At 43.4% G+C, this 112,199-nt stretch carries 117 protein-coding genes, 1 tRNA gene and 3 pseudogenes (1 of these 121 running past the window's edge); 90 read left to right on the top strand and 31 right to left on the bottom strand.

Going from position 1 to position 112,199, the window contains the following annotated elements; translation table 11 throughout:
- The 17 genes from ACHBIE_RS04480 to ACHBIE_RS04400 all read left to right on the top strand — a co-directional run.
- Positions 1 to 16: the end of an RNA methyltransferase gene (locus tag ACHBIE_RS04480; protein ID WP_105123513.1), read on the top strand. It extends 725 nt beyond the left edge of the window; the window shows 16 of its 741 coding nt (coding positions 726-741); the start codon falls outside the window, past its left edge; the stop codon is at positions 14 to 16.
- A gap of 46 nt (positions 17 to 62) precedes the next feature.
- On the top strand, positions 63 to 545 hold the full coding sequence (locus tag ACHBIE_RS04475; protein ID WP_105160876.1) for an HD domain-containing protein: 483 nt from the start codon (positions 63 to 65) through the stop codon (positions 543 to 545).
- Positions 546 to 560: 15 nt separating this feature from the next.
- Positions 561 to 1,262 (top strand): Bax inhibitor-1/YccA family protein, encoded by a 702-nt coding sequence (locus ACHBIE_RS04470; protein WP_105160877.1) that lies wholly within the window; start codon positions 561 to 563, stop codon positions 1,260 to 1,262.
- A gap of 85 nt (positions 1,263 to 1,347) precedes the next feature.
- On the top strand, positions 1,348 to 2,595 hold the full coding sequence (locus ACHBIE_RS04465; RefSeq protein WP_105160620.1) for a diaminopimelate decarboxylase: 1,248 nt from the start codon (positions 1,348 to 1,350) through the stop codon (positions 2,593 to 2,595).
- Positions 2,596 to 2,666: 71 nt separating this feature from the next.
- Complete coding sequence (locus tag ACHBIE_RS04460; RefSeq protein ID WP_394719201.1) at positions 2,667 to 2,912, top strand: YneF family protein; 246 nt, start codon at positions 2,667 to 2,669, stop codon at positions 2,910 to 2,912.
- Between the two features lie 65 nt (positions 2,913 to 2,977).
- Entirely contained in the window at positions 2,978 to 3,772 is a 795-nt protein-coding gene (racE, locus tag ACHBIE_RS04455) for a glutamate racemase (protein ID WP_394732799.1), read from the top strand.
- Positions 3,769 to 4,776: a nucleoside-triphosphate diphosphatase gene (locus ACHBIE_RS04450; protein WP_257117511.1), complete on the top strand. Its 1,008-nt coding sequence runs from the start codon at positions 3,769 to 3,771 to the stop codon at positions 4,774 to 4,776. The genes racE and ACHBIE_RS04450 overlap by 4 nt, the downstream gene beginning before the upstream one ends.
- Positions 4,749 to 5,276: a metallophosphoesterase gene (locus ACHBIE_RS04445; RefSeq protein WP_105111925.1), complete on the top strand. Its 528-nt coding sequence runs from the start codon at positions 4,749 to 4,751 to the stop codon at positions 5,274 to 5,276. The genes ACHBIE_RS04450 and ACHBIE_RS04445 overlap by 28 nt, the downstream gene beginning before the upstream one ends.
- Positions 5,273 to 5,731: a cyclic-di-AMP-binding protein CbpB gene (gene cbpB / locus ACHBIE_RS04440; protein ID WP_125266090.1), complete on the top strand. Its 459-nt coding sequence runs from the start codon at positions 5,273 to 5,275 to the stop codon at positions 5,729 to 5,731. Before ACHBIE_RS04445 ends, cbpB begins: the two co-directional genes overlap by 4 nt.
- Entirely contained in the window at positions 5,728 to 6,459 is a 732-nt protein-coding gene (gene xerD / locus ACHBIE_RS04435; protein WP_105123518.1) for a site-specific tyrosine recombinase XerD, read from the top strand. Before cbpB ends, xerD begins: the two co-directional genes overlap by 4 nt.
- On the top strand, positions 6,459 to 7,178 hold the full coding sequence (locus ACHBIE_RS04430) for a segregation/condensation protein A (protein WP_105123519.1): 720 nt from the start codon (positions 6,459 to 6,461) through the stop codon (positions 7,176 to 7,178). Before xerD ends, ACHBIE_RS04430 begins: the two co-directional genes overlap by 1 nt.
- Positions 7,162 to 7,731 (top strand): SMC-Scp complex subunit ScpB, encoded by a 570-nt coding sequence (scpB, locus tag ACHBIE_RS04425; protein ID WP_105111929.1) that lies wholly within the window; start codon positions 7,162 to 7,164, stop codon positions 7,729 to 7,731. Before ACHBIE_RS04430 ends, scpB begins: the two co-directional genes overlap by 17 nt.
- Entirely contained in the window at positions 7,721 to 8,455 is a 735-nt protein-coding gene (locus ACHBIE_RS04420; RefSeq protein WP_394732798.1) for a pseudouridine synthase, read from the top strand. Before scpB ends, ACHBIE_RS04420 begins: the two co-directional genes overlap by 11 nt.
- Positions 8,452 to 8,688 (top strand): membrane protein insertion efficiency factor YidD, encoded by a 237-nt coding sequence (yidD, locus tag ACHBIE_RS04415; RefSeq protein ID WP_125266086.1) that lies wholly within the window; start codon positions 8,452 to 8,454, stop codon positions 8,686 to 8,688. Before ACHBIE_RS04420 ends, yidD begins: the two co-directional genes overlap by 4 nt.
- Before the next feature lie 210 nt (positions 8,689 to 8,898).
- Positions 8,899 to 9,441: a tRNA (cytidine(34)-2'-O)-methyltransferase gene (locus ACHBIE_RS04410; protein WP_105111932.1), complete on the top strand. Its 543-nt coding sequence runs from the start codon at positions 8,899 to 8,901 to the stop codon at positions 9,439 to 9,441.
- Between the two features lie 455 nt (positions 9,442 to 9,896).
- Positions 9,897 to 10,454, top strand: a complete 558-nt coding sequence (locus ACHBIE_RS04405; protein WP_105123521.1) for an ECF transporter S component — start codon at positions 9,897 to 9,899, stop codon at positions 10,452 to 10,454.
- Positions 10,455 to 10,477: 23 nt separating this feature from the next.
- Positions 10,478 to 11,131 carry a phosphatase PAP2 family protein gene (locus ACHBIE_RS04400; RefSeq protein WP_105123522.1) on the top strand — a complete coding sequence of 218 codons (654 nt, stop codon included), beginning with the start codon at positions 10,478 to 10,480 and terminating at the stop codon, positions 11,129 to 11,131.
- 43 nt (positions 11,132 to 11,174) lie between these two features.
- Here ACHBIE_RS04400 and ACHBIE_RS04395 read toward each other — a convergent pair whose 3' ends face one another.
- The 4 genes from ACHBIE_RS04395 to ACHBIE_RS04380 all read right to left on the bottom strand — a co-directional run bounded on the left by ACHBIE_RS04395 (position 11,175) and on the right by ACHBIE_RS04380 (position 14,190).
- Complete coding sequence (locus ACHBIE_RS04395) at positions 11,175 to 12,995, bottom strand: acyltransferase family protein (RefSeq protein ID WP_394719216.1); 1,821 nt, start codon at positions 12,993 to 12,995, stop codon at positions 11,175 to 11,177.
- Complete coding sequence (locus ACHBIE_RS04390; protein WP_105136862.1) at positions 12,985 to 13,401, bottom strand: hypothetical protein; 417 nt, start codon at positions 13,399 to 13,401, stop codon at positions 12,985 to 12,987. The genes ACHBIE_RS04395 and ACHBIE_RS04390 overlap by 11 nt, the downstream gene beginning before the upstream one ends.
- An 84-nt stretch (positions 13,402 to 13,485) precedes the next feature.
- On the bottom strand, positions 13,486 to 13,905 hold the full coding sequence (locus tag ACHBIE_RS04385; protein ID WP_394732797.1) for a low molecular weight protein-tyrosine-phosphatase: 420 nt from the start codon (positions 13,903 to 13,905) through the stop codon (positions 13,486 to 13,488).
- A gap of 51 nt (positions 13,906 to 13,956) precedes the next feature.
- Complete coding sequence (locus ACHBIE_RS04380) at positions 13,957 to 14,190, bottom strand: CsbD family protein (protein WP_105160609.1); 234 nt, start codon at positions 14,188 to 14,190, stop codon at positions 13,957 to 13,959.
- Positions 14,191 to 14,387: 197 nt separating this feature from the next.
- Here ACHBIE_RS04380 and ACHBIE_RS04375 point away from each other — a divergent pair, with 197 nt between their 5' ends.
- The 15 genes from ACHBIE_RS04375 (at position 14,388) to ACHBIE_RS04305 (ending at position 25,680) form a co-directional block, all read left to right on the top strand.
- Complete coding sequence (locus ACHBIE_RS04375) at positions 14,388 to 14,909, top strand: DNA starvation/stationary phase protection protein (protein ID WP_394732796.1); 522 nt, start codon at positions 14,388 to 14,390, stop codon at positions 14,907 to 14,909.
- A 291-nt stretch (positions 14,910 to 15,200) separates the two neighbouring features.
- On the top strand, positions 15,201 to 16,079 hold the full coding sequence (locus tag ACHBIE_RS04370; protein WP_394732795.1) for an ABC transporter ATP-binding protein: 879 nt from the start codon (positions 15,201 to 15,203) through the stop codon (positions 16,077 to 16,079).
- Positions 16,076 to 16,804 carry an ABC transporter permease gene (locus tag ACHBIE_RS04365; RefSeq protein ID WP_394732794.1) on the top strand — a complete coding sequence of 243 codons (729 nt, stop codon included), beginning with the start codon at positions 16,076 to 16,078 and terminating at the stop codon, positions 16,802 to 16,804. Before ACHBIE_RS04370 ends, ACHBIE_RS04365 begins: the two co-directional genes overlap by 4 nt.
- 11 nt (positions 16,805 to 16,815) lie before the next feature.
- Positions 16,816 to 17,910, top strand: a complete 1,095-nt coding sequence (locus ACHBIE_RS04360; RefSeq protein ID WP_394732793.1) for a sensor histidine kinase — start codon at positions 16,816 to 16,818, stop codon at positions 17,908 to 17,910.
- A complete protein-coding gene (locus ACHBIE_RS04355) occupies positions 17,907 to 18,506 on the top strand; it encodes a response regulator transcription factor (protein WP_105160604.1) in 600 nt (199 codons plus the stop codon). The genes ACHBIE_RS04360 and ACHBIE_RS04355 overlap by 4 nt, the downstream gene beginning before the upstream one ends.
- Before the next feature lie 117 nt (positions 18,507 to 18,623).
- A complete protein-coding gene (locus ACHBIE_RS04350) occupies positions 18,624 to 18,839 on the top strand; it encodes a YqgQ family protein (protein WP_105110460.1) in 216 nt (71 codons plus the stop codon).
- A complete protein-coding gene (locus ACHBIE_RS04345) occupies positions 18,840 to 19,226 on the top strand; it encodes a rhodanese-like domain-containing protein (RefSeq protein WP_105123528.1) in 387 nt (128 codons plus the stop codon).
- 47 nt (positions 19,227 to 19,273) lie between these two features.
- Complete coding sequence (locus ACHBIE_RS04340; protein ID WP_394732792.1) at positions 19,274 to 19,906, top strand: hypothetical protein; 633 nt, start codon at positions 19,274 to 19,276, stop codon at positions 19,904 to 19,906.
- 556 nt (positions 19,907 to 20,462) lie between these two features.
- Positions 20,463 to 20,801 carry an MFS transporter gene (locus ACHBIE_RS04335; protein WP_105110457.1) on the top strand — a complete coding sequence of 113 codons (339 nt, stop codon included), beginning with the start codon at positions 20,463 to 20,465 and terminating at the stop codon, positions 20,799 to 20,801.
- A gap of 386 nt (positions 20,802 to 21,187) precedes the next feature.
- Positions 21,188 to 21,727 carry a 16S rRNA (guanine(966)-N(2))-methyltransferase RsmD gene (gene rsmD / locus ACHBIE_RS04330; RefSeq protein ID WP_394732791.1) on the top strand — a complete coding sequence of 180 codons (540 nt, stop codon included), beginning with the start codon at positions 21,188 to 21,190 and terminating at the stop codon, positions 21,725 to 21,727.
- Positions 21,717 to 22,205, top strand: coding sequence for a pantetheine-phosphate adenylyltransferase (gene coaD / locus ACHBIE_RS04325; protein ID WP_105110454.1), 489 nt, complete (start codon positions 21,717 to 21,719; stop codon positions 22,203 to 22,205). The genes rsmD and coaD overlap by 11 nt, the downstream gene beginning before the upstream one ends.
- Positions 22,192 to 23,229, top strand: a complete 1,038-nt coding sequence (locus tag ACHBIE_RS04320) for a SepM family pheromone-processing serine protease (RefSeq protein ID WP_394732790.1) — start codon at positions 22,192 to 22,194, stop codon at positions 23,227 to 23,229. The genes coaD and ACHBIE_RS04320 overlap by 14 nt, the downstream gene beginning before the upstream one ends.
- A gap of 143 nt (positions 23,230 to 23,372) precedes the next feature.
- The gene (locus ACHBIE_RS04315; RefSeq protein ID WP_105123533.1) at positions 23,373 to 24,044 is read left to right on the top strand and encodes a YutD family protein; all 672 of its coding nucleotides are present in this window, start codon (positions 23,373 to 23,375) and stop codon (positions 24,042 to 24,044) included.
- Positions 24,045 to 24,052: 8 nt separating this feature from the next.
- Positions 24,053 to 25,165, top strand: a complete 1,113-nt coding sequence (gene rlmN, locus ACHBIE_RS04310; protein WP_105110451.1) for a 23S rRNA (adenine(2503)-C(2))-methyltransferase RlmN — start codon at positions 24,053 to 24,055, stop codon at positions 25,163 to 25,165.
- Complete coding sequence (locus tag ACHBIE_RS04305; protein WP_105110450.1) at positions 25,162 to 25,680, top strand: VanZ family protein; 519 nt, start codon at positions 25,162 to 25,164, stop codon at positions 25,678 to 25,680. Before rlmN ends, ACHBIE_RS04305 begins: the two co-directional genes overlap by 4 nt.
- 228 nt (positions 25,681 to 25,908) lie before the next feature.
- Here the strand turns inward: ACHBIE_RS04305 and nadE are convergent, their stop codons facing one another.
- The 4 genes from nadE to ACHBIE_RS04285 are packed head-to-tail and all read right to left on the bottom strand — an operon-like array spanning position 25,909 to position 29,780.
- On the bottom strand, positions 25,909 to 26,733 hold the full coding sequence (nadE, locus tag ACHBIE_RS04300; protein ID WP_394732789.1) for an ammonia-dependent NAD(+) synthetase: 825 nt from the start codon (positions 26,731 to 26,733) through the stop codon (positions 25,909 to 25,911).
- An 11-nt stretch (positions 26,734 to 26,744) separates the two neighbouring features.
- A complete protein-coding gene (locus ACHBIE_RS04295; RefSeq protein ID WP_394732788.1) occupies positions 26,745 to 28,205 on the bottom strand; it encodes a nicotinate phosphoribosyltransferase in 1,461 nt (486 codons plus the stop codon).
- Positions 28,206 to 28,264: 59 nt separating this feature from the next.
- Positions 28,265 to 28,909 carry an A24 family peptidase gene (locus ACHBIE_RS04290; RefSeq protein WP_105110447.1) on the bottom strand — a complete coding sequence of 215 codons (645 nt, stop codon included), beginning with the start codon at positions 28,907 to 28,909 and terminating at the stop codon, positions 28,265 to 28,267.
- A gap of 52 nt (positions 28,910 to 28,961) precedes the next feature.
- Positions 28,962 to 29,780: a cation diffusion facilitator family transporter gene (locus ACHBIE_RS04285; RefSeq protein ID WP_394732787.1), complete on the bottom strand. Its 819-nt coding sequence runs from the start codon at positions 29,778 to 29,780 to the stop codon at positions 28,962 to 28,964.
- A gap of 121 nt (positions 29,781 to 29,901) precedes the next feature.
- Here ACHBIE_RS04285 and ACHBIE_RS04280 point away from each other — a divergent pair, with 121 nt between their 5' ends.
- The 3 genes from ACHBIE_RS04280 to ACHBIE_RS04270 are packed head-to-tail and all read left to right on the top strand — an operon-like array spanning position 29,902 to position 33,010.
- Positions 29,902 to 30,420 carry a TetR/AcrR family transcriptional regulator gene (locus ACHBIE_RS04280; protein ID WP_024378110.1) on the top strand — a complete coding sequence of 173 codons (519 nt, stop codon included), beginning with the start codon at positions 29,902 to 29,904 and terminating at the stop codon, positions 30,418 to 30,420.
- A 9-nt stretch (positions 30,421 to 30,429) separates the two neighbouring features.
- The gene (locus ACHBIE_RS04275) at positions 30,430 to 30,972 is read left to right on the top strand and encodes a tRNA (mnm(5)s(2)U34)-methyltransferase (RefSeq protein ID WP_394732786.1); all 543 of its coding nucleotides are present in this window, start codon (positions 30,430 to 30,432) and stop codon (positions 30,970 to 30,972) included.
- 37 nt (positions 30,973 to 31,009) lie between these two features.
- Complete coding sequence (locus ACHBIE_RS04270) at positions 31,010 to 33,010, top strand: cation:proton antiporter (RefSeq protein WP_394732802.1); 2,001 nt, start codon at positions 31,010 to 31,012, stop codon at positions 33,008 to 33,010.
- A gap of 57 nt (positions 33,011 to 33,067) precedes the next feature.
- On the opposite strand, the gene ACHBIE_RS04265 is transcribed toward ACHBIE_RS04270, so the two are convergent.
- On the bottom strand, positions 33,068 to 33,850 hold the full coding sequence (locus tag ACHBIE_RS04265) for an ABC transporter ATP-binding protein (protein ID WP_257117523.1): 783 nt from the start codon (positions 33,848 to 33,850) through the stop codon (positions 33,068 to 33,070).
- A gap of 126 nt (positions 33,851 to 33,976) precedes the next feature.
- Between ACHBIE_RS04265 and ACHBIE_RS04260 the strand changes: the two genes are divergently transcribed.
- Together ACHBIE_RS04260 and ACHBIE_RS04255 are read left to right on the top strand one after the other, a co-directional pair.
- Positions 33,977 to 35,314: a hemolysin family protein gene (locus tag ACHBIE_RS04260; protein WP_394732785.1), complete on the top strand. Its 1,338-nt coding sequence runs from the start codon at positions 33,977 to 33,979 to the stop codon at positions 35,312 to 35,314.
- 79 nt (positions 35,315 to 35,393) lie between these two features.
- A pseudogene (locus ACHBIE_RS04255) lies at positions 35,394 to 35,909 on the top strand (dihydrofolate reductase family protein).
- Positions 35,910 to 36,060: 151 nt separating this feature from the next.
- Here ACHBIE_RS04255 and rplS read toward each other — a convergent pair.
- On the bottom strand, positions 36,061 to 36,408 hold the full coding sequence (gene rplS, locus ACHBIE_RS04250) for a 50S ribosomal protein L19 (RefSeq protein ID WP_011921928.1): 348 nt from the start codon (positions 36,406 to 36,408) through the stop codon (positions 36,061 to 36,063).
- Between the two features lie 349 nt (positions 36,409 to 36,757).
- Between rplS and ACHBIE_RS04245 the strand changes: the two genes are divergently transcribed.
- From ACHBIE_RS04245 to ACHBIE_RS04235, 3 genes are all read left to right on the top strand, one after another.
- A complete protein-coding gene (locus ACHBIE_RS04245) occupies positions 36,758 to 38,329 on the top strand; it encodes a DEAD/DEAH box helicase (RefSeq protein WP_105123540.1) in 1,572 nt (523 codons plus the stop codon).
- Positions 38,330 to 38,459: 130 nt separating this feature from the next.
- The gene (locus ACHBIE_RS04240; RefSeq protein WP_105123541.1) at positions 38,460 to 38,879 is read left to right on the top strand and encodes a GNAT family N-acetyltransferase; all 420 of its coding nucleotides are present in this window, start codon (positions 38,460 to 38,462) and stop codon (positions 38,877 to 38,879) included.
- Between the two features lie 108 nt (positions 38,880 to 38,987).
- The gene (locus ACHBIE_RS04235; protein ID WP_105123542.1) at positions 38,988 to 39,599 is read left to right on the top strand and encodes an FMN-dependent NADH-azoreductase; all 612 of its coding nucleotides are present in this window, start codon (positions 38,988 to 38,990) and stop codon (positions 39,597 to 39,599) included.
- A 14-nt stretch (positions 39,600 to 39,613) separates the two neighbouring features.
- On the opposite strand, the gene ACHBIE_RS04230 is transcribed toward ACHBIE_RS04235, so the two are convergent.
- The gene (locus tag ACHBIE_RS04230) at positions 39,614 to 39,886 is read right to left on the bottom strand and encodes a GIY-YIG nuclease family protein (protein WP_394732784.1); all 273 of its coding nucleotides are present in this window, start codon (positions 39,884 to 39,886) and stop codon (positions 39,614 to 39,616) included.
- Positions 39,876 to 40,625 (bottom strand): tRNA1(Val) (adenine(37)-N6)-methyltransferase, encoded by a 750-nt coding sequence (locus tag ACHBIE_RS04225; protein WP_394732783.1) that lies wholly within the window; start codon positions 40,623 to 40,625, stop codon positions 39,876 to 39,878. The genes ACHBIE_RS04230 and ACHBIE_RS04225 overlap by 11 nt, the downstream gene beginning before the upstream one ends.
- A gap of 162 nt (positions 40,626 to 40,787) precedes the next feature.
- On the opposite strand from ACHBIE_RS04225, the gene ACHBIE_RS04220 reads away from it, so the two are divergent.
- Together ACHBIE_RS04220 and tpx are read left to right on the top strand one after the other, a co-directional pair.
- Positions 40,788 to 43,244, top strand: coding sequence for a heavy metal translocating P-type ATPase (locus tag ACHBIE_RS04220; protein WP_172059773.1), 2,457 nt, complete (start codon positions 40,788 to 40,790; stop codon positions 43,242 to 43,244).
- 97 nt (positions 43,245 to 43,341) lie between these two features.
- Positions 43,342 to 43,827 (top strand): thiol peroxidase, encoded by a 486-nt coding sequence (gene tpx, locus ACHBIE_RS04215; RefSeq protein WP_105123546.1) that lies wholly within the window; start codon positions 43,342 to 43,344, stop codon positions 43,825 to 43,827.
- Positions 43,828 to 43,894: 67 nt separating this feature from the next.
- Here tpx and ACHBIE_RS04210 read toward each other — a convergent pair whose 3' ends face one another.
- Genes ACHBIE_RS04210 through ACHBIE_RS04200 form a run of 3 tightly spaced genes read right to left on the bottom strand, consistent with a single transcriptional unit; the run spans position 43,895 to position 46,869 of the window.
- Complete coding sequence (locus ACHBIE_RS04210) at positions 43,895 to 44,776, bottom strand: hypothetical protein (protein ID WP_394732782.1); 882 nt, start codon at positions 44,774 to 44,776, stop codon at positions 43,895 to 43,897.
- A gap of 12 nt (positions 44,777 to 44,788) precedes the next feature.
- Complete coding sequence (locus tag ACHBIE_RS04205; RefSeq protein ID WP_394732781.1) at positions 44,789 to 45,649, bottom strand: ABC transporter ATP-binding protein; 861 nt, start codon at positions 45,647 to 45,649, stop codon at positions 44,789 to 44,791.
- Positions 45,650 to 45,651: 2 nt separating this feature from the next.
- Complete coding sequence (locus ACHBIE_RS04200; RefSeq protein ID WP_394732780.1) at positions 45,652 to 46,869, bottom strand: hypothetical protein; 1,218 nt, start codon at positions 46,867 to 46,869, stop codon at positions 45,652 to 45,654.
- Between the two features lie 495 nt (positions 46,870 to 47,364).
- Here ACHBIE_RS04200 and ACHBIE_RS04195 point away from each other — a divergent pair, with 495 nt between their 5' ends.
- The 8 genes from ACHBIE_RS04195 (at position 47,365) to ACHBIE_RS04160 (ending at position 57,016) form a co-directional block, all read left to right on the top strand.
- Positions 47,365 to 48,240 carry a helix-turn-helix domain-containing protein gene (locus tag ACHBIE_RS04195; RefSeq protein WP_105110428.1) on the top strand — a complete coding sequence of 292 codons (876 nt, stop codon included), beginning with the start codon at positions 47,365 to 47,367 and terminating at the stop codon, positions 48,238 to 48,240.
- Positions 48,241 to 48,462: 222 nt separating this feature from the next.
- A complete protein-coding gene (locus ACHBIE_RS04190; RefSeq protein WP_394732779.1) occupies positions 48,463 to 48,798 on the top strand; it encodes a helicase BlpT in 336 nt (111 codons plus the stop codon).
- A gap of 68 nt (positions 48,799 to 48,866) precedes the next feature.
- Positions 48,867 to 49,568: an ABC transporter ATP-binding protein gene (locus tag ACHBIE_RS04185; RefSeq protein ID WP_394732778.1), complete on the top strand. Its 702-nt coding sequence runs from the start codon at positions 48,867 to 48,869 to the stop codon at positions 49,566 to 49,568.
- Between the two features lie 9 nt (positions 49,569 to 49,577).
- Positions 49,578 to 52,775 (top strand): FtsX-like permease family protein, encoded by a 3,198-nt coding sequence (locus ACHBIE_RS04180; RefSeq protein ID WP_394732777.1) that lies wholly within the window; start codon positions 49,578 to 49,580, stop codon positions 52,773 to 52,775.
- A gap of 108 nt (positions 52,776 to 52,883) precedes the next feature.
- A complete protein-coding gene (polA, locus tag ACHBIE_RS04175) occupies positions 52,884 to 55,520 on the top strand; it encodes a DNA polymerase I (protein ID WP_394732776.1) in 2,637 nt (878 codons plus the stop codon).
- Positions 55,507 to 56,283: a glucose-6-phosphate isomerase gene (locus ACHBIE_RS04170; protein ID WP_394732775.1), complete on the top strand. Its 777-nt coding sequence runs from the start codon at positions 55,507 to 55,509 to the stop codon at positions 56,281 to 56,283. The genes polA and ACHBIE_RS04170 overlap by 14 nt, the downstream gene beginning before the upstream one ends.
- 19 nt (positions 56,284 to 56,302) lie before the next feature.
- A complete protein-coding gene (locus ACHBIE_RS04165) occupies positions 56,303 to 56,569 on the top strand; it encodes a hypothetical protein (RefSeq protein ID WP_394732774.1) in 267 nt (88 codons plus the stop codon).
- 12 nt (positions 56,570 to 56,581) lie between these two features.
- Positions 56,582 to 57,016 carry a CoA-binding protein gene (locus ACHBIE_RS04160; protein ID WP_125266054.1) on the top strand — a complete coding sequence of 145 codons (435 nt, stop codon included), beginning with the start codon at positions 56,582 to 56,584 and terminating at the stop codon, positions 57,014 to 57,016.
- Positions 57,017 to 57,084: 68 nt separating this feature from the next.
- Here ACHBIE_RS04160 and ACHBIE_RS04155 read toward each other — a convergent pair whose 3' ends face one another.
- A complete protein-coding gene (locus tag ACHBIE_RS04155) occupies positions 57,085 to 57,939 on the bottom strand; it encodes a DUF975 family protein (RefSeq protein WP_105110422.1) in 855 nt (284 codons plus the stop codon).
- A 140-nt stretch (positions 57,940 to 58,079) separates the two neighbouring features.
- On the opposite strand from ACHBIE_RS04155, the gene tgt reads away from it, so the two are divergent.
- Complete coding sequence (gene tgt / locus ACHBIE_RS04150; protein WP_105110421.1) at positions 58,080 to 59,222, top strand: tRNA guanosine(34) transglycosylase Tgt; 1,143 nt, start codon at positions 58,080 to 58,082, stop codon at positions 59,220 to 59,222.
- Between the two features lie 435 nt (positions 59,223 to 59,657).
- Here the strand turns inward: tgt and ACHBIE_RS04145 are convergent, their stop codons facing one another.
- Positions 59,658 to 60,743: a Xaa-Pro peptidase family protein gene (locus ACHBIE_RS04145; protein ID WP_105122539.1), complete on the bottom strand. Its 1,086-nt coding sequence runs from the start codon at positions 60,741 to 60,743 to the stop codon at positions 59,658 to 59,660.
- A 203-nt stretch (positions 60,744 to 60,946) separates the two neighbouring features.
- On the opposite strand from ACHBIE_RS04145, the gene ccpA reads away from it, so the two are divergent.
- The 3 genes from ccpA to ACHBIE_RS04130 all read left to right on the top strand — a co-directional run bounded on the left by ccpA (position 60,947) and on the right by ACHBIE_RS04130 (position 62,978).
- On the top strand, positions 60,947 to 61,948 hold the full coding sequence (gene ccpA, locus ACHBIE_RS04140; protein WP_283241320.1) for a catabolite control protein A: 1,002 nt from the start codon (positions 60,947 to 60,949) through the stop codon (positions 61,946 to 61,948).
- Between the two features lie 236 nt (positions 61,949 to 62,184).
- On the top strand, positions 62,185 to 62,859 hold the full coding sequence (locus tag ACHBIE_RS04135; protein ID WP_105110417.1) for a hydrolase: 675 nt from the start codon (positions 62,185 to 62,187) through the stop codon (positions 62,857 to 62,859).
- Between the two features lie 47 nt (positions 62,860 to 62,906).
- Positions 62,907 to 62,978 (top strand) — tRNA-Arg (locus ACHBIE_RS04130).
- Between the two features lie 61 nt (positions 62,979 to 63,039).
- On the opposite strand, the gene ACHBIE_RS04125 is transcribed toward ACHBIE_RS04130, so the two are convergent.
- From ACHBIE_RS04125 to ACHBIE_RS04110, 4 genes are all read right to left on the bottom strand, one after another.
- Entirely contained in the window at positions 63,040 to 64,179 is a 1,140-nt protein-coding gene (locus tag ACHBIE_RS04125; RefSeq protein WP_394732773.1) for a tyrosine-type recombinase/integrase, read from the bottom strand.
- Between the two features lie 50 nt (positions 64,180 to 64,229).
- Positions 64,230 to 64,568, bottom strand: coding sequence for a DUF771 domain-containing protein (locus ACHBIE_RS04120; RefSeq protein WP_172067137.1), 339 nt, complete (start codon positions 64,566 to 64,568; stop codon positions 64,230 to 64,232).
- A 16-nt stretch (positions 64,569 to 64,584) separates the two neighbouring features.
- Complete coding sequence (locus ACHBIE_RS04115; RefSeq protein ID WP_394732772.1) at positions 64,585 to 65,958, bottom strand: hypothetical protein; 1,374 nt, start codon at positions 65,956 to 65,958, stop codon at positions 64,585 to 64,587.
- 485 nt (positions 65,959 to 66,443) lie between these two features.
- Positions 66,444 to 67,193 carry a MurR/RpiR family transcriptional regulator gene (locus tag ACHBIE_RS04110; RefSeq protein ID WP_172010296.1) on the bottom strand — a complete coding sequence of 250 codons (750 nt, stop codon included), beginning with the start codon at positions 67,191 to 67,193 and terminating at the stop codon, positions 66,444 to 66,446.
- A gap of 284 nt (positions 67,194 to 67,477) precedes the next feature.
- On the opposite strand from ACHBIE_RS04110, the gene pfkB reads away from it, so the two are divergent.
- The 4 genes and pseudogenes from pfkB (at position 67,478) to lacD (ending at position 71,283) form a co-directional block, all read left to right on the top strand.
- Complete coding sequence (gene pfkB, locus ACHBIE_RS04105; protein WP_172010298.1) at positions 67,478 to 68,413, top strand: 1-phosphofructokinase; 936 nt, start codon at positions 67,478 to 67,480, stop codon at positions 68,411 to 68,413.
- Positions 68,414 to 69,802: a PTS fructose transporter subunit IIC gene (locus ACHBIE_RS04100; protein ID WP_394732771.1), complete on the top strand. Its 1,389-nt coding sequence runs from the start codon at positions 68,414 to 68,416 to the stop codon at positions 69,800 to 69,802.
- A gap of 11 nt (positions 69,803 to 69,813) precedes the next feature.
- Positions 69,814 to 70,257: a PTS sugar transporter subunit IIA gene (locus ACHBIE_RS04095; RefSeq protein ID WP_105096327.1), complete on the top strand. Its 444-nt coding sequence runs from the start codon at positions 69,814 to 69,816 to the stop codon at positions 70,255 to 70,257.
- 65 nt (positions 70,258 to 70,322) lie between these two features.
- A pseudogene (lacD, locus tag ACHBIE_RS04090) lies at positions 70,323 to 71,283 on the top strand (tagatose-bisphosphate aldolase).
- Between the two features lie 86 nt (positions 71,284 to 71,369).
- On the opposite strand, the gene ACHBIE_RS04085 reads toward lacD, so the two are convergent.
- The 5 genes and pseudogenes from ACHBIE_RS04085 to ACHBIE_RS04065 all read right to left on the bottom strand — a co-directional run bounded on the left by ACHBIE_RS04085 (position 71,370) and on the right by ACHBIE_RS04065 (position 74,058).
- Positions 71,370 to 71,669 (bottom strand): DUF5960 family protein, encoded by a 300-nt coding sequence (locus tag ACHBIE_RS04085; RefSeq protein ID WP_394732770.1) that lies wholly within the window; start codon positions 71,667 to 71,669, stop codon positions 71,370 to 71,372.
- Positions 71,656 to 72,023: pseudogene (locus ACHBIE_RS04080) on the bottom strand (hypothetical protein). The gene ACHBIE_RS04085 and the pseudogene ACHBIE_RS04080 overlap by 14 nt, the downstream one beginning before the upstream one ends.
- Before the next feature lie 12 nt (positions 72,024 to 72,035).
- Positions 72,036 to 72,362, bottom strand: coding sequence for an imsC-like protein (locus ACHBIE_RS04075; protein ID WP_394732801.1), 327 nt, complete (start codon positions 72,360 to 72,362; stop codon positions 72,036 to 72,038).
- Positions 72,363 to 72,418: 56 nt separating this feature from the next.
- Positions 72,419 to 73,024, bottom strand: a complete 606-nt coding sequence (locus tag ACHBIE_RS04070; RefSeq protein ID WP_394732769.1) for a hypothetical protein — start codon at positions 73,022 to 73,024, stop codon at positions 72,419 to 72,421.
- Between the two features lie 68 nt (positions 73,025 to 73,092).
- On the bottom strand, positions 73,093 to 74,058 hold the full coding sequence (locus ACHBIE_RS04065) for a hypothetical protein (protein ID WP_394732768.1): 966 nt from the start codon (positions 74,056 to 74,058) through the stop codon (positions 73,093 to 73,095).
- 657 nt (positions 74,059 to 74,715) lie between these two features.
- Here ACHBIE_RS04065 and ACHBIE_RS04060 point away from each other — a divergent pair.
- A complete protein-coding gene (locus ACHBIE_RS04060; RefSeq protein WP_394732767.1) occupies positions 74,716 to 75,156 on the top strand; it encodes a hypothetical protein in 441 nt (146 codons plus the stop codon).
- A 1,096-nt stretch (positions 75,157 to 76,252) separates the two neighbouring features.
- Here the strand turns inward: ACHBIE_RS04060 and manA are convergent.
- Positions 76,253 to 77,209, bottom strand: coding sequence for a mannose-6-phosphate isomerase, class I (manA, locus tag ACHBIE_RS04055; RefSeq protein WP_172067157.1), 957 nt, complete (start codon positions 77,207 to 77,209; stop codon positions 76,253 to 76,255).
- A gap of 174 nt (positions 77,210 to 77,383) precedes the next feature.
- Here manA and ACHBIE_RS04050 point away from each other — a divergent pair, with 174 nt between their 5' ends.
- The 11 genes from ACHBIE_RS04050 to ACHBIE_RS04000 all read left to right on the top strand — a co-directional run bounded on the left by ACHBIE_RS04050 (position 77,384) and on the right by ACHBIE_RS04000 (position 91,555).
- Positions 77,384 to 78,691 (top strand): ABC transporter substrate-binding protein, encoded by a 1,308-nt coding sequence (locus tag ACHBIE_RS04050; protein WP_394732766.1) that lies wholly within the window; start codon positions 77,384 to 77,386, stop codon positions 78,689 to 78,691.
- Between the two features lie 222 nt (positions 78,692 to 78,913).
- Positions 78,914 to 79,792, top strand: coding sequence for a carbohydrate ABC transporter permease (locus ACHBIE_RS04045; RefSeq protein WP_024392514.1), 879 nt, complete (start codon positions 78,914 to 78,916; stop codon positions 79,790 to 79,792).
- Positions 79,793 to 79,795: 3 nt separating this feature from the next.
- Positions 79,796 to 80,623, top strand: a complete 828-nt coding sequence (locus tag ACHBIE_RS04040; protein WP_172067129.1) for an ABC transporter permease subunit — start codon at positions 79,796 to 79,798, stop codon at positions 80,621 to 80,623.
- Between the two features lie 27 nt (positions 80,624 to 80,650).
- Complete coding sequence (locus tag ACHBIE_RS04035; protein WP_172067128.1) at positions 80,651 to 81,244, top strand: hypothetical protein; 594 nt, start codon at positions 80,651 to 80,653, stop codon at positions 81,242 to 81,244.
- Positions 81,228 to 83,453, top strand: coding sequence for an alpha-galactosidase (locus tag ACHBIE_RS04030; RefSeq protein WP_394732765.1), 2,226 nt, complete (start codon positions 81,228 to 81,230; stop codon positions 83,451 to 83,453). Before ACHBIE_RS04035 ends, ACHBIE_RS04030 begins: the two co-directional genes overlap by 17 nt.
- Before the next feature lie 129 nt (positions 83,454 to 83,582).
- Positions 83,583 to 84,296 carry a UTRA domain-containing protein gene (locus ACHBIE_RS04025; RefSeq protein ID WP_172067126.1) on the top strand — a complete coding sequence of 238 codons (714 nt, stop codon included), beginning with the start codon at positions 83,583 to 83,585 and terminating at the stop codon, positions 84,294 to 84,296.
- 8 nt (positions 84,297 to 84,304) lie between these two features.
- Complete coding sequence (locus tag ACHBIE_RS04020) at positions 84,305 to 85,177, top strand: ROK family protein (RefSeq protein WP_172067125.1); 873 nt, start codon at positions 84,305 to 84,307, stop codon at positions 85,175 to 85,177.
- A 2-nt stretch (positions 85,178 to 85,179) separates the two neighbouring features.
- Positions 85,180 to 85,818 (top strand): SGNH/GDSL hydrolase family protein, encoded by a 639-nt coding sequence (locus ACHBIE_RS04015; protein ID WP_172008867.1) that lies wholly within the window; start codon positions 85,180 to 85,182, stop codon positions 85,816 to 85,818.
- A gap of 1 nt (position 85,819) precedes the next feature.
- Positions 85,820 to 86,803 (top strand): acetylxylan esterase, encoded by a 984-nt coding sequence (locus tag ACHBIE_RS04010; RefSeq protein ID WP_172067124.1) that lies wholly within the window; start codon positions 85,820 to 85,822, stop codon positions 86,801 to 86,803.
- A complete protein-coding gene (locus ACHBIE_RS04005) occupies positions 86,784 to 88,175 on the top strand; it encodes a glycoside hydrolase family 1 protein (RefSeq protein WP_394732764.1) in 1,392 nt (463 codons plus the stop codon). Before ACHBIE_RS04010 ends, ACHBIE_RS04005 begins: the two co-directional genes overlap by 20 nt.
- 182 nt (positions 88,176 to 88,357) lie before the next feature.
- Entirely contained in the window at positions 88,358 to 91,555 is a 3,198-nt protein-coding gene (locus tag ACHBIE_RS04000) for a glycoside hydrolase family 26 protein (RefSeq protein WP_394732763.1), read from the top strand.
- Between the two features lie 533 nt (positions 91,556 to 92,088).
- On the opposite strand, the gene ACHBIE_RS03995 is transcribed toward ACHBIE_RS04000, so the two are convergent.
- From ACHBIE_RS03995 to ACHBIE_RS03985, 3 genes are all read right to left on the bottom strand, one after another.
- A complete protein-coding gene (locus ACHBIE_RS03995) occupies positions 92,089 to 93,273 on the bottom strand; it encodes a chloride channel protein (RefSeq protein ID WP_394732762.1) in 1,185 nt (394 codons plus the stop codon).
- Positions 93,266 to 93,541 (bottom strand): chorismate mutase, encoded by a 276-nt coding sequence (locus ACHBIE_RS03990; protein ID WP_105122537.1) that lies wholly within the window; start codon positions 93,539 to 93,541, stop codon positions 93,266 to 93,268. The genes ACHBIE_RS03995 and ACHBIE_RS03990 overlap by 8 nt, the downstream gene beginning before the upstream one ends.
- Before the next feature lie 344 nt (positions 93,542 to 93,885).
- Positions 93,886 to 94,338 carry a flavodoxin gene (locus tag ACHBIE_RS03985; RefSeq protein ID WP_105110414.1) on the bottom strand — a complete coding sequence of 151 codons (453 nt, stop codon included), beginning with the start codon at positions 94,336 to 94,338 and terminating at the stop codon, positions 93,886 to 93,888.
- 95 nt (positions 94,339 to 94,433) lie between these two features.
- Between ACHBIE_RS03985 and ACHBIE_RS03980 the strand changes: the two genes are divergently transcribed.
- The 15 genes from ACHBIE_RS03980 (at position 94,434) to ACHBIE_RS03910 (ending at position 107,510) form a co-directional block, all read left to right on the top strand.
- Positions 94,434 to 95,378, top strand: a complete 945-nt coding sequence (locus ACHBIE_RS03980; RefSeq protein WP_394732761.1) for a bifunctional oligoribonuclease/PAP phosphatase NrnA — start codon at positions 94,434 to 94,436, stop codon at positions 95,376 to 95,378.
- On the top strand, positions 95,365 to 96,393 hold the full coding sequence (locus ACHBIE_RS03975; protein ID WP_394732144.1) for an FAD:protein FMN transferase: 1,029 nt from the start codon (positions 95,365 to 95,367) through the stop codon (positions 96,391 to 96,393). Before ACHBIE_RS03980 ends, ACHBIE_RS03975 begins: the two co-directional genes overlap by 14 nt.
- Positions 96,394 to 96,504: 111 nt before the next feature.
- The gene (locus ACHBIE_RS03970; RefSeq protein WP_105110411.1) at positions 96,505 to 96,765 is read left to right on the top strand and encodes a type B 50S ribosomal protein L31; all 261 of its coding nucleotides are present in this window, start codon (positions 96,505 to 96,507) and stop codon (positions 96,763 to 96,765) included.
- 194 nt (positions 96,766 to 96,959) lie between these two features.
- Positions 96,960 to 98,198 (top strand): FtsW/RodA/SpoVE family cell cycle protein, encoded by a 1,239-nt coding sequence (locus ACHBIE_RS03965; RefSeq protein ID WP_394732143.1) that lies wholly within the window; start codon positions 96,960 to 96,962, stop codon positions 98,196 to 98,198.
- Entirely contained in the window at positions 98,195 to 98,737 is a 543-nt protein-coding gene (locus ACHBIE_RS03960; RefSeq protein ID WP_125266049.1) for a DJ-1 family glyoxalase III, read from the top strand. Before ACHBIE_RS03965 ends, ACHBIE_RS03960 begins: the two co-directional genes overlap by 4 nt.
- A gap of 23 nt (positions 98,738 to 98,760) precedes the next feature.
- Complete coding sequence (gene rpiA, locus ACHBIE_RS03955; RefSeq protein ID WP_105122532.1) at positions 98,761 to 99,435, top strand: ribose-5-phosphate isomerase RpiA; 675 nt, start codon at positions 98,761 to 98,763, stop codon at positions 99,433 to 99,435.
- A 91-nt stretch (positions 99,436 to 99,526) separates the two neighbouring features.
- Positions 99,527 to 100,738, top strand: coding sequence for a phosphopentomutase (locus ACHBIE_RS03950; RefSeq protein ID WP_394732142.1), 1,212 nt, complete (start codon positions 99,527 to 99,529; stop codon positions 100,736 to 100,738).
- Complete coding sequence (locus tag ACHBIE_RS03945; protein WP_172008848.1) at positions 100,738 to 101,094, top strand: ArsC/Spx/MgsR family protein; 357 nt, start codon at positions 100,738 to 100,740, stop codon at positions 101,092 to 101,094. The genes ACHBIE_RS03950 and ACHBIE_RS03945 overlap by 1 nt, the downstream gene beginning before the upstream one ends.
- 11 nt (positions 101,095 to 101,105) lie before the next feature.
- A complete protein-coding gene (locus ACHBIE_RS03940) occupies positions 101,106 to 101,915 on the top strand; it encodes a purine-nucleoside phosphorylase (protein WP_172008847.1) in 810 nt (269 codons plus the stop codon).
- Between the two features lie 22 nt (positions 101,916 to 101,937).
- A complete protein-coding gene (locus ACHBIE_RS03935; RefSeq protein WP_394732141.1) occupies positions 101,938 to 102,474 on the top strand; it encodes a hypothetical protein in 537 nt (178 codons plus the stop codon).
- 243 nt (positions 102,475 to 102,717) lie between these two features.
- The gene (locus ACHBIE_RS03930) at positions 102,718 to 103,050 is read left to right on the top strand and encodes a hypothetical protein (RefSeq protein ID WP_394732140.1); all 333 of its coding nucleotides are present in this window, start codon (positions 102,718 to 102,720) and stop codon (positions 103,048 to 103,050) included.
- 12 nt (positions 103,051 to 103,062) lie between these two features.
- Positions 103,063 to 103,953 carry a chloride channel protein gene (locus ACHBIE_RS03925; protein WP_394732139.1) on the top strand — a complete coding sequence of 297 codons (891 nt, stop codon included), beginning with the start codon at positions 103,063 to 103,065 and terminating at the stop codon, positions 103,951 to 103,953.
- Positions 103,954 to 103,962: 9 nt separating this feature from the next.
- A complete protein-coding gene (gene deoD / locus ACHBIE_RS03920; protein ID WP_105160564.1) occupies positions 103,963 to 104,676 on the top strand; it encodes a purine-nucleoside phosphorylase in 714 nt (237 codons plus the stop codon).
- A 37-nt stretch (positions 104,677 to 104,713) separates the two neighbouring features.
- On the top strand, positions 104,714 to 105,061 hold the full coding sequence (locus ACHBIE_RS03915; protein WP_105122526.1) for an HIRAN domain-containing protein: 348 nt from the start codon (positions 104,714 to 104,716) through the stop codon (positions 105,059 to 105,061).
- A 181-nt stretch (positions 105,062 to 105,242) separates the two neighbouring features.
- On the top strand, positions 105,243 to 107,510 hold the full coding sequence (locus ACHBIE_RS03910) for a glycogen/starch/alpha-glucan phosphorylase (RefSeq protein ID WP_105122525.1): 2,268 nt from the start codon (positions 105,243 to 105,245) through the stop codon (positions 107,508 to 107,510).
- Between the two features lie 30 nt (positions 107,511 to 107,540).
- Here the strand turns inward: ACHBIE_RS03910 and ACHBIE_RS03905 are convergent, their stop codons facing one another.
- Positions 107,541 to 108,119, bottom strand: a complete 579-nt coding sequence (locus ACHBIE_RS03905) for a VanZ family protein (RefSeq protein WP_105122524.1) — start codon at positions 108,117 to 108,119, stop codon at positions 107,541 to 107,543.
- 96 nt (positions 108,120 to 108,215) lie between these two features.
- On the opposite strand from ACHBIE_RS03905, the gene hemW reads away from it, so the two are divergent.
- Genes hemW through ACHBIE_RS03880 form a run of 5 tightly spaced genes read left to right on the top strand, consistent with a single transcriptional unit; the run spans position 108,216 to position 112,114 of the window.
- Positions 108,216 to 109,352, top strand: coding sequence for a radical SAM family heme chaperone HemW (gene hemW, locus ACHBIE_RS03900; RefSeq protein ID WP_105122523.1), 1,137 nt, complete (start codon positions 108,216 to 108,218; stop codon positions 109,350 to 109,352).
- Positions 109,353 to 109,364: 12 nt separating this feature from the next.
- Positions 109,365 to 110,105 (top strand): acyl-ACP thioesterase domain-containing protein, encoded by a 741-nt coding sequence (locus ACHBIE_RS03895; protein ID WP_394732760.1) that lies wholly within the window; start codon positions 109,365 to 109,367, stop codon positions 110,103 to 110,105.
- Positions 110,092 to 110,709 carry an NUDIX hydrolase N-terminal domain-containing protein gene (locus ACHBIE_RS03890; RefSeq protein WP_394732759.1) on the top strand — a complete coding sequence of 206 codons (618 nt, stop codon included), beginning with the start codon at positions 110,092 to 110,094 and terminating at the stop codon, positions 110,707 to 110,709. The genes ACHBIE_RS03895 and ACHBIE_RS03890 overlap by 14 nt, the downstream gene beginning before the upstream one ends.
- 9 nt (positions 110,710 to 110,718) lie before the next feature.
- The gene (locus ACHBIE_RS03885; protein WP_394732758.1) at positions 110,719 to 111,492 is read left to right on the top strand and encodes a TIGR01457 family HAD-type hydrolase; all 774 of its coding nucleotides are present in this window, start codon (positions 110,719 to 110,721) and stop codon (positions 111,490 to 111,492) included.
- Positions 111,482 to 112,114: a TIGR01906 family membrane protein gene (locus ACHBIE_RS03880; protein ID WP_394732757.1), complete on the top strand. Its 633-nt coding sequence runs from the start codon at positions 111,482 to 111,484 to the stop codon at positions 112,112 to 112,114. The genes ACHBIE_RS03885 and ACHBIE_RS03880 overlap by 11 nt, the downstream gene beginning before the upstream one ends.
- The last annotated feature ends 85 nt before the right edge of the window (positions 112,115 to 112,199 follow it).

Genomic DNA, 112,199 nt, shown 5'->3' with positions numbered 1-112,199 from the left:
GTTTAGTTTTATTTAAGGCTATCTTGGTAGACTATGCTATAATAGTCCGAGGAGGTCAAGATTTGACAGCTTACAAAAAAGATAAAGAGTATATGCACTATGTGGGCCATCTGATTGCGACGCCCAAGGTGCAAAAATTGGGCACTATTCCCCACCACTACCATTCGACACGGCTGGAACATTCCATTAATGTGTCCTACACCAGCTATAAAATTGCCAAAAAATTTGGCTGGGATGCCAAAGCGACAGCTAGAGGCGGTCTCTTGCACGATTTGTTTTTCTATGACTGGCGGGATACCAAATTTCAGAAGAGCCATGCCTGGGTCCACCCAAGGATTGCCAAGCGCAATGCCCAGAAATTGACCAAGCTCAATAAGGTCGAAGAGGATATTATCGTCAAACACATGTTCGGTGCTACCATTGCCCCTCCCCGCTACAAGGAATCTTGGATTGTCACCTGCGTGGACAAGTATTGGGCGGTTCGTGAATGGAGTCTGCCCCTGCAGCACAAGTGGAAGCATCGCAAAATTCTACGTTTTCAATAAATAAAGGAGTTTTCTATGAATAATGATTCAGTAATTATCAACCAGGTGGACAATACCGCCCTCAACCGTTTCTTTGGTAAGGTTTACGGCGTTGTCGCTATGGGAATTGGCTTGTCGGCCTTGGTGTCGTTTTTGACAGTGACAGTTTTCCGAGACACTTTATTCGCTCTCATGCGTGGTGGTTCCATGCTCATGATGATTATCATGATTGCCCAGATTGCCCTGGTCTTTGCGGCCTCAGCTATGGCGGCTAAAAATAGTCCGCTGGCTCTGCCTATGTTTTTGGGCTATTCAGTGACAAATGGTTTCACTCTGAGTGTCGTGCTGTTGGCCTATACAGGTGAAACAGTGGCCCTGGCCTTTGTATCAACTGCCCTCATGTTTGCGGTCATGGCTATTATCGGGATGACCACCAAGAAAAATCTGTCCGGCATGGCCCAGGCTCTTCGAGCAGCTCTCTGGGGAGTGATTATTGCCAGTGTTGTCAATATCTTTCTACGTAGCTCAGGTATCAGCTTCGCTATGTCTATCATCTCTGTCTTGATTTTCTCAGGTTTGATTGCCTATGATAATCAGCGCATCCGCACTGTTTTCGAGCAAACAGGCGGAAATGTCGGTCAAGGCTGGGTCGTTTCTATGGGCCTGCAGCTCTATCTTGACTTTATTAACTTGTTCCTGAACTTGCTCCGCATTTTCGGTAACTTAAATCGAGATTAAAACTTCCCACTCTCCGAGTGGGTTTTTCATTTTCTGAAAATGCCTTTCTATGCTATAATGGTTAGAAAATTGAGGAGAATGAGTTATGACCAAAATACCATTTATTGATAAGGAGACCCTTGCGACGATTACAGACCAATTTCCAACGCCTTTTCACTTGTACGATGAGAAGGGGATTCGTGAAAAAGCGCGTGCGCTCAATGCTGCCTTTGCTTGGAACCCAGGCTTTAAGGAATATTTTGCGGTCAAGGCGACACCGACACCAGCTATCTTGAAAATTTTGCAAGAAGAGGGCTGCGGTGTGGATTGTGCGACGGATGTGGAAGTGCTGATGAGTGCCAAAATGGGCTTTACGGACATTATGTTTACTTCCAATGATACCCAGGCACAAGAATTTGTCTATGCGAGCGAAGTTGGAGCGACCATTAACTTGGACGCCTATGAGCATATCGAGTTTTTGAAAAATGTAGCCGGTATTCCTGAGACAGTCTGCCTACGTTATAATCCGGGTGGCATCTTCTCGCTTGGTACAGACATCATGGACCATCCAGAAGAGTCCAAATTTGGCATGACTAAGGCCCAGCTCATGCAGGGTTACAAGGACTTGAAAGAATTGGGCGTTAAGGAATTTGGTATCCATGCCTTCTTGGCCTCCAACACTGTGACCAATGACTACTATCCAGAATTGGCGCGCCAGCTCTTCGAATTGGCCCTGGAAATCCGTGAGGAGACAGGTGTCACACTTGATTTTATCAACCTGTCAGGTGGTATTGGGGTCAACTACCGTCCAGACCAGGAGCCAAATGATATTGCCGTGATTGGCGAGGGTGTCCGCAAGGTTTACGAAGAAATTCTTACGCCTGCTGGCATGGGACATGTGAAAATCTTTACGGAGCTAGGACGCTTTATGCTGGCGCCACATGGGCATCTGATTACTAAGGTTCTCCACCGCAAGGAAACCTATCGGACTTATGTCGGTGTGGATGCCTCAGCAGCCAACCTAATGCGTCCAGCCTTCTACGGTGCCTACCACCATATCACCAATATCAGTCGACCAGACGCTCCGATTGAAGTAGTGGATGTGGCGGGCTCTCTCTGCGAAAACAACGATAAATTCGCAGTCAATCGTGAATTGCCACGCGCAGAAGTGGGGGACACCCTGGTTATCCATGATACGGGTGCTCACGGTTTCTCCATGGGCTATAACTACAACGGACGCCTGCGTTCAGCGGAGATTCTCTTGGAGGAAAATGGCGGAGCGCGTATGATTCGACGGGCTGAAACGCCAGAAGACTACTTTGCGACCTTGTACGGTTTTGAATTTGACAAGTAAGTCTTGGAAAAGACGGGAAAATTTGGTATAATAGGTCTAGAAAATTAGAATACAGTCTATAGGAGATTGAAATGCAAATCGGAATCGGAATTGTTATATTATTGGTTGTCTTAGCACTTGCTGGTGGTGTTGCTCTCGGTATTTACCTATCACGCAAACAGGTTGAAAAAATGATTGCGGACAAGCCTATTTTGGATGAAAACGCTCTTCGTTTGATGATGAGCCAAATGGGTCAAAAACCAAGCGAGGCTAAGGTTCAGCAGGTATTGCGCCAAATCAAGAGCCAACAAAAAGTAGCAACTAACAAGAAAAAATAAGCAAGCACTGGGGCTGGGGATTCATTCCCAAGTCCTTTTGTTTGGAGAAAGTCCTAGGAAACTATATGGATAATCGACCAATCGGATTTTTAGATTCAGGTGTGGGTGGTCTGACGGTGGTTCGTGAACTCATGCGTCAACTTCCCCACGAAGAAGTCGTCTATATCGGCGATTCGGCCAGGGCCCCTTACGGCCCAAGGCCAGCTCAACAAATCAGAGAGTATACCTGGCAGCTGGTCAATTTTCTCTTGACCAAGAATGTTAAAATGATTGTTTTCGCGTGCAATACAGCGACGGCTGTTGCCTGGGAAGAGGTTAAGGAAAAGTTGGATATTCCAGTTTTAGGTGTGATTTTACCAGGGGCATCGGCTGCTATCAAGGCGACCCAGTCTGGCAAGGTGGGAGTGTTGGGCACAGCTATGACTATCCAGTCAGATATTTACCGGGAAAAAATTCAGGCCCTGTCGCCGGAAACTCAGGTTGAAAGCTTGGCATGCCCACGCTTTGTCCCTCTGGTGGAGTCCAATAGCCATCAGTCTAGCCTGGCCAAGAAGGTGGTCTACGAAACCCTCAAGCCCCTTATGGGGAGGGTGGATACCCTGGTGCTGGGCTGCACCCACTATCCCCTCCTGCGGGCTATCATTCAAAATGCCATGGGGCAGGATGTAAAACTGATTGACTCTGGGGCAGAAACAGCGCGGGATATCTCCGTTTTGCTCAATTATTTCCAGCTCAATCGCAGTCGGACGGAGGCCAATCTTCAACATCGATTTTATACAACAGCCAGCCCAGAGGCTTTTAAGGATATCGCAGAAAGCTGGTTGGGCATTGATATTCAAGTGGAGCGTGTAGAACTATGACAGAAAAGATTTACGAATACAGGGACGAGCAGAATTGGTTTATTGGCAAGGCGAGCTTTGCCAATCTATTTGGGAGCTTTGGTGAGACTGGAAGAGAGCAGGAAATATATCAATTGGGGCATGCTTTCGATCAACTTATTGCCTCAAAATATGAAGATGACTACAACCAGTGCGTCCAGATTGAGATTATTCGATTGCATTCGGATTTCAAACTCATCCAGTTTGCTCTCGATGTCTTAAATGACCTCAACAACCGCCAATTCAAGGCTATCCAGCACCAGGGAACTGTGCTGGTGACCGAAGGCGAAAAACTGCACCTGGTTTACTTGCCCAAGGAAGGGGTGTCCACAGAGGCTTTCTTTGGTCAGGAGCAAGGCTTGTCCGGTCTTGGAGACAGTATTCTGATTGCCACTAAAAATGAAGGCAAGACCAAGGAATTTCGTAAGTTCTTTGAGAAATTGGGCTATCAGGTCGAGAATCTCAACAACTATCCTGACCTGCCAGATGTGGCTGAGACAGGGACCACTTTTGAGGAGAATGCCCGTCTCAAGGCGGAAACCATTGCAGAGCTGACAGGCAAGATGGTCCTGGCAGATGATTCGGGTCTCAAGGTAGATGTCCTCGGCGGTTTACCAGGAGTTTGGTCAGCTCGTTTTTCAGGTCCAGAGGCGACAGACAGCCGTAACAATGCCAAGTTGCTCCACGAATTAGCCATGGTTTTTGAGACCAAGGACCGCTCGGCCCAGTTCCATTGCACCTTGGTCATGGCAGCACCGGGTCGGGAAAGCCTGGTGGTTGAGGCAGATTGGGCAGGCTATATTGGCACAGAACCCAAGGGAGAAAATGGCTTTGGCTACGATCCGCTCTTTTTGGTCGGTGAGACGGGCAAGACGTCGGCTGAACTTAGTCTAGAAGAGAAGAATAAGATTTCCCACCGGGCGCAAGCCTTAGAAAAATTGTTGGAGGCATTTCCAGTATGGCAGGAGCAAGCAAGACAATCCTAGTCATGAGTGATTCTCATGGAGACCGTAAGATTGTAGAGGAAATTAAGCACCATTACCTTGGCAAGGTTGATGCAATCTTTCACAATGGAGATTCGGAGCTAGACAGCCAAGACCAGCTTTGGGAGGGAATATACGTTGTCAATGGCAACTGTGACTACTTTGGTGGCTATCCAGATAGGCTGATTACCCGGTTGGAGGATGTGACCATTGCCCAGACCCACGGCCATCTCTATGGCATCAATTATGGTTGGCAGCGGTTGGATTATTGGGCCCAAGAAGTGGAGGCGGATATCTGTCTCTACGGGCATCTCCATGTGCCCGATGCAGAGCTGCGGGGCAAGACCCTCTTTCTCAATCCTGGATCAGTCAGTCAGCCACGGGGCTTGGTCAGAGAGTGCCTCTATGCCCTGGTGACCATTACAGATAGTCACTTCCATGTTGAACACTACAATCGTCAGCACCAGATTTATCAGCCACTAACAAAGGACATTCCACGATGATTGCACGCGAATTTGAAGCATTTTTGCTGGCTCAAGAAGAGACTTTTTTGACTCCGGCCAATAAGCTGGCGGTCATTATTGATAGCCATAATATCGACCATGCTAAGCTCCTACTCAGCCACATGTCCTATTCACGGGTACCTGTTGTGACTGAAGAAGGGCAATTTTTCGGCACCATTGGCCTGACGGAAATCAATCGTTACCAGGCTGAAAATGGTTTGAGCGATGATGAGCTTAATAGCGATATTTCCCTGATTGCAAAGACAGATGAGGAGACAGTTGGTCAAGATTACGACCTGACAGAAGTTATGCGAAAATTGGTCGACCAGTCCTTCCTTCCTGTTCTGGGTAAAAATGGGGAGTTCAAGGGGATTATTACTCGGAAATCCATTCTCAAGGCCATCAATGCCCTGCTCCACAACTTTCCCCTGCCGTCTAAAGAGGCAAAAAAATGAAAGATTGGATTGCAGCATTTATCAGGAGCAAGTCCATAAGCAGCAACAGTCAGAAGTCCTACACCTATGACCTACAGCAATTCATGGAGGTGACCCAGGGCCAGGTCAACCAGCAGACGCTCTTGACCTACCAGCAGACGCTCTTGACTCTGAAGCCTGCTGCCCAGAAGCGCAAGTTGTCAGCAGTTAATCAGTTCCTCTATTTTCTCTACGAGGAGGGGCAGCTGGAGCGATTTTATAAGCTCAAGGCCCTGACCAGCCCTGCCACTATCAAGCAGCGACCACAGGTGGAAGATTTGTCCCCCTTATGGACGGAGACAGCCTTTCTTGATGGGCAGACCATTGCTCTTTTGATTGGCTTTTTAGGGCTGACGCCTAGTGAAATAGCAGAGCTGACTGTGGATGACCTCAACCTAGATTTTCAGGTGTTGACTGTCCAGAAGGGTCAGACCAAGAGGGTCCTGGATATACCTAAAGAAATCCTGCCCTACCTAGAAAATCGCTTGACCGGTGTCTATCTTTTTGACAAAAAAGGGCAAACCTATTCCCGCCAGTGGTTCTTTAATCGCTTGACTGAATTTGTTAGCTCCATAGGTCGGTCAGATTGGACCGCCCAGAAATTGAGAGAACAGTATATTCTGGGGCAAATCAAGCAAGGCAAGTCTCTGGACCAGTTGGTCAAACAATTGGGCTTGAAATCAAGCATGAGTTTGGAAAAATACAAGTAATGGATATTAAACTGAAAGATTTTGAAGGACCTCTGGACCTCTTGCTCCACCTGGTGTCCAAGTACCAGATGGACATCTACCAGGTGCCGATTACAGAGGTCATTGAGCAGTATCTAACCTATATTGCCACCTTGCAGGCCATGCGGCTGGAAGTGGCAGGGGAATACATGCTTATGGCCAGTCAGTTGGTGGTCATCAAGAGTCGGAGGCTCCTGCCCAAGGTAGTGGAGCAGACAGACCCAGAAGATGACCCAGAGCTGGAGCTCTTGGACCAATTGGAAGAGTACCGCAAATTCAAACTTCTCAGCGAGAAGCTGGGAGAGCAGCATGATGAGCGGGCCAAGAGTTTCTCCAAGCCCAAGGAAGAGCTGGTCTACGAAGATGTGCAACTGGTCCAGGATAAGACCGTTGTCGATTTGTTCCTGGCTTTTTCCAAAGTCATGGCTGAAAAGCAGGCCAGCCTGCGCCAATCGCATACGACCATTGCCAGAGATGAGTACAAGATTGAGGACATGATGGACCTGGTCCGTAGTCACTTTAAGGCTAGTTCGCGTCTGGAGTTGCGCCAGCTCTTTAAGGATAGTCAGGATATCAATGAGGTTATCACCATTTTTCTGGCCACTTTGGAGTTGGTCAAGGTCCATGAGATTAGCTTTGAACAAACGGAGGCTTTTGGGGATATTTACCTAGTAAGGAGGGAGTATGAGCCGATTAGCTGAAATAGAAGTCCTGCTATTTGTGGCAGGTGAGGAAGGCCTGACCTTGCGTAATCTAGCGGAGATGCTGGACATGCAGCCGACCGCCCTCATCCAGCAGTTGGAGAAATTATCTGAAAAGTACATGGCGGATAAGGATTCTGGTCTGGCACTCTTGGAATCATCCAACCGCTACAAGCTGGTAACCAAGAAGGAATTTGCCGAGCTCTTGCGGATTTATGCCAAGACACCGATAAACCAGACCATGTCCCGGGCCCTCTTGGAAACCCTGTCTATTGTTGCCTACAAGCAGCCCATTACACGGATAGAGGTGGATGACATCCGTGGGGTCAATTCCAGCGGTGCCATTAGTAAGCTCCAGGCTTTTGATTTGATTCGGGAAAATGGCAAGAAGGAGGTGTTGGGCCGGCCAAATCTCTATGTGACCACTGATTATTTTTTGGACTACATGGGGATTAACAGCCTGGACCAATTGCCGGATGTGTCAGATTTGGACCTGAAAGATGAGGAAACAGAGCTTTTCCTAGAAAGAAATGAGTTAGAAGATGAGAATTAACAAATATATTGCCCACGCAGGCATTGCCAGCCGACGCAAGGCTGAGGAATTGATCAAGCAGGGGCTGGTAACTGTCAATGGTCAGGTGGTGCGTGAATTGGGAACTGTCATCAAGTCTGGTGACAGGGTTGAGGTAGAAGGCCAGCCTATTTACAATGAAGAGAAGGTCTATTACCTGCTCAACAAGCCTCGTGGAGTTATTTCCAGCGTATCGGACGACAAGGGTAGAAAGACGGTCGTAGACCTTTTGCCTACGGTCAAGGAACGGATTTATCCTGTGGGTCGTCTGGACTGGGATACATCAGGTGTCTTGATTTTGACCAACGATGGAGATTTCACAGACGAGATGATTCACCCGCGCAATGAGATTGATAAGGTCTATCTGGCGCGTGTCAAGGGGGTTGCCAATAAGGACGTTCTTCGTCCCTTGACCCGTGGAGTGGTCATTGATGGTAAGAAAACCAAGCCAGCTGTCTATGAGATTATCAAGGTGGACCCTGTCAAGAACCGTTCGGTGGTCGAATTGACTATCCATGAGGGGCGCAATCACCAGGTTAAGAAGATGTTTGAAGCGGTTGGTCTACAGGTGGACAAGCTGTCTCGGACTCGTTTTGGTAATCTAGACTTGACAGGTCTGCATCCAGGTGAGTACCGCAAGCTCAATAAGAAGGACATCAGCAAGCTCCATACCATGGCTGTTACCAAGCCAGCTAAGAAGAAATGATCAGGCTCATTATCGGCCTGGTCCGGCTGTACCAACGATTTATCTCTCCCCTCTTTCCACCGTCTTGCCGTTATCGACCTACCTGCTCGGCCTATATGATTGTGGCCTTGCAGAAGCACGGCTCAAAGGGATTCTTGATGGGCCTGGCCCGTATTGGGCGCTGTCATCCCTTTGTGGAAGGTGGTGAGGATCCAGTACCGGACCATTTTAGCCTGAGAAGAAATAAAGTATGAAAAGGTGTAAAAAATAGCGAAAAATGGTGATTTTTGGGAATAAATCCTTGACAGAGGCATCAACTGAGCGGTATAATAGTAACACGATTTCATTGATTTAACTCAAACCTGTTGTGAGTTAAGTGAATGAATCATCATTCACCATGCTGTTTGCTGAGCTTGACTCCGGGCAGTGTGGCATTTTTTTTACTTGAAATGAGATGAAAGATAATGAATATCGAAGAATTGCACTACAAAGAAGAAACAGCTAAAAACCACGTCGTTCTGTTTGAGCCACAAATTCCCCAGAATACGGGCAATATCGCCCGGACCTGTGCTGCGACCAACAGTCCTCTGCACATTATCAAGCCCATGGGTTTTCCTATTGATGATAGCAAGATGAAACGAGCTGGTCTTGATTACTGGGACAAGCTGGACGTACGTTTTTATGAAAATTTAGATGAATTTATGACCTACGCCAGCCAGCATGGCCAGGTACATCTGGTGTCAAAATTCGCTGATAAGACCTATTCCAACCAGTCCTATCAGGAGGGAATCCATTATTTTCTTTTTGGGCGTGAGGACAAGGGCCTGCCAGAAGAATTCATGCGCCAGCATCCAGAAAAGGCTATCCGCATTCCCATGAACGATGAGCATGTCCGTAGCCTCAATGTATCCAATACAGTCTGCATGATTGTCTATGAAGCCCTGCGTCAGCAGGAATTTGCAGGCCTTGACCTGGTCCATACCTATGAAGGGGACAAACTCAAATAATGTGATATCATTACCAAAGTCTTGCAGAGGCAAGGCTTTTTTGGTATCATTAAATAGTCTTCAGGGCAGGGTGAAATTCCCGACCGGCAGTGATTTTGTTAAGATAGTTTCTCTATTTTGAAAATTTTTCTTTGAGGGCGGCAGCAGGAGCGACCGAAGGTCGCAAGTCCGACGCTTGTCGCCATGGTGAAAGTTATCCTATTTTTGAATAGGATGACAGGGGGTTTTCGAGACCTTAGGCTCGAAAATAAGTCATGAAACCGAAGGTTTGCTACGGCCCTACCACCTTAGACAAGTGTCAAAAAAGAAATTATCTAGTAAATAAGTCTGCGAGCGCAAGCTGATGTGGTGCAATTCCACAACCGACAGTACAGTCTGGATGGGAGAAGACGAAGTAGTTGGCCTCGGCCTGCTCTCTTGGCCTTCTTCAATTTTCAAAAATTGGAGGAACCTTTATGACAAACACACGCAAAATGACGATTATCGCCATTCTCTCAGCAGTATCTTTTCTGCTCATGTACTTGAAATTTCCGCTGATTCCAACAGCTAATTTCCTGGAAGTGGACTTTTCAATCGTACCCATTCTCTTTGGTCTCTTGATGCTGGATTTGAAATCAAGCTTTGCGATTCTTTTCATCCGGACCTTGCTCAAGTTGATTTTGAACAACCAAGGTGCATCGACCATTATTGGTCTGCCAATGAATATTGCAGCTATGTCAGTCTTTATTCTAGCAGTGGCCTACATTTGGAAAAAAGATCAGACAGTGAAAAATTATGTGAAAACAGCAGCTGTGGCAACAATTACATCGACCTTGGTCATGCTGGTCATGAACTATGTTTATGCTGTTCCAGTCTATGTGACCTTTGCAGGCTTCGATATCAAACAAATTCTAGGACTTGGCAACTATCTCTTTGCCATGGTCCTTCCCTTCAACCTCTTGCAGGGAATCGTGCTGTCGCTGGCTTTCTATGTATGTTACAAGGCAGCCCAGCCAATTTTAAAGAAAGTTTAACCATTCTATGGTAAACTAAATACATGAAAAACAAACAAACACATTTACGAAACGCATCTTTTTTGGCCCTGGCCTTTGTTATTCTAGGCTATACGGTCAAATTCTATCCAGAGGCAGTCGCAGGCTTTGACACGGCAATTCAGACACTTGTCCGTGGCAATCTACCTAGCACTGCCAGCCAGTTTTGGACCTCGATTACGGTTCTTGGAAATACAGTGATTATTCTGACTATTTCCTTGCTCCTTGCAGCTTTCTTCTATTTTTATAAAAAGTGGAAGATGGAGGCTTCCTTGATTCTTGCTAGTTTTGCGGTTATGGGGGTGGCATCAACAGCCCTGAAATATGTCTACCAACGGCCGCGCCCTAGTATTGAATGGTTAATCGATACGATTGGTTATTCCTATCCTAGCTGGCACACTGCCTCGACCATGATGATTGCAGGAGCGGTGGTTATCATTATTCAGCAACGAATGAAGAAGGGAGCACTAAAGCTCTTGCTTCAAGCTGGTCTGCTCATTTTAGCGGCTCTAGTTGCGATTTCAAGGATTTACATCGGCGTTCATTTTCCAACAGACATTATCGGTGGTTGGCTGTTGGCAGGCTTTCTGCTGTCAGTCCTCTATCCTTTCTATGATCAAAAACGCTTCGAATGGCGTTTTCAGAGTAAACAAAAATAATAAGCGAGGCTCCTACCTCGCTTATTTGCTTTCAACAATGGTCTTATTTATTCTTAATCGGGCCGTTTTCTGCTTCTTTCAGAGCTTCTTGAACCGTTTGGGCAAAGAGTTGTCCACCTTCATTGATGGTGCTTGGTTCGCTACCAAAATGAATATTGTCTGTGCCGGCCCAAATCTGAGGATTTTGCTTGGCAACGGCATTCCAATCAGCCACGGTGATAAAGTCATAATCCTTGGCTAATTGACGAATGTAACGCGCATGTTTTTCAGCTATTGGGTCATCGTACGTAGCAGAGTTACCATCGTAGGGGGTCACTAGAATCAAGCGGTAACCATTCGGCAGGATATCAACCATTTTCTTCAGCTCTTCCTGGTAATTGCTGACCACATTGGCACCGGTTGCTACCACAACATTTTTCAAGAGTGTTCCATTGTCAATATTGGTCTGTAGAATCTCGTTAGCCTGGATGGTATTCCGGCTCTTCTCCGCATCAATCATAGCATCAGGCAGGGCTGCGTGTAGGTGCTCGCTTGCTCGAAGTGTCACAGAATCACCGATAATGGTCACTCCGTCTGTGATATCAAAATGGCTGGCTTTTCCCTTTTCGGCAAAGTTTTTGGTCTGTGTCATGCGGGTATCTGCCTGCTTGAGGCTTTCCACCATAAGCGAATGGTCTAAATCACCGAGTTTTGGAACAAACAAACTAATGCCCAAGGTAAGCAAGCTGAGAACACCGAACGTTATAGCCAACCATTTGGTATAGGGAACTAAATCAATTTCCAGACCAAAGAGTTTTCCCGTCCTGCCTGCAATATAAGGCTCTAGAACATAGTAGGATAGGCTAGCCATCAGCAGTGTCACAAGCAAGGTCAGTCCAACGGCCAGAAGGTGGTTGGAAATCAGTTGATTGAAGATAATGTAAAGGGGCCAGTGGAAAAGGTAGATACCGTAGGAAATATCCGCCAGAAACTGGATAGCTACCGGCTCCTTCACGCTTGCTGTCTTTTCGTGTAAGATTCTAGCCGCAAGAATCATGGCACAGGTTGCCAGACTTGAGAGGAAGAAACCGAAAAGATAGGTGAAAATCGAATCAAACCGTAGGAAGAAGAGGAGGAGGGCTTCTAAGCCCAGACCACCTGAGAAAACCAATAGGGTCTTCCGTAAATCCCATTGTTGCACCATTTTCTGGAAACCGGTTGTAGTATGCTTGATGCCTACAATGGTCGCAAGCAGGCTCCCCAGAAAGAAGGGGAAGGAGTGAGCTAGTGTAGAGAAGTAAATCCTAGAATAGCTTGTGACAAAGAAGCTAGAAATAAACATTCCAAAGAAGCTAAGGACAAATAGGAGGCCTGAACTGAGGAAAATAGTTCCTCTAAGTTGTCCTACAGACCTGGCTTGCCGCGTTATCCACCAGAGAGCTAGCCCCCAGATGATGTAGAATTGGACTTCAATCGCAAGGGTCCAGGTGTGAACAAAGAGATGGGGGGTAAATTGATTTTCGTATCCACCACCGGCCAAAATTTCATAGATGTTGGTCATAAAGCCCAGAGCAGCTGTGATTTGCCGTCCGATATTGGCTGTAAAATCATTACGAATCAGGAGAGCCAGAGGTGTGACGGTCAGAATCAGCAGGACCAAAGGTGGGAAAATACGGTACAAGCGCCGTTTTAGAAATGCCTTGAAATCGAACTCCTTGTCGGCATGAAATTGGTCAATAATCAGGGCAGTCGTCAGATAGCCGGATAGGGTGAAGAAGAGGTCAACTCCGACAAAGCCTCCAGAGAAATATTTGATGTAAAAATGATAGAGCAGGACCATTACCAGTCCTAGCACTCGAATCGTTGAAAACCATTTAATCCTCATGTTGATAAATCCCCTGCTTAAACGTTCCTTCGTAGACTGATTTTGCCTTGGTTGTTAGCTTACCTTTTCCATCAGCCAGGCCATTGACAAATCGACCTGAATAGCTCCAACCATCCTTTGAAGTGAAGGTTCCCTGACCATTGAAACTGCCATTTTTAAACTGTCCTTCATAGGTATCTCCATTTTCAAAGGTCAGCTTGCCCTTACCGTCCATTTTATTGGCCAAGACGGTGCCGCTATACTTGATTTTACCGTCATCTAGGGTCAAGGTTCGTTGGCTGGGAATGCGTCCGATAAAGACGGAAATCAGGCAGATTAGGATAAATAGGAGTGTCAACCGTTCGATATTTTGCCTTGTGAGGAAGGCCTTCCAATCTTCTGGAAGCGAATAATGCATGCTTTTCATGTCTTGTCCCTTACTAGAATAGATTCGCCTACTATTTTACCATTTTTTCTCATATATTACAAAAATGTTACGTAATTCCTCTGCTTATTTTAGCCGTTCCAACCAGTCCTTGCAGCCCTGGCTGATCATTTGATAAGTTTCCTCGAAATCCCCTGTGTACCAAGGGTCGGGAACGGATCTGTCGGCAAATTGGTAGATTTTATCTTGGGCAGAAGGAGGAGCCATCTTTTTTAGGTCACGGACATTGTTGCTGTCCATGCCGATGATATAGTCAAATTCCTTAAAATCCGCTGCTGAAATCTGCTGAGATGTCTTGCTACTACTGTAGGGAATCTGGTATTTTTTGAAAATCTTCTGGGTTCCCGGATAGATAGGATTGCCGTGTTCCCAGCCTGATGTGGCACGGCTTTCGATGTGGTAGTCGTCGGTCAAGTCTTTCATGACAAATTCAGCCATTGGACTGCGACAGATATTTCCAAGACAGACAAATGCAATTTTTTTCATGATTTTCCTTTCACTTCACAAGAAAAGGCAACCGAAGTTACCTTAGCATGTTTATTTTTCGTCCTTGTCAAAGGCGTTTTTGATACCGTTGACAGCACCTTCGAGGCCGTCTTTAGCATCTTCTACAAAGCCCTTGGCATCTTCGACCAACTCTTTAGCTTTGCCGAGCCCTTTTTCAACAAGACCTTCCACTTCAAGCTCTTTATCACCTGTCAATTTGCCCAAGCCCTCTTTGACAGAACCAGTCAATTGATCTAATTTAGCACCGAATTTTTCTTCTGACATATGAACCTCCAATAGATGTTATAGGGAGTGATGGGAGAAATTCCCACGTGTTGACTATCTATAGAATACCTTAAATATCCTCATTTTGCAAGCGCTTTGCTTGTCTAAAAATGGACTTCTCACTAGAGGGTAATTAGTTGCACATTTATTGAAATAATATTATAATAAATATAAATAAAAGAAAGAAGGTTCCTTTTATGAAAAAAGAAATATTGAAGCCATCAGCTGAAGTTGCTAGTCTGTCTCTGGGGAAATCTCTGAACTATCAGGATACCAAGGCTGTTCTCAATCAGGCTGTCGCAGACCTGTCAGTGGCTCATTCTATCTTGCATCAGGTTCATTGGTACATGCGTGGTGCTGGATTTATGATTTGGCATCCAAAAATGGATGAATACATGGATGAGTTGGATGGTTACCTAGATGAAATGAGTGAACGTTTGATTACCTTGGGTGGCGCTCCATTTTCAACGCTTGTAGAATTTTCGGAAAACAGTCAACTCAAGGAGGTTCCGGGAAGATACAGCTTGACCTTGGAACAGCAGTTAGCGCGTATCGTAGAAGTGTTTCGTACATTGGCTACCCTCTTCCAGGAAGGTTTTGACATTAGCGATGAAGAGGGCGACAGCGTGACCAATGATATTTTCAACGTTGCCAAGGCCAGCCTTGATAAGCATATTTGGATGCTGCAGGCAGAATTGGGACAAGCTCCGAAATTGTAAATAGATGAAGGGTCCAGTAGGACTCTTTTTTTGCTGCATAGACGATAGTTGAATGAATTAGATTTTAGACTGGATTGTGGATGAAACTTGCAATCAAGTCACTTATGAAGAGTGCAGCAAGTCGAAAGTGTCGATGTATCAAAGCAAAATTAGATGAAAATATTCAAAGATAAACTAAATGACAATAATATGACATTTGTCACATGAGTCCATGACAAAGGCTTCTAGTGCGGGCTTCATTTTCGAGATATACTATGTATGTAAGATGATCAAGAAGTAGGAGGTAGAAAAATGATAGAAGTACAAGCACTAGAAAAAGTCATCAAAGGACGGACAATTTTGTCCAATATTTCCTTTGAAATCAAGTCTGGGGAATGTGTGGCTTTAATTGGTCCAAACGGGGCTGGAAAAACGACGCTTATGTCTTGTTTGTTGGGAGATAGGAAGGCGACGAAAGGGCAGGTTTTGTTGGACGGTCTGGCTCCACAGGCTCAGTCTAATAAGGAAAAGGTAGCAGTCTTACCACAAGAAAATGCCATTCCGACAGACCTGAAGGTCAAGGAATTGCTCCGCTTTTTCCAAGCCATCTACAAGGATAGTCTGACAGATGTGGAAATCGACAGCCTGCTCTGCTTTTCCCCAGAGCAAAAAAATCAACTGGCCGGCAAGCTATCGGGTGGTCAGAAGCGGCTCTTGGCTTTCGTCGTCTGCCTGATTGGCAAGCCCAAGTTGCTCTTCTTGGACGAGCCGACGGCGGGCATGGATACTTCGACCCGCCAGCGTTTTTGGGAGATTGTCCATGAGCTCAAGGATCAGGGTGTGACTATTTTTTATACCAGCCACTATATCGAGGAAGTGGAGCATACGGCGGAGCGGATTTTGGTCTTGCACCAGGGGCGGTTACTAAGAGATACCACGCCATTTGCCATGCGGAGTGAGGAGCAAGAAAAAGAAGTGACTTTGCCGATTGCCTTTTCGGCGGTGGTGGAGAGCTTAGCTGCAATCAATGAAATCAGCAATAAACAAGACACGGTCAGCTTCAAGACCCGAGACGTTGAGCGGGTTTGGGCTAGCTTGCAGGAGGCAGGTTGTCGGATTTCAGACCTAGAGGTTCAGAACAAAACCCTGCTCAACAGCTTATTTGACAAGACGAGGGAGGAAGTATCATGAAAGCATTAGTTCAAGTAGAGGCGGTAAAATTATCCAGAAGTTTGGGAGTTTTTCTCCTATCTATCGGCATGCCCGTCATCTTTTTCCTGATCTTTTCATCAACTGTCCAGTTTGATGATGCAGCCATGCAAAAGGCCTTTATCCAGTCCTACATGCTGACCATGACAGGCTTTTCCATGTCGGGCTTTGCCCTTTTCACCTTTCCCATGATGCTGGCAGAGGACAGAAAGAATAGCTGGTTGACCTTTATCCAACATTCGCCCCTGCCAATCTGGCAATACTATCTTTCCAAACTCGTGCGGGTCTTGCTCTGCTTTGTGTCTTCTATTGCCATTGTTTTTGCAGTGGGTGGCTTGGTCAAGGGGGTAGAGATGACAGCTCAGGAATGGGTAATTTCGGCTCTCTTACTTTTAGTAACCTCTATCGTATTTCTAGCTATTGGCTTGCTCTTGGTGCAAATCCAGTCTGAACAGGCCATGTCGGTTGTGGCAAACTTGCTCTATTTTGTTCTGGCTATCATGGGCGGCTCTTGGATGCCTGTTTCCCTCTTTCCAGACTGGGTACAGCGAATCTGCAAAGTCCTGCCCAGCTACCATGCCAACCAGCTGGTGACCACTTACGCTCAAGAGGGAGATTTTCTCTGGAAATCCTTGCTAATTGTCCTAGGCTATGCGATAATTTTCTTAGGAATTGCTCTGATTATGAATAGAAAATCGGAGCAGTAGTGAGGTGACAGATGATATTTGAAAAAAGAAAGGTACCTCTCATGTTCTTCGTGGGCATGGTCTTTCTCTATTTTCCCTTTTACTATGCCCAGTATAGTCCCAATCCGACGGCAGTTGTCCTAGCTACTATTCTCTTTGCCTTGGTCTATTGTTCTCTGTTTTATACTGACCATAAGCTCTATTCCATGCTGGCTTGGTTTTACCTGATTGGCTATATCGCCGTCATGAGTTTTTGGGGCAATCTGCAATTTTCCCTCTTCATCTTTAACCTGTCCAATATGTTGGGCTGGTATTATAAAGAGAATCGACCGACCTATCGGACGGTGTCCTACGGGCTTTTGTTGCTGGCTATTATCCTATGGGCTCTCTTTGGCCCTGTTCCTTTTGAGATGAGAGCTTTTGCACTTGTTATTCACTTTTTCGGCTTGGCCTTGCTGATTTTCAGTTGGATTGAAACCAAGCGGGAAGCCCTTCAGCAACGCTTACAGGAGCAGAATGCGTCCATCAATCTCCTGCTGGCTGAGAATGAACGCAACCGTATCGGTCAGGACTTGCACGATACGCTGGGGCATGTCTTTGCCATGCTGTCTGTCAAGGCTGAGCTGGTCCAGACACTTTTAGACCATGATCAGATTGACCAGGCCAAGACGGAAGTGGCAGACCTTCAGACCTTGGCCAAGGACTCCATGCAGGAGGTCCGCCAGATTGTCCAGTCCCTCAAGCAACACACTGTGGCAGAGGAACTCCAGATTTTACAGCAGATGTTGGATTTGGCAGGAGTGGATTTGGTCGTCTTGGGCGGGGAAATAGCAGAGCAGCTCAGCTTGCCCGTCCAGAACAAGCTGGCTATGGTGCTGAGAGAGTTGGCCAACAACCTGCTCAAGCACAGCCAGGCTAGCAAATGCCGTTTGGTTTTTGAAAAAGACCAGCAAGAATTGGTTTTGCACTACGAAGACAATGGAGTGGGCTTTGCCCAGTTGACTGGTCAGGAATTGCATACCATAAAAGACAGGTTGGTAACGGTCAAAGGCAGTTTGGAATTTATCTCTCTAGCCAAGCCCACCTGTCTGTCCATACGAATTCCGTTTGAGGAGGTGGTAGAATGAGAATCTTAGTCGCAGAAGACCAAGCCATGCTGCGGGACGCCCTCTGTCAACTCTTGGGCTTTCAAAATGCGGTTGAGGCTGTTTTACAGGCTGAAAACGGCAGTCAGGCCATTGCTCTTTTGAAAAAAGAGCCCGTAGATGTGGTGCTATTAGATATAGAAATGCCTGAAAAGACGGGCCTAGATGTCTTGGAATGGGTGCGGGGGCAAGTCTTGCCTGTCAAGGTTGTCATCATGACCACCTTCAAGCGACCGGGCTATTTTGAGCGGGCGGTCAAGGCAGATGTGGATGCCTATGTGCTCAAGGAACGCTCCATCGCAGACCTCATGCGGACCATTGAAACTGTCTTGGCGGGGCGGAAGGAATATTCACCAGAGTTGATGGATATTCTCCTAACCCAACGCAGTCCCTTGACCAACTTGGAAAGTCAACTACTCAAGCTGGTGGCAGAAGGTCTGTCCAATAAGGAAATTGCCAGCCAGCTCCACCTTTCTGATGGGACAGTCCGCAACTACATGACCTCTATCCTGTCCAAGCTGGGTGCTGAAAACCGCACAGCTGCTGTAAAGATTGCACAGGAAAAGGGCTATATATAGCTAGAACCTCTATTCACAGGAAAAGGCTTGCACTCGGCAGGTCTTTTTCTAGTCGAATTTTGCTTTAACCTTCATTTCTCTATTGAAAATATCCCTATATTTTGCTAGAATTTTCTTATGGAACGACTTTACGATGTGCAGCAGTTGCTCAAACGTTTTGGTATCATTGTGTATATGGGAAATCGTTTGTATGATATTGAAATGATGCAGATTGAGCTCAATCGGGTCTACCAGGCTGGAGTTCTGGATAGGCTGGAATACATGGAGGCTGAGTTGGTTTTACGTCGGGAACATCGTTTGGAATTAGAGTACCAGAGATTGAAGGAGAAGTAGATGGAAACCTTGTGGACACTTTTATTATTTGTAGCCCTATTGGGTGCCTGGATGGGCTTTAATTATTGGAGATTGCGCCGTGCAGCCCAGGTCATTGACAATGCGGAATTTGCGCAGAAAATCCATGGTGGTCAGCTGATTGACCTGCGCGAGCCGGGCGAGTATAACCGCAAGCACATTTTGGGTGCGCGGAATATTCCCTACCAGCAGCTCAAGCAAAGTACTAATGCCCTTCGCAAGGACAAGCCTGTTTTGATCTATGAAAATGACCGTGGTCAATTGGTTACCCCAGCAGCTCTTTATTTGAAAAAGCAAGGGTTTAATGACATCTATATCTTGAGCTATGGTTTGAATGGCTGGGATGGCAAGGTGAAGACCGCAAAATAAGTAGATTTTTCATTACGAGTGTAGAATGTTAGTATGAGGAAACGAAAATGAATCGAAAAGATGAAAAATTATCCTTGGATGAAATTGGCATAATTGCAGGTATCGTGTTGATTTTATCCATTAGTTTATTGGCAATTTGGTTCAATGGCTCAACTGCAACAAAAGAGACTAGGGCTGAGCAGTCTGAAACGGTTGATACCAGTCTCTCTTCGGCTGAAAAAGCTGTGAAAAAATTGGAAAAATCTTCCAGTGAGGCTGACTTGAAAGCTGCCCAGGCTGCTGTGGATAAGTTACAGGCTACGACTGCAAAAGAGAGCCTGCAGAAGCGAATCGATACGGTTAAGCAAGCGATTGCTAAGCAGAAAGAAGCAGAAACACAGGCAAAATTAAAGGCTGAAAAGATTCGGGCAGAAGAAACCCGCAAATATGTTGAGAAGCACCAGAAAGACCAGGCGGCAGACAATCAAACCGAACCAAGCCAGGCTGAACTGGCTCCTGCACCAGAAGTAGTGATAGAACAACCAGTTGTAGAGGAATATTATGAAGTACCAGCGGTTGTAGAGGTTCCTGTGGAGCCTTCTGTAGCACCGCCGGCTGAATTAGCTCCAGAGGAAGTTGCACCTACAGCTCCTACAGCAGAGGTTTCAGCATCAGACACACTGGCCACAGAAGGTCAGTAATTGAACTTATTTTGAAAGAGGAGGTTGGGCATAAAGTCCAACCTCTAGTTCTTTGATTAACAAAATTACATTAGCGCAGGGGTTGATTGTTCAAAAGGTTCGGGGAATTGTGAAAGGTGGGAAACAGGGATTGTGAAACAATCCTCGATAGTTCGAGTTTTACGCTCCAAACTAGACCTAACGAATGGTGCGAACTCTGTTCGCTCTATTTTCAATCTTTAACTGTCTTCTACAGCTTTTTGGATGCGTCTGGGCAGAAAGTCCAGCCTCGCTTCTCAGAGTTCGTGTCAACATCTCAGCGCAGTGGTTGATTGGCAGATTTATTCGTGTTTCACACTCCAAATCTGACCTAATCAACTGTGCGGGGGTGGGAAGACGAACTCTTTTTAGACTGGTCGAATTCTTTCCCACTCCCATTATCTCCAACCTCCAAAGGTTCCCAAAACCTTTGGAGGCATGAGAAAGTAAATTCTAGATAAATTCTGAAGAGGGGAAACCCTCTTTTTTAGTTGTTTCTTCTGCTAAAATTTGCTATACTGAGAAAAAGGAGTAGGCTATGGAAGAGTTGAATATGTGGTATCTTGTCTGGCTTGGATTGGTCTTGGTGATTGCAAGTTCTGTCTTCTATGATGATAAGCGGTATAAGCCTTTCGGCTTTCGCTATTGGCTAAGTGTTGTTGGAGCCTTCTGTCTGGTTTTGGTTGCCCTAATTTCCTGCTTAATCTTTGTAACTAGCATTTCCTTGATGCTCTATCATCGATTTGGTAATGGCACCGTTTTGCTTGGAATTCTATTTTTTCTGATGACGTTTGCTTTAGTGAGCTATGCCTATTTTGCCTGTAAAAGGGTTGTTGCTCGTACACGGTTTTATCGGTCAATGACGAGGAGGGACTAGTACGAATATAATTGGTGAATTAATCGTTGAATTTTTGACGGAATTGCCAGATTTTGATCCCAAAAAGCACAAGCCTTTCGGAGGTCGCTATTGGTTGGGCTGGCTAGGGATTTTGGTGAATCTGATTATGGGAGCTTTCTTGGCCTTCTTAGTAGGTTATACACTTTTTTCCATAGGCAAAGGCAATCTAGCGTTCATTCTCATTTTCAATCTCTTTCTTATTCCAACTACCTTATTTTGGTTTTGGCGGACCAGTCGCCTGTTCAAAAAAATGTGGCAGACCACCCTTTATTATCTTGATAACAAATCTTAGCATCAGCCTTGCTGATGTTTTTTCAACTGTGTTTTAAGGAAAAGATTGGTTGTTTTGTGCTATAATAGACCCTATGAGAATTGTATCAGGAAACTACGGCGGACGGCTCCTCAGGACCTTAGATGGCAAGACGACACGACCGACTTCGGACAAGGTTCGTGGAGCCATGTTCAATATGATTGGTCCCTATTTTGAAGGTGGGCGAGTGCTGGATTTGTATGCTGGTAGCGGTGGCTTGTCCATTGAGGCAGTATCTCGGGGCATGGATGAGGCGGTCTTGGTCGAACGTGATCGCAAGGCTCAGGCCATTATCCGAGAAAATATAGTCATGACCAAGGAGGAAGGTAAGTTCCGGCTCTTGCCCATGGAGGCCCGTCAGGCCTTGACTCAACTGGAAGGAGTCTTTGACCTAGTCTTTCTGGATCCGCCCTATGCGGAGCAGGAGATTGAGGCAATGGTCATTGAACTCTGCCAGCGAAAACTTCTGTCTGAGGATGTCATGGTGGTCTGCGAGACGGATAAATCTGTCACACTTCCTGAAGAAATCGCAGAGCTGGGCATCTGGAAGGAAAAAGTCTACGGAATAAGTAAGGTAACAGTCTATGTCAGATAAAATTGGAATGTTTACAGGCTCCTTTGATCCCATTACCAAGGGACATTTGGACATTATCGAACGGGCCAGTAGCCTTTTTGACAGGCTTTATGTGGGGATTTTTTACAATCCCAATAAAAATGGTCTCTTTACTGGTCAAGAGCGGCTGGACTTATTGGAGAAGGTCTTTGCCAAAGATGAGAAGATCCAGGTCTTTCTAGCGGGTCAAGAGCTGGTGGTCGATGCAGCCCATGAACGGGGAGTGACCCATATCGTCCGCGGTTTGCGCAATGGAATTGACCTGGAATATGAGGCCAATTTTGATTATTTCAATCGCCAGTTGGCCCCAGACTTGGAGACGGTATATTTGATTTCCAAGCCGGAATACCGCAATATTTCGTCCAGCCAAATCCGTGAACTGATAGCCTACAAGCAGGATATTAGTCCTTATGTGCCCGAGCTTGTTAGTAAGGAAATAGAAAAGCATGAAAAAAAATAAAGGTCTCATTTTAATTTTATCTATCATTTTAGGAGTACTCTTGCTCTGGTTTACGGTCTTTGTTCCCCTGCCCTATTATATCGAGAGTCCTGGCGGAGCCATGGATGTGAAACAGGTCCTGACGGTTAATGAGGAGGAGGACAAGAAGGACGGTTCTTATGAGTTTACCTATGTCTCTGTCCAGCAGGCAACGGCTCTGCAGCTGCTCTTTGCCCAGTTTGATCCCTATGCGGATATTACTTCGGCTGAGGAGATGACGGGAGGAGCAGACAGCGAGGAATATTTCCGGATTGCGCAATTTTACATGGAAACTTCGCAGAATATGGCCAAATACCAGGGATTAACCCTGGCCAAAAAAGATGTTGAAATGGATTTCTTTGGGGTCTATGTGCTTGATTTGGCGGAGGATTCGACCTTTAAGGACGTTCTCAAGATTGCGGATACGGTTGTCAGTATCAATGGCAAGACCTTTGAGTCGTCGCCTGATTTGATTAAGTATGTCAGCGGTTTGGAACTGGGCAGTCCTGTGACGGTGGGCTATGTGACAAACGGTCAGGAAAAATCAGCTGACGGTAAGATTATCAAGCTGGTCAATGGAAAAAATGGTATCGGAATTACCCTGGTGGACCACACAGAGGTCAAGTCCTCAGTACCTATTGACTTCCAGACGGGCAATATCGGCGGTCCTAGTGCAGGTCTCATGTTCACTTTGGCTATCTATACCCAGCTGGCTGAGCCAGATTTAAGGGATGGCCGGACCATTGCAGGAACGGGAACCATTGAGCAGGACGGCAAGGTCGGCGACATTGGCGGGGCGGACAAGAAGGTCCTTTCTGCTGCCAAGGCCGGTGCCAGCATCTTTTTTGTTCCTAATAATCCTGTGGATAAGGAAATCCTAAAAGAAGATCCAGATGCCAAGACCAACTATGAGGAGGCCAAGGAGGTTGTAGAGAAAGCGGGAGTAGACATCGAGGTCGTACCTGTCAAAACAGTCCAAGATGCCATTGATTATTTGAAAAAATAGAGTTTGTGGAGTAACCTAGTTGCTCCTTTTTTCTTAAAATTGTCAGAAATTTCTTTGAAAACTGATAGGAGGAGCATTCCTGTTAAAATCATGGTATAATGGTAAGGTTAGAATGTATGAGAAACCAATAGAATGGAGGCCCAATGAAAAAAGAAATTACACCAGAAATGTATAACTACAACAAGTATCCTGGTCCTAGTTTTGCTCGGGTTGGGGACAAGGTTGTCTCTGAAAATATCGAGTTGGACTTGCTAGAAAATCACAAGGATGCCTTTGACCAGACCATTTTCGGTCAACGCTTTTCCCAGCTTATGCTCAAGTTTGACTATATTGTGGGCGACTGGGGCAATGAACAATTGCGTCTCAAGGGATTCTACAAGGATGATAAGACGGTCAAGTCTGACTTGAAAATCGGTCGCTTGGATGACTATCTGACCGAGTTTTGTAATTTTGGTTGTGCTTATTTTGTCTTGGAAAATCCAAATCCACAGGAGCTGCCTGAAGAGGTGGAGGACAGACCACGTCGTAAGCGGAGCCGGTCTCGTAACCGCAATCGCAACCAGCAGCGGACGGAGCCTATTTCCCATAAGGAACAGCAAAAGGCTCAACCGGAGAAGAAGGGGCGGGACAATCGTGCCAAGTCCAACAGGAATGACCGCAAGAAGGGGGCACGCCAGGATAAGGTGGCTGACCAGTCTCGGCACTTTACGGTCCACCATGATAAGAAAGCTGGCAAGCAGGCGCCCAAGCAGGAGCGTAGACAAGCATCGGATGCCAAAGAGACCAAGCGTAGTTTTGTCATCCGTCAGAAGTAGGGAGAAACATGAAACCATCAATTTATTCATTTAGCCAGGCCAATTTGGTGGACTGGATTTTAGAAAATGGCGAGAAGAAATTCCGCGCAACTCAGATTTGGGAGTGGCTCTACCGTTCGCGGGTCCAGTCCTTTGAAGAGATGACCAATTTGCCCAAATCTTTGATTGAAAAACTGGAGGAGAACTTTGTTGTCAATCCTTTGAAACAGCGGATTGTGCAGGAGTCAAAAGACGGTACGATTAAATACCTGTTCGAGTTGCCAGACGGCATGCTGATTGAGACGGTGCTCATGCGTCAGCACTACGGTTTGTCTGTCTGTGTGACGACCCAGGTCGGCTGTAATATCGGATGTACCTTCTGTGCCTCTGGTCTCATACCCAAGCAACGGGACTTGACCAGTGGTGAAATTGTGGCTCAAATCATGCTGGTGCAGAAATATTTGGACGAACGTGGACAGAGTGAACGTGTCAGCCACATCGTTGTCATGGGGATTGGTGAACCGCTGGATAATTACGATAACGTCATGACCTTCTTGCGGGTTGTCAATGATGACAAGGGGCTGGCTATCGGTGCCCGTCACATTACTGTGTCGACGTCTGGCTTGGCACCAAAAATCAAGGATTTTGCCCGCGAAGGCGTTCAGGTCAATCTGGCCGTGTCCCTTCACGCGCCAAATAATGACCTACGTTCCAGCATCATGCGCATCAACCGTAAGTACCCTATTGAGGTTTTGTTTGAGGCGATTGAGGATTATATCCAAACGACCAACCGTCGCGTGACCTTCGAGTACATCATGCTCAATGAAGTGAATGACGGTTTGGAACAGGCTCAGGAATTGGCAGACTTGACCAAGAATATCCGCAAATTGTCCTATATCAACCTGATTCCTTACAATCCGGTATCTGAGCATGACCAGTACAGCCGGTCGACCCGTGAGCGGACCCTTGCCTTCTTTGACCTGCTTAAGAAAAATGGGGTCAACTGTGTCGTTCGTCAAGAGCATGGTACGGATATTGATGCCGCTTGTGGTCAGCTGCGTTCCAATACGCTCAAGAAAGACCGTGAAAAGGCGCGTGCCCGCATCGCTGAAGCCAAGGCCAAGGCAGGTATTCAGGCATGAGAAGGTTATTCCTCAGTGACGGCAATTTGACTGGTCTTGGAAGAAAGATATACAAAATCTTAGCTGGAGCCTATGCTCTGGCTATTGTTTTCATGTGTTTCCTCCCGCAGTCCTGGTACCCCCAGTACAAGGATTTTTCCACTCCGGGCATCATCCAGGTCGGGCGCCTCTATTTTCTGCCGGTTCCCTTTAATAGCATCGTCAACGGTGACAAGGTCGACAGTCTGGCGGATTTGGGCTGGATTTTCCTGCAAAATGCCACCAATATTTTCCTGCTCTTTCCTCTCGTTTTGGCTCTTGTTTTTCTTTTTGAAAAATGGCGGAGCCTTCGAGCAGCTGCCCTCTATAGTTTTTGTATCAGCCTCTTCATTGAGTGCACCCAACTCTTGTTGGATCTTCTGATTGATGCCGGCCGTGTCTTTGAAATTGATGACCTCTGGACCAATACGCTGGGTGGGGTGTTGGCTTACCTGTTCTATCGGTTCTGGTACCGTATCTATAAGCAGAAGAAATGAAATGAATGATTATTCGGATTATTCAGAAAATTCCGCAAAAACCATTGACGGCTTTCATATAATCTTGTAAAATATGTATAATTAATCAAATGACTTACGGGATTTGGTTAGTGGATGAAATAATGATGGGATTCCTTGAATATTCGTGCATGTTTATTCGTCTTGTTTCATAGAAAAACCTCACTGTTTAGCTGTTACAGTGAGGTTTTTTTCTGTGTTTCAAGTGATTTATTTCCAAAAATCGTCAAATACCGTAATCGGTAGGTGGCGTTTGTGTTCTGTTTTTTTCCACCAGCCTTCGATGATTTCTTGGGCTTGGATGTCGATGGTTTTTCCCTCTAGATAATCATCAATCTGATCATAGGTCACGCCGAGGGCTACTTCATCTGCCAGACCGGGCTTGTTTTCCTCCAAATCAGCCGTAGGAACTTTATCATAGAGTTTGCGGTCGGCACCGAGAGCAGCCAAGAGTTGCTTGCCTTGACGCTTGTTGAGGCGGAAGAGCGGCAGAATGTCTGCACCGCCATCGCCATGCTTGGTGAAAAAGCCTGTAATATTTTCTGCGGCATGGTCGGTTCCGACCACGGCACCCTTGCGTTCGCCAGCGACAGCATATTGGGCAATCATCCGCATGCGGGCCTTGGCATTTCCCTTGTTAAAATCAGACATTGGCAGGCCAGTCGCTTTGACGGCCTCCGCCATAGCATCTGTCGCATCCTTGATATTGATGGTCAGGCTGACATCTGGCTGAATGAAAGCAAGAGCGGCTTGGGCGTCGGATTCATCAGCCTGAACGCCATAAGGGAGACGAATCGCTATGAATTGGTAGTCCTCATCTCCTGTCTCAGCCCGCATTTCTTCCATGGTTAATTGGGCCAGACGACCAGCAAGGGTGGAATCTTGACCGCCAGAAATGCCCAGAACATAGGTTTTTAGAAAGGGATTTTTTTTTAGGTAATCCTTGAGAAATTGGATAGATGTGCGGATTTCTTCTTGTGGATCAATTTTGGGCTTGACGCCCAGCTGTTGGATAATCGTTTTTTGTAAGGTCATAGGAGCCTCTCTTAGATAGATTTTGCTTGACTTTGCTTGCGAATGCGGTGGATGAGGTCCATCTTGTTATCCCAGACATCTTGGGCAAGGTCAACAGGGTAGAGCTGTGGATTGAGTACGCGCTTGTATTCGTCCCAGAGTTGGTCAATTTCTTGGTTGGCATAGGATTGAATATCCGCCAAACTTGGTAATTCATAGACCTGCTTGCCTTCTTCAAAAATAGGAACCAAGAGCGGACGAGCCTCAAAATTCTCAATCGTCTTTTTGATATAGGTGTAGGTCGGGTGGAACATGTAGATGCTGTCCATCTTGGTCACATCTGTGTCGGCAAAAGTAATATAATCGCCTTCTGACTTGCCTTTTTCCTTAGAAGTAATGCGCCAAACCTGTTTTTTACCCGGGGTAGACACTTTTTCTGCGTTGGACGATAGTTTGATTGTGTCACGCATGACTCCATTTTCCTCTTCGATGGCAACAATCTTGTAGACAGCACCGAGAGCTGGTTGGTCGTAGGCTGTAATCAATTTTGTTCCGACACCCCAGACATCAATTTTAGCCTTCTGCATCTTGAGGTTGAGGATGGTATTTTCATCCAAGTCGTTAGAAGCGTAAATCTTGGCTTCAGTAAAACCAGCGTCGTCCAGCTGTTGACGGACTTTTTTAGAAATGTAGGCCATGTCACCAGAGTCAATACGAACACCTTTGAAATTGATTTTGTCGCCCATTTCCTTGGCGACACGGATAGCGGCTGGCACACCAATACGGAGGGTATCGTAGGTATCGACCAAGAAAACGCAGTCCTTATGAGTCTCTGCATAGGCCTTGAAGGCTTGATAATCGTCGCCATAGGTTTGAACCAAGGCATGAGCATGGGTACCAGCTACAGGAATGCCAAATATTTTGCCGGCTCGGACGTTGGAAGTGGCTGAAGCACCACCGATAAAGGCTGCGCGTGTTCCCCAGATGGCTGCATCCATTTCTTGGGCCCGGCGTGTCCCAAATTCCATCAAGGGTTCGTCCTCGATAACGGCTTTAATGCGACGGGCCTTGGTCGCAATCAAGGTCTGGTAGTTGACGATATTCAAAATAGCCGTTTCAACCAATTGGCACTGAGCCAGCGGTCCCTCAACCTGCATAATCGGTTCATTGGCGTATACCAAATCCCCTTCCTTGGCTGAACGAAGGCTCAACTTCATCTCTAAATTGGCTAAATAATCCAGAAAATCCTCTGGATAGCCCAATTCGGTCAAGTAGTCAATATCTGTCTGGCTAAAGGTCAGGTTGTTAAGATAGTGGACAACCCGCTCTAGCCCTGCAAAGACTGCGTAGCCATTTTCAAAGGGTTGCTTACGGAAATACACTTCAAAAACCGCCCTTTTATTGTGAATGTTTTGCTTGAAGTAGACCTGCATCATATTGATTTGATAGAGGTCGGTGTGCATGGTCAGGCTGTCGTCTGTATATAGAGTCATGGTATTCTCCTTTGCTAACAATAATATCATTATAACAAAAAAAATCGGGAAAACCCGATTTAAAGAACAATAGTCACCAAAATACTGGCCAAAAAGAGGAAGGGGACATAGGGCAGGGACCGAGATTTAAAGATGTAGAAGATAGCCAGACCCAGGAGGGAGCTGATTTGGACAATCCAGAGAATTTCGGTAAAGCCAAAAAGCAGGGATAGGCTGGCTAGATAGAGGAAGTCGCCTGAGCCGATAGACTTGGACATTTTTTCTGTCACAAAGGCTAGGACCAAAAAGCCACAGAAGAGCCAATTGAGTTGAGATAAGATTAGGGCTACAAGGGTAAAGACCAACCAGACCATGAAGGGATATTCCTGGTGTTTGATGTCATAAATAGTCAAGACCAGGCCGCCAAGGACCAGCACCATTTCCATAAGGGAAAGGACTTGAAAATGGCAGAGCAGGACCAAGAGACCAGACAAGACTTCCAGTCCCAGATACCAATAAGGGATTTTGGCTCTGCAGTAGCGGCATTTGGATTTGGTCAGGACTTGGGAAACAATGGGAATCAAATCCCAGGCCTTGAGCCTACGCTTGCAGGCATTGCAGTGGCTGGCAGGTGCAACGATAGATTGCTCGGGAAACCGGTCGATGACCAGACCGAGGAAGGAACCGATAGAGGCTCCAAGGAAAAATAAGATAATTGCTTTCATACCTATTAGTTCGCAAAAGGGAGAGGAAAATGAGATATTTTTTAAAATTTTTTTACAAAATTTCGATGGTACTCTGGATAATGCCAAAGGAATGGAGAGAATTCCGTATTTTTGCTTTGGTCTTGTCTGCTACAGCAGGATTTGTCAGTTTGACCGTCACAGTCGCACAATGGTCATATCCATCCATGGTCCAGACATTTAGCTGAGTGATTTCGTGAACATTTTCAAGAGCCAGGAGGACTCCTTTAACTTCTTCAAGATTTACTCCTTGCGGACTGGTTTCAAGTAAAATCTTAACATTGTTCCAAGCTTTTGGCAGGGCTTTGGAGAGGATGAAGATAGCAATACCGAGTGAGAGTAATGGGTCTAGAAAGTACCAATCAGTGAATTGAAGAATGATGGAAACAAGGATGACCGCCAGCCATCCCAAAATATCCTCTAAAAAGTGTAAGCTGAGAATGGATTCATTATGGCTATGGCCATTTTTTACAATACGAGAAGCAAAGAAATTGATGATGACAGCGATAATCCCAAGTATCAGCATCCCATCCTGATTGACAGGCTGGGGATGGAAAAGATTGGGAATGTTTTCTACAAGGATCAAGCTGGAGCCGATAATCAGAATGCTGGAAGTCAAGAGAGCAGCCAAAATATTCCATCTCTTGTAGCCAAAAGGATAGTTCTTGTCAGCAGGTTTATTGGCATAGGTTTGCATGATGGCAGAGCTTCCGATGGCGAGGGCGTCACCCAAATCATGAACAGCATCTGCTAAGATAGCGCTGGAACCAAAGAGCCAGCCAAAGATAAACTCGATGATAGAAAAGCTGAGATTGAGGAGAAAAGCGATAAATGTATTTTTAGAAGATGACATGAGATTCCCTTTCTGTGTTATACTGTTTATAGGTTTATTATATACTGTAATGGGCCGAAAAACTAGAAACAAGAGAAACGGTTTGTCTTTTTCTGAACAAATTGTTTGAAATGTACGAAAAATGGATAGACGAATTGCAAAAACAAAAAGAGCTATTTTTCAGGCTTTTTTGACCTTATTAAATGATAAAGGTTATGATGACATGCGCGTGCAGGATGTTATTGACCTGGCAGATGTGGGGCGTTCCACTTTCTATGCCCACTATGCCAGTAAAGAGGCTCTTTTGGAAGAACTTTGTCATGACCTCTTTCACCACTTATTTACAGGTCGTGAAGATGCGGATGTGAAGACTTTGTTGGCTCATATTTTCAAACACTTTCGGACCAATCAAGATCGTGTTGCCAGCCTTTTGTTGTCCCGCAATGCCTATTTTCTAAGAGAACTGGAAGCGGAGTTGAAACACGACATTTTTCCAAAAGTGGTTGAAGACTACATGCAGGACAAGGGGAATCTTCCAGAGGATTTGCTGGTGCATTTTGTTGTGACCACTTTTGTGGAGACGGTCAGCTGGTGGTTGCAGCAACGCAAAAAGGTGGACGAAGCCACCTTGACCGAATATTATGTAAGATTATTAGCTTAAGGAGAGAAGATGCTTAGACCTTTACACATGGCCCATGCCTTTTTAGATGAGATATTAACAGACCAGGACCTAGCGGTCGATGCGACTATGGGAAATGGCCATGACACGCTATTTTTAGCCCAGCGAGCAGGAAAAGTTGTGGCCTTTGATATTCAGGAACAAGCCCTGACCACAACAGCTGAAAAACTAGAAAAAGCTGGCTTGACCAACGCCCAATTGGTCTTGACTGGTCATGAAAACCTGGACCAGTATGTAGATGAGTGTAAGGTAGCTATTTTTAATCTAGGCTATTTACCGTCAGCGGATAAATCGGTCATCACCCTACCTGATACGACCTTGGAGGCCATTCAAAAAGTCCTGGACCGCCTGGTGGTAGGTGGCCGTCTGGCCATCATGATTTACTATGGTCATGAGGGTGGAAGTAGAGAAAAGGATGCTGTGCTGGACTTTGTGAAAGGATTGGACCAGACTGTCTTTACAGCCATGCTCTACCAGCCCCTCAATCAGGTCAATACACCGCCATTTTTGGTCATGGTAGAACGGATGAAGTAGTTTAGTGCTATCCTACTGAGAAAGCGGAGGTGATTCTATCAGTCATACATTTATCTTGATACTCTTATTGATTCTATTGATTGTGTCCAATACCCTTTATAGGCTCAATCCAAAACTGCCCCTGCCCTTTGTCCAGCTGCTCTTGGGGGTCCTGGTCGGTGCCTTGTTTGGTGACGAAACTGTAGGGATTGACGCCGGGCTTTTCCTGGCCCTGGTCATTGCTCCCCTCAACTTCCGTGAGGGACAGGAGAGTGATATTGAGAGCTTGAAGCGACATAAGTCTACTATTGCTTACTTGATTTTTCCTCTGGTCTTTTTGACCACTCTGGCTATTGGTGGTTTGGCAGGCTATCTTCTCCCAGTGGAAATTCCCCTGCCACTTAGCTTTGCCCTGGGAGCTGCCTTAGCTCCGACGGATGCTGTGGCCTTTCTGGCCTTGTCCAAACGCTTTAAGTTTCCCAAGAAGTTAGAAGAAATCCTGACCCTGGAAGGCTTGCTCAACGACGCGAGTGGCCTGGTTGCCTTCCAATTTGCCATCCTGGCCTTGACGACCGGGACCTTTTCCCTCCTGCAGGCCAGTGGGCAATTGGGCTGGGTTTTGCTTGCTGGTGCCCTTGTTGGCTTACTCTTTGTATTCTTGCACCGAGCGGCCGTTTCTATTCTGGAAAAATTAGATGCGGCTGATGTTGCTGGGGTCCTCTTGCTGGAAATCTCCTTGCCTCTCTTGGCCTATCTAGTAGCTAGTTATCTAGGCGGGTCAGGCATTATCGCCGTCGTGATTGCAGGTCTTTTCCAGTCCAAGCAATTGAAGAAAATGTCCCTCTTTGATGCGCGTGTCAACCGAGTGACGTTCATTATCTGGGAAACCTTGAGCTTTATTCTCAATGGCTTTGTCTTTATCGTTTTTGGTTATGAATTTACCCGGATTGTCCAGCCGGCCTTGAAGAATCCCTTCATCAGTAATGCTTGGCTGATGACGACGGTCTTGGTCTTGACTGCCAGTCTCTTTCTGGTTCGATTTGTGGGTATTTTCCTGTTGAAATTAGTTAAGAAATCTGGCGATTACCAACTAAAGAACCTGCTTATCTTGACCTTTTCTGGAATGAAGGGCTCGGTTTCCATAGCAACCATTCTCCTGCTGCCGGAAGTGGATCAGACAACCTACAGTCTCATCCTCTTTACGGTCGGCATGGTTACCCTCTTTAGTTTCCTGACCGGTCTCCTTGTCCTGCCCCTTTTAGCAGAACCTCGAACAGAGGCGACCATCCCAGAAGGTCCCGCACGCTTGGCGATTTTGAAGGAAGTGATTGATGTCTTGGAAATGGATGTGGAGCATGCCAACAATCCTAGTACTATCTATGCAGTTATCGGTCAATACTATAAGCGGATGGAAAATCTGCAACGCCAGCTCATTCCTGTGGAGCAACGACGTGAAGTTGCCAAATTACGCTTGAAAATCCTAGAAATTGAACGAGCTGGTCTTGAAAAACGGTTTGAAGAGGGCCTGTTGGATATGCCTTCCTACCGGATTTACCAATCCTATCTCAGCGAAATGGAGCAGGACATCAACCGAGACTTGGTAGCTACCTGGACCTATCTATTTATGATTGGTCGCCGGGTCCTGGCCAAGTGGTACCATGAATGGGTGGAATTGGTGAAAAACAAGGGACGACGGATGAAAGCTGACAATCAACATGGTCATCCAGACCTGTCAGATTTGTTTATTGCAAATACGGTTGATATCATTGCCTTCCTTAATAGTTGCCAGTCAAACTATCCCAAGGACTATCTGACTATTCTCAAGCGCTACCGGGTCTACCAGTCCCAGCTTGTCTTGGCAGGGGTTCGAGTAGAAGACCTGATTGGTCGTCTCAAGCCGGATAATTTGGAGGATTTGCTGCGAGGATTTTACTTGGAAAGGAAGATTGTGGCGGAATACGAGGCAGATCAGCTCATTTCCAATCAGGTTGCCAAGGATCTTCGCCGCAATATCAACCAGCTGGAAAGCTACAGTTTACGGGAATTTGATTCATTTTAATAGTGGGCTCGTAAGCTAATTCAAATAAACAGCCAAAAACCAGGTTTTCCTGGTTTTTTAGTCTAATATTGGCTTGATAAAAATCCGTTCCTCCCCGAGTTCAATCAGTTCGACCTGATTGCCATAGAAGTCACCCAAAAGTTCAGGCGTCAGGATTTTCTCCTTTGGTCCTTGGGTCAAAACCTTGCCTTCCTTGAGCAGGAGGACATGGCTGAAGTTGCTGGTGATTTCCTCCGCATGGTGGGTCACAAAGATGATAGCAGGCGCCGTCGGTAGCTGACAGATATGGTCGATATGCTGGAGTAGGCGCTCACGAGCCAAGAGGTCCAGACCAACCGTCGCCTCGTCCAAAATCAAAATTGCTGGATTTTCCATAAGACTGCGGGCAATCAGCAGCAGCTGACGCTCCCCCTGCGACAGACTAGCATAGGTCCGCCCAATCAAATGCCCCGCACGAATTTCCCGCAACATGGCTGTGGCCTCATCGATTTCTGCCTGACCGTATTCCTTGTAAAGAATGGAGGACTTATACTTTCCTGTCAGGACAATCTGCTCTGCCGTCAGGTCGATAGGAAAACGTTCGGCTAGAAAGGAGCCAACCACACCGATTTTTGTACGGAGGCTGGGGATGTCCCCTCTGCCAAATTCAACTCCGAGAACAGTCAGGTCCCCAGACGATTTCCAAAATTCTGCCATGAGAATGCGTAGCAGTGTAGATTTTCCAGCCCCGTTAAGACCCAGGATGGCCCAGCGCTCGCCTTCCTTGAATTCCCAGTTGATGTCCTCTAGTAAGTTTTTACCCTGTCGGCGGTAGCTGACATTTTTCATTGAAATAATCATGACCCATCTCCTCATCTTTTTGACCATTTTACCACAGAATGAAAGATTCAGCACATTTCTAGCAAATTTTAGAAATTGTGGTATAATAGGAATGCTATAACTTTTATTTTAGGAGACATTCATATCATGGAAGACCCCGGTAGTCAGACCATTTACATTCAATTATTTGTTTTGCTCTTGTTGACCCTGCTCAACGCCTTTTTCTCGGCTTCAGAGATGGCCCTGGTGTCGCTCAACCGCTCTCGTGTGGAGCAGAAGGCAGCCGAGGGGGAGAAGAAGTACATTCGCCTGGTTTCCGTCTTGGAAAATCCAAATAACTTCTTATCGACCATACAAGTCGGTATCACCTTCATCTCCATTCTTTCGGGTGCAAGTTTGGCTAGTGATTTAGGTGCGATTTTGGCCCAGTGGCTGGGCGATTCGGCTACAGCTCAGACAGCTGGCTATTGGTTGGCTCTGGCACTTTTGACCTTTATTTCCATTGTCCTTGGTGAGCTTTATCCCAAGCGGATTGCCATGAATATGAAGGAAAATCTAGCAGTTGTGACGGCTCCTGTCATTATTTTTCTTGGCAAGATTGTCAGCCCCTTTGTCTGGCTGCTTTCAGCTGCGACCAACCTGATTAGCCGTATCACACCTATGAATTTTGATGATGCGGATGACCAGATGACCCGTGACGAGATTGAGTACATCTTGACCAAGAGCGAGCAGACCTTGGATGCGGAAGAAATCGAGATGCTGCAGGGGATTTTCAATCTGGACGAGCTCATGGCCCGTGAGGTTATGGTTCCTCGTACCGATGCTTTCATGGTGGATGTTGATGATGAAATTGCCGCCACTATGGCTGAAATTCTCAAGCAAAACTTTTCTCGTATCCCAGTCTACGAAGGCGATAAGGACAATGTGATTGGCCTGATTCATACAAAGAAAATCTTGGCGGAAGGCTTTACCAACGGCTTTGATAATCTCAATATTCGCCGCATCATGCAAGAACCGCTCTTTGTACCGGAGACAATTTTTGTGGATGATTTGCTCAAGGCCCTTCGCAATACCCAAAACCAAATGGCTATTTTGCTGGACGAATACGGTGGCGTTGCTGGTCTTGCTACCTTGGAAGACCTTTTGGAAGAAATTGTCGGTGAAATCGATGATGAGACCGATAAGACAGAAGTCTTTGTCCGTGAAATTGCAGACAATACCTTTATCGTTCAGGGGAATATGACCCTCAACGACTTCAATGAACATTTTGATATGGAGTTGGAGAGCGATGATGTGGATACCATTGCCGGCTATTATCTGACAGGTGTGGGTACCATTCCAAGCCAGGAGGAAAAAGTTTCCTTTGAGGTGGACAGCAAGGGCCACCACCTGGTTCTCAGCAATGATAAGGTGAAAAATGGTCGTGTGACCAAGCTGAAGATTCTTATCACACCGATTGAAGAAGATTCAAACGAGAAGGATTAGGAAACTAGTCCTTCTTTTTTTGCATTTTTATCGGAAATAGGCTAGACTAATAGCTTATTAAGAAACGTGGAGAAGTGCTATGAGAAATTTGGTTGTATTTTTGCATTCGTCAGTAGACGGCATGGTTGAGGGACCAAATGGTACCATGGATATTGGCTTTGTAGCTTATAATGAAGAATTGGAGGCGGTAGCCAATCAGGTCCTGTCTACTGTCGATACAATCCTGTGGGGACGCAAGACCTATGAGATGATGTATGGCTACTGGCCGACTATGCTGGACAATCCTGATGCTAGTGACCATGAGAGAAATCATGCTGCCTGGATTGAGAAGGTTGAAAAGTTGGTCTGCTCGACCAGCCTAGAGAAAGCAGGTTGGAACAATACGAGCTTGCTTAAAGGTGACATTGTTTGACAGTTGAAGCAGCTAAAAATGCAAGAAGGTGGAGATATTCTGGTCTTGGTGAGCTCACGTCTGGCTAAATTTCTCATGGAAGAAGGCCTAGTAGATGTATTGAAATTAAGCATTTCTCCTGTATCTTTCGGTGGTGGATTCCGTCTTTTGGAGGGGATTACAGCAGAATTTCAGCTTCAATAGAGCCAGGTTCTGAAGTCTGGCGTGCTGGCTGTGACTTATGAGATAAAATAAAAATCCTGAATATAGGATTTTAAATAAAATTTGGTAAAAAGAAGAGGCATCCCGATTGGAATGCCTTTTTCTACCGATTAAGCTAGCCTCTGGGACTATCTTAACGACGGATTTCTTTGATACGAGCTGCTTTACCTTGAAGAGCACGCAAGTAGTACAATTTAGCACGACGTACTTTACCGTAACGAACAACCTCAATCTTGTCAACACGTGGAGTGTGGATTGGGAATGTACGTTCAACACCTACACCACCAGAGATTTTACGTACAGTGTACATTTCTGAGATGCCTTGGCCTTTACGAGAGATAACAACACCCTCGAAAATCTGGATACGTTCGCGGTTACCTTCGACAACCTTAGCGTGAACACGTACAGTGTCACCAGGACGGAAAGAAGGGATGTCAGTGCGAAGTTGACCTTCTGTCAAACTTTGGATCAATGGATTCATTTTTTTCTCCTATCTTTGTCAATCATAGGTGCTTTTAAACCCAGCGGATAAACTGTATTTTTGTGCGTCCATTACACACGAAAAATATTCTACCTTATTTTGATAGATTTGTAAAGTAATATGCTGGATCTTAGAAAAAAGTGAAAGAAGGATGGGCTCGGTTTTGGGACAAATCATGAAAACGTATTATTTTTCTTTTCAAGGTAAATCCCAACCTTTCTCTCGGGTTTGTGTTATACTGGATAAGTTGCAAGTCTGATGTCGGCTCGTTCGCGACCGATAGAATGTATTGTTACAAAAAAAGCCGTATAAGACAGCTTCGCACTGTCTTGTTAGAAAAGAGAAAACATTGAAATTTACAGATTTACAGTTGTCCGAAGACATTTTGCTTGCCGTTGAGAAGGCGGGGTTTGAAACACCGTCACCTATCCAAGAGCAGACTATTCCGCTTGCTCTTGAAGGCAAGGATGTGATTGGTCAGGCCCAGACGGGGACTGGGAAAACCGCAGCTTTTGGTCTGCCAACCCTCAACAAAATTGACATCGACAATCAAGCTGTTCAAGCCTTAATTATTGCTCCAACACGTGAGTTGGCAGTGCAAAGTCAGGAAGAACTCTTCAAATTTGGTCGTGAAAAGGGTGTAAAAGTTCGCTCTGTTTACGGAGGTTCTAGCATTGAAAAACAAATCAAGGCCCTTCGTTCAGGTGCCCATATCGTAGTTGGTACACCTGGTCGTCTTTTGGACTTGATTAAGAGAAAAGCCCTCAAGCTTGACGGAGTTGAAACCCTCATTCTTGATGAGGCGGATGAAATGCTCAACATGGGCTTCTTGGACGATATTGAAGCGATTATCGAACGTGTGCCAGCAAGTCGCCAGACCCTTCTATTTTCTGCGACCATGCCTGAGCCAATCAAGCGTATCGGTGTCAAGTTCATGAAAGAGCCTGAGCACGTTAAGATTGCGGCCAAGGAATTGACCAACGTCAACGTGGATCAATACTATATCCGTGTCAAAGAAAATGAGAAATTTGACACTATGACACGCCTCATGGATGTTGACCAGCCAGAATTGTCTATCGTCTTCGGTCGTACCAAACGCCGTGTCGATGAATTGACTCGTGGACTCAAACTGCGTGGCTTCCGTGCAGAAGGGATTCACGGAGATTTAGATCAAAATAAACGCCTGCGTGTTATCCGCGATTTCAAGGGAGATCAAATTGATGTTCTCGTTGCGACAGACGTTGCAGCGCGTGGATTGGATATCTCAGGTGTGACACATGTCTACAACTACGATATTCCACAAGACCCTGAAAGTTACGTACACCGTATCGGTCGTACAGGTCGTGCTGGCCAGTCTGGTCAATCGATCACCTTTGTTTCGCCAAATGAAATGGGTTACTTGGCTATCATCGAAGAGTTGACCAAGAAGCGTATGAAGGGGCTCAAGCCTGCGACCGCTGAAGAGGCTTTTGAAGCCAAGAAGAAAGTTGCTTTGAAAAAGATTGAGCGTGACTTCGCAGACGAGACCATTCGTGGAAACTTTGATAAGTTTAAGAAAGACGCAGTTAAGTTGGCGGCCGAATTTACCCCTGAAGAGCTTGCTCTATACGTACTCAGCCTGACCGTACAAGATCCAGATAGCTTGCCAGAAGTGGAAATCGCGCGTGAAAAACCATTGCCATTCAAGTTTGCTCCTGGTCAAGCCAAGGGCAAAGGTGGACGTGGTGGTCGCGACCGTGATCGCGGTGGCCGTCGTGATGGAGACCGCAACCGAGACCGTGGAGGACGCCGTGGAGACCGCAACCGTCGCGATGACAAGTTCAAACGTGATAACCGCCGTCAAGACAACAAAAAACCACACCAACGCACCTCAAGTGAAAAGCAAACAGGCTTTGTAATTCGCAATAAGGGTGAGAGATAAAGTTGAAACTGCTTCCTAATTGGAGCAGTTTTTGTTATACTAGAAGTAGTAAAACAGGAGGGTTGACCATGGGCATTTTGACAATGGATAAAGCCTTTGTATTCTAAAAAACAATACAAAGGAGAAAGACATGATTACTTACAAACAAAATCCTCAACTCGACTTTCAAGCAGTCATTGAAATCTATGATTCAGTTGGTTGGACAAATTATACTGACCGGCCTACCATGTTACAGAAGGCCTTGGAACATAGTCTGCTCGTTCTTGCGGCCTTTGACGGTGACCGTCTAGTGGGTCTCTTGCGAGCAGTTGGTGACGGGCAATCAATCGTTTTTATTCAGGACATCTTGGTTCTGCCAACCTATCAACGACAAGGGATTGGGCGTCATCTTTTGGAACAGGTCATTGCCTATTTCCCAGGTATTTATCAGCTTCATCTCTTGACGGACAATACTGAGAAAACACGGTCTTTTTATGAGGAACTTGGCTTTACAGCTGTTGAAAGATTGGACTGTGTTGCTTATACTTATGTAAAATTAAGAACAATTTAGAAATGGAGAGGCTGGTCGACCAGCCTCTTGCTTTGAGCAGATAATTTGAATTTCAAATCAAAAAGAGTAGAATATAATTATCAATAGTTAGTAACACGGAGAAAAACAATGGCAAGTCTATTAATCGTAAAAGCCCACCCACTTGATGCCCAAAAATCCTACGCCTTACGAGCCTTGGAAGAGTTTCAAACTCGTTACGCCAGTTTGCACCCAGAAGATCAGATAGAAGTAGTGGATGTTTTTGAAGACCAGATTCCAGCCTTGGACAAATCCTTGTTAGCGGCTATGGGAGCAGCTAAAAAAGGCGAGAATATTAGTCCTGAACAAGCAAAGCAATTGGACCGTTACAATGCCTTGACCCAGCAATTTCTTGCAGCTGATAAGATTGTCGTCGTCAATCCTCTCTGGAATCTCAATGTGCCAAGTCAGTTGGTATCTTGGGTCAATACCATCAATGTAGCAGGCCTGACCTTTAAGTATGGTTCAGAAGGCTCTATCGGTTTGGTCAAGGACAAAAAGCTCCTGCACATCCAGTCCAATGGTGGTGTTTATGCAGGTCAGGATCCAGCTGCCCAGTACATCAAGTCTATCTTTGAATTTTTAGGCTTTGAAGATATTCATCAAGTCTTTATCGAAGGGCAATCGGCTGATCCGAGCCAGGCTCAGGCTATTTTTGAAGAGGTAATGGCTAAAATTGATCGGATTTTAGAAAGATTTTAAACCAAAACCTCGACCTATTTGGGTCGAGGTTTTTTTGTCATTTCTGCGATGTAGTCTAACTTGCTCTGCCGACTGCGTTTCTTAAACAAAGCCTCGGCAGACATGGCTTCCTGCTTGCTGGAAAAGGCTTCTTGGTAGACCAGGCTGACAGGCAAGCGTGCGCGGGTGTACTTGGCCCCTTTCCCACGATTATGGGTAGCAAGCCGCTTCTCCACATCAGTCGTATAGCCAGTATAAAGACTCCCGTCGGTACATTCCAAGACATAAAAGTAGGCCTTATTTACCATAATAAATCTCACGAATGGCAGGAGTGTAGTCGCCGTTTTCCTCATGGACAACCAGAGGTGGCAGGATGTGTAGCCCATCTACCGATCCGTCCTTGATAGCCTCAATTAGCAACATATTGGCCTCCTTGCTGGCCTTGGGATAGACAAACTGGATGCGTTTGGGAGCCAATTTGTAGGTTCTCAGCGTGTCTAAAATATCCAAAAATCGATCTGGTCTATGCACCATGGCCAAGCGACCATTGGACTTGAGCACCTGTTGGGCCATCTGACAAATGCTGTCTAGGTTGGTTGCAATCTCGTGTCTGGCTAGCAGGTAATGCTCGCTTTCATTGAGGTTTGACTCTTTATCTACCTTGAAGTAGGGAGGATTGCAGAGCATCAAATCAACCTTGGACCGCAGATCATACTGGGGTAGATTTGCCAAGTCATCATTGATAACGGAAAGTTGTTCCTCCAGACCGTTGAGGACAATGGAACGGCGGTTCATATCCGCCAAGCGTTCCTGTAATTCAACCTGAATAATCTGGGCCTTGGTGCGTGTAGAAGCAAAGAGCCCCACCGCCCCATTTCCGCTACAAAGATCAACAATTAGCCCCTTCTGAGCAGGCATTTTTGGAAAGCGAGAGAGGAGGACGCTGTCAATCGAGTAGCTAAAAACCTCCCGATTTTGAATAATCTGAACATCTGTCGGGAAGAGCTGGTCAATCCGCTCCCCGTCTAATAAAACTGGATTGTGCATGAGATTATTATAGCATATCGCAGGCTGTTTAGGTGGGGAAGGAAACACGGAGGTCTAGGATTTTTCTTTCAAATGGATTTTTTAAAACAAGTTTGTTTACATTTGTAGTCAATTGTTGTAAAATATAATTACAAATGTAGTCAAAGGAGAGAAAAAAGAAAAATGCAAAAAGAAAGTATTAGTGTATCAGGCATGACCTGTGCCTCTTGTGCCATGACAGTGGAAAAAGCTGTTGGGAAATTGACAGGAGTAGAGGAAGCCAGCGTCAATTTGGCAACTGAAAAATTGAGTGTCAGTTTTGATGAAAATGTCTTGAGCCTTAGCGACATTGGTCATGCAGTTGAAAAGGCTGGTTATGGCTTGGTCCGCAACCTTATTACAGAAACCTATGCTATTGAGGGCATGACCTGTGCTTCCTGTGCCATGACGGTAGAAAAGGCGCTAGGGAAACTGGCTGGTATGGAAGAAGTGGCTGTCAATCTGGCAACGGAAAAGGCAACGATGACATATGACAAGGATCGCTTAGATGCAGCTGCGATTCTGTCTGCCGTTGAGCAGGCTGGTTACAAGGCTGTCTTGCCACAAACAAATTCGCCTGTTACAGCTGTCGAAAGTAAGGAACAATATCAATCAGATTTGTGGTCCCGTTTTATCTGGTCAACTGTGTTCACCCTGCCCGTACTCTATATCGCCATGGGGCCAATGTTACCGGGTGGTGGTTTACCTTTACCTGCCTTTCTTCATCAACCCTTGACTTTCGCCTTGGTTCAACTATTTCTGACTCTGCCGGTCATGTATATTGGGCGCGCCTTCTATCAAAAAGGTTTTAAGACACTGTTTGCAGGCCATCCCAATATGGACAGCTTGATTGCGGTGGGAACTAGCGCAGCTCTTGTGCAAGGTCTGATTATGACGGTTCTGATTGCGAGAGGTCAGGCGGATCTGTCGCATGGGCACCCCGAGCTCTATTTCGAGTCTGCCGCTGTGATTTTAACCTTGATTACCCTTGGGAAACACATGGAGGCCCTGTCCAAAGGATGGACGTCCGATGCCATCAAGAAATTGATGAACCTAGCTCCTAAGACAGCCAGACTAATCCGCGACGGGCAAGAAGTCACCCTTCCCTTAGAACAAGTCCAAGTTGGGGATGTCTTGCAGGTCCGTCCGGGTGAACAAATTCCAGTTGACGGAAAAGTTCTCCAAGGTCAATCGACCGTGGATGAGTCTATGCTGACGGGAGAAAGTTTGCCGGTCAAAAAAGCAGTCGGTGATAGCGTAGTGGGTGCCACACTCAATCAGCATGGTGCCTTTCAAATGCAAGCGACCAAGGTTGGAGCAGATACGACTCTGGCACAAATTATTCGGCTGGTTGAAGAGGCACAGGGTTCTAAAGCGCCCATTGCCCAGCTGGCTGACCGTGTTTCAGCGGTTTTTGTGCCGATTGTTATGGTCCTGGCCCTCCTATCTGGGTTAGCATGGTGGACCTTGGGGCAAGAGCCTTGGATTTTCTCTCTTTCCATCACTATTTCAGTGCTGGTCATTGCCTGTCCTTGTGCTCTGGGGCTTGCGACACCGACGGCTATTATGGTCGGGACTGGTAAGGGGGCGGAAAATGGTCTCCTCTTCAAGTCTGGTCAAGCCGTTGAGGTCCTTCAAAAGGTCGACACCATCGTTTTTGACAAGACGGGAACCATTACCCAAGGTAAACCTCAAGTGACGGACATGACAGTTTTCAGTTCTGCCACTGAGGAAGAAGTTCTCCAGCTGGCAGCAAGTGCGGAGCAATACTCTGAGCATCCGCTGGCTCAAGCCCTGCTCAAATCCGCAGAGGACGCTGGATTATCTCTTCTCCCTAGTCAGGATTTCCAAGCCCTTTCCGGTCGCGGTTTGTCGGTGAAAATAGCAGAGCAGACTATTTTGTTGGGCAATGAAAAGCTGATGAAGGAGTCTGGGATTGCGCTTGGCTCTGCCATTGCGACAGCAGAAACCTACGCCAACCAAGCCAAGACGCCTGTCTATCTGGCAGCAGACGGACACTTGTTGGTAGTCATTGCCATTGCTGACCAAGTAAAACCATCCAGTCACGCAGCCATCCAGGCTTTGCACCAGATGGGATTGGAAGTGGTCATGCTGACAGGGGACAATGAGAAAACAGCTCAGGCCATTGCTGACCAGGTGGGAATTGACACCGTCATCAGCCAAGTCTTGCCAGAGGACAAGGCCAATCAGGTCAAGGCCCTACAAGCCCAAGGCAAGCAGGTAGCTATGGTCGGAGACGGCATCAATGATGCTCCTGCCTTGGCCCAAGCCGAGGTTGGTATTGCCATTGGTTCTGGTACTGATGTCGCTATCGAATCGGCAGACTTGGTTCTCATGCACAGTGATTTGATGGATGTTCCTAAGGCTGTTCGACTGAGCCAATTGACCATGAAAACCATCAAGCAAAATCTCTTCTGGGCCTTTGCCTACAATGTCATCGGCATTCCGATTGCCATGGGCCTCCTCCATCTCTTCGGCGGTCCCCTTCTCAATCCAATGCTGGCTGGAGCAGCCATGGCCCTCAGCTCTGTATCTGTCCTGCTCAATGCCCTGCGTTTGCGGACCAGAAAATTGATTTAAACAAATTTGTGTCAATTTCTACATCTTTAGTCAAATTAGTGGTAATTTTTTCAAAAAACGCTTACAATGGGTATAGCAATCGGAAGGAGATTGAAAAATGACGACATTTATTGGAAAAGAAGTGACCCTAGTAGGTCCACGTTTGCAGGTTGGTGACAAGGCGCCTGACTTTGTCCTCATGGACAATGAACTCAATCTCAAGAGTCTCAAGGACTATGGCAAGAAGACCAAGATTATCAGCGTCGTGCCGTCCATTGATACAGGTATTTGTGATACCCAAACCCGCCGTTTCAATGAAGAGCTGGCTGGCAAGGAAAACACAGTGGTTATCACGGTTTCTGTCGACCTGCCCTTTGCCCAAAAGCGCTGGTGTGGAAATTCTGGCCTGGAGTCTGCAGTGACCCTGTCCGACTATTATGACCATGCCTTTGGAAAATCCTATGGCCTTCTCATGCAGGAGTGGAACCTCTTGGCGCGTGCGGTCTTTGTCTTGGATCTGGACAATGTCATTACCTATGTTGAGTATCTGGACAATGTCAACGAACATCCTAACTATGTTGCGGCTTTGGAAGCTGTTAAATAAAAGAATATAACGGTGTCTGAACAGGCATCGTTTTTTGCGTTCAAAAAGCCACCATTTCCGAGGTGGCTTATTTTCGCTTGTATGTTTGTAGGACTTTAGCCGTTGCTAATCGGATAAAGGTCAGATAGAAAACTGTCACTCCAGCCATTACCAGCAGGAGTTTCTGTAATTGTTCCCTGATAGATATGGTAGATAGAGTATTAGTGCCGACTAGTAGAGGATAGTCTTCTTGGAAGGTAAATTGGAACTGATGTGCCAATAGAAGTAGCATGAACAGGATGAGAGCATAGATAGCAACTTGGAGGAGAAGAGCAAGTAAGGTCAGGCTAGTGGCATATTGACCAGGGGATAGTCCATTGATAAAGAGGAGACCACGATGTTTAGAAAGGTCAGTCATGAGGAGCCAGACTATCAAAGAGCAGATGACAAGGGGGATGATATAGATACTGGTAGGAAGAAGTTGCAAGAAGGTCATATAAAAGTCCTTGGGAGCAGTAGAGTAGTGAAAAGCAAGAGCTTGCTCTAGAACTTTTTTATAGACTGTGATACGTTCTGCCAGTTCGCTGTTCGTAAAATGGTTGATATTATGCCCCTTTGCCTCCCAGTTTTGCAAGGTCTGGTAGAGTTCTAACTCCGTTTCCAAGACCTCCTGACTTTTTCCTTGGATATGTTCCTTTTCTAAGTAGGTGGTCGTCAGTTCCAAGAGTTTTTTATAATAATCCATGCTTTCCTGGTCTAAGGCTTGGACTTCCTTATCGTCAGCATACAAGACAATTTCAGCTTCTTTTTTGATTTGTATGATACGGGTTCGATCCTCAAATCGTAGGTTTTCGGCCTCTAGAACATTCCGATAGGACAGAGCAAGTGGGATAAGAGCCACAGCAGTCATGAGGGCTAGAAAAATAGCATTACGTTTCAGTCGTAGAATGAAAAGAGTTAGGGTGTTCATAGTCAGACCTCCCTATTCAAATAGTTCTTTATAGATTTCTTCGGACTGGTGCTCCTGAATGCTAATATCCAAAATTTTCACCTGACAAGTCATGACTTGGTCAAGGTAGAAATGCAGACTATGAACACTGGTATCTACCTGAATGCTATCATTGACCAAAGTCAATCCCTCTACTTGTCTAAGTTTCTGATAAACTGTCTGATTGTCACTAGTCTGAACGGTATATTGTCGCCCAACCTGTTCCAGTTTCCACTCAATGATTTTTCCCTGTTTAAGAAAGAGCAGTTGGTCGGTTAGTTGGTCCACTTCGTTTAATTGGTGGGAAGACACGATAATGGTTGAACCATTTTTGGCTAGTTTCTGGAGCAATTTTCTGGTCTGGATGTAGCTGGTTGGGTCCAAGCCGTTCAAGGGTTCATCCAAGAGCATGACCTGGGGCTTGTTCATAATACCGATAGCCAGCAGGAGATGTTGTTTCATTCCTAGGGAATAATTTTTGACAGGGATATTCACATAATCACGGATGCCGATTTCTTGGATGACTTCCTCAATCCGCTCTTTTGGTAAACCTTGGATAGTTTGGACCAATCGCAAATGCTCCAGCCCCGTCAATTCAGGGTAGAGGACACGGTTGTCCTGCAGGTAGGCAAAGGTTTGGTAGACAGTTGGATTATCGTGCTTTTTGCCATTTATTGAAATCTCTCCCGAATCAAAGGTTTGCAGGTTGGCAATGCAGTCTAGGAGGGTTGTCTTTCCAGAACCGTTTGGTCCAATCAAGGCCCAGATTCCAGGTTCCACCAGTTCTAGGTTTAGCTGGTCTAGTATTTTCTTTTTTCCGTAGGATTTGCACAAATTGTGAATGGATAATCGCATGGTTAGACCTCACTTTTTCTTGTCAGGAGATAGAATTGCAGGATATAGATGAGCAGGTTACTGATGAGAAGAACCATAAAGACTTTTGGAATGCTGTATCCTGTTAATTGTTGGTAGATGATAGCACTTCCGTCCGCCAGATTGCCTGCATTCCAAAGGCTGAATGGATTGAAGATATGGGGATAGAAGTTGGCAGAGATGACAAGTCCTAGTGTGACAACCAGTCCAGCCAGTCCATTTTTTAAGACTCTAGCCAAGGTCTGTGCCACTCCCAGCAGAAATAGAAGGTAGAGATAGTGCATGCCACAGGCCAGCAAGATGACTTGATATATAGGTTTAATGGCTGTAGTGATAAAACTGTAAGCCAGTCCACTACTGCTATAGGTGGTAACGGGATAGATCCAGCTACTATTGCCATTTAGCAAAAATGCGATGAGCAAATGGCTCAGATAGAGGGTGAGAAAGAGGGCAGTATAGAGTGTTAGGAAGGCTAGGTATTTATTGGTTGTGATTCGGATTCTAGTCAGCCCTAGGGTCTGTAAAAGGCGAATCTGCCGGCTAGTTCCCTGCTGGTCTTTGATGAAAAAATTGGTGAAAGTTAAGAGAAAGAGGGGAAGGGTGATGACCAGGCCCAGCTGTTTTTGTCCCTGCCAGATTTCATGACTGGTTCCTTTTAAGGCCTGCTGGCCCAGGCTCTTGACGATTTCTCTATCTGTTGGTGTTTGGGGATGTTCAAAGGCTGTTAGGTAAAGCTCAGTTGGAAAGGCTGAGGGTATCTCCTTTTCTAGCAGATACTTGGAAATCAAGTAGGTATTTTCGATAGTTTGTGGGGTAAATTCATAGCTTCGGTAGGAATGGCTGATGTATTGGCCATCCCGCTGATAGTGCTGGATATTTTTCTCATAAAAATAGGTCCAGTCCTCCTTCTTGACCGCCTCAATCTCCTTTTGGTAGTTGGCAATATAGTCTGTAAAGAAGTCCTTTTCAGCCTGATAATCTTCTTTGCTGAGGGCTTGTTTCTGATACTGTGTTTCTAAATCTTGTATGATATTTTCAAATTTTTGAATGTATTGTTCATAGTTCTGGATGACCTTTAATTTAGCTTGCCGATTGTGGTAGCCTGCTAGAAATGAACTAGACAGGATGGCAATCAGCATGACCAAGATAGCGAACAAGTTTTTCTTGCTACGGAAAAATAGCTTACCTTCAATTTGAAACATAGATACCTCCAAAAGAGAAGAGATTGTAGGGACAGGTATTAATTTTTATCTAGAGATAGTTCCTGAATAATATGCTAAGTAACTACCGTCACTAGTTTTTTGATAATCGGTTAAGCATAAAGAGCCAGAATATCTTACGCTATTTCGGTATTCTGTCTATTATTTAGTTTGAGTTAGATTACGAACTACAAAAAATTTTCTGTCAATGTAATAGGAACGAGGGATTGCTGCCACTCTTAGAGAGGTTTCAGCATTTACAGATAGAGTTGTAGTTGTTGCTAGTATAGGGCTAATGATAGATAGTAGCAAGGCTGAACGCAAAACAATCTTTTTTATGTTGTATTCTCCATTCTTTTGTAGAAAACCTCTTTTCTGCATACTATTATATTAATTTTTTTAAATGTAGTCAATATAAAAATGAAAATTTTAATATAAAAATGAGTAAATTCATTCCGGAATAGTGTATAATATTATTAAATAAATTTGGAGTATGTTATGAATAGTATAAGTGGTAGTCGTTTTAAGCAACGAAGAAAAGAACTTGGACTGACTCAGAGTGCTTTAGCTAAGGATATTTGTGAGCAGAGTTTGATTAGTAGAATCGAAAATACCAACCTTTCTCCCTCATCGGAAATTCTTTTCCTATTGTCTAATAGGCTGGGTGTGACCATGAATTATTTTTTTGAGGAATTTGTTCAAGAAAGTAGACATAGTATAGGGAAAATACGAACTATTTTCTCCCAACAATTGCTTCTCAGAAATTATGAAATTGTAGAGCAATTGTATGTGAAAGAGGTGGAAAGCAAGCACTTATTGAATGAGGAAGATAAGGCCTATTTAGATTATATTTTTATCTTGGTTCGATTTTACTTATACAATGAAAGGGATTTTGCGACAAAAGAGTTTGATAGACTAAGTGCCATTATCGCTCCTCATTACTATTTTTATTTAGATTTTTTGAACAGCTACGCCAGTTTTCTAGGTGAAGTTGGTGAAGATGACAAATATATGGAGTTAATCAGCAATGTAAAATCAGAGGTAAATAAGCTTGATTTATCAACCAATGCCGACTTTCAAGCCTATATAAAGATTGGTTACAATTATGCTAGATTTCTTCTAAAACGAAAACAGACGAACTTAGCTTTAGATGAAGTGACAGAGCTAATCAACCAATTGAATGCCTACAACAGTAGTTTTTTATTGCCAGATTTACTATGTTTGTTGGGGAATATCAGCAAAGGCTTATTGAGAGAAGATGAAGTTTTAGATTTGTATGAGCAGGCACTAGTTTTATACAAGTTACAAGGAAATACAAAGTTATATTTGTCATTGAAGAATTTTTTAGTAACAATGGGTAAGGAAATATATTGAAAAATTAGTTATATCAAAAAGGAGGTAGTTATGAAACGGATAATTAAATTCGTGTGTCTGTTTCTCGCAATCGCAATAGTAATCATTCCCCTTAAACGAACCGTTACGAGAACTTCTGATGGATTTGATCCTGGGGGAATTAATATTATGAAATAATAAAGAACTTGAATATTTTTGTTTGATTTGATATACTAAATTTATCAAAAACAAGGAGGGTCTTTTATGGAAAAGACACAGATTATTCAAGACGTTTTGGCCCTCATTCAAGACTTGAATCGGGCCTTCCAAGCAGACAAACGAGGAACAGCTGATGAACAGCGATTGCAACATAATCTGACAGAGACGACTCGCATATTGTCGGAGGCCAAGTCGGTCACCAATACAGAACTGATTGCGATTGAGAAATTCTACCGTTCGACCAGTTTTTTGGTTGGACTTGGCGACCTGCGATTGAGTGAAACCAGCAGGCAGGCTTGGCGGGCCTTTGACCGATATTACTACCAAACGATCAGAGAAGAACTTAAACTCTATGGCGGCTCTGCTATTGCCCAAGTGTAATAGTTGTTAAGAGGGGGTGAGCACCCTCTTTTTATGTTATAATATTACTAAGAAAAGCGAGGTGCAGCATGTCTTATATCCAAGTAATCAATTCGTCAAAATACTACCAAATGGGGGATGCCACCATTGTGGCAAATGACGGTGTGTCCTTTGAGATTGAAAAGGGGGAGCTGGTCATCATTCTGGGCTCGTCTGGTGCGGGAAAATCCACCCTGCTCAATATCTTAGGAGGCATGGACAGCAACGATGAGGGGGAGGTCTGGGTTGACGGTGTGGACATTGCCAATCTGTCCAGCCATGAATTGACCAATTATCGTAGAGATGATGTAGGTTTTGTCTTTCAATTTTATAACTTGGTTGCCAATTTGACTGCCAAGGAAAATGTGGAATTAGCTGCAGAAATCGTCCAGGATGCCCTGGATGCGGAAGAGGTCTTGGAGCAGGTTGGCCTGGGTCATCGAATCAATAATTTTCCAGCCCAGTTGTCAGGCGGTGAGCAGCAACGGGTTGCCATTGCCAGAGCCGTCGCCAAAAAGCCTAAGCTCTTACTCTGTGACGAGCCGACAGGTGCCCTGGACTACCAGACAGGCAAGCAGGTCCTGCAAATCCTCCAGGACATGTCCCGCAAGCAGGGGGCGACCGTGATTATTGTCACCCACAATGCGGCGCTTGCTCCTATCGCGGACCGGGTCATTCGGATGCGGGATGCGCGTGTGCATGAGATTGTTCTCAATCCTTATCCCCAGGACATCGCCAGTCTGGAGTACTAGGAGGTGGCTATGAAAAAGAAGATTTATTGGAAGGACATTGGTCAGGCCCTGACGACTTCCAAGGGGCGTTTCCTGTCTATCTTTAGCCTCATGATGCTTGGAGCTCTTGCTCTGACAGGGCTCAAGGTCACGGCCCCAAATATGGAGAGAACTGCCCAGGCGTATTTGCAAGAGCATCAGACCATGGACTTGGCTGTCCTATCTGGTCTGGGAATTTCTCGGGATGACATCAAGGAGCTAGAGTCCGTCGAGGGTGCGCGGGTTGAGGCTGGATATTTTAAGGATGTTACTCTTGAAAAGGACCAGGCAGTCCGCCTCTTTTCGGCCAGTCCGACCATTTCAGGCTATCAGCTCCTGGAAGGAAATTTTCCCAAGCAAAAAGACGAAATTGCCCTGTCACCCTCGCTTCAATCATCCTTCAAAATCGGTGACAGGATAGACATGACGGAGCCAGACAAGGGTGGAACCATTCTCACGCAAAACCAGTTCAAGGTAGTTGGCTTTGTGGCCTCTTCGGAAATCTTGGACAACACGACCATGGGTCTGGCCTCTAGCGGCAATGGACAGCTGGCTGGCTACGGTCTGGTCATGGAAGAAGCCTTCGACTCGGACGTTTACACCATCGCCCGGATCCGCTACGATGATTTGGCAGGCTTGGATTATGCCAGTCCAGCCTATGAAGACAAGTTGGAGCAGCACCAGGAAGACTTGGAAAAGCTCCTGTCTGATAACGACGAGCTCCGTTTGGCCAGCATCCAGTCGGAAGGCCAGGAAGAGATTGCCAAGGGAGAGCAGGATATTTCTAAGGCCAAGGCTGATTTGGAAAAGGCAGAGCAGGACCTCCAGTCTGGTAAAGAGCAGCTGGAAACGGGTAGGTCAGAATTTGCCCGTGGCAGAGCCAAGATTATCCAATCTGAAGCAGAATTGCAAGCGGCCTATGACCAACTCATGGTCAGCAAGGCCCAATTAGAAGCTAGCAAAGCAGAGTTGGATGCCAGCAAGCTCCAGCTGGACCAGACTGGTGCCTTCCTAGAAGAAAACTATGCCCAGCTGGAAGTATCTGCCAATCAGCTTAACCAGGCCAAGGCTCAGCTGGATGCAGACCTAGAAAAATTGGATCCCAATGCTGCGGATTACGACACAGCCTATCAGACCTACATGTCAGGCTACAGCCTCTACCAAGCTAAGTTAGGCGAGTACGAGGCAGGTCTTGCCAGCTTCAATGAATGGAACGCCCAGCACCAAGCAGGTCTAGCCCAATACCAGGCGGGTCTGGCCCAATACGAGCAAGGTCTGGCAGCCTATCAGGCTGGTTTCGCTGATTATGAATGGGGGGCTAGTCTTCTGGAATCATCCAGTCTGACCCTCAATCAAGAGGCTCTCCGTCTCAATCAGGCGGATCAGGACTTGAACCAGGTCCAAGCAGAGCTCAGCAACAAAAAAGCAGATGCCACCAAGGACATCAAGGAGGCCGAGGATGAATTGGCCCATGCCAAGGAAGACTTGACCAAGCTGGAGAAATCACCCTATCAGGTCTTTACTCGGTCCAGCCTACCAGGTGGAGACGGCTATACGACCTACAGCAATGCTACTCGCTCTATTGCCGCAGTGGGTAATGTCTTTCCAGTAGTCCTCTATCTGGTAGCGGCCCTGGTTACCTTTACCACTATGGCTCGATTTGTCGACGAGGAGCGCAGCCAGTCGGGTCTCTTCAAGGCTCTGGGCTACACCAACCGTCAGATTATGACCAAGTTCATCCTCTATGGTCTAGGTGCCGGTCTATTGGGCACCTTGGTTGGTATTTTGGCAGGCAATTTCGCCCTGTCGCCCATGATTTCGGATATCATCACCAAGACCACGGTGATTGGCCCTGCCAAGCTCCATTTCTATCCCCTCTGGACCCTGCTAGCCCTGGTCCTGTCCCTCATTTCCTCGGTCCTGCCGGCCTATCTGGTGGTCCACCGGGAACTCAAGGAAAAGCCAGCCCATTTGCTCCTGCCCAAACCTCCAGCAGCGGGCTCCAAGATTCTTTTGGAGAAGTGGCAGGCAGTCTGGTCTCGTCTCAGCTTTACTCACAAGGTGACGGCCCGCAATATCTTCCGCTACAAGCTCCGCATGCTCATGACCATCTTTGGCGTGGCCGGCACCGTCGCCCTCCTCTTTGGCGGTCTGGGGATTCGCTCCTCTATCTCTGGGGTGGTCGATCGCCAGTTTGGAGACCTGCTCCATTATGACCTACTGGTGGTGGAAAATGGCAGAGCTTCTGAGGAGGACTTGGACAAGTTGACTGCCTTTCTCCAGTCAAACCAGGTCCGCCAGTCCTTGCCAATTGCCTTTGAACAGACCAATCAGACCCTGCAGATTGGCGATGTGAGAAAAAAACTGTCTGTCGGTATCTATGTGACGGACAGAGAGGATATAGGAAATCTGGTCAGCCTGGAAAATAAGGCTGGTCAGTCCATCCAGCTTAGTGGCAGGGGCATTGTCCTAACGGAAAAACTGGCCCAGCTCTACGGTGTCGGAAGGGGTGATAAGCTCAAGCTGACTCTGGAAGATGAGCAAGTGACCGTCCGTGTGGCCGATGTAGCCGAGATGTATGCAGGTCACTTCATCTATATGACGGACGCCTACTATGAGCAGGTGACGGGCAAGCGGCGGACGGCTAATGGCTATCTGGTCCAGCTCAAGCAGGGGCAAGTCGACCAGGTCCAAGATACAGCCAGTCAGCTCCTAGCCATGCCTGGAGTCAAGAGTCTGGTGCAAAATACTTCGCTCATGAACATGCTGACGGCCATGGCAGGCTCCTTGCAGTCGGTCATGACCATCTTAGTGGTTCTCTCTATCCTGCTGGGCTTGGTCATCCTCTACAATCTGACCATCATCAACATGTCCGAGCGAATCCGGGAGCTGTCTACCATTCGGGTGCTGGGATTCCACAATAAGGAAGTGACCATGTATATCTACCGGGAAACCATTGCCCTGTCCTTGATTGGCGTGCTGGTCGGTCTGGTATCAGGTTTTTACCTGCACCGCCTGCTCCTGGCCATGATTGGCTCAGACTCCATTCGCTTTAATCCTCATGTGGGTGCAGAAGTCTACATCATCCCTGTCCTAGCCATAGTGGGCATTCTGGCAGGCCTGGGCTGGTATGTCAACCACCAGCTCAGAAAGGTCGATATGCTGGAAGCCCTCAAGTCAGTGGAGTAGAATTTATTTGATGAAACCTTCAGGAAGTCCTAGCAACCTAGCTAGGATTTTTCTTTTTCCAGCCCTCCCCAGCCCACCAAAACCTCCTTTTCATGCTATAATAGACCTATGAATAAAAACAAGCTTTTACTAATCGACGGCTCTTCTGTAGCCTTCCGTGCTTTCTTTGCACTCTACAACCAAATTGACCGTTTTAAGAGTCCGACTGGGCTCCACACCAACGCGATTTATGGCTTTAACCTTATGCTGGACCACATGATGAAGCGGATTGAGCCGACCCACATTCTTGTGGCTTTTGATGCTGGTAAGACCACCTTCCGGACGGAGATGTACGCCGACTATAAGGCGGGCCGCGCCAAGACACCGGACGAGTTCCGCGAGCAGTTCCCTTTTATCCGTCAGATGCTGGATGCCATGGGGGTCAAGCACTATGAGCTGGCACAGTACGAGGCAGATGATATTATCGGTACCTTGGACAAAATGGCAGAGCGGATAGAGACTCCTTTTGATGTAACCATTGTCAGTGGTGACAAGGACTTGATCCAGCTGACAGATGAAAATACAGTTGTGGAGATTTCCAAGAAAGGCGTGGCAGAATTTGAGGAATTTACCCCAGCTTACCTCATGGAAAAAATGGGGATTACCCCAGCCCAGTTTATCGACCTCAAGGCCCTCATGGGGGATAAGTCGGATAATATCCCTGGCGTGACTAAAATCGGTGAAAAGACGGGTCTCAAGCTCCTCATTGAACACGGCAGCTTAGAGGGGATCTACGAAAATATAGACAGCATGAAGGCCTCCAAGATGAAGGAAAACCTCATCAACGACAAGGACCAGGCCTTCCTGTCTAAGACCCTTGCGACTATTGATACCAATGCTCCGATTGAGATTGGCCTGGACGACATTGCCTACACTGGTTCAAATATTGAGGAGCTGGCTCAATTCTACGATGACATGGGATTTAAGCAACTCCGGGCCCAGCTGGGAGTGACCGAGACCCAAGAGGAAGTAGTACTGGATTTCCAAACGGTTACAGATGTGACGGCTGATATGCTCAAGAAGGACCAGTTCTTCTATTTTGAGATTCTAGGTGAAAATTACCACCGAGAGGAAATTGTTGGCCTGGCCTGGGGCGATAAGGACGGGATTTATGTCGGTGGTCCAGAATTACTGGACAGTCCTATCCTGCGTGATTTCTTGGAACATCAGACCATTAAGACCTATGATTTCAAACGTGGTAAGGTTCTCTTGGCTAGAAAGAGCCTGAACCTTCCTCTTGCCAGCTTTGACAGTCGCTTGGCCAAGTATCTCCTGTCAACAGTTGAGGACAATACCTTGACCACCATTGCCAACCTCTACGGTCAGACTAGCTTGGTGCCAGATGAGGCGGTCTATGGTAAGGGAGCCAAATTGGCCCTACCAGCCCGTGAGGAATTCTTCCCGCATCTGGCTCGTAAGGTCCAGGTCTTGATTGAGACTGAGCAAGCTATGCTGGCAAAACTCGAAGAACATGAGCAATTGGCGCTCTTCTACGAGATGGAATTGCCCCTGGCGGATGTCCTTGCCAAGATGGAAATTGCCGGTATCAAGGTAGAAAAAGAGACTCTCCAAGCCATGCAGGCTGAAAATGAGATCCTCATCGACCAACTGACCAAGGAAATCTATGAGCTGGCTGGTCAGGAATTCAATATAAATTCGCCTAAGCAGCTGGGCACCATTCTCTTTGAGGATATGGGCCTACCATTGGAATATACTAAAAAGACCAAGACGGGCTATTCAACGGCCGTTGATGTCCTGGAGCGTCTGGCGCCTATTGCCCCAGTCGTGTCGAAAATTTTGGAATACCGTCAGATTAGCAAGCTCCAGTCTACTTATGTCATTGGCTTGCAGGATGCTATCCTAGCAGATGGCAAGATTCACACCCGCTATGTCCAGGACCTGACCCAGACAGGGCGTCTGTCTTCAACAGACCCCAACCTGCAGAATATTCCGGTCCGCCTGGAGCAGGGTCGTCTCATTCGTAAGGCCTTTGTGCCTTCGCTGGAAGACAGCGTTCTTCTGGCATCGGACTATTCGCAGATTGAGCTCCGTGTCCTGGCCCATATTTCCCAGGACCAGCACTTGATTGAGGCCTTCCAGCAGGGGGCAGACATTCATACCTCGACAGCTATGCGGGTCTTTGGCATTGAAAAATCAGAAGATGTGACAGCTAACGACCGTCGCAATGCCAAGGCTGTCAACTTTGGTGTGGTCTACGGCATTTCTGACTTCGGACTTTCTAACAACCTCGGAATCACGAGAAAAGAGGCTAAGAATTACATCGACACCTATTTTGAACGTTTCCCAGGTATCAAGAACTACATGGAGACCATCGTCCGTGAGGCACGAGATAAGGGCTTTGTAGAAACCATCTACAAGCGCCGTCGAGAATTACCAGATATTAACTCTCGCAACTTCAACGTCCGGAATTTTGCGGAGCGGACAGCCATCAACTCACCGATTCAAGGATCGGCCGCAGACATTCTCAAGGTGGCTATGATTAACTTGGACAAGGCCCTGACCGAGGCTGGTCTATCTACCCGCATGCTCCTTCAGGTCCATGATGAGATTGTTTTGGAGGTACCAATGGCAGAGCTGGAAACGGTCAAAGCTATGGTTAAGGAAACGATGGAAAGCGCCATTGCCCTGTCTGTGCCACTGCTTGCGGATGAAAATGCCGGTCAGACCTGGTATGAAGCTAAATAAGAAAGGAAATAACGTGAAAAAATCAATTCTTCTACTTGCCTTGTTTAGTGTGATTCTCGTTGGCTGTGGCCAGAAGAAAGAAAACAAGGGAACCAATCCTTCGGGTGATGATTTCTCAACTCAATTGCCTATTTTAAAAGAAAAACAAGACACCACAAATGAACATTTCAATGTTCTTGTCAATGTCCCAGTCGTTGCTGTCAATGATAATCCGCCAGCTGATGAGACGCAAAAAGGTCATAAGATACATGCGGCTAACAATGGTGTTGCGGAACGTGATGAAAACGGCAATATCAAAGAAAATTGGCGCTACTACGATGTGCCTGCCAACTGGACCATCAATAAAGAAAACACAGAAGATGAGACCCTAGCTGCGGTTTACGATGTCAAGGAAGGCGCTAACAACTACATGGTTCAACTCTACAATATCAATGCTTTCAACAAGTCACCACTGGAAGAAGGTGTTAACATGAACGAAGAAGAGTTGGCTGCCCGTATGGCGGAAACCAACCACAATTTCATTGAGCAGTCAGTTGTGATCATCAATGACCAGGAGTGGAAGGCCGGTCGTCAGATTATGAACGATCAAAAAATGGCCCGCCTGACCTTCTATCGGATGGAATCAACTGGAGAGTATGATGATTCTGTTGTTGTAGGCTCTATCTACTACTCGTTGGATCCAGGCTTGGACAAGGACCGTACAGCACTCAAGAAAGCTATCGGTCAGCTTAAGGATGTAGTTTATTCCCTTTCTAAGAAATAAGAACACTCAGAGGACGACCATGATGCAAGAATGGCTGCAAACACGGACCTATGGGCAAATGATTCTGTTGGGAGTAGGACTTACATTTCTGAGCTTCCTACTGGCAAGTCTGACCAAGATGGCCTATCTGGCCAATATAGGTCTGGCTGCTACGGCAGTTTTGGTGGCCCTCTTTCCCCAAATGCCAGGTCGTTCGATACTGAGCAAGAGAGAAGTCAGGCTTATCCGCCCGGTGTGCCTGCTTGCCCTCTTGATTTTCCTATTTGTCTATCATTATCACTCTTAAAAGGAGGTAGTTATGACCTATTCTTTTCAAAATCCAGATCAGAATGTCATCTTTGATTATCTGAGAAACGCCAAGACCATTGCGGTTGTGGGCTTGTCTGCTCGTGAGGATGCCACATCCTATCGGGTTTCCAAGCTCATTCAGGAGGCTGGTTACAAGATTATTCCTGTTAATCCGACGGCAGTTGGCCAAACCATTCTTGGTGAGCCAGTCTATGCTAGTCTGCTGGATATTGACCAGCCGATTGACATTGTCGATATTTTCCGTCGCAGTGAATTCTTGCCCGATGTAGCGCGTGAATTTATCCAAACAGATGCTAAAATCTTTTGGGCTCAGCTGGGTTTGGAGAGCCAAGAAGCAGAAGAGATCCTGCGTCAGGCTGGGCGCTCTGCCATTGTCATGAACAAGTGCATCAAGATTGAATACTTGGCCATGACAGGAGCATAGTATTAACTAAGAACATAAATAAAAAGCGATGCCGCAAGTGAGCGGACATCGCTTTTTGAATGGTCGAATTATATTGATTTGGTACTTTTTTCTTCCAGAATAGCCTGATAGAAATAAATCTGGGCAGTCTTGTGATAGGGAAGAACATAGAAATCCGCAAGTCCGCTAGTGATAATGGTCAAGATAAACCATCCCAAGAAGCTCAAATCCAAGAGGAATCGTTTCCATTTGTAGCCCTTCATCAATTGACGGCTTTCCTTCAAAATGGCTCTGGCACTGGTATAAGTGTCCGCTTCCAAGCGTTGGAAGAGAATGTTCTCAGCCTGGGAATAGGCATAGACCTGTGGCAAATAGATGGCCAGACCAATGCAGACCAGGAACAAACCAGCAATAAAAACCAAAAAGCCGATAGCTATCATGCCAGTCAGGCTTTCCTGTACTTCAACCGAGTTGGCTTGAAGCAGTTCTGCGGACAGGTTGCCGATGAGGATACTAGACCCTAGCAGCAAGAAGGCACCGATGTAGAAAATCAAGCTCCAGAGAATGAGCAGGATTGTTTTTAAACTGAAAACCGCCAAGAATTTTCCAAATGATGGATGGCTGAAGATAGCTAGGCTATCAGAAAGTTTCCCTGTCGCTTTTTTGCCCAACATCAATAGGAATAGGCTGTAGGAGACGGAGAGTAGCAGAAGAGCAAGGAGCAACCTGTAGAAGCTTGTAAATCCTAAAATGGACAGTAGGTAATAAATGCTAGCCTGGGTGTCCTGGCTAATGTCTGCAACACGCTCCATATCTGTCTGGGAATTTGTAAATAGATTGATCAGCAGAGTGAGAAGGACAGGAAGTAAAACGATTTTAAAGCTAGTAGGATTCCTTCTCAGGCTCAGGCGAGCTTTTTGGCGAATAGATGATAGTGTAAACATAAAGCCTTCCTTTCCTCCATATTTTAACACAGTTTCAAGTGACAAGAAAGGTAAATTTTGATAGACTAGATTAGTTGCAGGCTCAGCTGAGCCCTGTTGATTTTCCCAGGACTGTTTTTCCTGGTAGGAGGTAAATATATATGACAGATGTACCAATCAAGTATCGCTTGATCAAGAAAGAAAAGCACACAGGTGCTCGTTTGGGTGAGATTATCACACCACACGGGACCTTCCCAACGCCTATGTTTATGCCAGTGGGAACGCAAGCGACGGTCAAGACCATGTCGCCTGAGGAGCTGAAAGAAATGGGGTCGGGCATTATTTTGTCCAATACCTATCATCTCTGGCTTCGTCCTGGTGATGAGCTGATTGCGCGTGCCGGTGGACTCCACAAATTCATGAATTGGGACCAGCCGATTTTGACAGATTCGGGCGGTTTCCAGGTTTATTCGCTGGCAGATAGCCGCAATATTTCCGAGGAAGGTGTGACCTTTAAAAACCATCTCAATGGTAGTAAGATGTTCCTGTCGCCGGAAAAAGCCATTTCCATCCAGAATAATCTTGGTTCTGACATCATGATGAGCTTTGATGAATGCCCGCAATTCTACCAACCGTATGACTATGTCAAGAAGTCCATTGAACGGACCAGCCGTTGGGCGGAGCGTGGTCTAAAGGCTCACCGTCGCCCGCATGACCAAGGGCTCTTCGGGATTGTCCAAGGGGCTGGTTTTGAAGACCTCCGTCGCCAATCAGCTAGCGATCTGGTCAGCATGGATTTTCCGGGCTATTCCATCGGTGGTTTGGCTGTCGGTGAGACCCATGATGAGATGAATGCAGTCTTGGATTTCACCACCCCACTATTGCCAGAGAATAAGCCTCGTTACCTCATGGGTGTTGGAGCACCAGATAGCTTGATTGATGGTGTGATTCGTGGGGTTGATATGTTTGACTGTGTACTACCAACACGCATTGCACGTAATGGAACTTGCATGACCAGTCAAGGACGTCTTGTGGTTAAAAACGCTCAGTTCGCTGAGGACTTTACACCATTAGATCCAGAGTGCGATTGCTACACATGTAAAAACTACACACGTGCGTATCTCCGTCATTTACTTAAGGCCGACGAGACATTTGGTATCCGCTTGACCAGCTACCACAATCTCTTCTTCTTGATTAACCTCATGAAAAATGTTCGTCAGGCTATCATGGACGATAACCTGCTCGAATTCCGTCAGGACTTTATGGAAAAATATGGCTACGGCAAAAATGGTCGAAATTTTTAATCAAGTATGAATGTAATTCTTAAAAGAGCGGGTCTGATATTAGGGACTTTGTTGGTATCGATGAGTCTCCCTTTCATATTTTGGCTCCTTTATTTAGTCGAAAACTGGCTAATTTTACTACTTATTATTGCTACGCTAGTTGGAAATGCCTTGATTTATAGATTTTTATATCACTATTGGACCAAAGGTATTTATGTTATTTTTTTCATTTTGGCATCCAGCTATTTATATATGATGTACTTGAGTAACAGAGCTGAGATAGAAGATGCAACTATCATTGCTATATATGGACTTGCTTTCGTAATAATACCACTTTTTATCAATGTTATTGCTATTCTTGTTATTCTAATGATCCATGCTTTTCGACTATTAACAACTTTTCTAAAAAAATAGGTAAGTAAATGACCTCCTACAAAATAGTAGGAGGTTCTCTTTTTATACATCAAAATACAAGAGTTCTTTCGGCGTCTTGGTAAAGACATTAAAGCCGTTCTCGGTCACATGACCGCAATCCTCAATGCGGACGCCGACCTTGCCCGGAATGTAGATACCTGGCTCAACAGAGAAACACATGCCCTCTTGAATAACCAAATCATTGCCTTCCATGATAGATGGAAATTCATGAACGCTCATTCCCAAACCGTGGCCCAGACGGTGGTTGAAATACTCGCCATAACCAGATTTTTCAATAACAGAGCGAGCAGCGTAGTCAATTTCACCAGCAGTCACACCGGGTTTAATCATCTCGACAGCTGCCATGTGGGCCTCTAAACAGAGATTGTAAATGTCTTTTTTGAATTGATCAGGCTGACCGACCGCAATTGTCCGTGTCATATCAGAAGTGTAGCCTAGCGTTTCTACGCCCAAGTCAAACAAAAGCAGGGCATTGTTTTCAATCTTATTAGTAGCGGGAATGCCGTGAGGATTAGCTGCATTATCACCGGTCAAGACCATGGTATCGAAACTCATTTTTGAAATGCCTTGTTTTTTCATTTCAAATTCAATCTGGGCTATAATGTCGGTTTCTGTGACATTCAAGGAAATGTTGTCAAATCCGACCTGCATGGCCTTGTCCGCAAATTCACCTGCGATAAACATTTTTTCAATTTCATCGCGGGATTTAATCAATTTCATGGTATTGATCAGCGGAGTGATGTCTGAGAAAGGCTGATTAAAAATAGACTGGAGACCGTGGTAGCGGGTCAAATTCATATTGTCAAATTCAGCACCAACAGCTTTGAAGGCCTTGCTTGGCAGCCTTGCTTGGATGATTTTCCAAGGATTTTCAGAATCCATGTAGCCAGCTACGGGGAATGAAACAGTTGCACGAGCGCGCTCGACATCGAGAGCTGGTAGGAAGAGGAGCGGTTCATGGTCTGGCATGACAAAGAGGAACATGTGGCGTTCGTGTGGGTCAGCGTGATAGCCGGTCAGGTAGTAGATACTGGAAGGATCTGAGAAAATGGCCAATTCAAGTTGATTGTTTTCTAGGTAATCTTGTACATATTGTAATTTAGACATAGGCATACCTTTCTTTTGATGATAAGAAAAATGAAATTTTCGTTTATTATATGGACTATTGTTTCAAAAAATCAAAAAATTTGCAAGTCCTAGCGAAAAAGTCCTATTTTTCTCTTGAAAGTGTTTACAAAAAGTGATACACTATAAGAGAGTGAAAGCGTAATTTTCAAAGAAAAAGAAAGGTGAAAGGAAACACAAATATGTTGAATACTGATGATACGGTAACGATATATGACGTTGCCCGCGAAGCTGGGGTCTCTATGGCGACCGTTTCCCGCGTTGTCAATGGAAATAAGAACGTTAAGGAAAATACCCGCAAAAAAGTCTTAGAGGTCATCGAGCGCTTGGATTACCGTCCTAACGCCGTTGCCCGTGGCTTGGCCAGCAAGAAGACGACGACTGTTGGTGTGGTTATCCCAAATATTGCTAACGCTTACTTTGCAACCCTGGCTAAGGGGATTGATGACATTGCCGATATGTATAAGTATAATATCGTCCTTGCCAATAGCGATGAGAACGATGAAAAAGAGATTAATGTGGTCAACACCCTCTTTTCAAAACAGGTGGATGGTATCATTTTCATGGGCTACCATTTGACAGATAAGATTCGTGCGGAGTTTTCTCGTTCACGTACACCGATTGTTCTGGCTGGTACGGTTGATTTGGAAAAACAATTGCCGAGCGTAAACATTGACTACGCTGCAGCAAGCAAGGATGCGGTTACCCTGTTGGCTAAAAACAACAAGAAAATCGCCTTTGTATCTGGACCGTTGGTTGATGATATCAATGGCAAGGTCCGCTTTGCTGGTTATAAGGATGGCTTGCAAGAAGCGGGCTTGGACTTTAGCGAAGGCCTAGTCTTTGAATCTAAGTATAAGTATGAAGAAGGCTATGCTCTTGCTGAACGTATCTTGAACGCAGGTGCGACGGCAGCCTTGGTGGCAGAAGATGAAATTGCAGCAGGTCTCTTGAATGGTATTTCAGACAAGGGTCTCAGCGTTCCAGAAGATTTTGAAATCATTACAAGCGATGATTCACTGGTGACCAAGTTTACACGACCTAACCTGACTTCTATCAATCAGCCATTGTATGATATTGGTGCCATTGCCATGCGGATGCTGACCAAAATCATGCACAAGGAAGAATTGGAAAACCGTGAAGTCATTCTGAATCACGGCATTAAGGTTCGCAAATCTACCAAATAGTTCAAAGGATCCGGACGATTTTCCGGATTTTTTGATTTTTTCAGGGATAGCTTCCTATTCCTGATAAAAATGTGTTATAATGAATATTATTAAACCGAAATCTAACTAGTCTAGAAGTCTAAGTGGACATGAGGTTTTCAATTTTCAGCTAAGGATGGGAAATGTTCTTGCTGAGATGAGGAGTTTCCTTTTGCGACTAGTCTTGATGTTCTAAAATATAAAAATGGAGGTGACCTATGACCAAGCCAGTTCCACCGTCAATCTTGTCAGATTTGCGCCAGGATATTGTGCAGATGCCTAATATTATCAAAGAATGTAGCGGTATCATGATTTACGGACGCAGAATCCGCTCGATTTTGTTTACGACGGATGTTGCGATTATTGCCAATCATAATGCGGACGCTGTGTTAGCAGTCTATCCTTTTACGCCTAGTCCAGCTATCCTGAAGAGCATCATGCTGGTAGCTTCAGTTCCTGTACTTGCAGGTGTGGGTGGTGGCTTGACCACAGGTCTCCGCTCTGCTAATATGAGCCTCTTTTCTGAATCAGAAGGTGCCTATGCGGTTGTTGTCAATGGTCCGACCAATGTCGATACTATACAGGAAATCAACAAGGTTGTGGATATTCCTATCATCTATACGGTAGTTTCTGAGAAATCAAATATTAAGGCCCGGATTGAGGCTGGTGTTGATATTCTCAATGTTTCTTGTGGAGCAGATACTGCGCGGGTTGTGGCCAAGATTCGTCAAGATTTCCCCGAATTTCCGATTATTGCAACAGGCGGTCCGACCGAAGACAGCATTCGCACAGTCATTGAGGCTGGAGCGAATGCGGTTACCTACACGGCACCTAGCAATGGGGAATTGTTCAAAGCCAAAATGGAAAAATACCGTAAGCACGCAGCAGACTAATCCAGTCTTGCAATCCTTTCCCTTCTAGGTTACAATAGAAGGGTAACCTTCCCTTAGTTAAATGGATATAACAAATTCCTCCTAAGAATTAGTTGCAGGTTCGATTCCTGCAGGGGAGATAGATATGACTTGAGAAACGTTGTAACATCAGCGTTTCTTTTTAATTTGTTCAACTTTTGTTCAACCATGATCTATTGATTTATCGTAAATTAGCAATAGACGAATTCGATCATTTTCTTTTTTCTCCTTTTCATTAATCAAATGACCGTAAGTTTCTATGATTTGAGTGATGTCCTTATGACCCATAATTTTAGCAAGAACCCATAAATCAATGCCTTCAGATATCAGAATTGAAGCATATGTGTGGCGATTTCCTGTACAAGTTAGATTTAATGGTATAATATCCAATTTTTTTAAGATAGACTGTAGATGTTTATTACACGCATTATTTGTCGGGATACCAGAATAAAAATTTACAAATAGCATATTATCAGGATTTTGAAGATAATACATACTTTGTTCCTTTTTTATTCTAAGTAATATTTCGATAAGTTCGTCATCAATCGGAATTGTTCTAATTGAATCAGGAGTTTTGGCATCAGTCCATTTTTTATTCGTTGAATCATATCGACGATATGTATAGATACTTTTTTCATCCCATAGTATACAATCCCATGTTAATCCTAAAACTTCAGCAAAACGCATACCAGTTTTAAGTTGAACAAAAAGTAGATACGGAATTACACTTTTCTCATAGTTTGCTGTATTTTCCAAATAATTTAGCAACTTGAAATAGTCTGATTTGCTATGAATATATTTCTCACTACGATGTTTTTTGGATGGACGCCCAGTTATTTTGACATCTTTCGTAAAATCGTGAAAGAAAATTCGTTCTTTTTTCGCGAAAGATAGTATTTGTTTGACTTCATTATTTAATCGTCGAACAGTTTCTTTAACATTTTTTTCTGCAAACTGATTTATGAACTTTTGGTAAACACTTGCTTTAATGTCTCTTAATGGTGTGTCGCCAAAAAATTTTTTTATATGATTGCCAAAATTTTTATGTTTATTTAAAGTTGATTCTTTAAAGTTTTGTGGTATGATATATAATTCAAACCATTGTTCCCATAGGTTTGATAACGATGCTTGATTATCAATCTTGAAGCCTTTGAGTAGTTCTATTTCTAATTGAATTGCCTCTTGTTTTGCTTCAGTTTTGGTTCTAAAACCTCCTTTTGATGTGACTAATTTTTTATTTTTATCGAAAATTCGATAATTCCAAAGTTTCTTTTTACCTCTCTGTTGGTAGGAGATAGACATGATTACCTCTTTCTATAAAGGATAATCAAGATATTATCTCTATCATCCTATCATTTTTTATTCATTATGTCTCTAAAATGCGTCTCGAAGTATTCTTTTGTTTTTGAAGCAAGGAAGTAATATCTTCCCCCTTGAGAAGCGGGATATTTTACAAATCCGTCTGGATTTTTATCAATATCTATTTGATCTCGTATGTTAGTTTTATACAGTACATTTTCAATGAGCCACGGTCGTGAAACAGAAATCATCTCTAATACCTGATTCATTGATAGGTAATGTCCTATTTCCGATGCTTTCTGTAGTTTTTCAAACTCAGATTTTTCTACGATTATGTGAGATTCAGGTAATGAAATTGTTAATCCGTCAATATTTATTGTTAATGTATTCATTTAGTTGTCCTCTTTTTTATAAAATAATTCTTATTTTTTTAATAACTTTTGTAAGGTCAAGATTACGCCATCGCTGTTTTATCACATTTTCGAATGTCGTACTTTTCGTTTTATTGCGAATGATATCTTCAAATACTTTCAAACGAGTATTATTGCTATACCTTTTGATTTGTAGAATATATACTAACCCATTTGTTTTTTGGATAGGTACTGATAATGATTTTTTTGAATTACTAATATAACATAGAAATTTCCAAAAATAGTTTAACAAAAGCAACGTTTGCCATGAGATCATTTCGGATAAATAATATTCTTTGATATCATTTTGCTCCATACTTTTTTTTAGAAACGATCTAATTGTTCGTGCTTTATTTTTGAGATTATCTAAGAATGATAATTTCAAATAGATGAATATTTCTTCATCTAATGTATTAACTGTTATATGCTTTGTGACATTATTTATCAGATTAATTAAGTATTTATCTATATAATCATATGATTGATTTTTGTGATAAAAAAATTCTAATTCCTCATCTGTTTGTTTAATAGATTCATTAATTAAATTGATATAATTGTTGAAAGCTTTTTGCCCTTCCTGTTTTAAAAAGTTAATAATATTTTCGTCATGCAGGTCAGCTAGAGTATTTGTGTTAAGTGCGTTGGTAACTTTACTTTTCTTTAATGTTATTTCTAACCTATATATTCTGAAAGTGTAATTTTTTAAATCTTTTAAATAGCCATCGTTAATTAATTTTGCGGTTTTATCATATAACACATATTTTTGAAATTTTCCAACGCAAGATTCGATAATATGATAATCCTCGCTATCACATTTTATATCGTAACGTTTTAAATTTGGTTGTGGATCATTAATGAAGCAACGAAATAAAAGCAATCTTGTTTGTAAATGTATACGATTCAAATTTGCGAATGTAAAAGCAATTTCGATTTCCTTGATAACGATGTTTTTTCCTGATGGGGTTTCTATATTTATTTCAATATTTTTTGAAATTTCAAAAATTAATTCTAGAATTCTATTTTGAATTTCGAGAATAGATGATGTACGGATATTTATATGTTCAGTAATCAAATCGATTGTAACTAAACCTTGACTTGAATTTGAATCCTGCTTATCGATTGTAATTTTTCCAAATTCATTTGATTTTAAAGTTAGTCTCTTTATATTTCCAGATTGATGATAGTTGATATACAAAGTTGTATTACGCCAATTCAATTTTAATATGTTACTGTTGAAATTATTCAAAATATAGATATCGGATGTAAATTGTAGTGAAATTGCATCTATTCCAACGAATCCTGGAAAAGCGGAAAAACTTTTCTCGATTTCTTGAAGCGTTACAAAATTATTAGTTTTATTTTTTGTTGACATATTTCTACCTTTTTTTCTCAAAAGTCATTATGCCACAATAGGAACTCAACAAGGGTGAATTTGAGGAATTTTTTGCAGATTACTGAAAAATAAATAAAATTCTTCCTCAGTAAATGAAGACAATAATATAATTGTTTCCGCTGTTTTCAAGTGTTTGCAGTATATATAATATTTTTTAGATATCTAAAATCTTAGTTTCTATAATAATTACAAATTAGTTAAATGATTACGATGGTTATAATATTATTTACTATAAATTGTTTGAAATGCTATTGTTGCTTTCAAAAAAATATCCATTTGAAAATATTCTAGCTTTAAATATTTGGAATTGTTTACCAACTACACCTCATATTGAGTGTGTTGCTCTGCTCGTATAAGCCTATAAAAATTTATATGAAAATGACCTGATTGTTAGTCAGGTCATTTTTTAATATACTGATTCCAATATTGGGAGTTTTAATGTTTTGTATTGTAATAGTATAGGTCTATTTTTGATTTGCAGCTAAAGTATCTAATAATAAACGCCCAATAATGTAAAGTGGTAGGCGTGAATGTACTTCTACATCTGGGAAATATGTTAACTCTGTTTTAAATCCAAAAAGCTTTATTTGAGAATAATTTGATAGGCTACCTGAGGGGTTAGCACTTAGGAGTATAGTAGTGGTATCGTTTTGTTGACAAATTTTTGCAGCATCTTGTAATTCAATTGTTTCTGCGTTTAGGGATACAAATACCACACAATCATCTGCATCCAATCTGGCACTAACAGTACGGATAATGTTAGGGTCTGTATGAAGTTCTGCATAATACCCCAGTAAGAGAAATTTTGTTTGCATCTCAGTAGCAAGTAATTCAGAAAATCCTCTAGCAAAAATAGTAATTTTCTTTGCACTTTTTAGTTTTGAGATTGCTATTTCTAATGTTTCTAGGTCAAGTTCATTAAGAGTTTTTGTAACTTCTTGATAACTCTTTAGTATGGAAACTTTGATTTCGTCTGTAATTTTATTATCTTTGAGGATGGATAAGCTATCCTGTTTTCTGTCTTTTACATCGTGCTTAAAATCAGAAAATCCAGTATAACCTTTTTTTTGTAGTGTTCTGGTAATAGTAGCAGTTGAAACATTTAATAATTCACTAGCTTCCGAAATGCTAAGGGTAGAAATCTCTTTAAATTTGTTATTAAGATGTGTCCAAGTGTGTTTTTCGGTTTCAGTCAAATGTTTATTGATCGCCATTTTTATTCCTTATGCTTTATGAATTTTTAATCTCAAAAAGGGAAGAGCATTTTAACTTGTAATCATCATTGAAGGAACTGCAACAAACAAAATTAGATAAAGTTGCTTTCTTTAAACTGATAATTTATTTTCATTAATATCTATGATTTTTAGTTTGCCTTAATTGAATTTTCGAAAGGTCTGTAGAGTAAATTGTTACAAAATCATTAGAATATTAGAAAACACTTACATTTTAAAAATGTTATTATTATTATAACAAAAAAAGTATGAAAGGAGAATAAGGTGTGGGTATCTATACTTTAACAATGAATCCGGCCATCGATATGTTTATCAAAACAAACCAGCTAAAAAATAACATCGTTAATCGAACTTTATACGATGAACTGCAACCAAACGGAAAAGGTGTTAATGTCTCGTTTATACTAAAGATGCTAGATATTCCAAATACAGCTTTAGGGTTCAGTGCAGGTTTTACGGGACAGTACATCAAGGATGAGTTACTTGCTAAAGGGATTACCGAAGAGTTTATTGACGTAGATGGAATAACTAGAATTAATGTGTTTGCACAGGTTCTAGAAACATCAGAGGAATATAAATTGGTAAATAAAGGTCCAGAAATTTCCCCTTCTGCTCAAGATGCTCTATTAGAAAAAATTCGATTGCTAGGTTCAAATGATTATTTAGTAATTTCAGGAAGTTTTCCTAGAGGAATTGATTCCAGTTATTTAGTTAAGATAGCTGAGATAACAAATGAAAAAAACGTATCTTTAATTTTAGATATTAGTGATCCAGTTATTCTCACTTGCCTAAAGTATAAGCCATATCTGATTAAACCAAATGATGAAGAGATTGCACAATGGTTTGGAGTGCACAATATATCAGAAGATGAGATTTTAGTATATGGGAAATCGCTTCAAAACTTAGGTGCAAGAAATATACTGATTTCTTTAGGTGGTAAGGGGGCAGTTATGTTAACGGACAGTGGTGAAGTATTTACTTGCAACGCACCGAAAGGAGAAGTGGTAAATACTGCTTGTGCGGGAGATACTACTCTTGGTACTTTTTTAGGTTCAAAAATATTGGGTCTATCAACTGAGGAATCCTTAATCAAAGCAGTTGCTGCAGGCTCTTCGACAGCATTTAGAAGTGGACTAACGGATTTTTCAGATGTCGATGAATTAAGTAAACAAATATTACTAAAAAAAATGGAGGTAAAGTAGATGGCTACTTATAAATTGATTGCAGCTACTGGTTGTCCAACTGGTATTGCACATACATTCATGGCTCAAGAAGCACTTGAGCAAGCGGCTAAAGAGCGTAACGTTTCTATCAAGGTAGAAACTCATGGTCAAATTGGTATTGAGAACGAGTTGACAGCTGAAGAAATTGCAGCAGCAGATGCGGTTATTATTGCAGCTGACAAGGATGTAAACGCAGAACGCTTTGCAGGGAAACGTGTCATTGAGACTTCAGTTGGGGAAGGTATTAAAAATGCTTCTAAATTGATTGATGATGCTCTATCTGGTAAAGGTGTTGTAAAAGCAGGTGAAGCTATTAAGCAAGAATCTTCATCAGCAGGTAATGAGAGTTTTGGACGTCAAATCTATAAACATCTAATGAACGGTGTGTCTCACATGCTTCCATTTGTAGTTGCAGGAGGAGTTTTGATTGCCATTTCATTCCTATTTGGTATTTTTTCATTTGACCCAAATAGTGAACAATATAATCCTTTTGCTGCTATGTTGAAAAATGACATTGGTGGTGTAGCAATGGGCATGATGGTTCCTGTTTTAGCTGCCTATATTGCCGAATCTATTGCTAAGCGTCCTGGATTTGTATCAGGTCTTGTCGCTGGTTTAATGGCTGCAAATGGAGGTTCAGGATTCTTAGGTGGTATTGTTGGTGGTTTCGCTGCTGGTTATATTGTTTTAGCACTAATGAAACTACTTAAGGGATTACCAAAATCATTAGATGGTTTGAAAGCTATTTTCCTATATCCACTGTTTGGTGTATTTGTTACTGGATTATTTATGGTGGCAGTGAACTCTCCAATGACATGGGTAAACGAATCTATGATGGCTTGGCTAGCAGGATTTGAAAATGCCAATCCTATAATTCTTGGAATTATTATCGGTTGCATGTCTGCTTTTGATATGGGTGGTCCAGTAAATAAAGCGGCGTATGTAACAGGTACAGCTCTTTTAGCACAAGGAAATACTAGCTTTATGGCAGGTGTTTCTGCAGCATGTATTGTCCCACCATTGACAACATTTGTTGCAACAACAGTATTCCGAAAATATTACTCTGATGAAGATTGCAATGCAGGTCTTGCAAATTTAATTTTAGGTTCTACACATATCACTGAGGGGGCTATCCCATTCGCTGCAAAAGATCCACTCCGTAATCTACCGACGTTGATGCTTGGGTCATCAATTGGTGCAGTGTTAACTTATCTTTGGGGTGTAAAAGTACCTGCTCCACATGGTGGATTCTTAGTCTTACCTGTAGTAACAAATGCTGGACTTTGGGTGTTAGCAATTGCAATTGGAGCTATTATTTCAGGATTACTTCTAGGGTATATTCAAAAAACTAAAATTGAAAAGGGATAAGAGGTACATTAATGATAGATAAGAAATTAGTACTAGTTGATGTGTCTGCTTCATCAAAGGAGAGTGTGTTCGATTGTTTATCACAATTGGTTTTTGAACATGGATATGCAACAGACATTGTCTTAGTTAAAGAAGCACTTCTTGCAAGGGAAGATGAAGGTACTACCGGAATGATGGATGGTTTTGCCATTCCACATGCTAAATCTTCTGCAATCACAAAACCTGGCGTAGCTGTATTGAAATTAGCTAATGGTGTTGAATGGCAGTCAATGGATGGTCAACCTATCACTTCAGTTATTGCACTATTTATTCCGGAAACGGAATCAGGTACCACTCACTTAAAATTTTTATCAAAGATTGCTCGTTTACTCATGAAGACAGAGTTCAAAACATCTTTTACAAATGCAAATAGTGTAGAGGAAATTGTTGAGCTATTGAAGAAACACTTAGTGTAATCAACTTTATCTCCTGACGTATAGAGTAGATGTCAGGAGATTTCTTTATTTAGAAAGGAATAAAAATGGTAAAAAATCTATCTAAGTTAATGACAAAGAATGGCATTATATCAGCTCTTGCTTTTGACCAACGTGGCGCCTTGAAAAAAAATGATGGCAAAACATCAGACAGAAACTCCAACTGTAGAGCAAATGGAAAAGTTGAAAACTCTAGTATCTGAAGAATTAACACAGTTTTCTTCCTCAATTCTGTTAGATCCTGAATTTGGTTTGCCAGCATCACGTGCCCGTGATGAACAATGTGGCTTACTTTTGGCTTATGAAAAAACTGGCTATGACACAAGCTCTACCAGTCGTTTGCCAGATTGCCTAGTAGAATGGTCTGTAAAACGATTAAAAGAAGAGGGAGCAGATGCCATTAAGTTTCTACTCTACTATGATGTTGATGGTGATCCATACGTCAATCTTCAAAAACATGCCTATATTGAACGCTTAGGTTCAGAATGTCAGGCAGAAGGTTTGCCATTCTTTTTGGAAATTTTGAGCTACGATGAAACGATTGAGGACAATGCTAGTGTGGAATTTGCAAAAGTCAAACCTCGAAAAGTAAATGAGGCTATGAAAGTATTTTCGGATGAACGATTTGGAGTGGATGTTCTCAAGGTAGAAGTACCTGTGAACGTGAATTTTGTAGAAGGCTTTGGAACAGGGGAAGTCGTTTATACAAAAGAAGAAGCAGCCGAATATTTCCGTCAACAAGAAGCATCAACTCATTTGCCTTATATTTATCTAAGTGCAGGTGTTTCTGCAAAACTCTTCCAAGATACACTAGTGTTTGCACATGAAGCAGGTGCTAAATTTAACGGTGTTCTTTGTGGTCGTGCGACGTGGGCGGGTGTTGTGCCAGTCTATATTGAACAGGGTGAAGAAGCTGCACGTGAATGGTTACGAACTGTTGGTCGTGAAAATATTGAGAGCTTAGATAGAGTATTATCTCTTACTGCTAGTTCTTGTGAGGAAGGATAGATAGAACTATTCTAGGGGCAGTTTCTTAGTACTTTAAAATAACTAAAATTCATGTTATAAGAAAATAGGAGCATTTTTATGAGCTCCTATTTTTGTGTTAAGTATATTGTTGTTTTCTTGTAAGAATAGCGGTAGATTAGCGGATTTTCATCTATGGTACTTACCTCAAAAATGAAGAAGTGATTGCGATTATTTCTAGCCTTTTCCTTATTTAGGACAAAGTAATTCTTACGAGAAGTCACCATTGTTTTGAGGATATCATCGGTCAGGAAGGTCAATGGAATATTCATGTTGGAGTAGAGGTAGAAGTCACGTTTAAAATCTTGGTAGCTCTCGCTGTAATAGTCCATTTGCAGGTAATTACGCTGAAACTCAAGCTGATTCATAGAGTACCTCCTCAACAAGTTCAATACTCATAATATCTTTCAATCTTAAATTGATGTGACCTGTCGGAGTTTTTATTAAAATGAAATCTTTGATCAGACTTAGTATTGTTCTAGTGTAGGAAACACGTTTGTTTTTTCGATCACATGAATGCGCGTGATCAGTTGGCTAGCGTATACTTGACTGAGGAGTAATAATTTCTTCTCTAGCGATAAATCAGACATGAACGTTACCTTGTTTACATCATCAGATAGTGCAGATGTATGTTCAGATAGGAAAAAGCCCATCCATTTTTGCATCTTGGTATCCTGGTACTCTCGTGCAGACTGAAATGGTAAGTATGAACGGTCAATCATATCGAATCCTTTCTATGTAGACGCAAGGATATTTTTATCAAATTGAATCGTAAAACCTTGAATTTCCCCACCTGTGTAACGTTCTTTAAAGCGATTGATTATCTCAGTATAGATCATCACAGATGAGCTTGTTGGCTTAATGCTGAATGTAACTTCCAATGGTAATCGGTTTTCAGATTTAGCATGTACTAGTCGTATCGATATTTCAGTTGTTCTGAGTTTTCTCTGACGAAGTATTGAAGATGCTGTTTCAACGACTCCGTGTAATATCCTTTCAATCACTTCAATATCATTACATCCTTTGCTATGGATTTCTGAAAATTGTACTGTATTGATAATTAATAAATGAAAGTGGAAACTTCAATCGTTCGAAGTCCCCACTTTTTCTATATTTTTTATTGTTCGATTACAATATCTTCTGCAATTAAATTTTCAAAATTTACTATTTCCTTGTTCACTAATTTTTCTGTGGAAATTGGTAACGCGTAAATATATACTTTATCACCAATTCTCAAATTCAAATCATTAACACGCATATGCTTGCTATACTGAATTTTTACTACATTATTACTCTCGTCTTTAACGGAAAGTTCAACCCAAATAGAATTGTAACTTACTGATTTATTAAGTATAGTTCCATAAATTAAAAATTTGGCAAAATGTTTTGGGAATGCAAATCCTTTCGACTCTGAAAAATTGAAATAGTTAGATATTTCAGTCTGCTCCATTTTAAGGTAGTCTGCAAAATAGTGTGAGCTTTTTAATGTATTTGATTTCGTATTATTTTTCAAACTTCCTTCGATGTACACATTCGTTCCCTTTATTGGGTTTAATTTATCCGTATCATATCTAAATGTTAAAAATGTATGTCTTCGGCCACCACCATTTCGAATGAACAAAATAAACGATGGATTACAGACCTCATTATTTACTTCGACAATTTTTCCACGAGCAAAAATTGTATTCTGTCTTTTATTTTGTAGATTATTTTGATTCCTCATTTTATGTCCTCCATTGTTTCAATTTTCTACACAATTATTATGCCTGAAAAAATAAATCAAAAAATTCGTTACAAGATATAATTTGTAACAGCTACCGAGAGACGCCAATGGGACAGATTCAAAACCGAAACAGCCATTAAAGCCAAACGATTATACTCAATTGGCATTCCTGACGCTAATGCTTTGGATTTGTTTGTGCCGCGTAGAATATATAATTCGTCGCGTAGATCATAAATAAAATTTTTACGCTGTCGTTCGTATTTACTTTGTGACTCGTTCTTCAATTTCTGATGGCCTTCTTCCCATCGTGAAATTAATAAATGTGAGAGTGCATGTCTCATTCTTGGATTAACTTGAATTTTCTCTAGATAATAGAAGTAGCTATCGCGCGCATGCTGTGCGCGTAATGCATGTAAATTAATTTGATTGTTCATCTCTTCTTCTGAAAACACTGGTTCATTTTCTTTAATTCCTGCGAAAGTTCTACGAACGAGTTCGACATCTTTCGGTAAGATGTATTGCATTTGTTTCTTCCCGCCCTTACCACGTTTCACGAAAATATAACAATTGCCATATTCATCATATTTTAAATCTTGACCTTTTAGATTTTTTAGTTCATTACGGCGAATTCCAACGACTTTCTGGAATTCGATTAGGCGAGAGAAGAGAGAGTTCAATTCTTGTTTTTTCCCTTGTTCGTTTGACTCACGTATTCGTCCGCGAACGATTTTATCACTTGAGCGCTTTTGTTTTCTAATTCGGTTTAAATTGATACCGGAAGCTTTAGCTATTGGAGCTAAATATGTGTGGATAGTGGCAGGAGTGTATTGCTTTGGATCATTTTTTAAGTCGTCGTGATATGATTGAAGAACTTCTTCTGTAATATCAGAAATTTTCTTTATTCCATTAACCTTAGCCCATTTTGAGAATCGAGTTGCTGAACGTTTGTATGATGTTCTAGATGTATTATTTGTAACATTTTTTGTTGCTGCGACGAAAATGTCGTGTTTTAATGAATTTCTTTTTCTTGGCATTTTCTTTCTCCTTTCTTTCTTAAAAATGCTTGTTACTGTTAAATTGCCTCCCACCCTTTTTTGTAGAATGAGCTGGGTATGCTCGGAAAAATACACGTTGAGGCTGCCTGTTAGGACTAACGTTTTAAGTAAGATTCAGTAATCACCGTTTTCTTATCTAATGTATTTTTCTATGTCATTGGATTGGTTATTTTTCAAATTTACTTATTACTTTTTACTACTATTAAACACTTATTTTTGTACCATTTTTCTTGATAAATGGTTATTCTGTATGTCATTTCATGCCGCAGAATAACCATTTACTCTCTTCGTTTTCAATCTCTTTTCTCAAGTCAATGACACCTTTTAAAAAAGAGAAGTCACAATCATTCGAATTAACAATTTTCACCGAGCCCAGTGCGAATTCAAACAATAATGAATTTTCCACCTCCAATCTCTATTCACATCAATTTTTTCAATATTATTATGTCGCTTTTTTAAAAAAATAAAAAAACGTGTAGATATCCTTTGATAACTTGCAAGGACTGTCACACGATTTTTTTATATTTAGAAAAAGTGGCATACTGAATATAGAAGAAAAAGGAGGTATATCATGTGATATTCAAAATACAAATACTTACTTCAATATGGATTCGAAAACAGTAAAGGAGGATCAAAATGTTAGAATCCCACAGAATGATTATCAAATTTTTAAAGCAAACTATTTTAGAAGCGGATTTAAAAGCAATGGATTGTGGTCATGAAAAAGATTTTGCAATCATTCCAGAAACATTTGACGATGATTACTTTGGAATACTTTTAGAAAATGATGGCTGTGACATTCATTTAAAAATATATTATGAAACGGAAGAATCGGATTGTTTTGTTACAATTGATTTAGAAGACGGTTTGCATGAATCAATCCATGTGAAATTTACCTTCTCAAATTGGGTAGATGATTTTCAAATTTTTTCTACGGCGATGAAAATGGTACTCGAGCATTATATTATCGGAAATTGGACAGAAGCGATGATAGAAATGCAAGTGATTAGTCTTGCAGGATTTGTCAAAAAATATCAAGATAAAAAGTTTGTTTGGCAAGATGGCTACATTTTTTAATAAAAAGTGGATCATAGAACGTACCACGAATCCAAAACAAATGGAAAATTAAATAGACCATAGTATTGAGATTTTATGGAGTACCTAGTTATCCATTGTTTTAACTGATGCTAAGATGGAAGACTTAAGTTTTCCATCTTTTAGTAAATACTTGGGTTATGAAGAGGAGCATGAATAGTGATTTTATGAAATACTTAGTTATCCATTATTTTATAGATACTAAGATGGATGGTTAAAGTAATCCATCTTTGAATAAAAATCGGATATGTATGAAGTCTATTAATAATCGAAAAATGGTCTAAATTTATACAGTCCATGTTTGACCAATAAATGGACAAAGTAGAACTCCATTTTAATTATTATGAAACTGAAAATTTATGCTCGATTGCCCGAATGACGGGCAACAGCGGGACGCTTTGCTATTCCCCGCTGGCCTAAGTTCGATATTTTTGAGCTGTAAGATAAACAATTGGCTTCGATTCAAGATAGCTTTTTGTTACTTTTTGCCCAAAAATAACGTTTTTGTAGTTTTGACAGCCCTGTGGTCCATCAAAACTACAAACGCTCTCCGAGGGGGCTTGCATACGGCACATTCGCCCTAAGGACAAAAAAACAACATCCTCAAATCACAAGGACATTGTTTAGAAATTATCTGCTACAATAATGAGCTGTAATACTTTATACAGTCCTCAAGCAGCTTTGAATTTAATTGAAAAAGAATTCAACAGGCTATGTACCTTTTTCGCATAAAAAAAGCGTCTTCATGATTATTACACAATCAAAGTAAGGAGCTTTTAGAAATTTTATGTGTTAATAGAAAACACTGTGGAATTCATTGGCTTCTATATAGCAAAAGAATTTTTGATAAACTAATTTGAAAATAATCTATAAAATTACGGAGAAGATAGACGAATAATTGCCAGTGATAATATATAGCATTTTTAGTAATTTTCTATTCGTTTATCAATATTGAAATTTTTTATATTAAAACCAGTCCTCGTTATTCAAGGGCTGGTTTTATTATCTAGCAAGACATGAGTCAATAATTAGTTGAAGCACAATGCGTCAGTTGACAGTACTCTAGTGTGAGATGAGTTTATAATTGATTTTTGTTCGCATGGCTTGCGATGATTTCCATCTGGCCTGTGAAGGTCCAGTCAGTCACATCTGCAGGCAAGATAAAGTGGGTCCCTTTTTCAAGTGGGTAGCTAGTTTCACCGACTTGGATGGAACCTTGGCCTTCTATGACACTGACGAGTAGGTAAGGAATAGTTTGCTTCAGCTGAATTTCTCCCTTGATTTGCCATTTATAGACAGAGAAGAAGGGATTTGAAACAAGGAGGGTTGTGTCAAGTTTGCCTACTTTGAGTTGGGCAGGTGTGGAATTAGCTACGGGCCCGATTGTCAATACGTCGATAGATTTTTCAATGTGAAGTTCACGGAGGTTCCCAGCGTCATCACGGCGATCAAAGTCATAGACACGGTAGGTTGTATCGCTAGATTGTTGGGTTTCTAGTATCATGATACCTTTACCGATAGCGTGCATGGTGCCGCTTGGCACAAAGAAGAAATCACCCTTTTTGACGGATACATGGGTCAACAGCTTGTCCCAATCTCCAGCTTCAATTTGCTGACGGAGTTCTTCTTTGGATTGGGCATTGTGGCCATAAATGATTTCAGCTCCGTCCTCGGCTTCTAAAATGTACCAACATTCTGTCTTGCCCAATTCACCTTCGTGAGCCAAGCCATAGCTATCATCGGGATGGACTTGGACGCTAAGCCAATCGTCTGCATCAAGGATTTTAGTTAATAATGGAAAGACATTATCTGTGGGATTGCCAAATAAATGTTTTTCATTCTGATAGAGGTCATCCAGTCCTCTTCCTTTAAATTGACCATTTGAGACAGTTGTTACACCGTTTGGGTGGGCAGATATAGCCCAACATTCACCAGTCTTTTCACTAGGAATATCATAGTGGTAGTTGGTTTTCAGGCGTTGACCTCCCCAAATTTTTTCGTGCATTACAGGTGTGAGAAACAAGGGTTCCATGATTTTCTCCTTCATAATAAGAATTCTACTATAAAAGTATAACAGATTTTTCAGAAAAAGTTATAAAATTTTATAAAAAAGTATATATTTTTAAACAAAAGTATATACTTTTTAAAAATCTTGTGTTATAATGAAAGCGTAAACAAATGCAAAGAAAAAATAATGGAGGAGAAATCTATGAAAAAAGCATTGTTTAAATTTGGTGTCACAGCAGCAGCAGCTGCACTTGTTTTAGCGGGATGTGCTAGTGGAGGCGGAGGTAGCCAAAGTGAGGATGGAAAAGAAACCATCACTTTTATTAACCACAAGACAGACTGGGAGGGAAATGGTAAATGGGATGAATACATTGCTAAGTTCAATGAGAAATATCCTGACATCACTGTAGAAGTTCAAACCATCACGGACTATGCTGGTCAGATGAAGACCCGTATGAATTCCAAAGAGTATGGCGATGTTCTAATGATTCCAGGTGATATTCAACCGCAAGATTACGCAACCTTCTTTGAACCGATGGGAGACAAGGCGGAGTTAGAAAAGACCTATCTCGGCTTGAACGATCGTTCATTTGAAGGAGTTTCATACGGTATTCCGAGTCAGATGAATGCTACGGGTATGGTGGTGAATATGAAGGTATTTGAAGATGCTGGAATCAAAGAGTTTCCTAAAACTCCGGAAAGCTTCCTAGCAGCTTTGAAAACCATCAAGGAAAAGAACAATGATGTAGTTCCTCTTTATACCAACTACGCAGCTGGTTGGACGCTATCAAACTGGGACTTTACTCGTGCTGGAGCTACAGGAGATGTAGATTTTACCAACAAAATGACGTCTGATACTTCGCCATTTGACCAAGAAGATACAATGGGAACTATTTATAAGCTTTTGTATGATGTAGCCAAAGAAGGTTTGATTGAAGCAGATCCAACAACAACTGACTGGGAGCAATCAAAAGTTGATTTAGCAAATGGTAAGATTGCAGTCATGGTCTTGGGTAGCTGGGCAGTTCCTCAAATTCAAGAAGCAAATCCAGATAATGCATCAAACATTACTTTCCAAGCCTTTCCAATGACTGCATCTGATGGCAAACAATATATGCCAGTAGGTGGAGACTATAACTATGGTATTAGCGTTCATTCAGAGCACAAAGAAGCAGCTCGCAAATTCGTAGACTGGATGGTCAACGAATCTGATTATGCCAAAGATAATGGCGGCCTCCCAACTGTAAAAGGTGCAGATTATCCAGAAGCATTGCAGGCAAGTAAAGAAGCTGGAGTAGAATTGTTTGAAGAAAATCCAGCACCAGAAGGAAAAGAATCACTCTTCAGCGATATTAATAACCAATCTGAATTGGGTATTGGTACAACTGACCTTGAAAAACAACGCATCATTGATGCTGCAGTAGGGAACTCTTCTGAGACTTACCAAGATATTATGAAGGATTTCAACACTCGTTGGGCAGATGCCATTAAAACAGTTGCTGGCAACTAAGAATAGTGGTGGGCTGGTTGGAATTCTCTAACTGGCCCATTATTTAGAACCTGTATTCACAGTTCAGCGCTCCATCTTAGTCTAGTTTTTCAGCTGCTTATCATTCGTTTTTTCAAAATACAGTCAGTATTCCCTCAAAAAATTACCTTGATTAGCGAAAAGCTGTCTCTTATATACAAGCACTTTACTTGTGAATACAAGTTCTTATTTTAGGAGGATCTTATGCTTAAGATGAAAATGAGTCAAGCGGCTGAAAAGCGTTTATTGATTTTCACGTTTACAATTATTCCTGTGCTATTATTGTTAACATTTTCTTATTATCCCTTGGTGAAAATGTTTCAATATAGTTTAACCAATTGGAATGGGTACTCTCCCAATCCGGATTTTGTCGGTTTGGACAATTACAAGACCATTTTAACAAAACCTACTTATTTTACGGTTTTTAAGACTAGTTTGTATTACTTTATTGCAACTTTCTTCCAGTTGGGAATTGCACTTTTGTTTGCGACAATCTTATCTTTCAAGGTAAAATTCGCTAATTTTTGGAAGGGGATTCTCTTTTTCCCTTATCTTTTAAATGGTGTTGCGATTGGTTTCATCTTCTTGTATTTCTACAAAGGCGGAGGAACCTTAGATACGGTTCTTGAGATGTTAGGCTTGGGGGATCAGATTCAACTCTGGTTGGGAAATCGAGAAATTAATAATATTTCTCTTGCCTTTACCTCTGTTTGGCGCTATACAGGCTTTAATTTCCTTGTCTTCCTTGGTGCCATTCAATCCATCAATCCAGAGATTTATGAAGCGGCAGAAATTGACGGTGCCAATCGTTGGGACCAGTTTATCTATATTATTTTTCCAAGTATCCGAAATATCATCTTTTTGAATATTATTCTTGGCGTTAGTGGCTCACTGAGTGTATTTGACATTCCATACATTATGACTGGTGGTTCAAACGGCACTACAACCTTCGTGATTCAAACAATCGATACAGCCTTTAAGTATAACAAGGTTGGTTTGGCTTCTGCTATGGCCATTATTCTTTTGGTCATTGTCGTAGTAGTGACCTTGGTGCAACGCTATGCTACGCAGGAAAGGAAATAAACGATGAGAAGAGAGAAATTGACAATTGGCAAGGTCTTCCAATACCTTGTCCTCATTCTAGGAGCAGTCGTTGCACTGTTGCCCATCTTGGTTGTGTTTATTGGTTCCTTTAAATCAAACAATGAATTTTTGAGCAGCAATGTCCTCGCTCTTCCTAAAACCTGGGATTTTTCAAACTATAAAACAGCCTTTGTCAATGGACAGATGCTTTTGGGTTTTAAAAATACGCTGATCATTTTTGTGGCTAGTATGATTGGGAAGTTGACCTTGGCGTCCATGTTTGCCTATGCAATGAGTCGCTTTAATTTTAAATTGAAGAAAGTGATTCTCGGTCTTTTCATGATTGCTATGTTGATTCCAGGGATTACCAGTCAAGTAGCAACCTTCCAAATCATTAATTCCCTTGGCTTGTTTAACACTATTTGGGCTGTTATCTTGTTGAATTTGGGAACTGATGTGATCTCAGTTTATGTCTTTATGCAGTATTTAGATGAAATTTCAATTTCATTGGATGAATCAGCCTACCTTGATGGAGCAAGTCACTTTGGGATTTTCTGGAGAATTATTCTGCCAAACTTAAAGGCCCCAATTGTGACCATGTTGATTATCAGTGGTGTAGGTGTCTATAATGACTTCTATAGCCCGTTCTTGTATATGCCAGATCGGAATTTGAAAGTGATTTCAACAGCCCTCTTCGCCTTTAAAGGGCCATATGGTACTAACTGGCCAGTCATTCTAGCAGGTGTTATTATTGTTATCTTGCCAATTTTAATTGTATTCTTGTCCCTCCAAAAATACATTTACAATGGGGTGGCTGGTTCTGTTAAGTAGTCAATCATGTGATAGAAAGGAGGACTCATGGAGAAACAATCTCGTTTAATTGCAACCATCAATGGAGTCTATGTCTTGGCTAAGGTCTCAACCTATTTTTGGTGGGGCTTGGTGAGAAGAGGATTCGTTTACGGTTGGTACGGTGCCTTGGCAACTTGTTTGGCACTATATGAAAGTTCACAGCCCTATTATGTGAGTTTGAAAGAAGTGGATTATCTTCCTAAAGAATCCAAAGTTTCAGAGATGCTCATTTCTTCCTTCATGACCTTCTCTTTTCTATTATCCCTTGTCAGCTGGTTTGGTTTGCTTCAAAACTATTCAGACCAGCTCTTGCTAGGCTTTCTTGTGGGAAGTATGTTTTGGCTAGTATTGATGGTTTGGCTTCCCTATTACCAAAGAGTAGAGGGCCTTCGTTTTAAAAAGAGTTTGGCAATGAGTTTGTACTTGATTTCTCGCAATCTTAATGATGTGGCTGTGCAAGGCACCATTTTAACTCTTCTATTCTATCTTGCCCTTACAAAACATCTCCTTATCTGGTTTTTCATGCCGGGTATCTATTGTCTGGTCCTTACAAAAATCAGTCAATTAAGAAAGGAAAAAAAGAATGATACGGGTTTATGAACAAGACTTATATTTTCATTTAAAAAATGACCACATTTCCTATATTTTTCGGGTGATGGAAGATACAGGAATACTGGAACATCTCTATTATGGCGCTTCGATTGCTGATTATGATCAGTTCGACTGGCTCTTAGAACGAGAGATTCGGCCTGGAAACAATCTGGTGGCTGGGAAATTATTGACTTCCCTAGAACATATCAAGCAAGAAATGCCCGTTTTTGGAACGACAGATTTTCGTTACCCAGCTCTTGAAATGACCTATCCAGACGGAGACTCTATCAGTCATTTTCGCTATCAAGGATATAAGATTTTTGATGGAAAGGTAGCCCTTGAGCCCCTGCCAGGAACTTTTGGGGAAGCAGAGCAGGTTCAGGTTTTGGAGGTTTATCTGAAGGATGATTATTCGGATGTCTATTTGACCTTGCGCTATGCCATTTACAGAGATTTGCCTGTTATAACACGTCAGGCTATTTTACGAAATGGTGGTCAGCAGGAGTATTCTGTAAAACAACTGGCTAGTCTGAACCTAGACCTCCCCAATGAACAGTGTGAGTGGCTTCACCTAGATGGAGCTTGGGCGCGTGAAAATCACCTATCGCGTGAAAAAATTCATCGGGGAGTTCAACATGTTTCCTCCACGCGTGGAGCTAGTAGCCATGTTCACAATCCTTTCCTTGCTATTTGCCAACCGCAAACGACAGAGAGTCAGGGACAGGTCTACGGCTTTGGTTTGATCTATAGTGGAAATTTCCGTGCCCAAATAGAATTGGATAATTATGACCGACTACGAGTCCAATTAGGCATCAATCCTTTTCAGTTTCAGTGGCAATTGAAACCAAATGAAATGTTTGTTAGTCCTGAATCTGTCATGGTTTTTAGCGAAAATGGATTGACAGGTATGAGTCAGGCCTTTCATCATCTTTTTAGAGAGCATCTCATTCGGAGTTCTTGGAAAAATAAACCTCGTCCAGTTCTCTTAAATAGCTGGGAGGCAACCTATTTTGATTTTGATGAGAAAAAGATACTTGATATTGCAGAGGCAGCAAGGGAACTAGGAGTAGATTTATTTGTCCTAGATGATGGTTGGTTTGGCAATCGAAATAGTGATAAGGGTTCCTTGGGGAACTGGGTTGAAAGCCACGAAAAATTACCAAATGGTTTAGCCAGTCTTGGCCAAAAGATTCATGCAATGGGACTTCAATTTGGTTTATGGTTTGAGCCAGAGATGGTTTCAGAAGATACTCCTATATATCGTGAGCATCCTGATTGGATCATTGGACATCCGCAGAAAAATATTTCACAAGGTCGAAACCAATATGTCCTCAATTTTGGGAATCCCAAAGTGGTTGATGAGGTTTATAGGCAGATGGATGCCATCTTGCAGAAGGTTCCGATTGATTATCTGAAACTTGATATGAATCGCTATATATCAGAGGCCTATTCTTCTGACTATTTGCCAGACCAGCAGGGAGAGCTGGCTCATCGCTATATTCTGGGTGTCTATGATTTGTATAATCGCCTAAGCAAGAATTATCCACATATCTTGATTGAATCCTGTGCGGGTGGAGGAGCACGATTTGATGCTGGTATGCTCTATTACAGTCCGCAAATTTGGACAAGCGATGATACAGACGCAATAGAACGATTGGCTATTCAGACCGGAACTTCTATGCTTTACCCACTGTCTAGTATGGGCAGTCATGTTTCAGCAGTTCCCAACCATCAAGTCGCTCGTGTCACATCCCTCGATATGAGAAAGAATGTAGCTTTCTTTGGTATGTTTGGTTATGAATTAAACCCTCTGGCGTTGACCGAAGAGGAAAAACAAGAAATCAAGCAGCAAATTAAAGAGTATAAATCCCATCAAGGGTTGGTGATTCAGGGAGATTTTTACCGCCTAGAAACAGGCGATAGTAACCGAGTTGCATGGATGGTTGTGAGCCAAGATCAATCAGAGGCTTTAGTTGGGCATTTTCAACTGTTAGCCCAGCCGAATCCGACCTATCAACGCTTGAAATTAAGAGGATTAAAAGCTGATGTTTCTTATAAAGTACAAGAAAAACAGTCTGAGACACTTCGCTTTGGGAGAGATTTGGAAACGATTGGCCTATTATTGAACGAAAATTATCTAGGCCGTGAAGTGGAGTACTGGTCTAGAGTGATGCCAGGAGACTTTTCGTCTAAATTATTTTATTTAAAAATGGTCTAGACAAGAATTCGGTCACTAGTAGGTATATAATAAAGTAAAGCGTTTTCGTATTTTCTGTTTGACAATCAATCCATTACATGAACTGCTGTCTTGGTTTGTTAAGCTGATAATGATTAGAAGGAGGCAATCATGGAAAAGTATAATGTGATTGCAAATGATGTTAGAAGAAAAATTTTAGATGGTATTTATAAAGCTAATGACCAGCTTCCTTTTGAGAAGGATTTGTGTGAGGTTTATGAAGTTAGTAAAATGACGGTTAAGAAAGCCTTGGACATTCTTGTTGCAGAAGGGTTAATTATTAAACGTCGGGGGGCTGGTACGTTTGTCAAAGATTTATCAGTAGAGGATATGGAGAAGATGGTAGTAGGAAGTCAAATGATTGGTACCTCTGCATATTACCCAACTCGTTCAGTGACCAGTAAGGTTTTGCATTTTGAAATAATTGCCGCGTCAGAAAAAGTAGCCAATAAGCTCAATATTCCAATTGGTAGTTTTGTTTATGACATTGAACGTGTCCGGATATTAGATGGAAGTCCACTTGTTATGGAAAATACCTTTATGCCTGTATCAGTCATACCTGATTTAAGGTTGAAAAATGTAGAAGAATCTATCTATGAGTATATTCAAGATACCTTAGGGATGAAAATTCAAAGTGCTCACCGCAATATTACAGTTCGCAAAGCATCTGATTCTGAAGTAACAAATTTAGAATTAGAACAAGGAGATCCTGTTGGTATAGTGGAACAAATTGGCTTTTTATCTAACGGGACAACCTTTGAGTATTCTATCAGTACCCATCGCTATGATACCTTCAGTATTGAAATGATGATTCGACAAGATTAGGAGAATATATGGCTTTACTAGTTTGTGATATGGGAGGAACTGCTGTGAAAGTTGCCCTCTACAATCAGGGGCAACTCTCCCATCAATCTTCTTTTCCCACTCCAGACAGTTGGGAAGAAATGAAAAATGAATTGAAAAAATTGCAAGAATCATTTTCAACAATTCGGCTGACTGGAGTAGCTTTTTCCAGTCCTGGTTCTGTCAATACGGAAGAGGGGATCATTTATGGAAAAAGTGCCATTCCTTATATTCACCGTTTTCCCATTCAAAAGGAGCTAAGTGACTTATTTGGTCTACCTGTTTCGATTGAAAATGATGCCAACTGTGCTGCATTAGCAGAATTACATCTTGGGGTGGCCAAGGATAGCGCATCCTCTGTTTTCTTCATCATCGGTTCTGGAGTGGGTGGAGCTGTTGCACAGGGCCAATACTTGCTAAAAGGGGAGAATCTCTTTGGTGGGGAATTTGGTTATATGATCCTCCAGGATGGCATGACCTTGAGTCACCTAGTCAGTCCTGTTCACGTGGCAAACCGTTTTGCGCAGGCAGAAGGCTTAGCTGAATCCTTCTCAGGAAAAGACTTGTTTTCTCTGGCTGACCAAGGACATGAAAAGGCCAGACAGGTAGTGGAAGGCATCTATCAGAGTCTAGCTATCGGAATTTACAATGTGTTGATGACTGTAAATCCAGAACTTGTTGCAATTGGTGGAGGCATTTCCGTTCGGGAAGAATTGGTAGAGGAAGTCAGAAAGCGCCTAGACCAGATTATTTTAGAGGCGGATGCTACAGATTTGACATTCAAACTGGAAGCTTGCCAATACCGAAATGATGCCAACTTACTTGGCGCAGCTGCCCATTTTGTGAGCCAATATGGAGAATAAATATGAAGCTATACAAGGATGATACCATCGTCTTTTTCGGAGACTCAATTACAGAGTGGGGGCGAGATAAGAATGATGCAGGAAGCTTGGGACATGGTTATGTTAATCACGTTGCAGGCCAATTAGCCGCTCGATATCCACAAGCCCGTTTTTCTTTCTATAACAGGGGAATTGGTGGAAACAAGGTTGCAGATTTGAATGCCCGTATTTATGAATGTCTTGACCTCAACCCGACAGCCATCTTACTCATGGTGGGAATCAATGACGTTTGGCATACTGTTGGCCTAGAATCATTTGGAAGTCATGCAGAGCAGGATAGGTTTGAACAGGAGTATCGCAAACTACTGACGAGTTTGAAAAAGGCAGGAGTAGAACGAATCCTGGTTATGGAGCCCTTTGTCCTGCCTTATCCCTTGGATAGACGGGAATGGCGAGTTGATTTAGATCCTAAAATTCAGATTGTGCGACGCTTGGTTCAGGAATTTGATTTGGAACTAGTTCCCTTAGATGGACTTCTTAATGAGCAAGCCATTCTCCACTCTGCACAGTACTTGACAGGTGAAGATGGTGTCCATCCGACACTAGCAGGTGCGGCATTTATTGGGAATGAGGTTCTCAAACGTTTGCAAGTGGAGGTATAGGATGAGAACGAAAGATGCTCTAAAACTTTGGGGTGACTATGGTGGTAGTCAACCAAAACCAAAAGATTTTGACGCATTCTGGGAAAGAGCTTTGAATGAGGTTGATGAAAAAGGTCTAGGCTATCAGTTGAGACCAGTCTCTTTTAAAAGTCCGCTTGCAGATTGTTTTGAACTCATTTTTTCAACTGTGGACGGCTCTAGGATTGTCTGTCAATTCTTGAAGCCCAAAGGGGATATTGTGAAATGTCCTGTCATGTTTCAATTTCACGGCTATCACACCAATGTCGGAGATTGGTCTGATAAATTGACTCTGGTTTCCTTGGGCTATATGGTGGTGGCAATGGATGTTCCTGGACAGGGTGGCGCTTCTCAAGATTCTAGCCAGACAAAGGGAGGAACCCTCAAAGGACATTTACTCAGAGGAGTGGAGGAAGGTCCGGAAAATTTATTTTATAAACGAGTTTACCAAGCCATTTATCAGCTTACTCAGATTGTGAAATCGATGCCTGAGGTTGACAGTCAACGCATGTATAGTTATGGCGTTTCCCAAGGAGGGGCATTAGCCTTGGTTTGTGCCAGTCTTTGTCCACAGGTAAAGGCCAGCTTTGTCCAATATCCATTTCTCAGTGACTTTAGAGTAGCCTATGGACTACAAGCAGAACAATCAGCCTATGAAGAAATCCCTTATTATTTCCGCTTTCGAGATCCTTTACATGAAACGGAAGAAGCGGTATTTAGTGCCCTGGATTACATTGACATCCAATACTTGGTGTCACGGGTTCAAGCCGAAGTCTTGTGGGGTATGGCTCTAGAAGATCGAATCTGCCACCCCAAAACGCAATTTGCGGTCTATAATCAATTACAATCAGAAAAAGAATTACTCTTTTATCCAGAATTTGGACATGAGTATTTACCGAAATTTAACGATATGATGCATCAACGATTATGTGCAGAAGGAGAAGATGATGAAAGAATTTCCAGCTAATTTTTGGTGGGGAGCAGCCACATCTGGTCCCCAAAGCGAAGGGCGTTTTGCTAAAAAACACGCCAATATGTTTGACTACTGGTATGAGATAGAGCCAGAAGTTTTCTACAATCAAGTTGGTCCCGATACGGCGTCTAACTTTTACAACAGTTTTCGTGAAGATATTGCTCTCATGAAAGAGGTTGGTCTCAACAGTGTGCGGACCTCTATCCAATGGACGCGTTTGATTGATGATTTGGAAACCAATACGGTCAATCAGGATGCGATTGCTTTCTACAATCAAGTGATTGATTGTTTCATTGAAAATGGTATTCGCCCAGTGATGAACTTACACCATTTTGACTTGCCAGTTGAGTTCTATCACAAGTACGGTGGCTGGGAGTCTCGTCATGTGGTGGACCTCTATGTTGGCTTTGCGGAGCAGGCCTTCAAACACTTCGGTGACCGTGTCAAAGAATGGACAACTCATAATGAGCCAATGGTCGTTGTGGATGGAGAGTACCTTTATCAATTCCATTATCCTAAAATAGTGGATGGGAAAAAAGCTGTTCAGGTAGCCTATCATCTCAACCTTGCCTCTGCCAAAGCCATTTCCAAATTCCGTGAGTTAGGCTTGGATAAGGATGGCGGACGCATTGGTACAGTCTTGAACTTGACGCCAACCTATGCAGCCTCAGAAGCGCCAGCTGACCAAGAAGCAGCTAAATTTGCTGAACTCTGGAACAATAAGATGTTCTTGGAACCAGCTATCTACGGACATTTTCCAGCAGAACTAGAGGAAGTCTTGAGACGCGACAAGGTTATCTGGCAAACAGAATCTGAAGATGCTGCTATTTTCAAGAACAACACTGTGGATTTCCTTGGGGTCAACTTCTACCATCCAAACCGTGTGAAGGCGCCAGACATCGCTCCAAATTCTGTAGGTGACTGGATGCCTACCCGCTATTATGACCATTATGACATGCCTGGACGTCGGATGAATATTGATAAGGGCTGGGAAATCTATCCTGAAGCCATGTATGATATTGCCATCAATATTCGTGACAATTACAAGAATATTCCATGGTTTGTTTCTGAAAATGGTATGGGAGTTTCACGAGAAGAACGGTTCTTGGATGAGAGTGGTCAGATTCAAGATGACTATCGGATTGATTTTATCCGTGAGCATCTGGAATTTCTTCATAAGGGAATCCAAGAAGGTTCTAATTGCTTTGGTTATCACCTCTGGACACCGATTGATTGCTGGTCATGGACCAATGCTTATCGCAATCGCTATGGATTTATCTCAAATAATATCCATACGCAGGTGAAAACCATTAAAAAATCAGGTGAGTGGTTTAAAACTGTTGCTGGTCAAAATGGATTGAACTAAGAAGCTGCTGGAACACCTTGTGCAAAGGACATCAGGTCCTTTAAGTGTGAAAAGTAGTGCTTTGCCATGGGAGGTTTGACCTCCCGATGACATCGGTTCATTTTTTGATGGAGAGCGGTTTTACAATAATCGCTCTTTTTTGCGGTCAATTTTTGGAAAAAATAGATAAAAAGGAGTCTAAAATGGGAAACAGACTGACGAAATCAAGTGTTTTAGCAGGTGTTTTGGTGGCTAGTTGTATGTTGGGAGGGCATGCTGTTATGGCGGAAGAAACAAGTTCGGACCCTATTCTTTCAACAGAAGTTATTCCTTCACCAGTAGGGGAACTTTCTGTCGACACAGAAATGAAAGCGGTTCCCGATGAAAACTCTGAAATCAAAGTCTCAGATGAAAATACGGAAACACAAGCTACATCTGCTCCACAAATTGTTGAAGTAAAGACTGATGAGCCTAGTAGTGAAGAAACAGGAGTTGTAACAGAGATTCAGTCAGAGACAACAGAGGAGGTTGTAGCTACTGAAGGGGTGGAGACTGAAAGTACAAGAGATAGTGTGGTTCTCAATATGGTTGATGAGAAGGCCAGTCAGGAGACCAAGGAATTACTGGACTATCTCAAGGAAAAGGCGGCCAGTCCAGACATCTTGTTTGGACAACAGCATGCCCTTGATGAAGGAGTGAGCTTGACCAGTGAAGGCAGTCGAGCAGGCTCGACTGAATCTGAGGTAAAAAATGCTGTTGGGGATTATCCTGCAATTTTTGGTTGGGATACGCTATCTCTAGACGGTCATGAAAAGCCTGGCGTGGCAGGGGATCCTGAACAAAGCTTGAACAATGTCATCGAATCCATGAAAACTGCTCACAAACTAGGAGGGGCAGTCGTTCTCAGTATGCACCCCTATAATTTTGTGACGGGTGGAAATTTCAATGATAGCTCTGGCAATGTCGTGTCTGAAATTCTACCAGGTGGTACGAAAAACACAGAGTTTAATCAATGGTTGGATCGAATTGCCAGTCTGGCTGAGGGATTAAAGGATGATGAAGGTAAGGATACTCCACTTATTTTTCGTCCCTTCCACGAGCAGAATGGTTCTTGGTTCTGGTGGGGTGCCAGCACAACCAAACCCGACCAATACAAGGCTCTTTATCGCTACACTGTTGAGTATCTTCGTGACCAGAAAAATATTCATAATATCCTCTATGTATATTCGCCAAATACAGCTACACCTGGGGACCAAGAACGTTATTTAGAGACCTATCCTGGTGATGCTTATGTGGACATTTTAGGAATAGATTCCTATGATTCAAAAGACAATGCAGGGTCAGAACAATTCCTTTCAGGCTTGGTGAAAGACCTCTCCATGATAGTGGACTTAGCAGAACAAAAAGGGAAAGTAGCAGCCTTGACAGAATTTGGCTATAGCGCCCAAGGTCTCAATAAAACCGGCAATACCTTAGATTGGTATAGCCGCATCTTTAACACCATTCAATCTGACCAAAAGGCCTCTAAAATTGCCTACATGCTGACTTGGGCAAATTTTGGTCTGCCTAATAACCTCTACGTTCCTTATCGTGATGTCAATGGTAGCCTTGGTGGAGACCATGAATTATTGCCAGACTTTGAAAGATTTTATCAGTATGCCAATACTGTATTTGCCAAGGAAGTGGGCCAAATTTATGGAAAGGGTAAGAATTTCCAAACAAGTCCCGTAACTAATTCAGCCTATCTGATCCGTCCAGCAAATGGGGATATTATTGGTCAGCAAGAGGTCACTATTGTTGTCAAGCCAAGTCAGGAGGATGATGCCGTATCTGTGACAATTGGCGACCAAATTTATCAGCTTTCCAAGGAAGGTCAGTATTTTACAGCAACTATTACACTTCCGGTTGAGTTAGACAATCAAGTCTTGATTGCAACCATCCTATACACCAGTAAGGGACAGGAAACCAAGCAGGAGCAAGTAAAACTATATACTCGTTTCACGCAGAACACAGAATCCCCCCTTATAGTTGATACTTTTGAGCAATATTTTGGAGACAATAGTTTACTGCACCAAGCTTACTCATCGAACGGGGATAAGATTCAAATTAGCTTATCTGAAAACCAAAAGCAAGAAGGCAAATATGGCATGGTCTATGACTATGAAGTTGGAGATAAGGGTTATGCTGGACGTCAAATTTCCTTTGAGAAAAATTGGCAAGGAGCCAATGCCCTAAGTTTCTGGCTCAAACACAGTGGTTATCCTCAACACTTGACTGTCCAAATACGCATTGGCAATGTCAGCTATGAGAAAAATATCGCTTTGACTGAAGCATTCGAAGGTCTAGTTAGCATGCCACTTGCTGAATTTCTACCAGCTGCTTGGGAAGGCAATCAAAGTGCACGCATTGATCAAGTTGGATTAGGCCAAGTAAGTCAATTTGCTTTTTATTTGGGAGGCGAAAAAGGGACTGGTACTCTTTACATCGATGATATTCAAGCAGTCACGAGAGAAGATTTACCTGCAATCGTGGACAAATATGAGCCAGAAGTAGCAACTTATCAACCGACGATCTATCATTTTGATGAGGAAGTTGGGAAATGGAACGGTCCTGATTTGAAGACAGTAGATGGACAGCTTTTTGCCACTATTTCTGGTGAAAAAGATCAGAAAACAGAAATCAATCTCCAAGCCAATCAAGACCTATCCAACTATAATTGGTATGTGGTCAAACTAAAATCAAGTAGCCCAGTTCAAGCTAAACTCTATATTAAAGTTGGTGATAGTTGGCAATGGATAAATAATGAAATTGCCTCCGTAAGCGATCAGTGGACGAATTTGCAATTTGATTTGTCAGACATTGCAGAACGTGGAAATACACGTGAAATTGGTATTGAGGTCCTAGGACAAGGTGGTGAGGACCAAGTTCGTGTTCAGATTGATCAGGTTACTTTAATAAAAGACCTTGCTGAGTTAGAGGACAAGGGGAACGAGGATAGTTTGGAAGAAGAACATTCTACAGACGGTGCATCAAGATCACCTGTAGAAAAAGAGGAACAAAGTAAGGATGGAAATCCAATACGAGAAGTTTCAAATGGGGACCAATCAGTAGAAACGAAACTAAACTCATTGATAGAAGAAGTAAAGAATAAAATGCATGAATCAGTTCCGGTTGAGCAAGTGAATCCCCCAAGAAATGAAACGAAACATCAGTCACCGATCCCTGGTGGTCACATTTTACAAACTAGAAGTCGGCTAGATGTTAGGGCAGAGAAGACAGAACAAACTTCTGCGATAGCTTCTAAACCCTTACCACAGACAGGTGATAGCACTGGTTTATCCTTTATGGTGTTAGGTCTAGGACTCTTATCAGCAGTTCGATGTTTTAAATTGAAAAAATAAAATTAATACTCATCTCCTAAAATAGCTTGGAGCAAGACTCTCCTTAATTCAAAAACCCACTGACTTAATTAGCCAGTGGGTTTTATTACTTATCCGAATCAAAAACTTATTTCAAAAAAGGTAGTGATTCGACTGATTTGTACTGCAATGTAATGAAAGTTCATCTTTCAAAAATCGCTTAAAATCAAGGTTTCTACCGTCTATTGACGTGTAGTGAATCTCTATTTGTCTTCAGTAAAAGTTCAGTAGATAATATTAATAACAAAAAATCACAGACTTAGTTCGGTTTGTTGCTAATAGACGATGAAAAAATAAATCCGTTCAACCATTTGTTCAACCTTTTATTTTTTACATATACTCAGTAAATGATAATATCTTGATAATATCCAATTTTTAATATTAATTTTAACTCAATTTAACCTGAATTTGCCTGCAGGGGAGATAGATATGACTTGAGAAACGTTGTAACATCAGCGTTTCTTTTTGAATTTTTGAGAAAGAAAAAAGCCTACTAATCAGACTTTTCTATTTATTCAATGAATTTGTTGCCCGTAGATGGTTTGTTTACGGTTGAGGAAATAAGCGACTCCGAGCACAGGTAGGGCAAATGGAAGAATGGCAGAACCGAACACCTCGTAGCTAATCAAAATAGGAGCAATGAGTGTATTGGTCGCAGTGCCAAATACAGCACAATAACCTAGTGCAGCAACCAATTCTGGTGGGAGACCAAGCCACTGTGCCAAAACAAGTCCTGCACTTGCACCGATGGCAAAGAGTGGGGTGACTTCACCGCCTTGGAAACCTGCAATTAAGCACAAGCAGGTAAAGACCAACTTGAGTAGCCAGTCATAAGCAAAAATTGTATTTCCAGATAGACTAGCCTCAATTAAATTAGTCCCCAAACCAGAATAGCGACCGAGGTGTGCTAAATAGAGAAAGAGCGAGAGTAACAAGCCCAGTGCAAGCATTCTCCAGTAAGGATTGGGAAGAAAAGTAGATATTTCTGCTTTGGCATGTGTGAGGATCCAAGCGAAGCAGTTACCGATCAGTCCGAGACAGATGGCCACTAACATCCACTTGAATAGATCTTCAAATTGGAAGGGAAAAGCTGACAGGGAATGGCTGAATTTTTCCAAGCCTAGCCAATGTGAGGTAGAAGAGGCGATGATAGCAGCAAGGAGACAGTAAGGCAGGGCAACCCAAGAAATGCTCCCGACCACCAAGACCTCGACAGCAAATAAACTAGCAGCCAAAGGCGTTTGAAAGAGCCCAGCAAAGCCAGCAGCCATCCCAATTTGCGTCATAGTGTCTTTAGGAAGTGCGCTTTTCCAGAGCTTACCCAGCCAGTGCGATATGCTGGCACCCAATTGAACAGCGACCCCCTCGCGTCCTACTGATGCGCCAACCAGATGTCCCAGCCAAGTGGTTGTGGTAATCAGTGGGATTAGAATAGGGGAAATAGTGGTGTCTTGTCCTTGTCCTGACTGAAACACCAAATTCATCCCAGCTTGGACGGATTTCCCCCATTTTTGATAGACAAAGATGATGAGAAGTCCGGCAAGACTGAGTAAGGGAATGAGGTAGGAGAAGTAATTGGTACGGATAGTGCCTATAGCCAACAAGACTCTGCCAAAAATTGTTTCAATCACTCCTGCGGCGAGACCAATGATAAGGGAAAAGAGACTGAGCTGTCCAGTGCGTGAAATTTTGTTATTCATAGTCAGCCAATTTTTCCGCCTGGTAGATCCTGGACTGGGCCATAATGTCACTGAAGGTGGCGACAATGGCAGAGCGGTAAGCTGGATTTTCCACCAGGCTACCGACTCTATCTAGAACAGCTTGTTCGCGGCTGGCATCCAGGACTGGCTTTCCAGTCGCACGTTTGTAGGCTGTGACCTGATCGACCAATTCCATGCGTTGTTCCAGTAAGCTGACAAGTTGGCAGTCCAAGTCGTTAATGTCTTTTCGAATGTCTTCTAATAGCATCCCATTCTCCTTTAAGAAAACCAGTAACACCTGTTACTGGTTGAGTTTGTAGACAAAGTCTCTTTTCGGACTTTCCTGAGGTGATGTTGGACGGTAGCGACTTCCTTCGGAATTCCATACCTAGTCATTGAGCCTAAGGTCTCAATGACTCCGAACGCTAGAAACGACAACGTTTCTAGCGTTTTCATCACAGCAGAAAGTCCCGACTTAAGGCTCACTCCGCTCGCGAAATAAACTTAATTTTTATTTTTTCTTAGCAGAGCTATTCAGTTTATTTATCCAGAGTTTAGTTTGTCTACGTTCTGAACCAGTAACACCTGTTACTGGTTATTTTGTTCTGCATCTTAATCTAATTTTGCAGCTAAATCGCTGGCAAATTTTTCCAAGTTAACGATGTCTTCGTCTTCAGCAGCCAGGTCTACCTTGACATTTTCAGCACCTTTGACCGCGCCACGTGACCCCAACATAGTGTCGAAATCATCTACCGCACTACAGAAATCATCATAGAAGGTATCGCCAGAACCACAGACACCGTAGACCTTACCAGTCAAGTCCAGGTCAGCTAGGTCAGCGTAGAAATCAATGATTTCATCTGGCAATTCACCGTCGCCACCATAAGAATAAGTATAGGTCGCAACGACAATCAAGTCAGCATCTAGGATTTCTTCCGTCTCAATTGTGGTACATTCATGAACCTGTACCTCCAAACCTAATTCCTCTAGTTTGCTAGCTACGATATCCGCAATTTCTTCTGTGTTACCAGTCATACTAGCGTAAACAATTTTTGCTAGTGCCATAATTTCCTCCAAGTTACATAGTAATCCCATTATACCACACTCCCTTATTTTTCAAAAGGGGGAGATTGTGCTAAAATATTGGGAAAGGAGTTGCTATGACTATTACTACAGATATTTTAGAAACCATTAAGAAGTACGACACTATTATCATTCACCGTCACCAGCGGCCAGACCCAGATGCCATTGGTAGTCAGGTGGGTTTGAAGAAATTATTGCAGGCCAATTTTCCTGAAAAAAACGTCAAGGCGACAGGTGTGGATGAACCAACCCTGGCTTGGCTGGCTAGCATGGACTCAGTCGCAGATGAGGAGTATCACGGAGCCTTGGTCATCGTAACAGACACGGCCAATACGCCGCGAGTGGATGACAATCGATATACCACTGGGGATTTTCTCATCAAAATCGACCACCATCCAAACGAAGAGCCTTACGGTGACCTGCTCTGGGTCAACACAGCTGCCAGCTCTTGTAGCGAAATGATTACGGAGTTTGCTCTGGGCAACAACCTCAAACTAGACGGGGAAATCGCCCGCCTGCTTTACGCAGGGATTGTCGGAGATACGGGTCGTTTCCTTTACCCTGCGACGACTGCTCGCACCTTTGAAATTGTGGCCCGCCTGCGTCAGGAGGACTTTGATTTTACCAGGATGAGCCGCCAAATGGACACCATTGACTACAATATTGCCAAGCTGACAGGCTATGTCTATGACAATTTAGAGGTGGATGAACATGGTGCTGCTCGGGTGACCTTGACCCGCGCTACTCTTGAAAAATACGGCGTGACAGATGCGGAAACCTCCTTTATCGTTGGCGCTCCGGGTCGTATTGGTGATGTCCAGTCCTGGGGGATTTTTGTGGAACAAGCAGATGGTAACTACCGTGTCCGTCTCCGCAGCAAGTATATTCCTATTTCGGCTATTGCCCAGCGGCATGACGGCGGGGGGCATCCATTAGCCAGCGGTGCTAATTCCTATTCCCTAGCCGAAAATGAAGCCATTTATCAAGAAATCCAGCAGGTTGTCCGAGATGCAAGCAAGTAGCAGAAGCGTCCGTCTCATGGGGACGGTCATTGAAACCAAGATTTGGCATGAGAATCCTGAGCCAATTTTAGACCAGGTGGAAAACCTCCTTATTCTGTACAAGGACCGTTTTTCAGCCAATGACCTGACTTCGGAACTCATGGAAGTCAATCTCAATGCAGGTGTACAGGCGGTTCCTGTTGCAGAGGATTTGTACGAACTGATCAAGCTGGGCAAGGAACACAGCCTGGCTGACAAGAGTTTTCTCAATATCACCATTGGTCCGCTGGTCCAGACCTGGCGGATTGGTTTTTCCGATGCCAAGCTGCCTAGTCAGGAAGAAATTGATGAAAAGCTGGCTATCATTGACCCAGCTGATATTGAATTGGACGATGAGGACATGCTGGTCTATCTGAAAAAAGAGGGCATGGCCATTGACCTGGGAGCCTTAGCCAAGGGCTATGTGGCAGACCGCATCGTCGAATTTTTAGAGCGAATGGGTGTGACTGCTGGCTTGATTAACCTGGGTGGCAATGTAAAGACATTTGGACAGGCACCTCATAATCCTGATGGTAACTGGCTAATCGGTATTCAGGATCCTGGAAAAGAACGAGGGCAGAACATCTTGGTTCTGCAAATCATTCAAGAATCGGTGGTCACCTCTGGCATTTACGAAAGGAGCCTAACGGTTGAAGGCAAGACCTATCACCATATCCTCAGTCCGCAGACAGGCTATCCCATTGCCTCTGAACTGGCCAGTATTTCCATTGTCTCCAAGCGGTCGGTCGATGGCGAGATTTGGACCACACGTCTCTTTGGTCAGTCCATGGCTGAGATTTATAGGACGGTTTGCCAGACGGAGGGTATTGAGGCTGTGCTGATTGGCCTGGATGGCAAGGTTTTTGTGACGCCGGGATTGGTGGACAGGGTTGTGGCTAGGAAACAGCATTTGTCAGACGGTTTGGCCAGCCCTTCAAGAGGCGGTTTTGGGGCGCGTGTGACTTCGGATGTGGCCTCCGGAGCCTCTGCTTTGTAAAATGTTGAGAAAATAGGGGAAAAGACTTGCAAGTCTGCCTAACTTTTGGTAAACTTAAATGGTTATAATCTATGGCTCGGAAAGAGACCATGGCAGAAAGGAATTTTTATAATGAAAAAAGATATCCATCCAGAATATCGCACTGTTGTCTTCATGGACACAACTACTGGTTACAAGTTCCTTAGCGGTTCTACTAAGAACTCTAATGAAACTGTTGAGTTTGAAGGTGAAACTTACCCATTGATTCGTGTGGAAATTTCATCAGATTCACACCCATTCTATACTGGACGTCAAAAATTCACTCAAGCAGACGGCCGCGTGGACAAGTTCAACAAAAAATACGGTCTCAAAGACGCAAACGCTGCGAACTAAGAGAAACATTGATTTTAAGCCTTTTCCGAGTTTCGGAGAGGGCTTTTTTGTGCGCGTGATTGCCATTTTGATTGCTCTAGACTGTAGTTAGCCAGCCGCATCTGCGATTTTTGATAGGAATCTTGGGTTTGATAAAATACGGTGCGTTATTTTCTGCTATAATAGTAGAAGATTAGATTTAGAAAGCAGGAGACATGAGCACTCGAAAGATTGATTTAGATAATCGGATTGATTACGGTCTGATATTACCTGTATTTTTACTATTGTTGATAGGTATCTTATCCCTCTATATCGCCGTTAGCATTGATTTTCCGGAAAAACTGGTGCGGATAGTCGGCCAGCAGCTGCTGTGGATTGCCTTAGGTATCGGTTTAGCCTTCCTAGTTATGTTCTTTTCCAATAAGTTTTTATGGAAAATGGCTCCGCTTCTTTACATGTTGGGACTGGGATTGATGATTTTGCCTCTCTATTATTTTAGTCCAGAGCTGGTTGCCTCTACAGGGGCTAAAAACTGGGTAACGGTCAGTGATATGACACTGTTTCAACCGTCGGAATTCATGAAGATTTCCTACATTGTCATGTCAGCCAGATTGATTGTCAACTTTCAACAGCGGAATCCAGTGCGGCAGTTAAAGGAAGATTTTCGTCTGATTGCCTTTCTGACCCTCTTGACCTTGCCAGTCCTTGGCTTGCTTTATCTACAGCGAGATTTGGGGACTTCCTTGGTTTTCGTGGCCATATACGGTGGCATGTTGCTCCTGTCGGGAATTTCCTGGAAAATTTTATTACCAGCTGTCTTGACAGCTGTCGTCTTGGTCGGAGTTTTTCTGATGATATTCATCAGTCCTGGTGGGCGATCCTTCCTTCATAATCTGGGGATGGACACCTATCAAATCAACCGAATTTTGGGCTGGCTAGATCCCTTTGAAAATGCCCAATCAACGACCTATCAGCAAGCCCAAAGCTTGATTGCGATTGGCAGTGGCGGTCTGACGGGTATCGGGATCAATAAAACCAATCTGCTGATTCCTGTTCGCGAAAGTGACATGATTTTCACAGTTATTGCAGAAGATTTTGGATTTATCGGAGCCTCGGTGGTCATTGCGCTCTATCTGCTCTTGATCTATCGCATGTTGAAAATAACTGTCGAGTCCAACAATCGTTTTTACACCTATATTTCGACAGGTTTCATTGTCATGTTGCTCTTTCACGTCTTTGAAAATATCGGTGCAGCAACAGGTATCTTGCCTCTGACCGGGATTCCCTTGCCTTTCATATCTCAGGGTGGGTCTTCTATGGTTTCCAACTTGATTGGCATTGGCCTGATATTGTCCATGAGTTACCAATTTACCTTGTTTGACGAGGCTCAGACTCGCCAAGCATCATCCTATAAGAAAATCACGATAAAGCGTGTAGAAAGAAGGGAAAAATGAAAAAAGTAGCGGTTTTATTTGCAGAAGGTTTTGAAGAAATCGAAGCCCTGACACCGGTTGATGTCCTTCGTCGGGCCAATATGGATTGCCAGATGGTTGGCTTGACCAGCCAGACGGTGACAGGTTCTCATGGGATTCCTGTTCAGACTGATTCTGTCTTTGATGGCGATTTGTCAGCCTATGATTTGATTGTCCTGCCAGGCGGTATGCCAGGGGCGACCAATCTACGTGACAAATCTGGTTTGATTGAGGAATTGAAAACTCAAGCTGCGGCTGGTAAATTTGTGGCAGCAATCTGTGCTGCACCCATTGTTTTAGAGAGAGCAGAGCTTCTCAAGGACCGTCATTTTACCTGCTATCCAGGCATGGAAGAGCAGATTGCCTCAGGTATTCACCAGACGGATGAGGTGGTTGTCGATGGCAATATCGTGACCAGTCGAGGTGCCGGAACCAGTCTGCCATTTGCCTATAAACTTGTTGAGTTGCTGGGTGGTGACGGTCAAGCACTTGCGCAGACCATGGTTTATCAACAGGGCTAGTTAAGAAAGCAAAGGAGTAAACTATGTCAAATTTGAAAGAACAAGTTGGGATTAAGGCAGCTGAATTTGTCACGGACGGGATGATTGTGGGCCTGGGAACAGGATCGACTGCCTATTATTTCGTCCAGGAAATCGGTCGCCGGGTACAGGAAGAAGGCCTGGACATCATCGGTGTGACGACTTCGCATGCCACAGCGAAACACGCTGCTTCACTGGGAATTCCTCTGAAGAATATTGATGAGGTGGATTATGTTGACTTGACGGTGGACGGAGCAGATGAAGTAGACGGAGCTTTTAACGGCATCAAGGGTGGCGGTGCAGCCCTGCTCATGGAAAAGGTCGTTGCCAGCTATTCCAAGGACTCTATCTGGATTGTCGATGAAAGCAAGCTAGTGGAAACACTCGGAGCCTTCAAACTGCCGGTTGAAGTGGTTCAATACGGTTCTGAAAATCTTTTCCGACTGTTTGAGAAGAAGGGCTATCGTCCAAGTTTCCGTATGAAGGACGGCCAGAAATTGGTGACCGATATGCAGAATTTTATCATTGATCTGGATTTGCAACGAATTTTGGATACGCTTGCTTTGGCCAATGAACTGGACCACACAGTTGGAGTAGTAGAGCACGGTCTCTTCATTAACTTGATTTCAAGAGTCATCGTGGGAACAGCAGAAGGTCCTAAAATCCTTACTAAAGAATAGTTGAAAACGCTTCTCATTTTTTTATAAAATGAGAGCTTTTTTATGTTATAATTAAAAGACGAACGTTTATTTTAAAAAAAAGGAGAGCAATATGCCTAAATTTAAACGTATTCATCTGATTGTCCTGGATTCTGTGGGAATCGGTGCGGCGCCAGATGCCAACAACTTTACCAATGCAGGCGTTCCAGACGGTGCCTCAGACACCTTGGGACACATTTCAAAAACAGTCGGCTTGGATGTGCCAAATATGGCTAAACTGGGTCTCGGCAATATCCCTCGTGAAACACCTCTGAAAACAGTTCCTGCCGAGGAAAATCCGACAGGTTATGCGACAAAATTGGAAGAAGTATCACTTGGTAAGGATACCATGACGGGTCACTGGGAAATCATGGGCCTCAACATTACCGAACCTTTCGATACCTTCTGGAATGGTTTCCCTGAGGAAATTTTGACCAAAATAGAAGAATTTTCAGGTCGTAAGGTCATCCGCGAGGCCAATAAACCTTACTCTGGAACGGCTGTGATTGATGATTTTGGTCCTCGTCAAATGGAAACTGGGGAGCTCATCATTTACACCTCCGCAGACCCTGTTCTTCAGATTGCAGCTCATGAGGACATTATTCCGCTTGAGGAGCTCTATCGTATCTGTGAGTACGCGCGTTCTATTACCTTAGAACGTCCAGTCCTTCTGGGTCGTATCATTGCCCGTCCTTATGTTGGTGAGCCTGGTAACTTTACCCGCACGGCCAACCGCCACGACTATGCCGTTTCTCCATTTGAGCCAACTGTTCTCAATAAACTGGCAGATGCTGGTATCTCGACCTACTCTGTTGGTAAAATTAGCGATATTTTCAACGCCTCAGGCATTACCAACGACATGGGCCACAACAAAAATAACAACCACGGTGTTGATACCCTCTTGACAACCATGGGTCTGTCTGAGTTTGAGACAGGATTCTCCTTCACCAATCTGGTGGATTTTGATGCCAACTTTGGTCACCGCCGTGATGCCAAGGGCTACCGTGATTGCTTGCATGAGTTTGATGCTCGCTTGCCAGAGATTATGGCTGCCATGCGTGAGGACGACCTGCTCCTCATCACAGCTGACCATGGGAATGACCCGACCTATGTCGGTACGGACCATACTCGTGAGTACATTCCGCTCTTGGCTTACAGTCCCTCCTTTACTGGCAACGGCTTGATTCCACAGGGACATTTTGCGGATATTTCGGCGACCATTGCTGAAAACTTTGGTGTGGACAAAGCCATGATTGGTGAGTCATTCTTGGATAAATTAGTCTAATGGAAAAAGTAACCGTTTATTACAATCCCGATTGTAGCAAGTGCAAGAAATTGCGGGTCCTTCTCGCTCATCAAGATCTGGAAGTGACCTGGGTTAATTATCTGGAAAATCCCCTGTCCAAGGCAGATTTGGAAAGAATTTTGGCTAAAATGGATGCCCAGCCTTCCCAGCTTATCCGCCTGGCACAGGACGATTTTGAAGGAAAATCCGAGCCAGAAATTCTGGAACTCATGGTAGCTGAACCCAGTCTTGTCAACAGACCCATTGTCGAGCGAGAAAGTACCGCTTTTCTCTGCAGACCGCTGGACGTAATCGTAGAAAAAATGCCAGAATACGACTGGTCAAGATATTTGTAAAAGGAGAAATTATGACACTATTAGAAAAAATCAATGAAACAAAGGCTTTTTTAGAAGAAAAAGGCTTGATTAAGCCAGAATTCGGCTTGATTTTGGGCTCAGGTTTGGGCGAATTAGCGGAAGAAGTAGAAAATGCTATTGTTATCGACTATGCTGACATTCCAAATTGGGGCAAGTCAACAGTTGTAGGCCACGCTGGTAAGTTGGTTTATGGAGATTTGGCAGGTCGCAAGGTTTTGGCGTTGCAAGGTCGTTTCCATTTCTACGAAGGCAATCCAATGGAAGTTGTGACCTTCCCAGTCCGTGTTATGAAAGCTCTTGGTTGTGAAGGTGTGATTGTTACCAATGCCGCAGGAGGTATCGGCTACGGTCCAGGTACCCTTATGGCCATTACAGACCACATCAACATGACTGGTCAAAACCCATTGATTGGTGAAAACTTGGAAGAATTTGGTCCACGTTTCCCAGATATGTCCAATGCCTATACCAAAGCATACCGAGAAAAAGCACATGCAGTTGCGGAAAAATTGGGCATCAAGTTGGACAATGGTGTCTACCTCGGTGTGACAGGTCCTACTTACGAAACACCAGCTGAAATCTTGGCCTTCAAGACCATGGGTGCCCATGCAGTTGGTATGTCAACTGTTCCAGAAGTCATCGTTGCAGCTCACTCAGGCATGAATGTCTTGGGAATTTCAGCTATCACTAACTTTGCAGCTGGTTTCCAATCCGAACTCAACCACGAAGAAGTGGTAGAAGTGACTGAACAAATCAAAGAAAATTTCAAGGGCTTGATTAAGGCGATTTTGGCTGAGTTGTAGGAATTAATAGGAGATTAGTCTTATGAAAGTAAAAACAAAAGATACAGTAAAGAAACCTTTTTACAAGAAAAACTGGTTTATAGCTTTAATTGTTCTCTTTACTATTGGTCTTTTCATGCCTAAAAATGAAGAACAAAAAAATGCAGAAGTTTCTACTCAAACGACTACTTCAAGTTCATCTACGACGGATGCGGTGGAATCGTCCAATATTGCTGAGAATACTACTGAAAGTGCAAGTGTCGAATCAATTATATTAACTGCTGGTGATATTGGGCAATATGGTAAGAAAATTGTCATGAATGAAGGAACAGATATGCCGGAAGAACTTGTGGTATTTTACCTCCCTTCAGGAGATTATCAAGTGAAAAATGTTGGTAATTTTCCAAGTCAGTTGAATGTTTATGAAGGGTTCAAAAGAGATGAAACAACGGGATACGATGATTATACAAATGGTCAATCGATTTTACTAAAAGTTGATGAAACAGGTACAATAAATATTCCTGAAGGGTGGTTTGTAGAAATACATGAACCGTCTCAGTTTGAACTGGTGAAGCAATAGTAGTTATTCTTAACTAATTCTTCACAAAAAATAAAAACAGTTATTTTTTCAGAGCAGGCTCCAATCTAGTCTTAGGCTCTATCTACCAGTTAATCCAAGGTAAGGCGGGTTCTTATGCCATTTATCTTGTACTAGGAGTCTTATTTCTAGGTGTGGCTTTCAGGAAGTAGAGCTTTGCCAATTTATGTCATTCAGGGAGGATTGAGTACAGAAAATGTCTTATTGCCAATGGAGTAAGAAACCATGAGGTCAGCTAGCTACTGGTTCAAATTGGTAACGGCCATTTGCCTCGTCAGTTTGCTGACTGGAGTGGGAGGAATCTTGCTCCATCACTTGCAAGACTTGGTTGGAGAACTTCTTTACGGTAGGGAAAAGCCTTTTACGCCTGCTTATTTCTCTCATCTATCGTCGCAGAAAATCGTTATCCTAGTGACTGCGACTGATTTGCTATCTGGTCTCGTCTGGTATCTGCTTCAGAACCAGAACCATAGAATTTATACCATTAAGGCCCAGCTTGCAGTCAAGAATGTGAAGGAACGCCCAGGTATGCTGTCTCATCTGATTCACATTGCGTGACAAATCATCTCGGTGGCGGCTGGCTCGCCCATTGGCAAGGAGGCGGCACCTCGGGAGCTTGGGGCCCTGTTGGCAGGTCGCTTATCTGACCGTGAGCACTTTTCCTTGTCTGACCGTCACTTGATGATTGCTTGTGGAGCCGCCGCCGGCTTGTCAGCCGTTTACCAGGTGCCGGTGGCTAGCGTCTTCTTTGCCTTTGAGACTATGGGGATTGGCCTTTCCATAAAAAATTTCCTCCTAGCTAGTTTGTCTATGGGACTGGCAGCAGGAGTGGCGGGGCTTTCCATTTCCAGCGCACCACTTTATCAGATTTCAGTCATGGAGCTGAGTTGGGGCAATCTAGTCTTGGCTGTCTGCTTGGCTTTAGTCATAGCGCCCCTGGCCGGTCTCTTTCGAGGTTTGACCGCCAAGGCCCAGGCTAGTAAAGCAAAGGATAATAGACTGCTTTGGCAGTTACCGCTGGCTTTTTCCCTACTTGCCATCTCTGCAACAATCTTTCCGGAACTCTTGGGAAATGGCAGTGCTTTTATTGAGAGTCTTTTCCTCGGAATGGATTTTCAAAAGGTGGTCATCCTGTTGCTATTGAAAGCTGCTCTTGTATTACTGGTTTTGCGAGCCGGAGCCTATGGAGGAACGTTGACACCGTCAGTTGCCATCGGAGCTTCCCTAGGATATGTTCTCGCGACGGCTTTAAAGGTCATTTGGCCTAGTCTATCTATGGATGCTGCTATGGTTTTAGGCTCTGCTATTTTCCTAGCCATGACTATGAAGGCACCCTTGATAGCGACAGCCTTGGTCATTTCTTTCACTGGTCAACCTTTGCCAGCCTATCTGCCCTTGCTCCTTGCAGTTGGGACCGCCTATCTTTCACATCACTATCTTTTTACATTTAATAGAAAATGAGGAATATCTATGTCAATTCATATCTCTGCCAAACCTGGCGATATTGCTGATAAAATTCTCCTTCCGGGAGATCCGCTCCGTGCTAAATTTATTGCTGAAAACTTCCTTGAAGACGCTGTGTGCTTCAACGAGGTCCGCAATATGTTCGGCTACACAGGTACTTATAAGGGCCACCGTGTTTCTGTCATGGGAACTGGTATGGGGATGCCATCCATTTCCATCTACGCCCACGAGCTCATCAACGAATACGGTGTGAAAAAATTAATCCGCGTTGGAACCGCGGGCTCACTGAGTGCTGATGTTCATGTTCGTGAATTGGTCTTGGCGCAAGCAGCTGCAACCAACTCTCGTATGATCAATATTGACTGGCCAGAGTACGATTTGCCACAAATTGCAAGCTTCAACCTTTTGGACAAGGCCTACCACATTGCTAAAGACTTTGGCTTGACCACTCACGTGGGAAATGTCCTTTCATCAGACAGTTTCTATTCTCCAAAACTCTTCAGTCGTAACTTGGAACTGGGGCAAATCGGTGTCAAGGCGGTTGAAATGGAAGCGGCAGCTCTTTACTACTTGGGAGCTAAATTTGGTGTAGAAACGCTGGCTATCATGACCATTTCTGATAGCTTGGTCAATTCAGATGAGGATACAACGGCAGAAGAACGCCAAAATACCTTCACAGACATGATGAAGGTTGGTCTGGAAACCTTGATTGCGGAATAGGCCGGACTAAGGAGTAACTTGTGATAAGGAGGAATGTATGACATTTGCACACTTTGAACCAACTCGAAATGTAGAAGATTTTCACTTGGCAGGATTTGCTTATTATGACGGATTAGATGTTGTCGAAGAGTTAAAATTGGGAACTTCTCTAGATTTACTGGCTGAACCAACTAATCCTTATGATTCAGAAGCGGTGCTTATTCTTTATCGGGGGAAGAAATTGGGCTACATTCCAAAATACAAGAACAGTTTAATCAGCCGGATGCTTTTTTATGGACACGGGGATATTTTGGAAGCTCGCGTTCAAATGATTGATTTGACGGAACATCCTGACCGTCAACTACGCGTGGTTGTTAAGTTTAAGGACAATCGTCCGACAGCCTAAATCAGTAGACAGAGAAGTTATCAGGTTAATCTGTAACCGTTTGAAAGACGAACTAAGTTCTATTTGTATGGAACTTAGCTTGTCTTTTTTTGTTTTTTAGTGTATAATAGAAAACGGTTACATATAGTAACGAAATAATCATGAACACTTACATATATTAGTTTCATTTAGGAGATTAGGAATGATTAATTTACAAAATTTTGTCCAGTCCATGTACGCTAAGCGGATTGAAGACTGTTCTGACCATGAACTTTACTATGCTTTGCTCGCATTTACAAAGCAACAGAGCGAGGCTAAATATACCAATGAGCAGAAGAAAAAAGTCTACTACATTTCTGCGGAGTTCTTGATTGGTAAACTCTTGTCTAACAACTTGATTAACTTGGGTGTTTATGATGAGGTGAAGAGCCAGCTTGCAGCGGCAGGGAAGGACTTAATCGCCATTGAAGATGTGGAGATGGAGCCATCTCTTGGTAATGGTGGCTTGGGTCGCTTGGCTGCCTGCTTCCTTGATTCCATTGCCAGTCTTGGTCTCAATGGAGATGGTGTCGGTCTTAACTACCACTTTGGACTTTTCCGTCAACTGTTTGAGTACCACCAGCAGTCTGCGGTGCCAAATGAGTGGATTACGCCACGTTCTTGGTTGACAGAATCCCCAATTTCTTACCAAGTGCCATTCGCCAACTTTACCTTGACATCTAAGTTGTATGATATTGATGTTCCTGGCTATAAGACAGAGCGTAAGAATCGTTTGCGTCTGTTTGACCTTGGTTCTGTAGATGACAATATCATCTATGACGGTATCGAGTTTGACAAGGAAGACATTTTCCGCAATCTGACCCTCTTCCTCTATCCAGATGATTCGACAGATGAGGGCAAGGTGCTGCGTATCTTCCAGCAGTATTTTATGGTGTCCAATGCTGCCCAGCTCTTGATTGATGAGGCTGTTGCTAAAGGTTCAAATCTTCATGACTTGCCGGATTACGCTGTAGTTCAAATCAATGATACCCACCCATCCCTTGTCATTCCAGAATTGATTCGTCTTTTGGAACTCCGTGGCATTTCCTTTGATGAGGCAATTGAAATTGTCAAGAAAATGACTGCCTATACCAACCATACAATCTTGTCTGAAGCCCTTGAAAAATGGCCACTGGATTTCTTGAACCGTGTGGTGCCTCACTTGGTGCCATTTATCGAGGAGTTGGACCGCCGTGCAAAAGAAGTGAAAAATGATCCAGCGGTTAATATCATCGATGAGCATGGTCGTGTCCACATGGCCCACATGGATATTCACTACGGCTACTCTATCAACGGTGTAGCAGCCCTTCATACTGAGATTTTGAAGACTTCTGAGTTAAAAGCCTTCTACGAGCTTTACCCAGAGAAATTTAACAACAAGACTAACGGTATCACCTTCCGCCGTTGGCTCATGCATGCTAACCCAAGATTGGCTAGCTATCTTGATGGACTACTTGGACATGGCTACCACCATGATGCTAGCGAGTTGGAAAAACTCTTAGAATATAAGAATGACAAGGAATTAAAATCTTGGTTAGAAAAAACCAAGCAGCACAACAAGCGTAAGTTGCAACGTCATATTGCTAAGACGCAAGGTGTGGAGGTCAATCCAGAGTCTATCTTTGACGTGCAAATCAAGCGTATGCACGAGTACAAGCGTCAACAGATGAATGTTCTCTATGTTATCCACAAGTATTTGGATATCAAGGCTGGCAATATCCCAACTCGTCCATTGACAGTCTTCTTCGGAGGAAAAGCTGCACCAGCTTACACAACGGCTCAAGATATTATCCACTTGATTTTGGTCTTGTCACAGGTTATCAAAAATGACCCAGAAGTGGCACCACACTTGCAGTTGGTCATGATTGAAAACTACAACGTAACGGAAGCCAGCTTCATCATTCCAGCGGCAGATATTTCAGAGCAGATTTCTCTTGCATCTAAAGAAGCATCTGGTACTGGTAACATGAAATTCATGCTCAACGGTGCCTTGACTATCGGTACAGATGACGGTGCCAACGTGGAAATTCATGAATTGGTCGGCGATGAAAATATCTACATCTTCGGTCAAGATAGCCAAACTGTTATTGACCACTATGCAAATGGAACCTATCATCCATATGCATTCTACGAACGAAATGCTATCCGTCCATTGATCGATTTCATTACATCTGATACCATTCGTCATGCGGGTGGTATTGATGAACGCCTCTGGCGCTTGCAGGACAACCTCAAGCATAATGACCACTTCATGACCTTGCTAGACTTAGAAGACTACATTGAAACTAAGGAAAGAATGTTGGCAGATTACGAAGACCGTGACAGCTGGTTGGACAAAGTCATCGTTAACATTGCCAAGGCTGGTTTCTTCTCATCAGACCGTACTATCCAACAGTACAATGAAGATATCTGGCATTTGGAAGCTAAGTAAGCTAGATAAACTAAAAATGACCTTTCGGGGTCATTTTTTCTGTATTCTATTTTTGAAAGCTTGAGCCATTGCGGATTGTCCCAAGAAGTTTCCAAGGGCGAAGCCAGAAGTGTTAAGCAAGATGTCGCCAAGGTCAAAGAAGCCTAGTGAAAAGAAGAATTGACAGGCTTCAACTAGCAATATGGCACCTACAAAGAGAGAAAGTTTTTTCCAAGAAAATGAAAAAAGCAACCCAAGTGGTAAAAAGAGTAAGAGATTAAAGACCAATATAGCAGGATTGAGAAATAGGTCTTGAGAGAAGGTGCTAAGGAGATCCCAGTTGACACCTCTGACGCCCATGCTTTTGAAAAAGAGAAGAAAGACTAGCAGAAGCCCGTAGCAAGCGTAGAAAAACCAAAGTGTCAGTCGCGAAATATGGGGCTTATAGACAAGTCGAAATAGGGTAAAGCAAAATCCGGTCATCAGTAAGACTGCTGCAAATGCTGGCCAAAAATCAACCGTCATGAAAATGTTTGAAAATTGGTGAAAAAGAAAGGTCATAAAGAGCCAGCGACAGAGCAGAAATGACAGGATCAGGTTAATACAGTCATAGATAGCTTCTTTTCTCATAGAAGGCCTCCTTTTTATTTCATTATATCATTATTTGAGGGGGAGGGTAAAGTATCTAGAAAATAATTTCACTGACAGTATGCTATAATAGTTGGTATGAAAAAACGACCGACATCTGCCTATATCCACATTCCATTTTGCACTCAGATTTGTTACTACTGTGACTTTTCCAAGGTCTTTATTAAGAATCAGCCAGTTGACGAGTATTTGGCTGCCCTTATGGAAGAGGTCAAGTTTTACGACCTACCAGCACTCCGCACACTTTATATCGGAGGCGGAACACCGTCGGCTCTCTCGGCAGACCAGTTGGACTACCTCCTGACCAATCTGGAGGACTTGCTGGACTTGTCACAGCTGGAAGAATTCACTATCGAGGCCAATCCAGGTGACTTGACGGCGGACAAGATTGCAGTGCTAAAAAAATCCAAGTGTAATCGGGTGTCGCTAGGTGTCCAGACCTTTGACGATCGGATGTTGAAAAAAATCGGTCGTAGCCACAACCAGGCCCAGATTTATGAAACCATTGCAGCCCTCAAGGAAGCGGGTTTTTACAACATTTCCATTGACCTGATTTATGCCCTGCCTGGTCAGACCATGGAGCAGGTGGTGGACAATGTCGCCAAGGCCTTGGAGATGGACATTCCCCACATGAGCCTCTATAGCTTGATTTTGGAAAATCATACGGTCTTCATGAACCGTCAACGCCGTGGCAACCTGCATCTGCCCAACGAAGATGTAGAGTCCGATATGTTCGACTACATTCTTCAAGAGTTGGAGAAAAACGGCTTCGAGCATTATGAGATTTCCAACTTCACCAAGCCCGGCTTTGAAAGTCGCCACAACCTCATGTACTGGGACAATTCCGAGTATTACGGCTTGGGTGCAGGGGCCTCAGGCTACATCGACGGCATGCGCTATCGCAACCGCGGCCCCATTCAGCACTACCTCAAGTCCATCCGCGAAAAAGGCCATTCCCGCCTGCACGAAGAGTTTCTCAGCAAGACCGAGCAAATGGAAGAAGAGATGTTTTTAGGGTTACGGAAAAAAACTGGCGTGTCTATTGAGCGATTCGAAGAAAAGTTTGGTATCTCCTTTGAAGATCGCTACGGTCAGGTGGTCAGAGACTTGAAAAATGAAGGACTCTTGCAAGAAGAAGACCGTTGGCTTCGGATGACGAAAAAAGGATTGTTTTTAGGCGATACAGTTGCTGAGCGTTTCATTATAGAAGATTAGAAAGAGGACACAATGGGACTAAGCTACCAAGAAGAGTTCACCATTCCTTTTGATATGGTGGATGTTAAACAAGAAATCAAACTGCCTGACTTTATTTCCTACTGTCTTGGTGTGTCAGGTCGGCAGTCGGAAGAACTGGGTCGCAGTGACCTCTATGTTTTTCAGGAATTTGGCTTGATTTGGGTGGTGACTGATTATGAACTAACTATTCAAAGCCTGCCCAAGTACAACGAAACCATTGTCATTAAAACAGAAGCGGTTGCCTACAATAAGTTTTTCTGTCATCGGATGTTTTATATCTACGATGAAGCAGGTAATCTCTTGCTGGACATTCTCTGCTATTTTGTCCTGATTGATTTTGAAACTCGCAAGGTGGCACCTGTGCCAGATGATTTGATTGCTCCGTATCAGTCTGAGCAGGTCAAGAAATTACCACGGGCTCCCAAGTATCAGCTCTTGGAAAATCCATCTGTTCAAGAATTTCCTGTTCGCTATTTTGATTTGGATATGAATGGTCATGTCAATAATGGCAAGTACCTGGAATGGATGTATGAAGCACTGGGCTATGATTTTCTGCTCTGCCATGTCCCTAAAAAAATCCAACTCAAGTATCTTAAGGAAGTAGAGGCGACTAGCTTGGTAAGTTCACGCATGGTGGCAGAAGCTGGTGTCAGCCAGCATGAGATTGTGGTGGATGGACATATCCATGCGCAAGCTGTCATAGAATGGAGGGAACGCCATGTCGCAGGATAAGTGGTTGGAATGGGCCGTACGTTTACAAGCCTTGGCTCAGACAGGCTTGGCCTATGGAAAAGATGTTTATGACATGGAAAGATTTGAGGAAATCAGACAGATTGCGGCGGAAATGTTGGTAGAGCCATCTGGACAGCCCTTGGAGGTGGTGAAAGACTTGTTTTGCAATGAAACAGGCTATCAGACACCCAAGTTGGATACCCGCGCAGCTATTTTTCAAGAAGATAAAATCCTACTGGTTCAGGAAAACGATGGGCTCTGGTCCTTACCAGGTGGTTGGTGCGATGTGGACCAGTCCGTTAAGGATAATGTGGTGAAAGAGGTCAAGGAAGAAGCAGGGCTGGATGTGGAGGCTCTGCGAGTCGTTGCGATTTTGGACAAGCACAAGAACAATCCTGCCAAGTCTGCCCACCGTGTGATCAAGGTCTTCATTCTATGTCGTCTCCTTGGCGGGGAGTTTCAGCCCAATTCGGAAACAGTTGCCAGTGGCTTTTTCAGTCTAGATGACTTACCGCCGCTCTCGCTTGGGAAAAATACTCCTGAGCAGTTAGCACTTTGTTTGGAAGCTAGTCGGTCTGAGCATTGGGAAACACGATTTGATTAAGGAGAAAGTATGACCTATCAAGGATATTTGATCGATTTAGATGGGACGATCTATGAAGGGAAAAAGCGGATTCCTGCTGGGGAACGGTTTATTCATGGTTTGCAGGAGCGCAACATTCCCTATCTCTTTGTGACCAACAATACCACCCGTCGTCCTGAAACGGTACAAGCTATGTTGGCGGAGAATTTTAATATTGAAACGCCACTTGAGACCATTTACACGGCCAGTCTGGCTACCGTGGATTATATGAATGATTTGGGTCGGGAAATGACGGTTTATGTCATCGGTGAGGACGGGCTCAAGTCTGCCATTTTTGAGGCAGGTTATGTGGAAGACAGGGAAAATCCTGCCTATGTGGTGGTGGGACTGGACACTCAGTTGACCTATGAAAAGCTTACCATTGCTACCTTGGCTATTCAAAAGGGAGCGACCTTTATAGGTACCAATCCTGACCTCAATATTCCGACGGAGCGTGGTCACTTGCCAGGTGCTGGTTCATTGATTGCACTCTTGAAAGCTGCTACCCGTGTTGAGCCGATCTTTATTGGCAAGCCTGAAGCTATTATCATGGACAAGGCTCTAGAGATTTTAGGGACAGAACGTAGCCAAACGGTTATGGTGGGGGATAACTACCTGACGGATATTCGGGCAGGGATTGACAATGGATTTCCAACTCTTTTGGTCCTGACTGGTTTCACCAAGCCAGAAGAAGTAGCAGACTTACCCCTGGCTCCAACCCATGTCCTCGATAGTTTAGATGAATGGAGTTTTGATGAGAACTAAAATTCAGATTTTCGGAACGGTTTTATTTGTCTTGTCGGCAGCAGTTTTAGGAACCATCTACCTAGCTTGGCTAGTTTATCCGATAGAAATTTCCTACCTAGGCTTGGAAAATGTTGTCTACATGAAAGCGGCAGATATTTCCTACAATTTCAATATCCTGATGAACTATCTGACCAATCCTTTTGCAAGTGTTTTAGACATGCCAAATTTCCGCTCATCGGGAGCTGGTCTCAAGCATTTTAGGGATGTTAAGTATCTCTTTCATTTTGCCCAGTTTGCCTTTCTGATTAGCCTGCCAGTCTTTATTTCCTTTGTTAAACAGGTTCTAAACATGGGCTATGGTCAGATCTATCACCGGGTTTTTACTTGGGTTGCCTTGGCGCCTGTTCTTATCGGACTGGTCGGTGTCTTAATTGGATTTGATACGTTCTTCGTCCTCTTCCACAAGGTTCTCTTTCCGGGCGATTCGACCTGGCTCTTTGACCCAGCAAAAGACCCTGTCATCTACATTCTGCCACAGGACTTTTTCCTCCATTGCTTTATCTTGTTTTTCGTTCTCTACGAGCTCTTTTCTTTGGCAATGCTGGCGTGGACAGTGAAATCTACCAGGAAAACTAACTAGGATAATTTCCCGCGTTGTAAAATGAAGTGCAACAAAAAAGACATGTTCGTCTGATATACTAGAATTCCCCAACTCAGTATAGAAA

Origin of the sequence: Streptococcus sp. A23, from assembly GCF_043674155.1 — a bacterium.
Classification (GTDB): Bacteria; Bacillota; Bacilli; order Lactobacillales; family Streptococcaceae; genus Streptococcus; species Streptococcus suis_V.
This window is presented reverse-complemented; position numbering and strand designations above follow the sequence as displayed.

Excerpts from the sequence above, each read along its gene's own strand:
- ACHBIE_RS03895 (WP_394732760.1), top strand. The coding sequence starts at position 109,365 with ATGGGACTAAGCTACCAAGAAGAGTTCACCATTCCTTTTGATATGGTG.
- ACHBIE_RS04185 (WP_394732778.1), top strand. The coding sequence starts at position 48,867 with ATGTCTTATATCCAAGTAATCAATTCGTCAAAATACTACCAAATGGGG.
- ACHBIE_RS04410 (WP_105111932.1), top strand. The coding sequence starts at position 8,899 with ATGAATATCGAAGAATTGCACTACAAAGAAGAAACAGCTAAAAACCAC.
- ACHBIE_RS04030 (WP_394732765.1), top strand. The coding sequence starts at position 81,228 with ATGATACGGGTTTATGAACAAGACTTATATTTTCATTTAAAAAATGAC.
- ACHBIE_RS04450 (WP_257117511.1), top strand. The coding sequence starts at position 3,769 with ATGACAGAAAAGATTTACGAATACAGGGACGAGCAGAATTGGTTTATT.
- ACHBIE_RS03885 (WP_394732758.1), top strand. The coding sequence starts at position 110,719 with ATGACCTATCAAGGATATTTGATCGATTTAGATGGGACGATCTATGAA.
- scpB (WP_105111929.1), top strand. The coding sequence starts at position 7,162 with ATGAGCCGATTAGCTGAAATAGAAGTCCTGCTATTTGTGGCAGGTGAG.
- yidD (WP_125266086.1), top strand. The coding sequence starts at position 8,452 with ATGATCAGGCTCATTATCGGCCTGGTCCGGCTGTACCAACGATTTATC.
- ACHBIE_RS04095 (WP_105096327.1), top strand. The coding sequence starts at position 69,814 with ATGATAGATAAGAAATTAGTACTAGTTGATGTGTCTGCTTCATCAAAG.
- ACHBIE_RS04170 (WP_394732775.1), top strand. The coding sequence starts at position 55,507 with ATGAAGCTAAATAAGAAAGGAAATAACGTGAAAAAATCAATTCTTCTA.
- ACHBIE_RS04155 (WP_105110422.1), bottom strand. The coding sequence starts at position 57,939 with ATGTTTACACTATCATCTATTCGCCAAAAAGCTCGCCTGAGCCTGAGA.
- ACHBIE_RS04225 (WP_394732783.1), bottom strand. The coding sequence starts at position 40,625 with ATGCACAATCCAGTTTTATTAGACGGGGAGCGGATTGACCAGCTCTTC.
- ACHBIE_RS04290 (WP_105110447.1), bottom strand. The coding sequence starts at position 28,909 with ATGAAAGCAATTATCTTATTTTTCCTTGGAGCCTCTATCGGTTCCTTC.
- ACHBIE_RS04320 (WP_394732790.1), top strand. The coding sequence starts at position 22,192 with ATGAAAAAAAATAAAGGTCTCATTTTAATTTTATCTATCATTTTAGGA.
- tgt (WP_105110421.1), top strand. The coding sequence starts at position 58,080 with ATGACAGATGTACCAATCAAGTATCGCTTGATCAAGAAAGAAAAGCAC.
- ACHBIE_RS04190 (WP_394732779.1), top strand. The coding sequence starts at position 48,463 with ATGGAAAAGACACAGATTATTCAAGACGTTTTGGCCCTCATTCAAGAC.
- ACHBIE_RS03890 (WP_394732759.1), top strand. The coding sequence starts at position 110,092 with ATGTCGCAGGATAAGTGGTTGGAATGGGCCGTACGTTTACAAGCCTTG.
- ACHBIE_RS04315 (WP_105123533.1), top strand. The coding sequence starts at position 23,373 with ATGAAAAAAGAAATTACACCAGAAATGTATAACTACAACAAGTATCCT.
- ACHBIE_RS04135 (WP_105110417.1), top strand. The coding sequence starts at position 62,185 with ATGACCAAGCCAGTTCCACCGTCAATCTTGTCAGATTTGCGCCAGGAT.
- ACHBIE_RS04040 (WP_172067129.1), top strand. The coding sequence starts at position 79,796 with ATGAGAAGAGAGAAATTGACAATTGGCAAGGTCTTCCAATACCTTGTC.
- ACHBIE_RS04005 (WP_394732764.1), top strand. The coding sequence starts at position 86,784 with ATGAAAGAATTTCCAGCTAATTTTTGGTGGGGAGCAGCCACATCTGGT.
- ACHBIE_RS04100 (WP_394732771.1), top strand. The coding sequence starts at position 68,414 with ATGGCTACTTATAAATTGATTGCAGCTACTGGTTGTCCAACTGGTATT.
- ACHBIE_RS04285 (WP_394732787.1), bottom strand. The coding sequence starts at position 29,780 with ATGTCATCTTCTAAAAATACATTTATCGCTTTTCTCCTCAATCTCAGC.
- ACHBIE_RS04405 (WP_105123521.1), top strand. The coding sequence starts at position 9,897 with ATGACAAACACACGCAAAATGACGATTATCGCCATTCTCTCAGCAGTA.
- ACHBIE_RS03905 (WP_105122524.1), bottom strand. The coding sequence starts at position 108,119 with ATGAGAAAAGAAGCTATCTATGACTGTATTAACCTGATCCTGTCATTT.
- ACHBIE_RS04395 (WP_394719216.1), bottom strand. The coding sequence starts at position 12,995 with ATGAGGATTAAATGGTTTTCAACGATTCGAGTGCTAGGACTGGTAATG.
- ACHBIE_RS04280 (WP_024378110.1), top strand. The coding sequence starts at position 29,902 with ATGGATAGACGAATTGCAAAAACAAAAAGAGCTATTTTTCAGGCTTTT.
- ACHBIE_RS04385 (WP_394732797.1), bottom strand. The coding sequence starts at position 13,905 with ATGAAAAAAATTGCATTTGTCTGTCTTGGAAATATCTGTCGCAGTCCA.
- ACHBIE_RS04085 (WP_394732770.1), bottom strand. The coding sequence starts at position 71,669 with ATGAATCAGCTTGAGTTTCAGCGTAATTACCTGCAAATGGACTATTAC.
- ACHBIE_RS04145 (WP_105122539.1), bottom strand. The coding sequence starts at position 60,743 with ATGTCTAAATTACAATATGTACAAGATTACCTAGAAAACAATCAACTT.
- ACHBIE_RS04050 (WP_394732766.1), top strand. The coding sequence starts at position 77,384 with ATGAAAAAAGCATTGTTTAAATTTGGTGTCACAGCAGCAGCAGCTGCA.
- ACHBIE_RS04265 (WP_257117523.1), bottom strand. The coding sequence starts at position 33,850 with ATGATTATTTCAATGAAAAATGTCAGCTACCGCCGACAGGGTAAAAAC.
- ACHBIE_RS03980 (WP_394732761.1), top strand. The coding sequence starts at position 94,434 with ATGACTATTACTACAGATATTTTAGAAACCATTAAGAAGTACGACACT.
- ACHBIE_RS03945 (WP_172008848.1), top strand. The coding sequence starts at position 100,738 with ATGGAAAAAGTAACCGTTTATTACAATCCCGATTGTAGCAAGTGCAAG.
- ACHBIE_RS04370 (WP_394732795.1), top strand. The coding sequence starts at position 15,201 with ATGATAGAAGTACAAGCACTAGAAAAAGTCATCAAAGGACGGACAATT.
- ACHBIE_RS03975 (WP_394732144.1), top strand. The coding sequence starts at position 95,365 with ATGCAAGCAAGTAGCAGAAGCGTCCGTCTCATGGGGACGGTCATTGAA.
- ACHBIE_RS04065 (WP_394732768.1), bottom strand. The coding sequence starts at position 74,058 with ATGCCAAGAAAAAGAAATTCATTAAAACACGACATTTTCGTCGCAGCA.
- ACHBIE_RS04165 (WP_394732774.1), top strand. The coding sequence starts at position 56,303 with ATGATGCAAGAATGGCTGCAAACACGGACCTATGGGCAAATGATTCTG.
- ACHBIE_RS04000 (WP_394732763.1), top strand. The coding sequence starts at position 88,358 with ATGGGAAACAGACTGACGAAATCAAGTGTTTTAGCAGGTGTTTTGGTG.
- ACHBIE_RS04365 (WP_394732794.1), top strand. The coding sequence starts at position 16,076 with ATGAAAGCATTAGTTCAAGTAGAGGCGGTAAAATTATCCAGAAGTTTG.
- ACHBIE_RS04070 (WP_394732769.1), bottom strand. The coding sequence starts at position 73,024 with ATGAGGAATCAAAATAATCTACAAAATAAAAGACAGAATACAATTTTT.
- ACHBIE_RS04025 (WP_172067126.1), top strand. The coding sequence starts at position 83,583 with ATGGAAAAGTATAATGTGATTGCAAATGATGTTAGAAGAAAAATTTTA.
- ACHBIE_RS04120 (WP_172067137.1), bottom strand. The coding sequence starts at position 64,568 with ATGAATACATTAACAATAAATATTGACGGATTAACAATTTCATTACCT.
- ACHBIE_RS04335 (WP_105110457.1), top strand. The coding sequence starts at position 20,463 with ATGGAAGAGTTGAATATGTGGTATCTTGTCTGGCTTGGATTGGTCTTG.
- nadE (WP_394732789.1), bottom strand. The coding sequence starts at position 26,733 with ATGACCTTACAAAAAACGATTATCCAACAGCTGGGCGTCAAGCCCAAA.
- hemW (WP_105122523.1), top strand. The coding sequence starts at position 108,216 with ATGAAAAAACGACCGACATCTGCCTATATCCACATTCCATTTTGCACT.
- ACHBIE_RS04195 (WP_105110428.1), top strand. The coding sequence starts at position 47,365 with ATGAATAGTATAAGTGGTAGTCGTTTTAAGCAACGAAGAAAAGAACTT.
- ACHBIE_RS04210 (WP_394732782.1), bottom strand. The coding sequence starts at position 44,776 with ATGAACACCCTAACTCTTTTCATTCTACGACTGAAACGTAATGCTATT.
- rplS (WP_011921928.1), bottom strand. The coding sequence starts at position 36,408 with ATGAATCCATTGATCCAAAGTTTGACAGAAGGTCAACTTCGCACTGAC.
- polA (WP_394732776.1), top strand. The coding sequence starts at position 52,884 with ATGAATAAAAACAAGCTTTTACTAATCGACGGCTCTTCTGTAGCCTTC.
- cbpB (WP_125266090.1), top strand. The coding sequence starts at position 5,273 with ATGATTGCACGCGAATTTGAAGCATTTTTGCTGGCTCAAGAAGAGACT.
- ACHBIE_RS04205 (WP_394732781.1), bottom strand. The coding sequence starts at position 45,649 with ATGCGATTATCCATTCACAATTTGTGCAAATCCTACGGAAAAAAGAAA.
- ACHBIE_RS04045 (WP_024392514.1), top strand. The coding sequence starts at position 78,914 with ATGCTTAAGATGAAAATGAGTCAAGCGGCTGAAAAGCGTTTATTGATT.
- ACHBIE_RS04460 (WP_394719201.1), top strand. The coding sequence starts at position 2,667 with ATGCAAATCGGAATCGGAATTGTTATATTATTGGTTGTCTTAGCACTT.
- ACHBIE_RS04375 (WP_394732796.1), top strand. The coding sequence starts at position 14,388 with ATGAAAAAAGAAATATTGAAGCCATCAGCTGAAGTTGCTAGTCTGTCT.
- rpiA (WP_105122532.1), top strand. The coding sequence starts at position 98,761 with ATGTCAAATTTGAAAGAACAAGTTGGGATTAAGGCAGCTGAATTTGTC.
- ACHBIE_RS04035 (WP_172067128.1), top strand. The coding sequence starts at position 80,651 with ATGGAGAAACAATCTCGTTTAATTGCAACCATCAATGGAGTCTATGTC.
- ACHBIE_RS04305 (WP_105110450.1), top strand. The coding sequence starts at position 25,162 with ATGAGAAGGTTATTCCTCAGTGACGGCAATTTGACTGGTCTTGGAAGA.
- xerD (WP_105123518.1), top strand. The coding sequence starts at position 5,728 with ATGAAAGATTGGATTGCAGCATTTATCAGGAGCAAGTCCATAAGCAGC.
- coaD (WP_105110454.1), top strand. The coding sequence starts at position 21,717 with ATGTCAGATAAAATTGGAATGTTTACAGGCTCCTTTGATCCCATTACC.
- ACHBIE_RS04380 (WP_105160609.1), bottom strand. The coding sequence starts at position 14,190 with ATGTCAGAAGAAAAATTCGGTGCTAAATTAGATCAATTGACTGGTTCT.
- ACHBIE_RS04180 (WP_394732777.1), top strand. The coding sequence starts at position 49,578 with ATGAAAAAGAAGATTTATTGGAAGGACATTGGTCAGGCCCTGACGACT.
- ACHBIE_RS03940 (WP_172008847.1), top strand. The coding sequence starts at position 101,106 with ATGACACTATTAGAAAAAATCAATGAAACAAAGGCTTTTTTAGAAGAA.
- ACHBIE_RS04340 (WP_394732792.1), top strand. The coding sequence starts at position 19,274 with ATGAATCGAAAAGATGAAAAATTATCCTTGGATGAAATTGGCATAATT.
- ACHBIE_RS04020 (WP_172067125.1), top strand. The coding sequence starts at position 84,305 with ATGGCTTTACTAGTTTGTGATATGGGAGGAACTGCTGTGAAAGTTGCC.
- ACHBIE_RS04015 (WP_172008867.1), top strand. The coding sequence starts at position 85,180 with ATGAAGCTATACAAGGATGATACCATCGTCTTTTTCGGAGACTCAATT.
- ACHBIE_RS03935 (WP_394732141.1), top strand. The coding sequence starts at position 101,938 with ATGAAAGTAAAAACAAAAGATACAGTAAAGAAACCTTTTTACAAGAAA.
- ACHBIE_RS04345 (WP_105123528.1), top strand. The coding sequence starts at position 18,840 with ATGGAAACCTTGTGGACACTTTTATTATTTGTAGCCCTATTGGGTGCC.
- ACHBIE_RS03985 (WP_105110414.1), bottom strand. The coding sequence starts at position 94,338 with ATGGCACTAGCAAAAATTGTTTACGCTAGTATGACTGGTAACACAGAA.
- ACHBIE_RS04125 (WP_394732773.1), bottom strand. The coding sequence starts at position 64,179 with ATGTCTATCTCCTACCAACAGAGAGGTAAAAAGAAACTTTGGAATTAT.
- ACHBIE_RS04355 (WP_105160604.1), top strand. The coding sequence starts at position 17,907 with ATGAGAATCTTAGTCGCAGAAGACCAAGCCATGCTGCGGGACGCCCTC.
- ACHBIE_RS03970 (WP_105110411.1), top strand. The coding sequence starts at position 96,505 with ATGAAAAAAGATATCCATCCAGAATATCGCACTGTTGTCTTCATGGAC.
- ACHBIE_RS04465 (WP_105160620.1), top strand. The coding sequence starts at position 1,348 with ATGACCAAAATACCATTTATTGATAAGGAGACCCTTGCGACGATTACA.
- ACHBIE_RS04420 (WP_394732798.1), top strand. The coding sequence starts at position 7,721 with ATGAGAATTAACAAATATATTGCCCACGCAGGCATTGCCAGCCGACGC.
- rlmN (WP_105110451.1), top strand. The coding sequence starts at position 24,053 with ATGAAACCATCAATTTATTCATTTAGCCAGGCCAATTTGGTGGACTGG.
- ACHBIE_RS03990 (WP_105122537.1), bottom strand. The coding sequence starts at position 93,541 with ATGCTATTAGAAGACATTCGAAAAGACATTAACGACTTGGACTGCCAA.
- ACHBIE_RS04295 (WP_394732788.1), bottom strand. The coding sequence starts at position 28,205 with ATGACTCTATATACAGACGACAGCCTGACCATGCACACCGACCTCTAT.
- ACHBIE_RS04350 (WP_105110460.1), top strand. The coding sequence starts at position 18,624 with ATGGAACGACTTTACGATGTGCAGCAGTTGCTCAAACGTTTTGGTATC.
- ACHBIE_RS04200 (WP_394732780.1), bottom strand. The coding sequence starts at position 46,869 with ATGTTTCAAATTGAAGGTAAGCTATTTTTCCGTAGCAAGAAAAACTTG.
- ACHBIE_RS04260 (WP_394732785.1), top strand. The coding sequence starts at position 33,977 with ATGGAAGACCCCGGTAGTCAGACCATTTACATTCAATTATTTGTTTTG.
- ACHBIE_RS04235 (WP_105123542.1), top strand. The coding sequence starts at position 38,988 with ATGGCAAGTCTATTAATCGTAAAAGCCCACCCACTTGATGCCCAAAAA.
- ACHBIE_RS04010 (WP_172067124.1), top strand. The coding sequence starts at position 85,820 with ATGAGAACGAAAGATGCTCTAAAACTTTGGGGTGACTATGGTGGTAGT.
- ACHBIE_RS04430 (WP_105123519.1), top strand. The coding sequence starts at position 6,459 with ATGGATATTAAACTGAAAGATTTTGAAGGACCTCTGGACCTCTTGCTC.
- ACHBIE_RS04360 (WP_394732793.1), top strand. The coding sequence starts at position 16,816 with ATGATATTTGAAAAAAGAAAGGTACCTCTCATGTTCTTCGTGGGCATG.
- ACHBIE_RS04470 (WP_105160877.1), top strand. The coding sequence starts at position 561 with ATGAATAATGATTCAGTAATTATCAACCAGGTGGACAATACCGCCCTC.
- ACHBIE_RS04220 (WP_172059773.1), top strand. The coding sequence starts at position 40,788 with ATGCAAAAAGAAAGTATTAGTGTATCAGGCATGACCTGTGCCTCTTGT.
- ACHBIE_RS03930 (WP_394732140.1), top strand. The coding sequence starts at position 102,718 with ATGAGGTCAGCTAGCTACTGGTTCAAATTGGTAACGGCCATTTGCCTC.
- ACHBIE_RS04445 (WP_105111925.1), top strand. The coding sequence starts at position 4,749 with ATGGCAGGAGCAAGCAAGACAATCCTAGTCATGAGTGATTCTCATGGA.
- ACHBIE_RS03960 (WP_125266049.1), top strand. The coding sequence starts at position 98,195 with ATGAAAAAAGTAGCGGTTTTATTTGCAGAAGGTTTTGAAGAAATCGAA.
- ACHBIE_RS03880 (WP_394732757.1), top strand. The coding sequence starts at position 111,482 with ATGAGAACTAAAATTCAGATTTTCGGAACGGTTTTATTTGTCTTGTCG.
- tpx (WP_105123546.1), top strand. The coding sequence starts at position 43,342 with ATGACGACATTTATTGGAAAAGAAGTGACCCTAGTAGGTCCACGTTTG.
- ACHBIE_RS03995 (WP_394732762.1), bottom strand. The coding sequence starts at position 93,273 with ATGAATAACAAAATTTCACGCACTGGACAGCTCAGTCTCTTTTCCCTT.
- deoD (WP_105160564.1), top strand. The coding sequence starts at position 103,963 with ATGTCAATTCATATCTCTGCCAAACCTGGCGATATTGCTGATAAAATT.
- ACHBIE_RS03965 (WP_394732143.1), top strand. The coding sequence starts at position 96,960 with ATGAGCACTCGAAAGATTGATTTAGATAATCGGATTGATTACGGTCTG.
- ACHBIE_RS03910 (WP_105122525.1), top strand. The coding sequence starts at position 105,243 with ATGATTAATTTACAAAATTTTGTCCAGTCCATGTACGCTAAGCGGATT.
- ACHBIE_RS04060 (WP_394732767.1), top strand. The coding sequence starts at position 74,716 with ATGTTAGAATCCCACAGAATGATTATCAAATTTTTAAAGCAAACTATT.
- ACHBIE_RS04160 (WP_125266054.1), top strand. The coding sequence starts at position 56,582 with ATGACCTATTCTTTTCAAAATCCAGATCAGAATGTCATCTTTGATTAT.
- ACHBIE_RS04110 (WP_172010296.1), bottom strand. The coding sequence starts at position 67,193 with ATGGCGATCAATAAACATTTGACTGAAACCGAAAAACACACTTGGACA.
- racE (WP_394732799.1), top strand. The coding sequence starts at position 2,978 with ATGGATAATCGACCAATCGGATTTTTAGATTCAGGTGTGGGTGGTCTG.
- ACHBIE_RS04230 (WP_394732784.1), bottom strand. The coding sequence starts at position 39,886 with ATGGTAAATAAGGCCTACTTTTATGTCTTGGAATGTACCGACGGGAGT.
- ACHBIE_RS04115 (WP_394732772.1), bottom strand. The coding sequence starts at position 65,958 with ATGTCAACAAAAAATAAAACTAATAATTTTGTAACGCTTCAAGAAATC.
- ACHBIE_RS04400 (WP_105123522.1), top strand. The coding sequence starts at position 10,478 with ATGAAAAACAAACAAACACATTTACGAAACGCATCTTTTTTGGCCCTG.
- rsmD (WP_394732791.1), top strand. The coding sequence starts at position 21,188 with ATGAGAATTGTATCAGGAAACTACGGCGGACGGCTCCTCAGGACCTTA.
- ACHBIE_RS03950 (WP_394732142.1), top strand. The coding sequence starts at position 99,527 with ATGCCTAAATTTAAACGTATTCATCTGATTGTCCTGGATTCTGTGGGA.
- ACHBIE_RS04275 (WP_394732786.1), top strand. The coding sequence starts at position 30,430 with ATGCTTAGACCTTTACACATGGCCCATGCCTTTTTAGATGAGATATTA.
- ACHBIE_RS04240 (WP_105123541.1), top strand. The coding sequence starts at position 38,460 with ATGATTACTTACAAACAAAATCCTCAACTCGACTTTCAAGCAGTCATT.
- ACHBIE_RS03915 (WP_105122526.1), top strand. The coding sequence starts at position 104,714 with ATGACATTTGCACACTTTGAACCAACTCGAAATGTAGAAGATTTTCAC.
- ACHBIE_RS04390 (WP_105136862.1), bottom strand. The coding sequence starts at position 13,401 with ATGAAAAGCATGCATTATTCGCTTCCAGAAGATTGGAAGGCCTTCCTC.